We start from the raw sequence: 110,488 nt of genomic DNA on the forward strand, positions 1-110,488 counted from the left end.
GGCCGAGAAGAAGCGCGAGAAATTCTCGCCGACGATCTCCTCGGCGGTGTATCCCTTGTTGCGCTCCGCCCCGGCGTTCCAGTTGGCGACGTTGCCCGACGGATCGAGCATGTAGATGGCATAGTCCGTCACGCTTTGGATCAGCAGGCGCAGGCGGCGTTCCCCTTCGACCGCGTGGCGCAGCGACAGCTCTGCCGCAAGCATATTGGCCGGATCGCGCAGGATCAGCACCTCGGTCCGCCAACCCGCAGGGCGCAGCGCCGCATCCACCGGGCGCGGGCCGACATCGGGGCGTTCCAGCTCCAGCCGGACCACCTGCCCCTGCGCCGCGCGCAGCCGTGCCATCATGCCGGGGTTCAAATCGCGCCAGCGCCGCCCTGCAAGATCGTGAAAGACCCGGTTGCCCGCAACGGTGCGCCCCATGACGACAAGCGCAAGCCCCTCGGTCGACAGGTCGGCCATCCGCGCCTTGCGCCATGCCCCCAAGGCGACCGTTCCGGTCGCGAACATGGCGGCAAGCGCGCCGAATGCTTCTGGATTTTGTGCGATGGACAAAAGAGCAGGCATGATGTTCCCGGTTGCGCGTTCAGCCGCGACATTCGGGATCAGGTGATGAAGGAGCTGTTTATTCCCTCATCACCCCATGCCTGAAAATATCTAAACTTTTATTTGCCCGTGGCGTTCACGACCGAAAAGCCGGTCAGGAAAATCAGGCGCAGGTCCAGCGCGAAGGTCATCTCGCGCTCGTATCGCACGTCAAGCTGCACGCGGTCGTCATAAGACAGCGCATTGCGCCCGGTGGCCTGCCACAACCCGGTCACGCCCGGACGCACGCATTTATAGGACGCCGCGTGCTTGCCATAGCGCAGAAGCTCGTCCGGGACGACCGGACGCGGGCCGACGATGCTCATCTCGCCCCGGAAGACGTTCCAAAGCTGGGGCAATTCGTCCAAGCTGGATTTGCGCAGGAAACGGCCCAGCGGCGTGATGCGCGGATCGTTGTCCAGCTTCTGATGTTCGGCCCATTCGGCGGCGGCGGCCTCATCCTCGCGCAGCAGCTTCTGCAGCCGCGCTTCGGCATCCATCACCATCGACCGGATCTTGACGCAGCGGAATATCCGCCCGTCGCGCCCGACCCGCTGCTGAAGGAAGAACGGGTTGCCCCCGTCCAACGCGACCATCGCCGCAAACAGCGCCACCACCGGCGCGATCAACGGCAGAAGCAGCAGGCAAAGAGCAAGATCGAAGATGCGCTTGCCGATTTCACGATAGGAAAATTTCCGTACCGATCCGGGCAAAAGGGCCTCGGTGGTGTCCACACGCGACACTTCTTGCGCGGACGTAACGGATGGCTCGTCAAGGACGGTCATTCGGACACCCTGAAAACTGGTAAATACACTTTAACTTTTCTTAGACACAGGCCGCACAAAGTCAACTAGGGCCAAACAATTATTCGCAGGTGCAGCGATTAATCGCGCGATGCCAAATCCATTCAAATCGGAGATTGGCATAATCTCCTGATATCAATGGCTAAGCACAGTCGCGTATATTCATTCGTTCTTGCAAAATGGGAAGATCCCTGCCCGTCATTTCGATATAAAGTTGAAGGATCTGGGAATTCATTCGCGCTGCGGTATATCTGTCGTGGAATCGCAGCGTTCCCTTTTGCCCCATCGCCGTCAGCGCCTCGCGCGTGGTGCTGCGGATCGCGGCGGCGATGGCCTCGGCATCGCCCGGCGTGAACAGACGCCCCGTTTCACCCTCGCGCACGATGTCCTGCAAACCGCCCACCCGGCTGGCGAAGACTGCGGTCCCCGCCTGCATCGCTTCGATCGCGACAAGGCCGAACCCCTCCCACCGCGACGGCACGAGGAGCACATCCGCCTCGCGATAAAGATCGAAAACGCGCTCGCGCGGCTGCCAGCCCAGAACCTCCACATTCGGGGGGATGCTGACCTGATCCGCGGCGACGATGGCCCGCCCGATGGCGATTCCCCGCGCGGCATCCCCAAGGCGCCGCATCACCTCGCAATAGGTGTCGAAACCCTTTTGCCGGTCGAACCGGCCTGCAAAGGCGATCTTGAGCGGACCTTCGCGCCGGATCGGTGCGGCGGCGGGGCGCGGGGTCACGCCATTGTCGATCACCACCAGCTTGCGGGCGGGCAGACCGGCAGCCAGCGCCTCCTCGCGCTCGTGCTCGGAAATGCAGATGATGCGGTCGCAGCCCAGCGACAGCACCCGTTCGGCCAGCGCCAGCGCACGGTTCAGCGCGGGTTTCCCCTCGCGCAGGAAAGACCAGCCATGCGGGCAATAGACGATGCGCGTGCGGCGCGGGATCAACGGTCGGCAAAGGCGGACCATCGCGCCGGCGAAGGTGGAATGGACGTGCAGCACCTCGGGCCGGATCGCCCGTGCCTCGCGCACGGTCAGCCGCGCAAGGCGCAGAAGCCCCATGACCGAGCCGCGTTCATGCGCAAACGGCACAAGGCGCAGCCGCGTGCCCTTTGCGCGGTCCAGCGCCGGCAGGTTGATTTCAGGCGTGACGAGCGTGACCTCCTCCAGCGGGCTGTCGCCCTGCGCGGCCAGAACCTCCTCCAGATACGCAACGACGCCGCCAAGCGGAGCTTCGGTCACATGCAGGACGCGGCGCAGGGTCATGCCGACGCCCTCCGCCGCACCACCCCGTCGCGCAGGCGGCCATAGGCGCCCGGCGCAATCCCGCGCAGCAGCAGCGTTCCCGCGCGCGGCGCCGAAAGCCCGCCCGTCGCAACGGCACGGCACAGCATTCCGACCGCCCGCAGCGGGCTTTTGCGCATCAGCCCCGGCGCGGCATGGCGGGCCAGAAACCCCGCCTGCGCCCTGCGCGACATCAGCCCCCGTGCATCCCGCGCCCAGCGCAGCACATGATCCGGCGTCACGGTATAGCTGAGCCGCCCGACCGGCGTATCGTCATACCAGACGACCTGCGCCCCCGGCACCATGCGGAACCTGCCGCCAGCCGCTTCCAGCCGCAGGCAAAGATCCAGATCCTCCAGCGTGCGCAGTGCGGGGTCGAAGCCGACCTTCAGGAACAGATCCCGCGGAATCACCAGCGTCGAAGTCTGCATCAGGCCGTCGGAGGCGAACAGGTAGTCGCCGACACGCTCGCCTTCGGCAATCGGGCGCTCCGGCTTCAGAAGGCGGTTCCCGTCACCCCGGTGGAACCAGAGCGGCGAATACCAGCAGACCTCCGACCCGGTAACGCCGATCGCCGCGTGGAAAGCGGACAGTTTGCCCGGCAGAAATTCATCATCGGAATCGAGGAAGGCGATATAGCGCCCCCGCGCCTCGGCCCCTCCACGGTTGCGCGCGGCAGAGGCACCCGCATTGTCCTGCCGGATGTAACGGATGCGAGGATCGCCGAAAGCCAGCACGGCGCCCCGGGTATCGTCGGTCGATCCATCATCGACGATGACGATTTCGAAATCCTGAAAATCCTGGGCCAGGCACGAACGGATCGTGCGACCGACAAGTGATTGCCGATTCCACGCCGGAATGACGACCGAGAAAAACGGGGCACCCGTCACGGCGGTGCTGTCCATATCAAAAACCACTTTAAATTGCGGCTCTTACTGCCGCGTCACCAACCAACAGAGATCATCACGACCCCGGGCGAAGCAGAACACCCGAATCGAGTTTTTTTCAACCCTGCTCTTGCCTTTGGGCGATGGCGGTCCTTGTGCCGTCGCCGTGATCGCTTTACCTTGGGCGGGGCAGCTTCATGCCAAGTGTTTACCAGTTCCGCCTCCTCCTGTTTTGCCCGAGGTCCGTATTTTGCGAGTTTCAGAACCTGCCGCCCCCCTTCTTTCCGTCGTCATTCCAAGCCGTAACCGTTCGCGGCGGCTGTTGACCGCGATCCGATCCGTCCAGCGCCAATGCGGCAGTGCTGCGGAAATCATCGTCGTCGACGATTTTTCCTCGATCGACATGACGGCGACCTATGCGCTGCTGGAAAGCCTTGGCGTGCGCGTGTTGCGCCTGCCGGAAAAGCGCAGCGGGTCCTTCGCCCGCAACGTCGGGGTCGAGGCTGCGCGGGCATCGCATGTCAGCTTCCTTGATTCGGACGATGTCTGGCTGCCGGGGCTGTTCGACCGCATCCGCACCTTTGCGGGCGGGCCGGGAAACCGGATCATGTGCGCGGGCATCATGCTCAAGACCGGCGACGGGCTGGCGGCGTTCCATCAGCCCGAATGGCCGGGAAACGGATCGCCGGTCGATTTCATCTATCGCGATGGCGGGCGCATCCAGACGAGCATGCTGACGCTGCCGACCGCGCTGGCGCGCCGATATCCTTTCCGCCCCGAACTTCCCGTCAATCAGGACAGCGATTTCGCCATCCGCCTGTGGCGCGCAGGCGTCGGCTTCCGCATCGACCCGGTGCCCGGCATCGTGAAGGACGAATCGGATGCCGTGGACCGTCTGACGTTGAATCCCGACCTCGTGGACCGTTCGATGGACTGGTTCGAGGCGGTGCGCGCCGATTGGTCGCCCGAGGCCGTCCGCGGCTATTACCTGCGCGACCGGGTCTGGCGTCTGGCCAATTCCGGCCGCCGCCCCGAGGCGTTCCGCGCGCTGGCGATCGGCAGCCTCCCGCCCGTCGCACTGCACGAGAGCATCCGGCTGGGGGTGAACCTGATCCTTGGCCATGACGGGTATGCCCGCCTGCGCCGCGCCGTGCGATCCGTTCGGCCCGACCGCAAGCTGCTTGGTGCGGACCCCGCAAGCGATTGGCTGCGCTCGCTGGACGAGGAAGTGCGCGAGATGCTGGGCATCGCCCCCGCCCGCCCCGACCCCCGCCGCGCGCCGCTGGGCGACATGCGTATGGAAGGCTGAAGTGGCGCGAATCGGCAAGTGGATCGGCCTTTCGGCAGCCGATGCCGGGATACGGCTGGCGGCGCAGCTTGCCAGCACGGCGATCCTTGCCCGCATCCTCATCCCCGAGGATTTCGGCACGGCGCTGATGGCACTGACGGTCGTGACGATGCTGGGCACCTTCGTCAGCACCCCCTTCGAGGAGGCGCTGACCCAGCGTGGGCGCCTTGCGACGGGGCATCTTCGCAGTGCGCTGCTGGTCTCGCTTCTGGCCAGCGTCGCGATCATCGCCGTTCTGGCGATTGCGGGGCCGCTGATCGCCCGCGCGTCGGGAGTGCCATCGCTTGCGATCTGGATGCCGGTCGCGGCGCTGTTCCTGATTGCCCAAGGTCCGGGCAGCATCGCGCGCGCCATCTGCCGCCGTCAGGGACGATTCGACAGCATTGCGGTCTGTCAGGCGGCCAGTGCGGTGATCGGCTGCGCCGCGGCCATCGTCGCAGCGCTGGCGGGGATGGGTGTCTTCGCGCTGATCCTGCAACGCATGCTGCCGATCGCGCTTTATCCGGCGCTGTCGATGATCGGGTTTTGGCTGCGCGGGCGGCAGGCATGGCTGGTTCCCAGCTGGGATGGAAGCCGTTTCCGCGAGATCTTCCGCTTCTCGGGCCTGCGCCTGACGGACGAGGTCATCCGCGCGATGATGCCGACCACGCTGACCTTCATCGTCAACGCTTGGTTCGGCACCGCCGTGCTTGGTCAGCTGAGCATCGCGATGCGCCTGGTCGAACCGCTGCGGTCGGCCATCGTCAGCGTGGGGCACAACCTCGTCTTCTCGATCCTCGCGCCGCTTCAGAACGACCCGCAGCGCCTTGGCGCGACCGCCGCGCGCACCGTCGCCAATGTCGCGTCGGTCGGCGTTCCGGTCTTCCTCGGCATCGCGATCTGCGCGCCGCTGCTTCTGCCGCTGGTCGTCGGACCGGGATGGGAGGGCGCGGCGGATCTGTCGCGCGCACTTTGCGTGGCGGCGGCGATCTCGGTCCCCTTCCGATACCTCTATACCGGGTTCGGCGCTCTGGGCCGGCCTGAATACAACATCATCGGCAGCACGCTTGGCCTGATCGTCACCATCGTCGGCATCTGGACGGCCGCGCGGATGGGCACCGTGCTGGGCGTCAGCTTCGCCCTGATCCTGACCGAGCTTTCGATGGCGGTCCTTGCCGTGTTCCTGATGCAGCCGATCGCGAAAAAGGGCCTGTGGCCTGCGCTGCTTCTGGTGCTGCGAATCTGGGTTGCCGCCACGCTCATGGTCTTCGCGTTGGAGGCGTTCTGGCTGCGCAGCGGTCTGTTCTCGGGAGCGCCGATTCTGCTGGTTCCGATCGTCGTGACCGGCATGGTTCTCTATGCACCGCTGCTTTGGGCCCTGTGCAACCCGTGTTTTCAGGTCCTTCAGTCAACTTTCCTTCGCCGTGGCAGATCGTGACGCTTTGCGGCGGCGCAGAAATCTGCCATATTCCTGCCCGTAACCAGTTCCCCGCGCCGCACGGCGTCGGTTTTGCCAAGTAAACGGATTTCGACATGCAGCATACGCGTCGCGGAGCGGAGGAGATTTTTGCGCAGCCGGTCGCTGCCCCTCCGCAACAGCCCTTCACCGCCCTTGACCTTCTTGCCTCTGCTGGCCGCCACTGGTGGCTGATCGCGCTTTTGGCGGGCGGCCTGGGCTATGGCGGGTTCCACGTCGCCTCCAAGATGCCGGAGCGATTCCGCGCCGAAGCGGTGCTGGTGTCCGACGCACGCCGTTCGGGCATCGTCGAACTGGATGGCGAGCCGATCACCGGGCTGGAAGACGGCGCGGCCACCGGCACGATCGTGGAAACCATCAGCTCCAACATCGTGATCCGCCGGGCGATGGCAACCCTGCCGCCCGAAACGATGACGAAGCTGCGCGATCTTTCCGGCCTCGTGAAGCGCGAGGCAGAGGGGCTGCCCCCCGTCGCGGACGAAGCCGCGCATATCGCTCGCTTCATCGGCCGCAGCCTGGAAGTGGAAAACTCGGGCCGGTCCTATGTCGTGAACGTGCGCGTCACCTCGACCGATCCGGTCGTTTCGACCGAATTGTCGAACGCCATCGCCCGCGCCTATGTCGATTATCGCAGCCAGATCCGGCGCGAGACTTACGAACGGATGCTGTCCAACACCTCGGGCGAGGCGGAGGTGCTGCGCGAAAAACTGCGGGCCGCGGAACACCGCGCCCAGACCGCGCGGGAACAGGTGCAGCTTCTGACGCTGAACTCGCGCGGGATGACCCGCGACGCGCAGAACCGCGCGATCGAGGAAAGCGCCGCCCTTTTCGCCACGCAGCGCGAGGCGGAACGCGATGCCGCCGCGCAGGCCGTCGTCTATGAACGCCTGCTGCTGAACCAGAGCGAGCTGCAAAGCCAGATGCAGACGCCCGAGTTGAACGTCCAGCTTTTCGCCGATGCGACCGTGCCGCTGGCGCCGTCGGGGATGAATCCCAAGCCGGTGCTGCTGGCGCTGGGCGTGCTGGGCGGCGGGATGCTGGCGCTGTCCTTGGGGCTGATCCGTGACGGGCTGCGCCGCCGCAAGGTGCGCGCATGACCGCCCGCGTTTGCGTCCTGATCCCCGTCTGGAAGGACCAACCCGGCCTCGACCGCACGCTGGCCACGCTGGCAAAGGAAACGCTGCCGCTGGATATCGTCGTGGTGGATGACGGATCGCCGACCGCGATCGCCGCCGCGCCACTGGCCGGACCGCATCGCGTGACGCTGCTGCGCCTGCCGCAGAACCGGGGCATCGAACATGCGCTGAACGCCGGGCTGGAGCGTATTCTGGCGCAGGACTATGCCTATGTCGCGCGGCTCGATTGCGGCGACGTGCCGCTTCCGGGTCGGCTGGATCGGCAGGTGGCGCTGATGGACGCCGAATCCGATGTCGGCATGGTCGGCACCTGGGCGCGCTGCGTGGATGATGACGGCAAATACCTGTTCACCCTGCGCTTTCCCACCGATCATGCGGCGATGGTGCGCAAGCAGCGTTATGTCCCCGCCCTGCTGCATCCGACCATCATGATCCGCACGGCGGCGCTGCGCCAGATCGGCCTCTACTCCGACCGCTACAAAACGGCCGAGGATTACGACCTGTTCGTCCGCATGGGCCGCAAATGGCGGTTGGCGAACATCCCCGAGGCGCTGACCGAATATATCGTCAGCGACCAGGGCACGACGCAGGCGAAACGCAAGCGCAACCTGATCGCGCGGCTCCGGGTGCAGAAGGACAACTTCTCGGCCTTCGATCCGCATGCTTGGCTGGGCGTGGCGCGGACGATGCTGTTCATGGTCATCCCCTTCGGTTGGATGATCCGCGCGAAAGCGGTGCTGTGGAAGTAGCATGATCGCGCTTTCGGCACCCCAGACCCTGCCCGACCTGCGCAGCCGGACGCTTGCCGGCTTCCTTGTCGCGCTTTGCGTGGTGATGACCGCGTTCAACGACATCCCCGCCATGCTTCCGGCGGGCGAGCTGTCGTCGGACGCCTTCGTCTATGTCTTTCCGCTGCTGACCCTGTGCCTTCTGTGGCATCCGGGCCGGGTGGAGGTGCCGACCTTCTTCACCATATTCGCCATCGCGCTGGTGGGCACGATCCTTGCCGGGATCTGGGCGAATATCGACACCATCGCCACCGCCGATTTCAAAGGGCGCAGCGGCAAGGGGCGGGTCATCACCCAGTCCATGTCGGTCGGCTTCGGTCTGATGGTGATGCTGGTCTTCTACAACGCAATCATCCGAGGATATGTGGGCGCGCTGACCAAGGGCGCATTCATCGCCGTGCTGGTGATGGCGGGCTTCGGCGTGCTGGAGATGTCATACTGGTATGGCATTCCCGGGCTCGCGCAGGTGCACGAGGCACTGTCGGGCTTCTTCCACGCCACATCGGGACTTTTTTATACCCAACGCCTGCGCGCCACCGCGTTCGAAGTGTCGTGGACGGCGGTGATGCTGACCTTCCTGTTCCCCTTCGCGATTGCGGGCACAAAGCGGACGCGCGGGACGGTGCTGATCCTCGGGATCGTGGTGGTGATGACGGTGCTGGCCTCGTCGCGGACGGCGATGCTGGTGGTGGGGCTTCAGATGATGATGCTGGCCTTCGTCATGCTGCGCCGCAGGCTGGACCTGATCGTGCATATGGTGACGGCGGGCTGCATCGCGCTTATGGTGCTGTTCATCATCCCCGGCGTGGGCGAAAAGCTGGGCAGCGACATCGCCAACCTGATCGAATACGGCAGCGCGGACGGCAACATCGACGGCGGCGGCACGGATCGCGAAAACACGTCGAACATCACGCGGCTCGCCTCGATCCGGGTGGGGGTGAAGCTGTTCCACGAACACCCGATCCTCGGCATCGGGCTGGGGCAATATGGCTTCTACTATCCCAGCTATATCGACGCTGCCGACCTGCGCAGTTACGAGGTCAGCCAGTTTCTCATCATCGACCCCGAGGATCTGTGGCCCCCCACCTATTCGATGCATGTGCGGCTTCTGGCCGAAACCGGCATCGTCGGCTACGCGATCTGGCTGGGAACGATCCTGATCTTGCTGCTGCGTGCGCTGCGCCGCGCCTCGGCCAGCACGCTGATCGGGCGCATCTATCTTGCATCCGCGATGACGCTTCTGGGCTGGCTGCTGCTGGGCGTCAGCATCGACAGCTTCCGCTTCTTCGGCGGCTGGATCGCGATCGCGGTGGTGCTGGCACTGCCGCGCATCGAGGGGCGCCTTCGATAGAATAATATTCTCCTGACCTGCCGAACTTTGGCAACCTTTATCACGACTAACCTGATAGGGTTTTAGGGTAACCAGAGGAGAATGACATGTCCAAGACACTCATCATTCCCGGCCTTGACGGCTCGCCCGCGCCGCATTGGCAGCATTGGTGGGCGATGACCGACCCGACCGCCCGCATGGTGGATCAGGCCGATTGGTCCAAACCCCAGCCCGAGGCGTGGGAGGCCGAGATCGCAGGCGCCGTGCTGCAACATCCCGGCGCGATCCTTGTCGGTCACAGCATCGGCGCAATCGCGATCACGCGGCTTCTGGCCCGTTGGCCGCAGTTGGATGTCGGCGGCGTGCTGCTTGTCGCCCCCGCCGAGCCGGTCCATGACGACCGCCTTGCACGTTTCGCACCTATCCCTGAACGCCCGCTGCGGGTTCCGGCGACCGTCGTCGCCAGCCGCAACGATCCGTGGATGACCTTCACCCGCGCATCGAAACTGGCAAAGGCCTGGGGTGCCGAACTGGTTGATCTGGGATTTGCAGGGCATATCAACGTCGATAGCGGCTTTGGCCCGTGGCAGCGCGGTCTTGCCCTGCGCGACTCGCTTCGCGAACGCCGCAGCTTCGTGCCGACCCCCGCGACCGAACCGCTTTATCAACGTCGCGGGTGGGCGTTCTGATGCGCGTCACGCTTTCCCCGCTTGTCGCATTCCTTCTGGGCTATGCCGTGCTTCTGGGCGTGATCGTCTCGCCCGGCTCGTTCGGCACCGCCAGTTCCGCCATGCATTCCATTGTCGAGGATTGATCAATGATGTTCGTCCCCTACGATCCGGGCACTGCCCTTCTTCTGTCGCACGACCATGACGAGGAACCCCCGCTCGCCTTTTCCGCCGGGATACTGGGCTTTGCGGTCACGCTGCTTCTACTGTTGGGAACGGGCATCATCGGCTGAATTGTCGCGCTGCGCATCTTGAACATGAAAAGCATGAACTTTCCCTCGCGGCCGTATCCGCTATAAGGAACAGCCCCGGCCGCGAGGAGATCAGCCCATGCCCGCCCCTGTTCGTTCCGAAGTCTTTGCCCGTCTCGAAGCGGCAGCGCGGAGCCGTATCCTGATCCTTGACGGTGCCATGGGCACGCAGATCCAGCAGCTTGGCTTCGGCGAGGATCAGTTCCACGGCCATGGCGGCGGCTGCGCCTGCCACCACCATTCGGACCATCCGCAGCAGGGCAACAACGACCTGCTGATCCTGACCCAGCCGGACGCGATCGAGGATATCCACTACCGCTATGCCAAAGCCGGCGCGGATATCGTGGAGACGAATACCTTCTCCTCGACCACCATCGCGCAGGCCGATTACGGGATGGAGGAGGCGGTCTATGACCTGAACTTCCACGGCGCGCGGATCGTGCGTCGCGCGCTGGACCGCGCCACCGCCGAGGATGGGCGCGAGCGGTTCGTCGCGGGCGCATTGGGGCCGACCAACCGGACGGCGTCGATCAGCCCGGATGTGAACAACCCCGGCTATCGCGCTGTTTCCTTTGACGATCTGCGGATCGCCTATGCCCAGCAGATCCACGGGCTGATGGATGGTGGTGCCGACATCATCCTGATCGAGACGATCTTCGACACGCTGAACGCCAAGGCCGCGATCTTCGCCTGCGAAGAGGTTTTCGTCGAAAAAGGCGTCCGCCTGCCCGTCATGATCTCGGGCACCATCACCGACCTGTCTGGCCGCACGCTTTCGGGCCAGACGCCGACGGCGTTCTGGCATTCGGTGCGCCACGCCAGTCCCTTCACCATCGGCCTGAACTGCGCACTTGGCGCGGCGGCAATGCGCGAGCACCTTGCCGAAATCTCGGGCGTGGCGGACACGTTCACCTGCGCATACCCCAACGCGGGCCTGCCGAACGAGATGGGGCAATACGACGAATCCCCCGAGGCGATGGCCGCCCAGATCGAGGATTTCGCGCGCGAGGGGCTTCTGAACGTCGTCGGCGGCTGCTGCGGGTCCACCCCCGACCACATCCGCGCGATCGCGCAGGCCGTGGCGAAATACCCGCCGCGCGAAATTCCCGAGCAAGCGCCGCTGATGCGCCTGTCGGGACTGGAGCCGTTCACGCTGACCAAGGACATCCCTTTCGTCAACGTTGGCGAACGCACGAACGTCACCGGCTCCGCCCGTTTCCGCAAGCTGATCACCAATGGCGATTACGCGACCGCGCTGGAAGTCGCCCGCGATCAGGTCGAGAACGGCGCGCAGATCATCGACGTCAACATGGACGAAGGCCTGATCGATTCCAAACAGGCGATGATCGAATACCTGAACCTGATCGCCGCCGAGCCGGACATCGCGCGGGTTCCGGTGATGATCGACTCCTCGAAATGGGAGGTGATCGAGGCGGGCCTGAAATGCGTTCAGGGCAAGCCGATCGTGAACTCGATTTCGATGAAAGAGGGCGAGGAGGCTTTCCTGCACCACGCCCGCCTGTGCCGCGCATATGGGGCCGCAGTCGTCGTGATGGCCTTCGACGAGGTCGGCCAAGCCGACACCGAAGACCGCAAGGTCGAGATCTGCTCCCGTGCCTACAAGCTGCTGACCGAGGAAGTCGGATTCCCGCCCGAAGACATCATCTTCGACCCCAACGTCTTTGCCGTGGCGACCGGGATCGAGGAGCACGACAACTACGGCGTGGATTTCATCGGCGCCACGAAGCGGATCATCGACACCCTGCCCCATGTTCACATCTCGGGCGGTGTGTCGAACCTGTCGTTTTCGTTCCGCGGCAATGAACCCGTGCGCGAGGCGATGCATGCCGTGTTCCTGTATCACGCGATCCAGGTCGGCATGGACATGGGCATCGTCAACGCGGGGCAGCTGGCGGTCTATTCGGAGATCGACGCCGAACTGCGCGAGGCTTGCGAGGATGTCGTCCTCAACCGCCGCAGCGATTCCACCGAACGGATGCTGGAACTGGCCGAGAAGTATCGCGGTCAGGCCGGCGGTCCCGCCAAGGAACGGGACATGTCGTGGCGCGAGCTGCCGGTGGAAAAGCGGCTGGAACACGCGCTGGTCAACGGCATCACCGAATTCATCGACGCCGACACCGAGGAAGCGCGCCTGAACGCCGCCCGCCCGCTGCACGTCATCGAAGGGCCGCTGATGGCCGGGATGAACCTGGTGGGCGATCTGTTCGGCTCGGGCAAGATGTTCCTGCCGCAGGTGGTCAAATCCGCCCGCGTGATGAAACAGGCCGTCGCCGTGCTGCTTCCCTATATGGAGGCCGAGAAGGGCGAAGGACGCCAGTCGGCGGGCAAGATCCTGATGGCGACCGTGAAGGGCGACGTCCACGACATCGGCAAGAACATCGTCGGCGTGGTCCTTGCCTGCAACAATTACGAGATCGTCGATCTGGGCGTCATGGTCCCCGCGACGAAGATTCTGGAAACGGCCAAGGCCGAGGGCTGCGACATCATCGGCCTGTCGGGTCTGATTACGCCCAGCCTTGACGAGATGGTGCATGTGGCGGCCGAGATGGAACGCTCGGGCTTCGACATCCCGCTGCTGATCGGCGGCGCGACGACCAGCCGCGTGCATACGGCGGTGAAGATTCACCCGAAATACGCGGCGGGTCAGGCGATCTATGTCACCGATGCCAGCCGTGCGGTCGGCGTGGTCGGCGCGCTTTTGTCGGAAACGCAGAAGCCCGCCTATATCGACGGCATCCGCGAGGAATACAAAAAGGTCGCCGACAATCACGCAAGGGCAGAGCTTGAGAAGAAGCGCCTGCCGCTGGCCTCGGCCCGGGCCAATGCGGTGAAGGTGGACTGGACCGGATACACCGTCCCCGCGCCCAGCTTCCTTGGCCTGAAGCATTGGGACGACTGGGATCTGGCGGAACTGGCGCGCTATATCGACTGGACGCCGTTCTTCCAGACGTGGGAGTTGAAGGGCGTCTTTCCCAAAATCCTGGACGACGAGAAACAGGGCGAAGCCGCGCGCGGGCTTTATGCCGATGCGCAGGCGATGCTGGAAAAGATCATCGCCGAAAAATGGTTCCGCCCCTCGGCGGTGGTGGGCTTCTGGCCTGCAAACGCGGTCGGCGACGACATCCGCCTCTATACCGACGAGTCGCGGACGACGAAGCTGGACACGCTGCACACCCTGCGTCAGCAGGTGGCAAAACGTGACGGGCGGCCCAACGTCGCCCTGTCCGACTTCGTTGCCCCCGAAGGCACGCCCGACTATGTCGGCGGCTTCGTCGTGACCGCGGGCTTCGAGGAGATCGCGATCGCCGAGCGGTTCGAGCGGGCGAATGACGACTACTCCTCGATCATGGTGAAGGCGTTGGCCGACCGTTTCGCCGAAGCCTTCGCCGAACGCCTGCACGAGATGGTCCGCAAGGAGCTGTGGGCTTACGCACCGGATGAGGATTTCGCCCCAACCGCCCTGATCGGCGAGCCTTATCGCGGCATCCGGCCCGCCCCCGGCTATCCCGCCCAGCCCGACCATACGGAAAAGACCACGCTGTTCCGCCTGCTGGAGGCCGAAGCCCGCACCGGCGTCACCCTGACGGAATCGCTGGCCATGTGGCCGGGGTCTTCGGTGTCCGGCATCTATATCGGCCACCCCGATGCCTACTATTTCGGCGTGGCAAAGGTGGAACGCGATCAGGTCGAGGACTATGCCGCGCGGAAGGGGATGAGCTTGGAGGATGCAGAGCGTTGGTTGTCCCCCATTTTGAACTACACGCCAGGCGCGAACGCCGTCGCTGCGGAATAATAAACTTATCCACACATCGCCCACAGAAAATCGGCCCTTCCCTGCTTTTCTGGCGTTGACAGACTCGCCCCCTCGGGCGCTATATATAGCCCCGAGGACGCGACAACCCGCTAGAGGTTGAGGCATCGGAGAGGCAACAAACCCAATTTTCATTGGGCCAAGCCTTTTCGAGGCTGGCATGGAACACCATATCTTGCGGTATGGATCATGCCTGCCACAAACGATCCTCGCGGATGATGTGACAACGGGCATTGGCCCGGTGCCCTTGCGGCCCCGGACCACGCGCCCACGCCGAATAGGACCAAAGCGATGACCGTGACCGTTTATTCCAAACCCGCCTGCGTGCAATGCGACGCGACCAAGCGTGCGCTGGACAGCAAGGGCATCGTCTATAACGTCGTCGACCTGACCGAAGACGCGGCGGCGATGGAGCATGTGACGGGCCTTGGCTATCGTCAGGCCCCCGTCGTCATCGCGGGGTCCGACCACTGGGCGGGCTTCCGTCCCGACAAGATCGGCGCGCTGGCCTGACGACGTGGCCGGACTGGTCTATTACTCGTCCGGCTCGGGCAATACGCAAAGGTTCGTGGATCGGCTGGGCCTGCCCGCCACGCGAATTCTGGGCGAGACGCGGGTGACGGAACCCTACGTTCTGATCACCCCGAGTTATTCAGACGGTCTTGGGAATGGCGCGGTTGCCAAACCCGTGATCCGGTTCCTCAACGACCCCGCGAACAGATGTCTTCTGCGCGGGGTTATCGCTTCGGGGAACCGCAATTTCGGTGAATACTTCGCCCATGCGGGCAAGATCATCGCGGCCAAATGTGGTGTGCCAGTCCTTTATCGCTTCGAGCTTTCCGGCACGGACGAGGATGTGGCGCGCGTGAGACAAGGATTGGAAACGTTTTGGACACGGCAACGCTCGATCGCCCCGTAGAGAGCCCCTCGCTGGATTACCACGCGCTGAACGCGATGCTGAACCTCTACGATGCGGATGGCAAAATCCGCTTCGATGCGGATCGCCGTGCGGCCAAGGAATACTTCCTGCAACATGTGAACCAGAACACCGTCTTCTTCCACTCGCTGGAAGAAAAGCTCGGCTATCTGGTGCGCGAGGGCTATTACGAGACCGAGGTGCTGGACCAGTATTCCCGCCCCTTCCTGCGCGGCATCTGGGACGCGGCCTATGCCAAGAAGTTCCGCTTTCCGACCTTCCTTGGTGCGTTCAAATACTACACCAGCTACACGCTGAAGACGAAGGACGGTAAGCGCTATCTGGAGCGTTACGAAGACCGCGTCGTGATGCTGGCGCTGACGCTGGCGCAGGGCGACGAAACGCTGGCGATGCAGCTGATGGACGAGGTCATCTCGGGCCGCTTCCAGCCCGCCACCCCGACCTTCCTGAACGCCGGCAAGAAACAGCGCGGGGAACTCATCTCCTGCTTCCTGCTGCGCATCGAAGACAACATGGAATCGATCGGGCGGTCGATCAACTCGGCGCTGCAACTGTCCAAGCGCGGCGGCGGCGTCGCCCTGATGCTGACCAACCTGCGCGAGGCGGGTGCGCCGATCAAGGGGATCGAGAACCAGTCCTCGGGCGTCATCCCGGTGATGAAACTGCTGGAGGATTCGTTCTCCTATGCCAACCAGCTTGGCGCGCGTCAGGGCGCGGGTGCGGTCTATCTGAACTGCCACCACCCGGATATCCTGAAGTTCCTTGATACCAAGCGCGAGAACGCGGACGAAAAGATCCGCATCAAGACCCTGTCGCTGGGCGTCGTGATCCCCGACATCACCTTCGAACTCGCCAAGAAGAACGAGGACATGTATCTGTTCTCGCCCCATGACGTGCAGAAGGTCTATGGCGTGCCCTTCTCGGAAATCTCGGTGACCGAGAAATACCGCGAAATGGTGGACAACCCGCGCATCAAGAAAAAGAAGATCAAGGCGCGCGATTTCTTCCAGATCATCGCCGAGATCCAGTTCGAAAGCGGCTACCCCTACATCATGTATGAGGACACCGTGAACCGCGCCAACCCGGTCGCGGGACGGATCACCATGTCCAACCTGTGCTCGGAAATCCTGCAGGTGAACGAAGCGTCGGAGTTCAACGAGGATCTCAGCTATCAGCACCTCGGGACCGACATTTCCTGCAACCTCGGCTCGTTGAACATCGCCAAGACGATGGACGGCCCGGATTTCGGCGCAACGGTCGAAACCTCGGTCCGTGCGCTGACCGCCGTGTCGCGCATGTCGGCCATCGACTCGGTGCCGTCGATCCGCCGCGGCAACGATGAATCCCACGCCATCGGCCTTGGCCAGATGAACCTGCACGGATTCCTTGCCCGCGAGCGCATCCATTACGGCTCGGTCGAAGGCGTCGACTTCACCCGCGCCTATTTCGCCGCCATCGCCTTCCACGCGATCCGCGCGTCGAACCTGCTGGCGGTCGAACATGGTGAATCGTTCCGCGGCTTCGAAGACTCGAAATACGCCAGCGGCACCTTCTTCGACAAATACACCGAGCAAGACTGGCTGCCCGAGACCGAAACCGTGACGGCGCTGTTCGAAAAGTTCGACGTCGCCCTGCCCACGCGCGAGGATTGGGCCGACCTGAAGGCGAAAGTCATGGCCACCGGCCTTTACAACCGCAACCTTCAGGCCGTCCCGCCGACCGGCTCGATCAGCTACATCAACAACTCGACCTCCTCGATCCACCCGATCGTGTCCAAGATCGAGATCCGCAAGGAAGGCAAGATCGGCCGCGTCTATTATCCCGCCGCGTTCATGGACAACGACAACCTGGAATATTACCAGGACGCCTATGAAATCGGGCCGGAAAAGATCATCGATACCTATGCCGCCGCGACCGAGCATGTCGATCAGGGCCTGTCGCTGACGCTGTTCTTCAAGGACACCGCCACGACCCGCGACATCAACCGCGCCCAGATCTATGCGTGGAAGAAGGGCATCAAGACGATCTACTACATCCGTCTGCGCCAGCTTGCGCTGGAAGGGACCGAGGTTCAGGGCTGCGTCAGCTGCACCCTCTGACTTCACTGGATGCTACAAATTCAAAGACCGGCGGCTTTTTGCCGCCGGTCTTTTTATATCTAACCTACTGATAAGACTGCAACTTTAAGCTGTGAGAATCATAGATTTCTGCTTGTTCCTTGGTATGCTTCGCGATAGACGCTGCCCTGAAACCAGCACAAGAGATCGCCATGAACGCCCAGTCCCCGGTGCGCCGCACCCCTACCCGCGCCATCAACTGGAACCGCGTTCAGGACGAGACCGACCTGACGGTGTGGAACCGTCTGACCTCGAACTTCTGGCTGCCGGAAAAGGTGCCGCTGTCGAACGACATCCCCAGCTGGGCGACGCTGACCGATTACGAACGCCAGCTCACGATCCGCGTCTTCACGGGGCTGACCATGCTGGACACGGTGCAGGCTTCGGTCGGCGCGGTGTCGATGATGCCCGACGCGGTCACCCCCCACGAGGAAGCTGTGCTGACCAATATCGCCTTCATGGAGGCGGTCCACGCGCGCAGCTACAGCTCGATCTTCTCGACCCTGTGCAGCACGCAGGAAATCGACGAGGCCTTCCGCTGGTCCGAGGAAAACACCCACCTTCAGAAGAAGGCGGACCTGATCCTCAAGCACTACAAGGCCGCCGACCCGCTGCGGCGCAAGGTGGCAAGCTGCTTCCTTGAAAGCTTCATGTTCTACAGCGGTTTCTATCTGCCGATGCACTGGTCCAGCCGGGCCAAGCTGACCAACACCGCCGACCTGATCCGCCTGATCATCCGGGACGAGGCCGTCCACGGCTATTACATCGGCTACAAGTTCCAGCGGGGGCTGGAGCGTGTGTCGGAGGCCGAACGCGCGGCCGTCAAGGACTTCGCCTTCAGCCTGATGTTCGAGCTGTATGAGGTCGAGGAAGCCTATACCGAGGAGCTTTACGACGGCGTCGGTCTGTCCGAAGACGTGAAGAAGTTCCTGCATTACAACGCCAACAAGGCGCTGATGAACCTTGGATACGAGGCGCTGTTCCCCGCTTCGGTTACGGATGTAAACCCGGCGATCCTTGCCGCCCTCTCGCCCAACTCGGACGAGAACCACGACTTCTTCTCCGGCTCCGGCTCGTCCTATGTGATCGGCAAGGCGGTCGCGACCGAAGACGAAGACTGGGACTTCTGAAGAAACGAGACCCGGCAGCATCGCGCTGCCGGGTCTTTGCGTTCAATGACCGACGCTTTTCGAAAACAGGTTCACGACAAGCACCCCCAGCACGATCAAGCCCAGTCCCAGAATGGCCGGCGCGTCGAGCCGCTGGCCGAACACGAACACCCCGATCAGCGAGATCAGCACGATACCCATACCGCTCCAGATCGCATAGGCGACGCCCACCGGCATGGTCCGCAAGGCAAACGACAGCAGCCAGAACGCTCCCAGATAGAAGACCGCCATCAGCAATGTCGGCACCAATTTGGTAAACTGTTCGGACTTTTGCAGGAAGGTCGTCCCAACGACTTCCAACGCAATGGCAGCGGCAAGGGCAAGATATGTGGTGAACATCGGCGGGCTCCTTCTCCGCCGAAGCTCTAGCATACCGACATCCTACAGCGCCACGACATCCGCAGCCCGCGCATTGCGGTCGCCCATCGGGCGCGGCGCGCCGGTGGTCGTATCGCGGTTGGTCTGCTTCTCAGCCTCGGCGTTCAGTTCGGCGCCGACCAGCACGATCACCGATCCCAGCCAAAGCCACGTCAGAAGGCCCATCAACGCGCCGAGCGAGCCGTAGGTCTCGTTGAAATTCGCGAAGTTGCCGGCATAGACCGAGAACAGCATCGAAAACACGACCAGCCCCACCGCAGCCACCAGTGCCCCCGGACTGATCCACCGCCAGCGCGCGGCATCACGGCTTGGCCCAAATCGGTAAAGCCCGCCCAGCACCAGCAGCATCACCAGCAAGATCACCGGCCAGCGCGCCATCAACGCGGCCCCTTCGCCCGGAACATGCAGGAAAGAGATCACCGCCGGAAGCACCGCCACCACCACGATCATTGCAAGCCCAAGGCCCAGCATCGCCAGCGTCATCGCAAAAGAGATCAGCGTCAGCTTCACGAAACTGCGCTTCTCGCGCTCGTCATAGGCGACGTTCAGCGCCTCGATCATCGCCTTCGTCGCACCATTCGCGCTCCACAGCGCAATCAGCAGCGACAGCACCGACGCGAAGGTCATGGCCGTCGTTCCCGCCGTCGCAAGGCGCGTCACCTGATCCTGCACGACCGCCATCGACCCCACCGGCAAGACCTGATCCAGTAGGCCCATATGTTCGGCAATCGTCGTCCGGTCGGCGAACAGGCCATAGATCGACACGAATGCGCTCAGTGCCGGCACGAAAGCCAGCAGCACGAAAAAGGTCACGCCCGCCGCAACGGCGAGCACGCGATGCTCCATGACGGCAGCGGCAGTCCGCATCACGATCTGGCGCCATCCCCGCATCGGAATCTGGGTGGGACGCGCGGCATCGCGGCCCTGCGGCGGGGTGGTTTCGGGCAGCGGATGATCGGTGACCGCGCCTGTCGCCGTCTCTGGCAATGGTGGCGCTGGCGTGTCGCGCCGAAGCACCGCGATCAGGCCCAGCGCGACGACTGCTGCAATCTTCATGGGTCTGCCGGTCATCGCCTTGCTCCTTCTGCCGATGACGGAACGTCTCAGGCAAGGCAGGCGTTCCAAGCAAAAGGCCGCCCCGGTTCCCCGAGGCGGCCCCTGCCCGCGATCCCGAAAGGATCAGCGATCGTCTTCTTCGTCGCCCTGTGCAGCACCGATTTCGTCGAACAGCTCGGCGATCTCGAATTCGGCAGCGGCTTCGGCTTCGGCGGCCAGTTCCTGGATCGACTTGCCCGAAGCTTGCAGTTCGGCTTCTTCGACCGAACGTGCGACGTTGATCGAGACTTTCACCGCGACTTCCGGGTGCAGGACCACGGTCACCGGGTGCAGGCCCAGATCCTTGATCGGACGGTCCAGAACCACTTGCGCGCGGTTGACGGTGAAACCGCCATCGGTCGCGGCTTCGGCCACGTCACGGGTCGTCACCGAACCGTAAAGCGCGCCCGCGTCGGATGCCGAACGGATCACGATGAACTGCTGACCGTCCAGCTTCCCGGCGAAGGCTTCTGCCTCTTTGCGGGTTTCCAGGTTGTCGGCTTCCAGCTGGGCTTTCTTCGCTTCGAACGACTTGATGTTCGATTCGTTGGCGCGCAGCGCCTTGCCCTGCGGCAGCAGGTAGTTGCGTGCGTAGCCGTCTTTGACGTTGACGACTTCGCCCATCTGGCCAAGTTTGGCCACGCGTTGCAGAAGGATAACTTGCATCAGCCTATCCTCACTTCACAGCATAGGGCAGCAGGGCGAGGAAGCGCGCGCGCTTGATCGCAGCTGCCAGCTTGCGCTGGTTTTTCGCCGAAACGGCGGTGATCCGCGACGGAACGATCTTGCCACGCTCGGAGATGTAGCGCTGCAGCGTGCGGGTGTCTTTATAGTCGATCGCCGGAGCGTTCTCGCCCCCGAACGGATCAACCTTGCGACGACGGAAGAACGGTTTGTTCGCCATGATATGTTCCTTTCAGATCAACGACGACCGAAGCCGCCGCGGTCACCGCGGTCGCCACGATCCGGACGGTCGCCACGGCCTTCGCGGCCTTCGCGCTCGTCACGTTTCTGCATCTGGACCGACGGGCCCTCTGCGTGCTCGTCGACCTTGATGGTCAGAACGCGCATCACGTCGTCATGCAGGCGCATCAGGCGTTCCATTTCCTGAACGGCAGCCGACGGGGCGTCCGATTTCAGGAAGGCATAGTGGCCTTTGCGGTTCTTGTTGATCTTGTAGGCCATCGTCTTGACGCCCCAGTACTCGTGCTCGACGACTTTGCCGCCGTTATCTGCGAGAACCGTGGAGAAATGTTCGATGAGGCCTTCGGCCTGCGCGTTGGACAAGTCCTGACGCGAGATGAAAACATGCTCGTAAAGCGGCATGTGCACTCCTGTTCGGGCGCATTTCATAGGACGGGCGTATCCCTTCCCGCCGCCCATCCACGAGAGCCTGCGCCGGTTCCGGTGATGCGGAAAGGATGGGGCTTTATACACATCCCTTCGCCCCTCGCAAGGGCCAAGCGGAAACGTGTTGTGCGCTGATCGCGAAACCGTTGTTCGCACATGGGCAATTGCCGCAGGGCGGCAAAACCGGGCACCCTTCCGACGTCAATCATAACGGAGATCCCGATGCTGAAATCCGCCGCCGTCGCCGCGCTCGTCCTGTCTGCCGGCACCGCCTTCGCCGCACCCGAGGCTTATACCTTCGATCCGACGCACAGCCAGATCGTGTTCGACTACAACCACCTCGGCTTCTCGACCACCACCGGCATGTTCGGCGGCATCGAGGGCGAGATCAGCTTCGACGCTGAAGATCCCGCAGCCTCGACCGTGACGGCGACCTTCCCGATCACCGCCATGCTGACCGGCGTCGCCGAACGCGACCAGCACTTCTTGTCGGCCGATTTCTTCGGCGGCGAGGGCAAGGACGAGACGGTGACCTTCGTGTCGAAATCCATCGAAATCACCGGAGAGGAAACCGCGCTCATCACCGGCGATCTGACCCTTAACGGCGTGACCAAAGAAGTCGTGCTGGACACCGTGCTGAACCAGCAGGGCACCCACCCGATGGCGAACAAGGCATGGCTGGGCTTCGACGCCACGACCACCCTGCTGCGTTCGGACTTCAACGCCGGCATGTTCGCCCCCGCCGTCAGCGACGAGGTTCGCGTCCGCATCTCGATCGAAGCGCAAAAGGCCGAGTGATCAGAGCCGGCTGAAGAACCAGACGGTCATCGCCAGCCCATAGGCGATGATCGCCCACCGCAGCGCGCGCACCGGCACCAAATGGGCCAGCCGCGCTGCGGCGTATCCTCCGATGGTCACCCCGACCAGCCCGATCGTGCCGTGATACCAGACGATGGACCCGGCAAGCGCGAACCGCACCACCGCCACTGCCGCCACCAGCGCGGAAATCCACAGCTTCAGCCCGTTCATCGCGTGGATGTCCGTCATGCCCGCCGTGGCCAGAAACGCCAGAAGCAAGATTCCCAGCCCCGCGTTGAAGAACCCGCCATAGGTGCAGACGGCAGCCAGAAACACCCAAAGCACCACCGCGCCCCGCCCTTGCAGAACCGCGCTGACCTTGCCGCCAAACGCGAACAGCCCGACCGCCAGTAGCATCAGCCACGGCACGACGACCGCAAACTGCTCCTCCGTCACGACCAGCAGCAGCTCCGCCCCCAGCCATCCAAACACCAGCGCCGCCGCCGAATAGGGCAGCAGCACCCCCCGATGCGCCCGGATCGACGGCCAGAACCCCCAGGCCCCGCTGACATATCCCGGCAGCGCGGCATAGGTGTTCGACGCATTCGCCAGCACCGGCGGCACCCCGGCAAAGATCAGCGCCGGCATCATGATGAACGACCCACCCCCGGCCAGCGAGTTCACCGCCCCGGCCAGTATCCCGGCAATCAACAAGAGAAGTTCCGTCACGTCCGCCCCCCTCGGGGCCGATCAGTCCCGCGCTGATGCTGGTGGAGCCGAGGGGGATCGAACCCCTGACCTCGTCATTGCGAACGACGCGCTCTCCCAACTGAGCTACGACCCCATCGCAGGAATTTCTGGCAAAGGGCGCGGGGCAAGTCAAGCGGGGCGGTCCGGAGGGCCTCGCGAGGTCCTCCGGGCGGGGGGATCGGGGGGCAGCCGCCCCCCGACGCCCGTTCAGGCATAGCTGTCCATCGGCGGGCAGGTGCAAACCAGATTGCGGTCGCCATAAGCGTTATCGACCCGACCCACCGGCGGCCAATACTTGTCCACCCGGAACGATCCGGGCGGGAAGCAGCCCTGCTCGCGCGGATAGCCGCGGTCCCATTCCGCCACCAGATCCTCGACCGTATGTGGCGCATGGCGCAGCGGCGAGGCGTCCGCCGCGATCTCTCCGGCCTCCACCGCCGCGATCTCCTGCCGGATGGCCAGCAGCGCGGTGATGAAACGGTCGATCTCGGCCTTCGTTTCGGACTCGGTCGGCTCCACCATCAGCGTTCCGGCGACCGGGAAGCTCATGGTCGGCGGGTGGAAGCCGTTGTCGATCAGCCGTTTCGCGATGTCATCCACCGTCACCCCTGCCGCCGCAAAGGGCCGGGTGTCCAGAATGCACTCATGCGCCACCCGCCCCCGGTTGCCCATGAACAGCACCGGATAGGCGCCCCGCAGCCGTGCCGCGATATAGTTGGCGTTCAGGATCGCCACGCGCGTCGCCTGAGTCAGCCCCGCCCCGCCCATCATCAGGCAATAGGCCCAGGAGATCAGCAGGATCGACGCCGACCCGTAAGGTGCCGCCGATACCGGCCCCTCGTCACCGCCCGTCTCGGGATGGCCCGGCAGGAACGGAGCCAGATGCGCCTTGACCCCGATCGGCCCCATGCCCGGACCGCCGCCGCCATGCGGGATCGCGAAAGTCTTGTGCAGGTTCAAATGGCTGACATCGCCGCCAATGGCCCCCGGCTGGACCAGCCCGACCATCGCGTTCATGTTCGCACCGTCGATATAGACCTGACCGCCATGCGCGTGCGAGATTTCGCAGACCTCGCGCACCGTCTCCTCGAACACGCCATGGGTGGACGGATAGGTGATCATCACCGCCGCCAGCTTCGATCCCGCCGCTTCGGCCTTCGCGCGGAAATCCTCAATGTCCACATCGCCGTTGGGCGCGGTCTTCACCGCCACCACCTTCATCCCCACCATCTGCGCGGAGGCCGGGTTCGTCCCATGCGCCGACATCGGGATCAGACAGATGTCGCGATCTTCCCCGCGCGAGCGGTGGTAAGCCTGAATGGTCAGAAGCCCCGCATATTCCCCCTGCGCGCCCGAGTTCGGCTGCATCGAAAACGCGTCATAGCCGGTGATGGTGCACAGTTTCTCCGACAGGTCGGCAATCGCCTCGTGATACCCCGCCGCCTGATCGGCCGGCGCGAAAGGATGCAGCGTGCCAAATTCAGGCCATGTGATCGGCATCATCTCGGCCGCGGCGTTCAGCTTCATCGTGCAGGACCCAAGCGGGATCATCGCCCGGTCCAGCGCCAGATCGCGGTCGGCCAGACGGCGCATATAGCGCATCATCTCGGACTCCGCCCGGTTCATCTGGAAGATCGGATGGGTCAGGTAATCGTCGCCGCGCAGCATCGCATCCGGAAAGCCCAGCGCCTCGACATGCGAGGGCGCCTCATGGATGCCGAACGCATCCAGCACCCGCGCGATCACATCGTCATTGGTCGTCTCGTCCAGCGAGAGGCCGACGCGGTCACGGCCAACCTTGCGCAGGTTGATCCCCCGCTGACGCGCCGCCGCCAGAATACCCGCCTGCCCGGCGCCCACCCGGACGGTGATCGTATCGAAGAACGCCTCGGGCGCGACCTCGGCCCCGGCGGCGCGCAAGGCATCCGCCAGCCGAACGGTGTGGAAATGCACCCGTTCCGCAATCGCCCGCAGCCCCTTCGGGCCATGGAACACGGCATAGAACCCTGCCATCACCGCCAGAAGCGCCTGCGCGGTGCAGACGTTCGAAGTCGCCTTCTCGCGCCGGATATGCTGCTCGCGCGTCTGAAGCGCCAGACGATAAGCCTTGTTGCCGCGCGCATCGACCGAAACGCCGACGATCCGCCCCGGCATCGTCCGCTTGAACTCGTCGCGGCAGGACATGAAGGCGGCATGCGGTCCGCCAAAGCCCATCGGCACGCCGAAACGCTGGCTCGATCCCACTGCAATATCCGCACCCATCGCGCCCGGCGATTTCAGCAGGCACAGCGCCAGAAGGTCGGTCGCAACCACCGCCAGCGCCTTCGCCTCGTGCAGCTTCGCGATGACGTCCGCAAAGTCGGTCACATGGCCATAGGTGCCCGGATATTGAAAGATCGCGCCGAACACGTCGAAGCCCATCTCTGCCGGATCGCCGACCACGACCTCGATCCCCAGCGGGCGGGCGCGGGTTTCGATCACGGCCATGGTCTGCGGATGGCAGCCGCGATCCACGAAGAAGACGCGGCTTTTCGACTTCGATGCGCGTTCGGCCATCGCCATCGCCTCGGCCGCCGCCGTCGCCTCGTCCAGAAGCGAGGCGTTCGCGACCGGCAATCCCGTCAGATCCGTCACCATGGTCTGATAGTTCAAAAGCGCCTCAAGCCGCCCTTGCGCGATCTCGGGCTGATAGGGGGTATAGGCCGTATACCAAGCCGGATTTTCCAATATGTTCCGCTGGATGGCGGGCGGCGTTACAGTGCCGTGATAACCTTGCCCGATCAGGCTGGTCATCACCCGGTTCCGTTCACCCACCTTGCGCATCTTCGCCAGAAGCTCGTGTTCCGCCAGCGGCGCCCAGTCCAGCGGATCGACCTGCCGGATCGACTCCGGGATAGTCTCATCGATCAGCTGGTCCAGCGTTTCCACGCCGCAGGCCGCCAGCATTTCGGCCATTTCGGACGGCGACGGGCCGATATGGCGGCGGTTGGCAAAGTCGTAGGGATCATAGGCGGTGGGCGTGAACATCGTGGCTCCGGGGTGCAAGGGATCGTCCGGAGCCACGGCTCCGGCAAAGGTGTCGCGCGGGTTGGACGGATCAGCCGATCAGGTCGGCGTATTCGTCCTCGTCCATGAATTCGTCCAGAACCGACAGATCGTCGACCTTCAGCTTGAAGAACCAGGCCCGGCCCAGCGGGTCCTCGTTCACCAGCCCCGGCGCATCGGCCAGCTTGGTGTTCACGGCCACGATCTCGCCGTCGATGGGGGCAAGGATGTCGGAGGCGGCCTTGACGCTTTCGATCACCACGACCTCGTCCCCGGTCGCGACCATCGTTTCCACTTCGGGCAGTTCGACGAATACGACGTCGCCAAGCTGGGTCGCGGCGTGTTCGGTGATGCCGACGACGACCAGATCACCCTCGATGCGCAGCCATTCGTGATCTTCGGTATATTTCATGACGCTCCTCAGCGTTTATAGGTGGTCTGGTGAAAAGGAAGGGCGGAAACGGTGACAGGCAAGAGCTTGCCACGGACTTCGCCCAAAAGTTGAGTGCCGATCGCCGCGGCATCCGCCTCGACATAGCCCATGGCAACGGGTGCGCCGACCGAAGGGCCGAACCCGCCGGATGTGACAATGCCGACAGGGCGGTCCCCGGCGAACAGCTTGGTGCCCTCGCGCATCGGCGCGCGGCCCTCGGGGCGCAGGCCGACACGGCGGCGCTCTGAACGGCCCGCCAGTTCTGCGAGGATACGACCCTCGCCCGGGAAGCCGCCGGTCCGGCGCGATTTCTGGATCGCCCAGGTCAGCCCCGCCTCGACGGGCGATGTCGTCTCGTCGATGTCATGACCGTAAAGGCACAACCCCGCCTCCAGCCGCAGGCTGTCGCGCGCGCCAAGGCCAATGGGCTGCGAATTGCGCAACAGCGCCCGCGCCAGCCCTTCGGCGCCGGGCGTCGGCACCGAAATCTCGAACCCATCCTCGCCGGTATAGCCAGAACGCGAAATCCACAGCGGCCCGAACAGCGTATCGGCAGTGATGACATCCATGAACCGCATCGCACGCACCGCCGGGACCAACGGGGCCAGCGCATCCTCGGCCAGCGGGCCTTGCAGCGCCAGAAGCGCGCGGTTCACGGGCTGGACCTGATCGCCCAGATGCGCGCGCAGATGGGCAATGTCCACATCCGCCCGCCCGGCATTCACCACCAGCAGGAAATGATCCCCCCGGTTCGCGAACATCAGATCGTCGATGATCCCGCCATCCTCGTTGGTCAGCAGCCCGTAACGCTGCCGCCCCTCGGGCAAAGCGGCGACCTCCACCGGCATCAGCGCGGCAAGGTCTGCGGCCAACTGCGCCATGTCGCGACGGGGGCGCAGGATCACCTGCCCCATATGGCTGACGTCGAACAGGCCAGCCTTCTCGCGGACGGCCAGATGTTCCGGCATCACGCCTGCGAACTGCACGGGCATCTCCCACCCGGCGAAGGGCACCATCCGGGCGCCCATTTCGATGTGAAGATCATGCAGCGGCAGGCGGCGCAGGTCGGTCATGGGCACTCCTCTGGCGTCGATCGCCATATGAAACGCCCCCTCTGTCCTTGGTGCCTGAGATCGTTATCCCGTCGGCGGGCGCACCGCGCCACTCTCCAGAGTTCCGTGGTCAGACCGGTCCTTTTGCCTGAGAGTTTACCGGGGCGGTTGCTCCTTCGGCACCGGATCGAACCGGCTTCTCCCGAACCTGACAGGGGCGTGTTAGCCCGCCCGGATGCGTCTGGCAAGACGCTTCATGCACCGTTTGCGACTATGCCGCCCTATGATCCAAAGGGCGGGTTTCCTGAACCCCCAAAGCGCGCGCCACGTCCCGGCTCAGCCACGGGCTGTTGAGGGTGTAGAAATGCAGATCCTCGACCCCTTCGGCCAGAAGCGTCCGGCACAGATCGGTGCAAAGGCGGATCGACAGCGCCTCGTGCTCGGCCACGGGGGTGGCGGTGAATTTGTCGTCCAGCCATTGCGGCACGGCCTGACCGCAGCGGGTGGCGAATTTCTTGACCCCGTTCCAGTTGGCGATGGGCAGGATGCCGGGCAGGATCGGCGCAGCGATCCCCGCCGCAGCGGCGGCATCGCGGAATCGCAGGAACGTCTCCGGCTCGAAGAAGAACTGGGTGATGGCGCTGGAGGCCCCGGCTTCGACCTTGCGGCGCAGCCATTCGACATCCGCCGCCGTGTCGGCACTTTCGGGATGCGGTTCGGGATAGGCGCCGACGCGAATCTTGAAACGCCCCGTCGCGGCCAGCGCCTCGACCAGTTCGATGCTGTTCGCAAACCCATCGGGATGCGCCGTGAACCGCTCCGCCCCTTTGGGGGCATCGCCGCGCAGGGCCACCAGTTCCGTCACCCCCGCATCGGCATAGGCATTCGCGATCTCCAGCGTTTCGGCCTTCGTCGCGTCCACGCAGGTCAGGTGCGCGGCGACGTTCAGGCCGAATTGCTTGCCGATGGTCGTCACCGCCTCATGCGTCAGCTTGCGCGTCGTGCCGCCCGCGCCATAGGTGACGGAACAGAAGGTCGGGTCCATCGGCGCCAGCATCCGCACCGTCTCCCACAGCCGGAAGGACGCATCCAGCGTCTGCGGCGGAAAGAATTCGAACGAAATGCGCGGGGCCATGCGGGTGTCTCCTTTTATTCAGGATAAGTCGCATTTACAGCAGCGTGAAGCAAATTCATATTCCTCAAGATCAATATGAGGCAAACATGCATCTGGAGTTCCGGCACCTGCGTTCCATCCGCGCCATCCATCAGGCGGGCGGTCTGGCACGCGCGGCGGAAATCCTGAACATGACGCAATCGGCCTTGTCGCATCAGATCAAGGGGTTGGAGGATCAGGCCGGGATCGAGCTGTTCGTCCGCCGGTCCCGCCCGCTGAAGCTGTCCCCCGCCGGGCAGAAGATGCTGAAGCTGGCCGAACGCATCCTGCCCGAGATCGAGGCGCTGGACGATGAATTCCGCGCCCTGCGGTCGGGCAAGACGGGGCGGCTGCATATCGCGATGGAATGCCACGCCTGTTTCGAATGGCTGCTGCCCGCGCTGGAGAAGTTCCGCCACGCATGGCCGGATGTGGATGTGGACATCCGCGCGGGATTGGCCTTCGACGCCTTCCCCGCCCTGCTGAGGGAAGAGATCGACGTCGTCATCACCTCGGACCCGATCGCGCTGGACGGGGTCAGCTTCAACCCGCTGTTCGATTATCAGCCGACCTTCGTCTGTTCGTCGCAGAACCCGCTGGCGGCAAAGGCGATGGTCGAGGCCGAGGATTTCCGCGATCAGACGCTGATCACCTATCCGGTGTCGCGCGACAAGCTGGACATCTTCACCGAACTTCTGACGCCCGCACGGGTGGAACCGCGCGCGATGCGGCAGGTCGAACTGACGGCGGTGATCCTGCTGCTGGTCGCCGCCGACCGGGGCGTGACCGTCCTGCCCGACTGGGTGCTGCGGGACCAGCGCGCCAATCCCGACTATGCCTGCCTGCCGCTTGCGCCGGGCAACATCACGCGCACCAGCTATGCCGCCAGCCGCGCGGTGGACACGGGCAAGGCCTTCATGGCCGAATTCCTCGCCCTCGCCCGCGCGGAACGGCTATCGCAGGGCTGACGCTTCGGCCTCGGGGTCCAGCGGATCGCCCGCCTCGACCCCGGCCAGCCACGCATCCAGCGCCTCGACGCCCGAGACGGGGGCATACCCCTCGCCGCCCGTCGCCACGGCAAGGCGCGTCTGCCAGCCACCCTCGGTGCGGCAGGCGACCGAGATCATGCCCTCCTGCTCGAACTCGCGGCACAGATCGCCCGAGGCGGTCTGGAAGGTCGCAACCGCAGTCACGCCATCCCGCGCCTCGCCCGAGGGAAGGCTGTCCAGCACCGCCAGATCCGTCCCGCCCGAAGGCACCAGCGACAGGCCTGCCCCCAGCCCGACCGCCAGCGCGACCGCCGCCGCCGCAGGAAGCTGCCACAACGGCACCCTGCGGCGCATCGGCACGACGTTGGACGCCGGCGCAGGTTCGGCCATCGCGCGGATGCGATCCGCCAGCGCGTCCGGCACAGGGCCCGCCGGCATCTTCGCAAATATGTCGCGTGTCTGTCGGAACATGGCCACACGCGCCGCAAGGTCGGGCTCCGCTTCGATTCGGCGGGCCAGTTCGGATGCCTCTGGCTCGGCCAGCTCGCCATCGGCAAAGGCCATCAGGGTCTCGTCGGTGATGTCCATTCATATCTCCTGCCGATGGGTGTCACGCGGAATACGCATCGGCCCCTACTTTATTCCCAACATCTGCGCCACCGCCAGCCGTGCGCGCGAAAGACGGCTCATCACCGTGCCGGGAGGGATGCCAAGAACCTCGGCCGCCTCGGCATAGCTCATTTCTTCGACACAGATAAGGATCATGACCTGCCGCTGTTCATCCGGAAGACGCGCCATCGCTTCCTGCGCCGATCCCAGCATCAGCGCGGTTTCCGTCACGCTGGCACCGTCCACCGTCGCAGCTTCGGGCGTGTCATAGACATCGACCGTCACGCCCCGAACCTTGTCGCGGCGCGTCATGTCGATGAACGCATTTCGCAGGATGCGGAACAGCCACGCATCCAGCCGGACCGAGGGATCGTATCGCCCCCGTGCCGCGAATGCGCGTTCGGCTGTGATCTGCACCAGATCATCGGCAAGGTCCGCCCGCCGCGTCAGCGACAGCGCGAACCTGCGCAGGTTGGGCAACAGAGCGATCAGGTTTTCGCTGAACGGGTCGGTCATCGGCAAGGGTGCGGCCCTTTCACGCAGGCGGGAATGTTTATGCGCGGATAGACGTTAGCTGCATAGACTGCCCAGACCGACTGCACCAGCCCCGGGAGGCGACACATCCATGACCCGTCATCTTTCGCGCGTATTCCTGCTCATCGCGCTGCTTGCCCTAACGGCAGAGGCGATGCGCCTGCCGATCGTCGGTCCCGCATGGGCGCAGGACGACGACGATGGAGATGATGACGACGACGACGATGACGGGGGCGGTCGTTCATCGGACGGCGGGGGGGACGATCGGCCCACCTATCGCGGCAACGGAGAGATGCCGCGCTTTCTGCGCAACCTGCTGGGCCGCCCCGAGCCGCAGCGCCGCGTGGTCCGCCAGGCCCCGCCCGCCCCGCCGCCGCCCGCCTATCGCCCGGAACTGGTCGTGTTGAACCTGAGCCAGCAGGATCTGGACGCCCTGATCGCCCAAGGGTTTTCGGTGCTGGAGCAGCAGTCGGTCCCGTCGCTGAACGTCATCATGCGCCGCCTGCAAGCGCCCCCGGCGCTGGATCTGGATGCGGCCCGTGCGGCGGTGCGCGCCCTTCCCTCGGGCGGGGATGCCGACTTCAACCACTACTATCGCGGCGAATCCTGCGAGAATTGTCAGGCGCAGGATCAGGTCGGCTGGCAGATGCCGACCTCGCGCGAGGCTTGCGGGCCGGACGTGACCATCGGCATCGTCGATACCGGCATCAACCCGGATCACGCGACCTTTGCCGGGGCGCGGATCGACGTGCACCGGCTGGAAATGGGCGACGACCCCTCGGGCCAGATGCATGGCACGGCCGTTGCCGCGTTGCTGGTGGGCGATCCGAACAGCCGCACGCCGGGGCTGGTGCCACATCTGCCAGTGGTCGCGGTCGATGCGTTCCACCGAAGCGGCAGCGACGAAAGGGCCGATGCCTTCACGCTGATCCGTGCGCTGGACATGCTGACCGAAAACGGCGCGCAGGTGGTGAACCTGTCACTGGCCGGGCCTGCGAATACGGTGCTGGAACAAGCCGTCACGCGGATTGCGGAGACGACGGTCATCGTGGCCGCAACGGGCAATGGCGGCGCGCGAGCCGAACCCGCCTTCCCCGCCGCCTATGACGGAGTGATCGCGGTGACGGCGGTGGACCGGAGCGGCAAGGTCTATCGCCGGGCGGGGCGCGGGCCGCATGTGCATCTTGCCGCGCCGGGCGTCGAGGTCTGGACCGCCGCATCCATCAGCGGCGGACGGCCCAAGACGGGCACCTCCTTCGCCGCGCCTTTCGTGACGGCGGCGGCGGCCCGGCTGCTGCAATCGGACGCTGCGCTGACCCCGGCGATGGTGGCCGAACGGCTGGCGCTGACCGCCAGCGATCTGGGCGATCCGGGCCGCGACGACGTCTATGGCCATGGCCTGCTGACCTTCGCCGCGGCGTGCGAGACGGAGGCGGGGCCGCTCCCCGTCTCGCAGAACTGACTCAATCGTCGTCGTCGTCATCATCATCGTCGTCGTCGTCGTCGTCATCGCGGTCCCGCCAGCGGCGGCGGTCATCCTGCCACCGCCAGTCGCGGATGACGACGCGGCGGTCGTCGTCGTCGAAGTCCCGCAGCTCATATTGCGGCAGGAAATCCCGCAGCAGGAAGATCACGTCGTCATCGTCGTCGGCCAGCCCGGCCGTCGGCAGCGCCAGAAGCGCAAGGGCGATACATGCAGCTTTCATCGAATGTCCTTTCCGTGTCGCTGTCACGGGGCTACGCGGCAGGGGCTGCGCGCATTCCATGACGATGCGCGACAATCCGTCGCGCCGGGTCTGGCCATTCGCCCCCGATCGGCCTAATGCTTGACCGAATCCAGATCAGGAGGGCCGAAATGGCAGACGCTTCCAGTGCGATGCGCAATCCGGTCGCGGCGACGACCTATCCCGTGATCCTTGCAATCAGCCTGTGCCACATGCTGAACGACGTGCTGCAATCGCTGCTATCGGCCATCTATCCGGTGCTGAAGGCCGATTTCGCGCTGGATTACTGGCAGATCGGGCTTCTGACGCTGATCTTCCAATGCACGGCCTCGCTGCTGCAACCCGTGGTCGGCATCTATACCGACCGCAAGCCGATGCCGATGTCGCTGGCCTTCGGCATGGCGTCCAGCCTTGTGGGGCTGGTGGTTCTGGCATGGGCGCCCAGTTATCCGGTGCTGCTGTGCGGGGCGGCGCTGATCGGTATCGGATCGTCGATCTTCCACCCGGAGGCAAGCCGCGTCGCGCGCATGGCCTCGGGCGGGCGGTTCGGGCTGGCGCAATCGCTGTTCCAGGTGGGCGGCAACTTCGGGCAATCGGCGGGGCCTCTTCTGGCCGCATTCATCGTCGTTCCGTTCGGGCGGCCCAGCATCGCATGGTTCACGTTGATCGCGCTTCTGGGCATCGTGATCCTGCAACGGGTGGGCGTGTGGTATCGCGAACACGCCCGCGCCGCCGGGCAGAAGATCGTGGATCGCACCCTGCCGCTGCCCCGGAACCGCGTGATCGTGGCGCTTGTCGTGCTGGCTTTCCTGACGTTCTCGAAGAACGCCTACATGGCCAGCATCTCCAGCTACTACACCTTCTATCTGATCGAGAGTTTCGGGGTATCGACCCAGACCTCGCAGATGATGCTGTTCCTGTTCCTTGTCGCGGTTGCGGTCGGCACGGTCATCGGCGGCCCGATCGGGGATCGATTCGGCACGGTGGCGGTGATCTGGTTCTCGGTGCTGGGGGCGCTGCCCTTCACGCTGGCGCTGCCCTTCGTGGACCTGTTCTGGAGCGGGGTGCTTTCGGTCATCATCGGCCTGATCATGGCGTCTTCCTTCCCGGCCATCGTGGTCACGGCGCAAGAGCTTCTGCCGGGCCGGGTCGGAATGGTCGCGGGGATTTTCTTCGGCCTTGCCTTCGGGATGGGCGGAATCGCGGCGGCGGCACTGGGTGTCTTCGCCGACATGTATGGCATCCGCGCCGTCTATCTTGCGTGCGCATGGCTGCCCGCGCTGGGCGTGCTGACGGTGTTCCTGCCCCGCCGGCGGGAGTTCCTGCGCTAATCCTCGGCCAGCCGCTTGAGGCGGGCGAGCGTCCCGTCCCATTGCGCCGCCGCGCGGGTCAGGTGGTCGCGTGCGGCCAGCAAAGCCTCGGGGCGCAGCGACACGCGCGCCTCGCGCCCCGCGCGGGACTGTTCGACCAGCCCCGCGCCGCGCATCACCGACAGATGTTTCGCCACTGCCTGACGGGTCAGCGGCAACCCCTCGGCCAGTTCGGTGATCGACAGCGCCCCCCCGCCCAGCCGCGCGATCAGCGCCAGCCGCGTCGGATCGCCCAGCGCCGCAAAGACGGGTGCGAGGTCAGGCGACATGGGCGGCGATGTTCCCAAGCTGGATTTCCCAGCCGCTGGTATTGTCGCGCATGACCGGGATGCGGCGATGATCGGGCAGGTTTTCGAAGCCGCTTTCCACCACCGTCAACCGCGTTCCGGTGTCGATGGGCGTTAGGATGAAGGTCACAGTGGTTTCCGCCTGATCCGCGATATCGCCCTGCCCATCGTAATCGTGCCAGCGAAAGCGGAACAGCCGCTCCGGCTCGATCCGTTCGACGGTTGCGCGCCAAGGCCAGCCTTCGAACCCCGGATAGGTCATGCGCCCGGTCGAAAGCGCCCCCTCGGAAAAGGGCTGGTCGAGGGCAACCCGGAACCATTCCCCGAATTCGGCATGGTCGGTCAATGCCCGCCAAACGCGGGAAACCGGCGCGGTGATGTCGATGGTCTTTTCGATCTTGTCCATATCGGCAACCTCCTGGTTGCATATTCCCACAACCGGCAAAAAGAGCAACCGAAAAGTTGCATATCATCGCCCCTTTCCTTTCCGCCCCCTTGCGCCTATACCCCCGCCCTTGAATCGCAGGAGTCCAGACATGCAAGGCAGCGCGAACCTTAACCTGATGATCAAGGCTGCCCGCAAGGCAGGCCGCAGCCTCGTGAAGGATTTCCGCGAGGTCGAGAACCTTCAGGTCTCCTCCAAGGGTCCGGGCGACTTCGTGTCCAAAGCCGACCGAGAGGCCGAGCGGATCATCAAGGAAGAACTGATGGGCGGCCGCCCGACCTATGGCTGGCTGGGCGAGGAAACCGGTGGCGAAGAAGGTGCCGATCCGACCCGCCGCTGGATCGTCGATCCGCTGGACGGAACCACCAACTTCCTGCACGGCCTGCCCCATTGGGCGGTGTCCATCGCGCTGGAGCACAAGGGCGAGATCGTGGCCGGGGTCGTCTTCGACGCCGCGAAGGACGAGATGTTCTGGGCCGAAAAGGGCGCAGGCGCCTGGATGAACGACAGCCGGTTGCGCGTGTCGGGTCGCAACAAGATGATCGAATCCATCTACGCCACCGGCATTCCGTTCGCATCCGGCGGCACCCTGCCCGCCTCGCTTCAGGATCTTGCGCGGCTGATGCCGGTCTGTGCGGGCGTGCGCCGTTGGGGCGCTGCGGCGCTGGATCTCGCCTATGTCGCCGCTGGCCGCTACGACGGCTATTGGGAACGCGGGATCAAGCCGTGGGACATGGCAGCCGGCATGATTCTAGTCAAGGAGGCGGGCGGCATGGTTTCCGCCATCCGCGAGGGCGACGAGCCGCTGGTCAAGGGTTCGATCATCTGCGGCAACCAGAGCCTGTTCGAACCCTTCCGCAAGATCATCCGCGGCGAGTGATCTTCGGGATTCGCGTCGGAGCATAGACCGCCGCCGGGTGCGGCGGCTTGCCATGCGTGATCTGCCAGAACCGCCGCCCGCCCAAACGTATCCATGTCGGCACCGCCATCGCCATCCCGGCAATGAACCCGCCCGCATGTGCCCAATAGGCGACACCGCCCATTTCGGACGGCACCGTCAGCCCATTGAAGACCTGAAGGCCGAACCAAAGACCCAGCATGATCCATGCCGGGATGCTGAACACCTTGAAGAAGACGATGAGGATCAGCAGGATATCCACCTTGGCCCGTGGAAACAGCAGCAGGTAGGCCCCCATCACCCCGGCGATCGCGCCCGACGCGCCGACCATCGGCACCGTGGACCACGGATCGCTGGCCACCTGAAGCAGCCCCGCCGCCAGCCCCGAGGCGAGGTAGAAGCCAAGATATCCCGCCCGCCCGAACCGCTCCTCCAGATTGTCGCCAAATATCCACAGGAACAGCATGTTGCCGATCAGGTGCATCCAGCCGCCATGTAGGAACATCGAGGTGACGAAGCCCCAAAGCTGCTGCCCTTGGATCACCGCCGCCGGAACCAGCCCCCAATCCACCCAGAACCAGCCCAGCGCCACCTCGTCCAGCCCGAACCATGACAGCAGGAAGACCGCGATATTCGCGGCCATCAACGCATAGGTCACACAAGGGACCTGCCCCGAAGGGTTATGATCGCGGATTGGAAACATGGGCGAAGGCTTCCCTATCGCGCCTTGGCGGTCAATCGGAAAACGGCGTCGGCCAGCGGCTGGTGGACCGCCCTGCGCCCGCCGATCACCCGATGGCCCAGAAGACCGTTCGGACAGATACGGTCGTCGTCCCAGCCAAGATGGTCCGCCACCGGATAGAGGCAGACCCCCTCGACCCGCACGCCCCGCGCCCTTGCACGCCGAACCTCGCCGCCCACCCAATCGAGCCATGAGGCCCGCCGCGCGCCTTCGGTCCCCGTTTCGGCGATCAGCAGCGGGCGGTCGTAACGCGCAGCGACCTCGAACAGCAGGTCGGACAGGGGGGCATAGGATGGGTGGTCGACGTCGATGGGCGGGCCGCCGTGAATCCACTGGTTGTTGAAGTAGTAATTCACCCCGACGATATCCAAGAGCGAAGGATCGCCCCCGATCTGCGGCCAGATCCGCCCCGAAATCAGATCCATCGCCTGAAACTGGGCGTCGTGCCAGCCCTGCGCCTCCCATCGCGGGCGCCCCGCGTGATCGGCGTGGTGAATGGCGATCAGCGGTTCGGCGTGAACGAAGCGCGCGCGCGGGTCGATCGCGCGCAATTCAGCCATCGCGGCAATCGCGGCGCGGGCAAGCTGGACCTTCAACTCAAACCCCCGCCCGGCGGCGAAGGGGTTCAGATACTGCGCATCGCCCCCGGCCCACGAAAGGAAGCTGATCTCGTTCACCGGGCACCAGAACGGGACGGCATCCGTGACTTCGCGGTGATGCCGCCCGACCGCGCGGGCGAAGGCGGCGAAACGGGTGACGAAGCCGGGCGACCAGATGTCCAGATCGTCGGGCCAGCCGTAATGCATCAGATCCCAGATCACCTGCCTGCCCTGCGCCGCCTCCAGCATCGGCGTCAGCGAGGCGAAATCGTAGCGCCCCGGCGACGGCTCGATCAGGTGCCAGCGAACCGCGTCGCGGCAGGCGCGGATGCCAAGCCCCGCCAGTTGCGTGTAATCGCCCGCCGCGTGCCTGTCATGCCCCGTGGATGCCAGCAGATCCAGCCGCACCCCATCGCGCCGCCGATGAGAGGAGCTTTCCCAACCGCCAAGGACGAAACTGTCGAAGGTCGTTGGCGGCGGCGCGGCCTTGCGCTCGGCCAGCACCTCGGCGAACAGCGCCTCCCATTGCGGCACCACGGCTTCGGCGGAATAGGTCGCGCGGACATGGGCTTGCAGCCCCTGCCCAAGCCGGGCGCGCAGCGCGGGATCGTCGATCAGGCGGCGCATGGCCCCTGCGAAGGCGCCAGGCGCCTCGTGCGGCACGAACATCCCCGTCGCGCCGTCCCGGATCTGCTGAAGCGCGCCGTTGTCGGGCGTCGCGATGACCGGCAGCCCCGCCGCCCCGGCTTCGGCGATCACATGCGGCATCCCCTCCCCGCGCGAGAGCCAGCAGAAAACATCCATCGCCGCCATCAGATCCGGCACATCCGCCCGGTCGCCGGTGAAGATGACCCGCCCGCCCGCCAAGATGCGAAGCTCCTCGGCATAGTTCGGCATGAAGGCATCCGGCCCACCGACGACGATGAAGCGTGCGTTCCGATGGGTGGTGGCGACGTCCAAAGCGGCGGCGATGAAATCCTCCACCCGCTTCTTGCGGTCCAGCCGCCCGACCCAGCCGATCAGAACCTCGTCCGGGGCGATGCCAAGGGCCGCGCGCATCGGCTGGCGCATCGCGGGCGAAAACTCCGTCAGGTCCACCATCGACGGGATTTCTACCGCATGATCCGCCCGCATCCGCCCCGCCGCTGCCGCGCGGATCGTGTCGCACACCCCGACATAGCGGGTCGTCAGGTGTTTCGGCCCCGCCAGCGCCTCGGACACCAGCCCGCCATGTTCGATCAGCGGCGGGTGCAGGGCAAGACGGTCCATTGCCGGATAGATGTCGGCCACGTTCTGCGACGAGATCACGATATCAGCACCCGCGATCCGGCGGCGCAGGTAATCCACCGTCTCGTCGAACCCGAGCGTATAGGCCGCCGTATCCACCTCCACCCCAAGGGCGCGAAGCTGCTCGTGACTTTGATCCGGCATTCCGTCCTTGCGGAAACAGGGCAGGACGGTGATGCGGTAACGGCTGGGGTCCAGCGTCCGCGCCAGAAGGCGGGCCTCCGTCTCCTCGCCGCCCACGACCAGCCATGCAAAGACCCAAAGAATGCGGATCTTGCCCGCATCGGGGTGCGGTTCGGGAAAGGCGCCCGCAGCAAGGGCAGCGACGGCGCGGCGGTCCTCGGCCTCGCGCTCCGTCATTTGTGTTCCAGCACGATCTGAAGGAATTCGGGGCGATCGCGCACCAGGTGACGCAGGAAGTCCGGCGCCTCGTCGAAGGGCACGACATGCGTGATCATGTGCCGCCGGATCGCCTCGCCTTCGGTCGCCAGCAGGTCCAGCGTTTCCTGCGCAAGCCGCCGCTGATTCCACGCAGGGGCCAGCGGACGCGGCATCCGCCCGATCTGGGCGCAGCGGATCGACAGGCCGTTGTGATGGAATTCCTCGCCCAGCCGGGCGCCGTCCAGCCCGCCTTGATAGAAGGCCAGATCGATCACCACCCCCTGCGGCGCCAGCGACCGCAGGGCCAGATGCAGGCTGTGCGAATGGGCGCGGGTCTGGAACACGATTTCGGCCCCGTGACCCCAGCGGGATTTGGCGTGCTGCCACGCCTCCTCCTCGCCCATCGCATCGAACCCCATGCGGCGCGCCAGATCCTGACGCCAGCCGGACGGATCGACGACCACCACCTCGGACGCCCCCGCGCGGCGGGCGAACAGGGCGCAGAACAGCCCCACCGTGCCGCCGCCCCAGACCAGCACGGGCCGCCCCGCAACACCCGCGCCCAGATGGGGAACCGCCGCGCCGAACTGTTCGGCATCGGCGTGAAGGATGCCGTTCGCCGCGATCGGTCCCATCTGTGCCACGAAGATGCCCAGCATCGGGTCCAGATCGCCGATTTTCACCAGCAGGTCGTGATCGGGATTCGCGGTATGCCCGGTCTTGTGGCCGAAGGTTGTCGCCAGCACCTCGCCATTCGCAAAGCCGCGCGCCCGCGCGTCGATCACCCGCGCGACCTCCATATAGCCAAGGAAGTTCACCGGGTAATGCGCCGAAGCCTCGCCCGGAACGAAGACGCCGCGCCCCGCGTCCCATCGGCTGTGCAGATAGGGATTGGTGCCCTTCATGAAGGTCAGTTCGGTCCCGGCGCTGATCCCGGTGAACATCAGGTCAAGGCGCAACTGCCCGTCGCCCGCCGGGGCTTCGTCATATTCGAAGAAATATGGCTCGTTCGGACGCTCTATTCCCAGCGATCGGATGCGGCGGTGCTGATGCGGCATGGCGGGGCACCTACGAAGCGGCAGCGCGAAAAAAGGGCTGCGGGTTCGACCGCAGCACCTCCATCTTCACCGGCGCACCCGAGGCTGCCGATTTCGAGATGGCCAGCGCCACGCGATGCGTCTGAAGCGCCTCGGCATAGGGGCAGCGGATGCGGTTCTCGCGCCCCTGCACGGCGTCGATGAAGTCGCGGTCCTGCCGCCAGACGGGGTCACCCTCGGCACGGCGGACGGGACGGCCCCGGCCCACATCGACCATGATGTCGTGATCCGTGATCTCCAGCGCCAGCGCATCGGCGAAGACATGCAGTCCGATGCGGTGGTTCCAGCGCAGGATGCAGGTGGCCGACAGGTTGGCGATGGCACCCCCGGCAAAGCGCAACGTCGCCGTGGTCGCTGTCGGGACGTCCAGCCCGTAGAAATCCTCGCGGCGCCTCGACGCGGCAATCCCGTAAACCTCGGTCACATCCCCGGCCAGAAAGCGCGCAAGGTCGATGATATGCGTCGCCTGTTCGACCACCTGCCCGCCCGAGCCATCCTCGCGCCACCACCATTGTGGCGGCGGGGTCTGGTCCAGCCAGAAGCCGGTCATCAGATGGGCCGGGTTCCGCGCCAGTTCCGCCCGCGCCGCATCCACGGTGTCGAGGTAGCGCCAGTGATAGCCGACAGCCGTCACGAGGCCCGCGGCTTCCACCTCGGCAGCAATCTCCTCGGCCAGCGTCAGATCCAGCGACAACGGCTTTTCGACGAAGAAGGGCAGACCGCGCGTGATGCAGGCACGCTCGATCTCTCCATGCGCGAAGGGCGGCACGCAGATGAAGACGGCGTCCAGTTCGGCCGCTTCCAGCATGGCGGCGTGATCGGCGAAGACCGCGGCACCGAAGCGTTTGCCCGCGTCTTCGGCACGGGGTGTGTCGGGATCGGCGATGGCGGTGATTGCCACGTCCTCCATCTGCTCCAGCACTCCGAAATGGCGGTGCGCGATGCCGCCAGCGCCGATGAAGCCCAGCCGTGTCGTCATGGATTGCGTCCTCGTCTTCTGAAGCCTGTGGAAAAGCCGTTCCGTTTCTGCCGCCATGCGGGCCGCGGTGAAGCGGTCCGCAAACCGCTGCCGCTGATGCGCCGCGACGCGCGCGCGGTCCTCGGGCTTGCCCAGCGCATCCGCCAGCGCCGCTGCAAGCGCGCGGCGGTCGCCGGGTGGGACCAGCCACGGGTGATCCTCGCCCAGCGCCTCGACCACGCCGCCGATCCGGGTCGCGACGACCGGGCAGCCAAGCGCCATCGCCTCCAGCACCACCAGCGGCAGCCCCTCGAATGCCGAAGGCAGGACCAGCACATCGGCCCCGGCCATCAGCGCGGGGATGTCGTCGCGATGGCCCAGAAGCTCGGCGTTCAGGCCAAGCCTCGCGATACGCCGCCGGATCGCAGCTTCCTCGGGCCCGGTTCCGGCAAGACGCAGACGCACGTTGCCGGGCAGCCGCGCCATGGCAGCGAGCAGGACGCGGTGGTTCTTCTGCGGGGTCAGGCGGGCGACGCACAGCAAGCCGCCAGCGTCGTCCCCATCGGCCGGCACGGGCGGCGCAATGCCATTGGCAATGGCGGTCAAGGGCAGGTTCGGGCGCATCGCGGAAAGCACGGACCGCCATGTGCGCTCCGACCCTTCGCTGACGGTGATGACCGCATCCGTATCCGCCAACGCGGCGGCATAGGCAGCGATCTGGCCCGGATCGGTCAGGAGCCAAGGCAGATGCTCGGTCCGCACGACGACGGCCCCTGCGGCGCGGGCGATGGCGCAAAGGCCATGCCCCTCCCATCCGATCCCGGCATGGATGTTGATCAGCGGCGCATGGGCGAAGGCGCGGTGCCAGCCACCCTCGGCCACCACTGCGGCGATCACCCCCTGCCCCACCGCCTCGGTCACCAGCGCGCGGCCCAAGGCGTGATCGGGGAACAACAGCCGTACGGAGCCGCGCGGAAGCGCCGCCGCAAGGGTCAGCATCATGCGCCCGACGCCCGACGGCTCGGCGCTGTCGGTTGCGAGGATGCGGGGGATCAAGTCCGAACCCGTGCCGCGATCTCCGCCACTGCCCAGCCGGGGCGGCGCGCCTTGCGGATACGCGCAAGATGAGCGTTCATCGCGGCAAAGGTCGCATCCCAGCTTTGCCCCGCCAGCAGTCCATCCGCCGCGTCGCGGGGGCACGGATGGGCCAGTGCCGCATCGCAGGCGGCGATGAATGCGTCGACCCCCTCCTCGATCCGCACTGCGTCAAGGCCCGCGTAATGGCGCACCACGTCGCGCACGGGGGTCGAGACGACCTGCCGCCCCGCCGCAAGGTATTCCAGCGTCTTCGTCGGGCTGATGAAGCGGGTCGCCTCGTTGATGGCGAAGGGCATCAGCGCCAGATCCCATCCGGCGATGTATCGCGGCAGGTCGGCATAGTCCTTCTGCCCCAGCCAATGGATGTTCGGGGTCCGCGGCAGATCGGCGGGCGACAGCTTGACCACCGGCCCCACCATCACGATCTGCCAATCGGGGCGCAGCAATGCCATCTGCCGGATCAGGTCCAGATCCAGCCGCTCGTCCACCACGCCGTAATATCCCAACCGCGGATTGGCGATCCCGGCCTGATCCGCCGGGTCCGGCAAGCCATCCCGCGCGGCGCGGAAATGCGCGGCATCCACGCTGGAGGGGAAAGGATGGATGTCGGAATGCGCGCCGCGCTTCGCCTCGAAGATGCTGTGCCCGCCGGTGAAGACCAGATCGGCATGGGCGATCAGCGCCGCCTCGTTCCGTGCCAGATCCGGCGGGGCGAAGCGGAAGCCCGACAATTCGTCCATGCAATCATAAACGATGGCTGACGCCGCCACATGCGCGGCGAAGGGCCACATCTGCGGGGTATAGAACCACATGACCGGCAGCGTGATTCCGGTGATCGCCAGAAACTGATCCAGCAGCCGCGTCAACGTCTCTTGTTGCGGCATCCCATGCGGCACGCGCGGGCGGATGGATTGCACCGACGTGCCGTCGAAGGCGTGAAACTCCAGATAGGGGAGATGGTGGTCGGTGGGGATCGCCTCTTCCCAGAACCAGACGGGGCGTTCCGCGGCAAAGCGGGACATCAGGTGCTGCGGGCGTTGCAGCACGAAATCCCACCGCAGATGCGAAAAGCAGATCAGCGGCACGGGCTGTTCGGTTTGCAACACGTTCATGCGTCGACCCTTTTTCTCGCTTTTGCCTGTTCGATCGCCCCGGCCAGCCGCCGGACCGAATGTGGCCATGTCCAATGCGACCTAACCACGCTCCGCGGGTCATACCGCCCCGCCGTTTGGATCAGCCGATCCAGCGCGGCGGGAAACTCCGCCTCGGTTGCGATCATCCCGGTATCCTCGCGGATATACTGCCGCCCGCAGACCAGCCCCGCATTGACCAGAACCGGCAACCCGGCCAGCATGTATTCCGTCAGGATCGCAGGGGCGCCGTCTTCCACCCCGCAAACCACGCCGACGCGCGCGCGGTTCATCAGCGCGTTGACCCCTGCGTGATCCACCGGACCGACCCAATCGACCTGCAACCCCCGCCGCATCGCTTCGGCCTGCAATTCGCCGGTCATGTGGCCATAGCCGACGACGCAAAGCGCGCGGTGATGCGGTGCAAGCGCGTCCAGAAGCAGGTCGTGCCGCTTGTAGGGCTGGGTCGCGGCGACATAGACGACGTCGTAATCCTTGGTCGCCCCAGTGGGAAAGAATGTCCGGTCCGAGGCGAACTCCGGCCCGATGGGCAGCACGAGGCACAGCGCGTCGGGGTGGCGCGCGCGGATCTCGTCCGATTGCCATTCCGCGCCTGTCAGGAACAGATCGACATGGCGGCTGATCTCGGGCGGTATCCGCAAGGCCGGCGCGTCGATGGAATTGTAGATGCGGATGCTGGAGGCGCAGGCCGCAAGAATACGCTCCTCCACGCCCAGCCCCCAGACACACAGGATCTCGGGCGGGCCATGCACGGCAATCCGCGCCAATGCGTCAACCGATCGAAAAGGGGCCGGACCATCGGCGCGAAGCGTGCGATAGACGATCCCGCCCAGCCCCGCAGCGCCGCCGATATCGCGGGCCGCGTCATCCCCCGCGAAACGCCAGACCTCGGCGGTGTCGGCCAGCCCCGCCGCGACGCAGGCCAGCGGCAGGCGTTCCAGATACCCGCCGACCACCTCCACCGCAGCCGGGCCGGGCAATGTCACCGCGAGCCAGTCCCCGCGCGCGGCGTCCATATCCAAAGGCGATTCCAAAGACGGCTGCGGGTCGCAGAAATCAGACACTGCCACGATGCGCCGCGTCATCTTGCCATCCATTCCGAGGAGAGGTCACGGCGGATGCCGCGCCTATTGGCCGTTGAACCGCATCGAAGGTCGAATGTTCCCGCCGTGAAAGCAGGAACTTGTCGCGGATGTCGCTGTTCAGGCCCCTGCGACATGCAGGGGGATTGCGATGGGTCGGATCATGGTGGTCGGTGCAGGATTTTCAGGCGCGGTCATCGGGCGAACGCTGGCCGAAGCGGGCTGGCATGTGAACATCGTGGACGCGCGCGACCACGTCGCGGGCAACTGCCACACCCGCCGCGACCCCGAGACGGGCGTCATGGTCCATGTCTATGGCCCGCATATCTTTCACACCGACGATGCCGAGGTCTGGGATTTCGTGAACCGTTTCGGCACCTTCCTGCCCTTTCGCAATCAGGTGAAGACGACCCTGCGCGGCAACGTCTTCTCCCTGCCGGTGAACCTTCACACGATCAACCAGTTCTATGGCCGCGCCATGCGCCCCGACGAGGCACGCGCCTTCATCGAGACGCAGGCCGACATATCCATCACCGAACCGCAGACCTTCGAGGACCAGGCACTGCGCTTCGTCGGGCGCGATCTGTATGACGCATTCTTCAAGGGATATACGCAAAAGCAATGGGGCTGCCCGCCCGCCGATCTTCCGGCCAGCATCCTGAAACGCCTGCCGCTGCGCTTCAACTACGACGACAACTATTTCGCGCATCGGTTTCAGGGGATGCCAGAGCACGGCTATACCGCCGTGGTCGAGCGGGTGCTGGATCATCCGAACATGAGCGTCAGCCTTGGCACACGCTTTGCCCGCAGCGACGCCAAGGACTTCGATCACGTCTTCTATTCCGGCCCGCTGGACGGGTGGTTCGACTACGATCTTGGTCGGCTCGGGTATCGGACGCTGGATTTCGAAAGCTTCCGATACGACGGCGATTGGCAGGGCTGCGCCGTCATGAACTACCCCGAGGTTGAGGTGCCGTTCACCCGCATCACCGAACACAAGCACTTCGCCCCGTGGGAGGCGCATTCCGGCTCGATCCTCTATCGCGAGTTCAGCCGGGAATGCGGGCCGGACGACATTCCCTACTATCCCATCAGACAGGTAAGGGAACGCGCGCTTCTGGGCGACTATGCCCGGAAGGCCACGGCGGAGCGCGGCGTGACCTTCGTCGGGCGGCTGGGAACCTACCGTTATCTGGACATGGACGTGACGATCCGCGAGGCGCTGGACTGCGCAAGGCGCTTTCTGGGCGATCCTTCGCGTATGCCCGCCTTTGCCGTTCCGCCGCTTTGACGGGCGACGGAACCGGCGCGCGGTTGTCAGGTTGTCATATGAACGGAGGGCGGAGACGCCCGTAAACGGAGATTGTCGTGGAAGAACGGAAGGACTGGCATCTGACGGATGCCATACACCACGAACAGGGCCGCGGAGACCCTTTCGCGGCAGCGGTTCGTGCGACGCGGATGCCCATGATCATCACGGACCCCAAGCTTCCCGACAATCCCATCGTCTTTGCCAACGAGGCCTTCCAGAAGCTGACGGGTTATCCCCGCGACGAGTTGCTGGGCCGCAACTGCCGGTTCCTGCAAGGCGAGGATACCGACCCTGACGCCGTGGATGCCATCCGCCGGGCCATCGCCCGCGGCGAGGATATTGCGCTGGATCTCTTGAATTACCGCAAGGACGGATCGGCGTTCTGGAACGCGCTCTATCTCAGCCCGGTCAAGGATGACCAAGGGCGGATACAGTTCTTCTTCGCCTCGCAGCTGGATGTGACGGCACGCATCGACGCTCACTCCCGCGTCGCCCGCCAGAAGGAACGCGTCGAGGCAGAGGTCGAAAAGCGCACCGCCGACCTGCGCGCCGCGCTTGAGGCGCAGAAGCTGCTGCTGCACGAGGTCGATCACCGCGTGAAGAACAACATGACGATGATCGGCTCCATCCTGCGGCTGCAAATGCGCGAGATCGAGGACCCGAGGACGGTTGAACGGCTCCGCGCGATGATGGAACGCATCGACGCGCTGGCGACCGTTCACCGCAGGCTCTACCAATCCGACAACGTCGTGCGGTTCGACATCGGCGCCTATGCCGCCAACCTTGCCGGGGATCTGGTTCAGGCAGCCGATGACCGCGACATCGGCCTCGTGGCCGACCTGAAGCGCGCCGAAGTGTCGCCAGGCCAGGCTTCGGCGCTGGGCCTGATCGTGAACGAAATCCTGACCAACACCATCCGACACTCCTTCCGGCCCGGTGACAGCGGGCAGATCGGCATCCACGCCCGGACCGAAGGTGGCCGCGTCCGGCTGGTCATTTCCGACGACAGCACCGGAGGAACCTTCGGTGATCAGCCCCCTTCCGGTCTGGGCGGTATCATCATCAACCGTCTGTCCAGACAGGTGGCGACAGAGGTCACCTGGGCGACCGATGCCTCTGGCACGCGCGTCGATCTTTCCATCAATGTGGAGGCCCCATGAAACGTCATCCCGGCCCGCTGGATTTCCTTGTCGTCGAGGATGAGCCGCTGATCTCCATGGATATCGAACTGATGGTAGAGGATGCTGGGCACCGCGTCATGGCAACCGCTGTCGCACTGGACGAGGTGGAAGCCATCCCGGACGACCAGACCCCCAACGTGGCGTTGGTCGACATGCATCTGGCGCGCGGCAGCTTCGGGCTGGAGGTCAGCGATTACATCCGCGCGCGTTGGCCGGACACGATCATCGTCTTCGTGACCGCGAATGCACGCGAGATTCCCGACGACTTTGCAGGCGCGCATGGGCTGATCTCCAAACCCTTCTCCTCGGCCGGGTTCATGGCTGCGATGCAGTATCTGGAAGAAGGGATCTGCGATCCACCTCCCGTGTCGCCCCAGCCCGGCAGCTTCGTCGCATCGAAGACATTCGCCGAAAGCTGGGAAAGATGACTCATCCCGCTGCGAAGGCCGCCGCCCCGAGATAGCGTTCGGCGCTGTCGGGCAGGATCGCGACGATGGTCTTGCCCGTAAATTCCGGCCAGCACCTCCTCCTCGCACCCCATCGCCCTTGCAGTCTGCGCGGCGACGACGTGAATTCGATGGCCCTGACGTCGCCGGTTTGGGGCATCCAAGCCGATATGGACCTTGCACCATCGGCTGTGGCGGGATGCGCCATGCTTGCGTGCCTGCCATTCGCCATCGCCACGGAACTTGGACTATCGAACAACAGAGGCACAGGTCCGTCTGGCGGCCAGCCCGACCGTTTATCGCAGCGGCAGGCCGAAACGTCCCGGGGCTTCGCCCGCTCAGAGATGAAAACAGTCCACCGGACTGTTTTCCGAGCGCTCCTCACCGTTCAACTTCAGGAAGATTCGGACCGCGCTCTGCGAGAACATCTTCGGATGGCCACGCTTTCCGGCCTTCGCGGCATTCCAAACCATCGCCGGAGTGAACCAAATCGAGAGAGCCTCGGTGGCGCAGGGCGGCGTTGCAGTCAGGCCAGTTCTCGGGCGGTGGCGCGGAGAGAACGGCTGCAGCATAGCCCGTAGCTAACGCTCGGCATTCGCGACATGATTCCATCTCACTGGCTCCGTTGCACAAATCCAGCGCTGGATTCCTTTCGTGAATCCAGCGTGATAGCTGCGCAGCATGAGCAGACCGACACCACCGACCTTCAAGACTTGTAACTGGCCGAGCTACAATAAAGCGCTGAAGCGCCGTGGCTCGCTGACGATCTGGCTCGATCCGGCCATGACGTGGGAGGCCGGTGCGACAGGTAAACGTGGTCGTCAGCGCGACTACAGCGATGCTGCGATCCAGTCCTGCCTGACCATGAAGGTGCTGTTCGGCACGGCGCTCAGACAGACGACAGGGTTCGTCGAGAGCATGTTGCGGCTGACTGGTCTGAACTGGCAGGCGCCCTTCGTCGGGCGATCCTCAGTTCAGCACGCTGTCACGACGGCAAAAGACCCTGCAGGTGAACATTCCTTATCGTGGTTTGAACGGCCCCCTGCACCTGCTGGTCGACAGCACCGGGATCAAGGTTGAAGGTTAAGGCCCGCAAGCATGGCGGCTTGAAACAACGCGCTCGCCATTGTCCTCGGACCAATGGCGGACATGGCTCGCGGCGCAAGCTCCACATCGGTATCGACGAGAAAACGCTGGAAATCCGCGCGGCCGAGTGCACCACCAGCAACGTGAGCGATGCGCCCCTGCTGCCCGACTTGCTCAACCAGATCCCGCCTGAACAGGAGATCGCCACCGTCACCGCCGATGGCGCTTTCGACACCCGCAAATGCACGGAGCCTTCGCCGCCCGAGGCGCCGGGCCATCGCCCGCAACGAAATCCTGCGCACCTCGAAGCGGGTCGGGCGCCCCATCGGGCGACGATCAAGCGGCTATCACCGCCGAAGCCGGGCCGAAATCAAAACGCATTGCGTCAAGCTGCTGGGCCAGCGCCTGCCCGCCCGGGACTTCGGCCGTCAGATAGTAGTGTTCCAGATCCGCGTTGCAGTCCTGAACGGCTTCACCACGCTCGGCATCCCCGTCACGCAAGCCATGCGATAAGTCTGACCGGGGAAAGGACAGCCCCGGCCTTCAGCTGATTTGGGCAACAGCGCCCTTCTAGTGGAATAGGCGAGGTCGTTGCCCATCCTGACATGCCTTCTAAGCGGCCTGATAGGACAGGCCGTGAAAATCCAATACCCCGCGACGAATGTCGGGAGGCGGCGATGTCACCTTGCGGATGAGCCGCTCCCGACACGCCCACCGCGGTCGCAACAGGTGATCGATCCAGACAGGTTTCCTGACTTGCGGGTCCGCGCCTTGTCCGGCCTTCCCGGCGCAAAGTGCCAGTGGCATATCGGACAGGCTCTCCGCCTACAGTTGCGGACCAGTTCCGGATTTGGCGACGGCCACACCGGATTCGCTTTTACCCGAGGCTTCCCCCGGCACCTTGATCTGGCTGCAAAATCGAACGTATCCCAGTTCGTGTCAACGCGNGGCTGCAAAATCGAACGTATCCCAGTTCGTGTCAACGCGACCGGGCCGTAGAAGTTTTCATGTTGATATGAGGGGGACGATCCCTGTCAGGCCTGTTGCGGCCTGACAGGGATCGTCCATCAGAATGTCATCGACGCCGACAGCGCAAATGTGCGCGGCGCACCTGCGGCGAGGAAACCGCGGGCGGAGGATGCCCAGTAATTCTCGTTCAGCACGTTGTTGATATTGGCGCGGAATTCGACCGAGCGGCCATTCGGACGTTCCATCGTATAACGCGCACCAAGATCGAGCCGGGTCCAATCCGCAACCTTCACGGTATTCTCCGGATCGTAATAATTGCTGCCGCTATAGACGACGCGACCATTCAGGCTGAGGTCTTCGATCCACGGAGTGTCGTATTCCGCATAAAGGCTGACAGCCGTATCGGGAATGCCGGGCGCGTCGTTGCCATCAGTCTCGCCGCCCGGTTGATCCAACTCGGCATCCATGAACGTCACGCCGCCCAGCAGACGCAAGCCGTCGATCGGCTCTCCGAAAACGGCAAGTTCCAGCCCGCGATTGACTTGATGGCCGTTGACCCCGAATTCCCCCGTCACCAGATCGGTGAAACCATTGGGCTGCCTGATCTCGAACAGCGCAGCAGAGAGGACGGCACCGCCCAACTCGTATCTCGCGCCGATCTCCTTTTGCTTGTTGACCGATGCCGGGAACAACTGCCCGGCATTTGCCGCGGCATTCGGAGCGGTCGGCCCCTCGGTCAATGCCTCGACATAGTTGGCATAGACGGTCAAATCTTCGGTGACGCGCGCCGATGCCGCAATGGCGGGCGAGAAGTCGCTTTGTTCGTCGTTGAAGTTTTGCGAGCCGATAGCACCAAGCCGCGTCCGCGTGACGAAGCCGCGCGTATGGAAATCGGTGTAACGCCCGCCCAGCGTAAGCTGAACACGGTTATCCATGAAGGACATCGTATCGGCAATGAAGATGGATCTTGTGCGCAGGTCCGAGAAGGGAATCGTATCCTTCGCGCGCGGCAGACCCGAAATATCCGGGGGCCCATTCTGATAGACCGGATCGTAGATGTTGATCGGGTATCCTTCGAATCCTTGAACGCTGGGATGGACGTCCAGGCCCCGGTGGTTCTCGTTCATCGAATAGGTGAGCCCGATGTTCAGCTGGTGCTCGACCGCCCCCGTCGTGAAAGCGGAACGCAAACCGACTTCGACCGAGTTGCCCTCGATCTCTTGCGGATTATAGCCGTAATAGTTCAGCGCATCCCCGTTCGAGTTGAAGATCTCGTAATTGGTCGTAAGGAAGTTTTCGCGGTAACGGCTTATCCCCGCCGCTGCATAGACGGTCGTGTTGGGCTGAATATCATATTCGACCCGGCCCGCAGCCATGTTGTAGCTGCTGTCGTGGAATTCGAACGGGTTGGAGGTGTTTATGTCACCATCCGGCGCGTCCGGAAGGGTGAACGGCACTTCCCTGCCCAGCTCCGGCGCCGCATTGAACAGCGATGTCGGCGCATTGATGTTCTGGTTGGTATGATTGAGGTCGAACGAAGCGCGAAGCCGGTCGCTGCGATAGTCGAGGCCAAGCGTCGCGACGCCGATCTCGTTGCTGTTATGCTCCAGCGCCGTATCACCGTTGCGATAGGACAGGTTCCCGCGCACGCCCCACTCGCCAGATGCGCCGTAGCGCCGGCCCACGTCCAGATGCGTCCAGATCTGCGAATCCGACAGCCAGGACGTTGTCAGGCGTGTCAGCGGCTCGTCGCCCGCGCGTTTCGGGATCAAGTTGATCGTGCCGCCCACGCGGCCCGTTCCACCAAGTGCCAAAGCGGTCGGCCCCAGCAGAACGTCAACCTGCTCGATCCCCTCCAGATGGCCTTTGCGCGGATTGCCGATGTAAGGCAGCCCATCGTAAAGCGTATCGAGGTTGGTGACCGAAAAGCCCCGGATGAAGAACGAGTCCCGCTCGCTGAATGCCGGCGCGTCCTGCCGCACCGAAGGCTCGTTCAGCGTCACGTCGGCAACGGAACGCGCCTGCTGGTCGCGGATCGTCTTCTCGGTATAGCCGGTCAGCCGGAACGGCGTGCGCAGCACGTCCCGATTGCCGAAGGCCCCAAGCCTCGCCTGCGTGGCGACCTGCCCGCCCGAGAAGGCCAATGACGGCGCGCCGATGACACCCGTGGCGGGCGGCGCTGCGCCGGCAACGATGATCGGCTCAAGCCTGATCGGGCGCGCCGTATTGGCCGGGACATCGGTCGAGCCCCCCTCTTGCGCGACTGCGCCAGCGGCGCCCAAGCAAAGCAACGACACCCCAAGCATGATGCTTCGCCGGCTCGTCCGACCAAATCCGCGTTGATTCCTCACCATTCTTCATCCTGTCAAATATGCACATACGTTTTCGTCAGGCTGGCAGGCCCGACGAGTTTCCTTAGGGTGCTGGCGATGGCTGGCTGATCTTAGAAGCTTCGGACCGATGCGCGGTGCCGACGTTCGACCGTCGGTCCGCCACTCTCGGCGGCGCTGCGTAACTTACGAGAGTTCACGGGCCGCTCAACTTTTATTCAGGGGCGATGCTGCGACAAAACGCCAGCGTTGTCACTTTGCCACGCACGGCGTTGACCGCAGGAAGGACGAGGCGAACACCAAGACACGAAAAAGCCCGCAGACCAGAGGTCTGCGGGCTTCAAGATCATTCGTGCGCAGGGGCCGGATTTACTCGCGGTTGCCCATGAACTGCAGCAGGAACATGAACAGGTTGATGAAGTCCAGATAGAGCTGGAGCGCACCCATGATCGCCGCTTTGCCCAACCACTCGCTGTCGCCCATATGCGCGTGCTGAAGGTAGGTGTTCTTGATGTTCTGCGTGTCATAGGCGGTCAGACCCGCAAAGATCAGAACGCCAAGGGCCGAGATCGCGAACATCAGCGCCGGGGACTGCAGGAAGATGTTGACGATCATCGCCACGACCAGACCGATCACACCCATCATCAGGAAGGTGCCGAAACCCGACAGGTTCTTCTTGGTGGTATAGCCATAGAGCGACAGTGCTGCGAACGCGATGGCCGTGATCAGGAACGTTTGCGCGATCGAAGCCCCGGTGAAGACCAGAAAGATCGACGACAGCGACAGGCCCATCAACGCGGCATAGGCATAGAAGAACAGCTGGGCGCTAGCCATCGACAGCTTGTTGATCAGAGCGCCGAACGCGAACACCATGATCAGCGGGGCGAACATGATCACCCACTTCAGCGGCGAGGCATAGATCGCAACGCCCAGCGAGGTCAGATACTGATCGCCGATCTGCGCCTGTGCCAGCGACGGGTCGGTCGTGGTCGCAAGGCCAGCAATGGCCCATGCGGCAGCGCCGGTCAGTAGCATGCCCACGGACATCAGCCCATAGACCTTGTTCATGTGGGCGCGAAGCCCCTGATCGATCTGGCCGGCCCGGGCGCCGGCGCCAACAGAACCGATCGTCTGATAGTCAGCCATTCATACCTCCGTAAACTTTCCCGCGCGGCGCTTGGGCGCGCGCGCCGGTATCGTGCTTGATATCGTAAAGCATAACAGAGCTTTCAACGGCCTCCCGCCGGAAAATGCGTGCAGTCGCAGTGACCATTTGCCTCACGGACGCCGACATAGAGGAAAACGTCCGGGCTTTTGCGCCCGAATCGAATTTATGTCCGGGTCTCGGCAACCCAAAGGCGCGAATTTCGCGAATTGCACAACACCTGAGGGGGAATTTTCGCATTACGCAATGCAAAATGCCAAACACCCTGGGGTTGTGTTGGTTAACATGCATGCTTACACAAATCAGCCCGCACCGGATGCGGACCCTATCAGGCGACCCTGCCGGAAGGGACATATCTAAAAGGACAGGTCAGGCGTATTTCTACTCATCGGTTCGCTTTTCTTTGACCGGCGAGTCGATTTGGCACAATTCTTGCTTATGTTGTGTCGAGGGACGACTGTAATGAGAAAGTGGAGTTTGTGAATGAAACACCCTGTTGACGCCCATGTCGGCAAACGTATCCGCCACCGTCGCTGGATGGTGGGGATGACCCAGCAGCAGCTTGCCGACAAGGTGGGGATCAAGTTTCAGCAGATCCAGAAGTACGAAACCGGGATGAACCGCGTCAGCGCGTCGCGTCTGTGGGACATTTCTGAAGTTCTCGGCGTCTCCATCGCCTTCTTCTTCGAAGGTCTCGAAGGTGCCGAAGCGAACCGCAGCACCTCGGTCGTCGAAGGCGACATGATGGCCGACAAGGAAGCTCTGGAGCTCGTCCGTTCCTATTACGCGATCCCCGAAGCCCAGCGCCGCCGTCTGTTCGATCTGGCAAGGGTGTTGTCCGACGCGGCTTGAACGCCGCCGGCGTGACGGCCGCCGCCGTCGCCATCCGCCCCATGGTCCACTGAAACGGTTGACCCGCCGCCCCGGTAACATTAGCGCACGGGTGCCGGTGAGGGAGCGCAGATGGAAAAGTCGTTACGGGAAGACCTGATTTCAACCGCGGCGGAGCTTGCAGACGCAGCACGTGAAGCCACGCTTCAGCATTTCCGCGCGGCCGACCTGTCGGCCGACAACAAGGGAACAACGCTTTTCGATCCGGTCACGATCGCGGATCGGGAAGCGGAGCGGCGAATGAGGGAAATTCTTGCCCGTCGCCGCCCCCATGACGCCATCCTTGGCGAGGAGATGGGCGCGAACGCCGGAACCTCCGGCCTGACCTGGGTGCTCGATCCGGTGGACGGCACCCGCGCTTTTCTTTGCGGCACCCCGACATGGGGCGTCCTGGTCTCGGTCGCGGATGCGACCGGGCCGATCTATGGTCTGATCGACCAGCCCTACATCGGCGAACGGTTCACGGGCGGCTTCGGTATCGCCAGCACGACCGGCCCGCTCGGCGCCCGGCCGCTTCGCACCCGCCCAGCCCGGCCGCTGGCCGAGGCGCTTCTAATGACCACCTTCCCCGAGGTCGGCACCCCCGACGAAGGCGCGGCCTTCCGCCGCCTGTCGAAGCAGACCCGACTGACGCGATATGGCATGGATTGCTACGCCTATGCGCTACTTGCCGCCGGACATATCGATCTTGTGGTCGAAGCTGGCCTGCAACCCTACGACATCCAGGCCCCCATCGCCGTGATCGAGGCCGCTGGCGGCATCGTCACCGACTGGACCGGCAACCCGGCCCATCAGGGGGGCCGCGTCATCGCCGCCGCCAATCCCGAAATCCACGCCGCCGCGCTGGCCTATCTCTAGCGCGGCAGCACCGCCGGGCGATGGCCCTCAACGGGCCTGAGCCGGGCGGTCCGCCCGCCCATGCACCATGATCATCCAGCCCAGCATCACCGCGTTCAGGATGTGCCACAGGAAATGCGTGCCCAGCGGAAACCGTCCGCAGATCGGCATATCCGCCATCCGAACCGCCAGCGACAGGCACAATATCCCCGCCCCCACCGCCAGCCCCTTCGCCGTTGAAGGCGCACGCCGCCACAGCAGCGCGGCATAGATCAGGATGAGCACCGGCACCGGCGCATAGCCCGCCGAAGACCCCATCCCAAGCCCCTGAAACACAGGCACCAGCAGGGCCGAAAAGGGAAAGAACCCAACCACCGCCAGCCCCGCGCCCCAGGGCCGCATCCCCAGCAGATCGCGGCTGGCCGCGAACACATACAGCAGGATGAACGCAAGGATCGGCGTCGTGTCCATCATCGCCGTCAACCGGTTCGCGTGGGTGTGGAACAGCCACGATCCCACCCCGATCACCGCCAGCAGCACGCACATCGTCCGCCCCAGCCCCCTCGCCTGCCGCCAGACCACCGCCGCCGCCAGCACGAAGGCGATGTTCGTCAGCGCATTCACCGGCTCGGCCCAGTAAGCCGGGCCAAGCCGTTCGCAATAGGCGTCGATGCTCGCAAACCAATCCATGCCGCCAGTCAATCCCCCTTCCCTTTGCCGCGCAAGGCGTTAGCTTGCCGCAGGCGCAGCCCAAGGAGAGACGCGATGAAACTCACCTTTCTCGGACATGCCGGCTTCCGGCTGGAAATCGAACAGGCCGTCCTGCTGATCGACCCGTGGTTCAGCGGCAACCCGGTCTTTCCCGCCGACCGTCAGGACGAAGCGACCCAAGGTGCGACGCATATCCTCGTCACGCACGGCCATGGCGATCACACCGCCGATGCGCTGGCACTGTCCAAGGCGCGGAAGATCCCGCTGGTGGGCATCGCCGACCTGATCGGCTGGTGGGGGCACGAGGAAGGGATCGAGGGCATCGGCTTCAACAAAGGCGGCACCGTCGATCTGAACGGCGCGAAGGTCACAATGGTCAACGCCACGCATTCGTCATCGGTCGAAGGGCGGACGGGACCGATCTATGCCGGGACCGAATCCGGCTACATGATCGCGGGCGAAGGGCATACGATCTACATCTCGGGCGATACCGACATCCTGGCCGACATGGACTGGATGGGCGATTACCACAAACCCGACATCGGCATCCTTTGCGCCGGGGGCCATTACACGATGGACATGAAGCGCGCCGCCTATGCCGCCAAGCGGTATTTCGACTTCAAGACGGTGATCCCCTATCACTACAAGACCTTCCCGGCGCTGGAGCAATCGGCACAGGCGCTGATCGACGCCCTGCCCGGCGTTCAGGTGATCGAACCCGAAGTCCTGAGCCCGATTACGATCTAGCCAGCGTCAGGAACACCGCCGCCACGATGATCGCGAGGGCCACGGCCAGCGCGATCTTCCATGTGGAATAGGGCCGCTCGCCCCGCACCTTGCCCGTCTGCCCATTCACCACGAAACGATAGCTTTTCCCGCCATAGCGGTATGCCGCCATCCAGACCGGCAGCAGCACATGCTTGAAGCTTTCGTCGGCATAGTCGGTGTTGATCCCTTCGACCCGCTGTTCGTCGCCGCCGATGTCATGGATCACGTCGCGGTGGATTACCTGCGCCATCACCTGCCGCGCGTTCTGCCAGCCCTGATCCAACGGCACGGTATAACCCTCGGCGGTGAATCCGGCCAGATAATCGCCGCGATAACCCTCCAGCGCCGACAGGTCCCACGGCTCCAACGCCTCGACATAATCGCGCGGCAAGCTGGCGCTGGCCAGCACCAGAACATCGTCGAACCGCCGCCCGACACGCCCCTGCGCCCGGAACCAGCGGGTCTTGCGCACCTGCTGCTGCCGCCGCTCCATTCGCCCGTTGACGTTCACGGTGACCATCTGGGTTTCGTAATACCACTCGCCCCGCGCGCCGACATAGGTCGACCGGGTCGCAGCATCGAAGGTCCACCACGGCACATACATCCCCGTCAGCGACCGCCCCTTGCGCGCATATTCCTGCAGCCGGTTCGGCGCGAACCAAAGCGAGCCGAGCCAGTTGGACATCGCCTGCTTCGCCTCGCGTTCGGTCAGGCGGAACGGCACCACCGCCTGCGGCTTTATCAGCCGTTCGGTCCCCGTGCCGACCACCACCGGGGTCGCGCAGAACGGGCATTCGCGGGCATGGGAAGCGCCCTGAAATTCGATCAGCGCGCCGCAGTTGGGGCAGCGCGTGGCTGGCACCGTCTCCATCTGCGCGGCACTCAGTTGCCCGCGCAAGGCCGCCTTCAGGTCCAACTCCTCCAGCCGGGTTTCCTGATGCGGGATCTCCTGCATATGGCCGCAATGATCGCAGACAAGCTGCGTCTGGCCGGGCGCAAACCGTAGGTCCGCGCCGCAGCGGTCACAAGGCCAGTGACGGTCCGGCAAGTCAGCCTCCCGGGATCGGCGGCGGCACGTTGGCGAACAGTTGCGGCAGGGCTTCGGAAGCAGGCTTCCACCCTTCCTGCCCGGTGGTCCAGACGAGGCTGTCGCGCGTGACGCTGCCGCTGGCGACCTTGCCCGACAGATCGGCACTGGAATACGGCCCCTGCGCCACCCCGTTGATCGCGATATGCCAGGCCGGATCGACCGGCGGCGGGGGCGGCGGAACCGCGCCCCAAGGCCCGCGCTGGGCCATGTTCATCCCGATGGCCGCGCCCAGACCCGTCTCCATCGCGGATGACGCAGCCCCACCCTTGCCCAGCGCCTCGGCCGCATTGAACTGCATGTATTTGTTCAGATCCCCTGCGATCCCCGCACCGGTGCGCTTGTCCAGAACCTTCTCCACCTCCTCGGGCAACGAGATGTTCTCGACATAGAATTCCGGCAGCGTCAGCCCATAGCCTTCGATCGTGGGCGTGATCGCCTGCACCACCAGCTTGGCCAGATCCGCCGTGTTCGCCGCCATGTCCAGCACCGGAATGCCCGAACCGGCGATGACGCGGCTGAACTCCTGCACGATGACGTTGCGGATCTGATAGCTGATCTCGTCCGCCGTGAATTCGCCATCCGTGCCGACGATCTCGGTCATGAACCGGCCCGGATCGGTCACGCGCATGGAATAGGTGCCATAGGCCCGCAGCCGCACCGGCCCGAATTCCGGGTCGCGCGCGATGATCGGGTTCTTGGTGCCCCATTTAAGATCGTTGAACCGGGTCGTGTTGACGAAATAGATCTCGGATTTGAAGGGCGACCGAAACCCGTGATCCCAGTGCTGAAGACTGGTCATGATCGGCAGGTTGTTCGTCTCCAGCTCATACAGCCCCGGCCCGAAGACATCGGCAAGCTGGCCTTCATGGATGAAGACCGCCGCCTGCCCCTCGCGCACGGTCAGCTTGGCGCCGTATTTGATCTCGTGACCGTGGCGATCAAACCGCCAGACCATCGTGTCGCGCGTGTCATCGACCCAGTGGATCACGTCGATGAACTGTCCTCGCAGGAAATCGAAAACCATATCAGGCACCTCCGCCAAGAATTTCGGTCGCGATCTGCTGCACGATGGGGCGCGCCTCGGCCTCGGTCATGCCGGGGCGCAGGCGCGCGTCGTAAAGGATGCGCAGCAGGTATTCGTCCATGACCGTCAGGGTCGCGAATTCCTCGTCGTCGTTGAAGACCGAGGGGCGCGCCTGCGGGTGATCGTTGGCAAGGCCCAGACCCTGGGCCACTTCTTCGTGCAGGCAGGCCATGCGGCGCAGGTCGGGCTGTTCGGCCCGGATCAGCGCGAAGGCCCGGCTGTAGGTGCTGCTGCCCCCCACCGACATGGCATAGACGAGGCAATAGGTGGACCGGGGCAGCGCCACCACCGCGGCAACCTCGGCCGCCGAAAGTTCCGGCAGCATCTTGCCGAACTGATCCCCCATGGCGCGGCGCTCATCCTCGTTCAGGATGAACAGGTGGAAGTTCGCGCCATCGTCTGCCAACGCGATCGGATGCCCCGTCAGCCGCGAAAGGCGCGACAGATACGATCCGATCCGCGCCTTTTCGATCCCGCGCTTTTCCACCGGGGTGGAGGGGCCAAAGACGACGCCCACCTTTACCGGCCCGGCCCAACGGCGCAGCGGGCTGGGCACCTCGGCCTGCGTGAACCCGTCCCTACCGCGGGTATATTCGTCATAAAGTGCGATGCGGACGAAATTCTCGGCCAGCATCGTGTCGGTGAACGGTGTGTCCGGCCCGCCCCCATCGGTGCGCAGCAACCCCCGAGAGATCTGGTCGGACTGGATCGCGGAGTAATAGACGCGCAGCGCCTCGGACTCTGCCGATGGCGGAAGCGGCGCAGCTTGGGCGGCGGGGCGGGCCTTGGGCCGCAGCCCCGGCTTTACAGAAGCAACCTCGGCCGCGCAGCCTGCCAGAAGCAGCGCGGTCAGGCCCAGCCCAAGGGTCCGCCCCCACCGCATGTCAGGTCACCGGGGCGGGACGCGGCGCGCGGGCGGCGGCCAGCGTATCGCGCAGTTCGGCTTCCATCTTCTTCAGGTCCTCCTCGGCGGCGGCGCGCTTGGCCTTGCCCTCGTCCGCGATCTGCAGGCTTTCGTTGATCGTCGCGATCAGGGTGGCGTTGGCCTTGCGGATCGCCTCGACGTCGAAGACGCCGCGCTCCATCTCGGTCCGCACCACGCGGTTGGATTCCTGAAGATTGTCGGCGTTGCGCGTCAGCAGTTCATTCGTCAGATCGTTGGCCGCGCGGATCGACTCCGCCGCCTCGCGCGAGCGTTGGATGGTGACCGCCTGCGCCAGCTGCGTCTCCCACAGCGGGACGGTGTTGACCAGCGTCGAGTTGATCTTCGTCACCAGCGACTTGTCATTCTCCTGCACCAGCCGGATCGAGGGCAGCGACTGCATCGTGACCTGCCGCGTCAGCTTCAGATCATGCACCCGGCGTTCCAGATCGTCGCGCGCGGCGCGCAGATCGCGCAGGGATTGCGCGCCCATCACCTGATCGGCCTCGGGCGTTCCGGCCAGTTCCGCTTCCTTGGCGGGGATCAGAGTCTGGTCCAGCTCGACCAGCTTCGCCTCGCCGGCCGCGATGTAAAGCGCCAGTTCGTTATAGAAATCCAGCGTTCGGTCATACAGGATGTCGAGGCTTTTGACATCCTTCAGCAGCTTGTGCTCGTGCCCCAGAAGCGTCTCGGTGATCTTGTCGATCTGGTCCTGCACCCGCTCATACCGGGCGACGAAATTGGCGAAGGGCGCGGCCTTGCCGGTGATGCGCTCCCACCAGCTTTTCTTGCGCCGCACGTCCAGTTCCGACACCGAAAAGCCGCGGATCGTCGTGACCATCTGGCGCAGGCTGTCGCCCGCCGGACCGACTTCCTTGTTCTTCACATCGGCCAGCATCGCCTGGCTGATCTGTTGCAGTTCCGCCTGCGCCGCCGATCCGAAGGCGATGATCGACTGCGTGTTCGTCATGTCGATCTGCGCCATGCGGGTGCGGATCGCCTCGGCCTGCGCGGGGGGCGCATTCTCCAGCGGCAGCGTTTCCTCGGGCGGGGTCGGCAGCGCGTTACCCGGCAGGGCAGCGATTTCTTCCGAGGTCTTTGCGGCTTCTTTCGCAACGGTCGGGATCATGGTCTACCTTTCGGTCAAGGGCGCATCGCGCGACAGTCTTTCGCGCAGGACGGCGATTTCCACATCAAGGGCGGTTCGGTCATTGGACAGCAGCGCCTTGCTGCGTCCGGCAAAGCTCGTCTCCAGATCGTCCAGCAAAGCGACGTAATCGGCGCGGGCGGCGGGGTCGCGAACGCCCGCGAACTTCACCGTCGCATCGCGCGCGCCCATCAGATAGACGCCCATGTATTTGCGCGCGGCGCTCAGATCGCCGGGGTCTTCCTCGACCTGCCGGAACAGCGCGCGGGCGGCGGATGCAAAGCGGTCCACCCGTTCGGTCAGGTCGCGGTCGCGCAGGGGCAGGATCGCCTCGCGCATCGCCGTCAGATGCTTTTCGCCCTCGTCCACGGCGCGAGCGACCCGGTCGGATTGAAAGTCATCCTCGATACCCTTGTCCTTCAGCGGATCAAGGCCGAAGGCCGCCAGATGCAGCGCCCCCGCCATCAGCCCGAACAGCACCGGAAACACCGGCCCCTCGCCCCGCATCAACGCGCCCGCACCGACGCCCAGCGCGGTCAGCACCGCCCCGAACATCTTGCGCGGAAAGGCGGGGCGGCGCGCAACGCGGCGCGCGTCATAGGCGTTCTCCGCCCGCACGCCTTCGCGCGTCAGAAAGGATGCGCACAGGATCAGAACGAAGGCGGCAACCCCGGCGACCATCTGCGCCGGCTCTCCCCGCAGACCGTTCACTAGGAACAGCACAGCCGGGAACAGCATGATCTTGGTCCGGGCGCCGCCCTTCTCTCGCCGCCTGCCATCCCAGGCGTGCGGCTCGCCCCCGGGACCGCCGGGGCTGAACTTGCCCGTAACGCGCCGCGCCATCAGCTTACCCCATCGGTCGCGACATAGATCATCAGCCCCATGAGGAGCAGAAAGGCGAGGGTTCTGAACGACTTCGCAGGCATCGGATTCCCCGCAACTCTTTGAAACAGGATCACACTAGCCGAAGGTTTCCCATACTGCCAATAGGGCTTTGGCGGCTTTTCGCTCAGACCCCGCGCGCCTTCGTCACATGTCCGCTCACCCCGTTCCACGCCCCCGCGACCAGCGACACGCCCAGCACCCGGTCGGGGTTGGTCGGCGGCGGCATGACGACGCCTTCCAGCTTGCGGAACCCGAAACGGCGGTAATAGGGCGCATCCCCCACCAGCATCACGCGGTCCCATTCCAGCCGCGCAGCCTCGGCCAGCGTCTCGGTGATCAAAAGCGCGCCCAGCCCCTCGCCCTGCCGGGTCGGGTGCACGGCCACGGGGCCAAGAAGCAGCACGTCATGCTCGGCCACCTCGACCGGCCAGTAGCGGATCGCGGCGGCCAGAACCCCGTCCCCGTCGCGCAGCACGGCGCAAAGTGCGGCCACCGTCGCCACCCCGTCCCGCAGCCGATACGAGGAAAGCGCCGTCCGCCCCGGCGCGAAACAGAGGTCGTAAAGCGCCTCCACATCCCACCAGTCGCTCGGTTTTTCCTGCTCCAGCTGATACACGCGGCCTCCGAATCTTCTGGAAACGCGGGTAGCACGCGGGCATGACAGTCGCAAATCAGAAAGGAGCCAAGATGTTCTATCGCCCCGAGGATGGCCACGGCCTGCCCCACAACCCGTTCAACGCCATCGTCGCGCCCCGGCCCATCGGCTGGATTTCGACCCGCGGGGCATCGGGCGACAATCTTGCGCCCTACTCCTTCTTCAACGCCATCGCCTACACCCCGCCGCAAGTCATGTTCTCGTCCACCGGGGTGAAGGACAGCCTGACCGCGATCCGGGAGTCCGGAGTGTTCTGCGTGAACATCGTCGGGATCGACATGGCGGTGCAGATGAACGAAACCTCGGCGGCGCTGCCACGCGGAACGGACGAGTTCGACCATGCCGGGCTGGAGAAAGCCGCCTGCGAGACGATCGACTGTCCCCGCGTCGCAGGGGCGCCCGCCGCGCTGGAATGCCGCGTGACGCAGGTGATCGACCTGAAAGGCGGCGCGAACCATATGGTGCTGGGCGAAGTGATCGGCGTCCACCTGCGCGACGATTGCGTGGTGGACGGCCGGTTCGACGTGACGCAATTCTCGCCGCTCTCGCGCCTTGGCTACCACGACTATGCCGCCGTGTCCGAGGTGTTCGAGATGGTGCGCCCGACCTAACGCTTGCGCGGACCGGGACCGGCCGGGCGGCGCGGCGCGAATTTCGGGTTGCTGCGCTTGGCCGGGTCTTCGGACGGCATCGCGTCCTTCTTCCCTCGCGCAGTGAAGACGCGCTTCTCGCCGTCCTTGCGGACGGGACGTTTGCCTTCGGGCGGGCGGGCCTTCGCCTCGCGTGCCTTGGCGCCCGGATGCTTGTCACCCTCCATCGGGTCCATGCCAAGCTGGTCGCGCAAGACGCGGCCCTTGACCTCCGACACCTCGCCCGGCTTCAACTCGTTCAGGCGGAACGGGCCATAGCTGACGCGGATCAGCCGGTTCACCGTCAGGTCGATCGCGTGCATCGCGCGGCGGATCTCGCGGTTCTTGCCCTCGCGCAGCCCCACCGTCAGCCACGCATTCGCGCCCTGGATTCGGTCCAGCTTCACTTCCATCGGCTGGAAGGTCTCGCCCTCGACCGTGATCCCCTTGCGCAGCGGCTCCAGATCGGGGTCGGTCGGATTGCCATTCACCCGCACACGGTATTTCCGCAGCCAGCCCGTCGAAGGAAGCTCCAGCTTGCGCTTCAGCTCGCCATCGTTGGTCAGCAGCAAAAGCCCCTCGGAATTGAGGTCGAGCCGCCCCACCGACATGACGCGCGGCATGTCTTCGGGCAGGTTGTCGAAAACCGTCTCGCGCCCCTTTTCGTCGCTGGCCGATGTGACCAGCCCCTCGGGCTTGTAGTAAAGCCACAGGCGCGGCGGCTCGGGCGGGGCCAGCGGCTCGCCGTTCACCGTGATCTTGTCCGCCGCCGTGACGTTCAGCGCCGGGCTTTCGATGACCTTGCCGTTGACCGCGACCTCGCCCGCCTCGATCATCCGCTCCGCCTCGCGGCGCGAGGCGACACCGGCGCGGGACAGCACCTTGGCGATGCGTTCGCCGTCTTTCTTTTCGGTCATCGGGGCAATCCTTCGTGTAGCCCTGCTTGATATGTGTCTTGGCGCATTTAAGCAAGTTGCCCTTCGCGCCCGTGCAAGGCATGAACGGGCGATGACGTTCCGCAGCCATATGGACATCGCGCTGGATCAGGCCCGTGCCGCCGCCCTGCGGGGCGAGGTGCCGGTGGGTGCCGTCATCGTCCGCGACGGGCGCGTGATCGCCGCCGCAGGCAACCGCACGCGCGAGCTGTCCGACCCCACCGCCCATGCCGAGATGCTGGTCATCCGCGAGGCCTGCCGCATCGCCGGGTCCGAACGTCTTGGCGGCCACGATCTCTATGTCACGCTGGAGCCTTGTCCGATGTGCGCCGCCGCCATCGCCGCAGCCCGGATCGGCCGGCTTTACTATGCGGCATCCGACCCGAAATCGGGCGGCGTCGCCCATGGGGCGCGGGTGTTCAGCCATCCGCAATGCCACCACACCCCCGAGGTCTATGACGGTCTGGCCGAAACCGAAGCCGCCACCCTTCTGCGGGACTTCTTCGCGGGCCGCCGTTGACAGCCGCCGCGAGCGGCCCTAGCGAAAAGGCAAAGGAGACACCCATGCCGCTCGATTTGTCCCGTGTTCTGCCCGAAGCCCGCATCCCGGAACTGCCGAACCCCTATTTCGGCAAGGTGCGCGACTGCTACGACATCTCGGGCGGGCGGCGCATCCTGATCTCGTCCGACCGCATCTCGGCCTTCGACCGCATCCTGACCTCGATCCCGTGGAAGGGCCAGGTGCTGACGCAGATGGCCCGCTGGTGGTTCGAGCAGACCGCCGACATCGCGCCGAACCATGTGCTGGAATATCCCGATGCCAACGTGGTCATCGGCAAGCTGGTAACGATCCTGCCGGTGGAAATCGTCGTGCGCGGGTATCTGGCGGGCACGACGGGCACCTCGGTCCTGACGCTGTATAAGCAGGGCGTGCGGCAGATGTATGGCCATGTGCTGCCCGACGGCCTGCGTGACAATCAGGCGCTGCCGCAGCCGATCATCACCCCGACGTCGAAAGCCTTCGACGGCGGCCATGACGAGCCGCTGGACGAAGCCACCATCGTCGCCCAAGGGCTGCTGACGCAGGAACAATGGAATACGGTGTCGAAGATGGCGCTGGCCCTGTTCGCCCGCGGGCAAGAGATCGCGGCGCAACGCGGGTTGATCCTCGTGGACACCAAATACGAATTCGGCGTGGATGAAAACGGCACGATCCTGCTGGCGGACGAGATCCACACCCCCGACAGCTCGCGCTACTGGCACGCTGCCAGCTACGTGCAGGCGTTCGAGGATGGCACCCGCCCCGCCAGCTTCGACAAGGACGTGATCCGGTCGTGGGTCGCCGCCCGCTGCGACCCCTATGCCGACGAGATTCCCGAGATCCCGGCCGAGATGATCGCCGCCACCGCCGCCGCCTATGTCGAGGCGTATGAGACAATAACAGGCGAACCCTTCCTGCCCGACATGAACGGCGCAACCCCGCTGGATCGCGTCCGCACCAACCTGACCCCTTATTTCGAGGCCTGACATGATCCTCTGCTGTGGCGAAGCCCTGATCGACATGCTGCCGAAGGACGAGGGCTTCATACCCCATGCGGGCGGCGCGGTGTTCAACACGGCCATCGCGCTGGGCCGACTGGGCGCGCCCGCCGGGTTCTTCTCGGGCCTGTCGAACGACTTGTTCGGCACGAAACTGGCCCATGTGCTGGAGGAAAGCCGCGTCGAGACCGGCTTCTGCGCCCGTTCGAACCGCCCGACCACGCTGGCCTTCGTCACGCTGACGAACGGTCAGGCGCAATATGCCTTCTATGACGAGAACACCGCGGGACGGCTGTTGGCTGCGGACGATCTGCCCGCCCTGCCCGCAGATGTGCAGGCGCTGTTCTTCGGCGGGATTTCGTTGGTGAATGAGCCTGCTGCGGAAACCTATGCCGCGCTGATGGCGCGCGAGGCTCCGTCGCGCGTGACCATGCTGGACCCGAACATCCGCCCCGGCTTCATCACCGACCCCGAAACCTATCGCGCGCGGATCGACCGGATGCTGGCGCTGGCCGACATCGTGAAGCTGTCGGACGAGGATCTGCACTGGCTGGAAGGCCCCGGCGAGGTGACGGACCTTGCGCGCGGGCTGCTGGCGCGCGGGCCGAAGGTGGTGTTCATCACCAAGGGGGCCGAGGGTGCCCATGCGATCACCGCCACACAGGACCGGTTCGTGGCCTCGCAGCGCGTGACGGTGGCCGATACGGTCGGCGCGGGCGACACGTTCAACGCGGGCGTTCTGGCCGCGCTGCACCGCGCGGGTGCGCTGACCAAGGATGCCGTACTGACGGACGCCATCCTTGATGCCGCGCTGGACCTGGGCGCGCGCGCCGCCGCCGTGACCGTGTCACGGGCGGGCGCCAACCCGCCTTGGGAACACGAGCTTTGAGGGCACTGCTGCAGCGCGTCTCCGAGGCTGCCGTCACCGTCGATGGCAAGCGGATCGGAGAAATCGGCGCGGGCCTTCTGATCCTCGTCTGCGCGATGCAGGGCGATACCGAGGCCAATGCGGATGCGCTGGCGACGCGGATCGGCAAGCTGCGCATCTTCAGGGACGACGCGGCCAAGATGAACCTGTCGCTTAAGGATACCGGCGGCGCGGCGCTGGTCGTGTCGCAGTTCACGCTGGCCGCAGACACTTCGCGCGGGAATCGCCCCGGCTTTTCGCAGGCCGCCGCGCCCGAGGATGGCCGCCGCCTGTATGAACATTTCGCCGCCCTGATGGCCCGCGATTTCACCGTGGCGACGGGTCGCTTCGGCGCGGACATGAAGGTGTCGCTGATCAATGACGGCCCGGTGACGATCTGGGTTGAGGCATGAGGCGCGGATACCTATATTGCGCCCGCAAGCAAAGGTGATCCAGATGGACGACACGACCCAGGTCGAGGGCGAGCCCCTCATCAAGCCCTCCAGCACCGAACATCCGCTGTATGACAGCGTGGTCGATGCTTGCCGCACCGTCTATGACCCGGAAATCCCGGTAAACATCTACGATCTCGGCCTCGTCTATACCATCACCATCAACGACGAATCCGAAGTCGAGATCCTGATGACCCTGACTGCCCCCGGTTGCCCCGTCGCGGGCGAGATGCCGGGATGGGTGGCCGAGGCGGTCGAGCCGCTCCCGGGCGTTAAGCATGTCAACGTCGGCATGACCTTCGACCCGCCGTGGGGGATGGAGATGATGTCGGACGAAGCGCGGTTGGAACTGGGCTTCATGTAAGGGCGGCAGCCGCCCTTTCCCACGTCGCACGGTTGCGGGCCGAAATCAGCCGGTCCGCCCCCGTCACATTCGGCCATTGCCGCCCATCGACGGTCGCCGCGAACCCGCCCAGCTCGGTCAGCATCAGCTGTCCAGTATGGTGATCCCAAGGCTTCAGCCCGGTCGAGATGCAGAAATCCGCCTGATCCTCGGCCAGCATCCGATATTCATGGGCGGAGCATTGGATCGTCACGATCCGCGACAGATCGCCGAACGCGCGCAGCAATTCCATCCGCCCTTGGGACTTGTAAAGCGAAAGCGGGATCAATCCCGTCACCATCCGCGCCTCTTGCGGCAGCGTCGGAAGGCGAGTCGATACGCCATCGGCGCGCAAATGATACACGCCTTCCCCGGCCGCGACCACCAAGGTGTCGCGCGTCACCGGGTAATGGATCAGCCCGCCCACAGTCCGCCCATGCGACAGCACCGCGGTCATCACCCCGAAAATCGGCAGCCCATGCGCAAAGGGCCATGTGCCATCCACAGGGTCGATCACGAACAGAAGCTCGGGGCTGTCATAGTCGAAATCGGGCGTCGCGCTTTCCTCGCCAATGACGGCGCAGCCGGGGAACAGGCGGCGCAAACCATCCGCCAGCGCCACCTCCGCCTCCAGATCCGCGACCGTCACCAGATCGTCGATGGCGGTCTTGGCGCGGATCTCGCCTGCTGCCAGCGTGCCGAAACGCGGCAGAACGATGCGCCAGCCGACCTCGCGCGTCAGCGCCTCGACGGGCAGGAGGTCGGAAAGCTTCATGCGGCGGCCTTTCTGGCGGTCAGCCATTCGATCAGCAATGCCGGCTCGTCGGTCTGGATCGCGTTCACCCCCGCCGCCAGCAGCGCGCCCCAGACCGCATCCGGGTTGCGCCGTGCCGCTGTATCGTTCATCCCGCAGCAGAAGGAAACATCCAACGTATTGACCCAGACGGCGATTCCCGCCGCCCGCAGACGCTTTGCCGCTGCCCGCAGGTGATCCAGCGTTTCATATTTGCTTTCCACCATGAAGGGCGGATGGGCCAGCAAAGCATCGACCGCATCCGTGCCGAAGGTTGCCATCGCCATGACCGCGATACCGCTTTCGGCCTGCATTCTGGCCAGCGCCGCGGTCTCGGCCACCGTCTCGGCGGTGAACTTCAGGTCCACGAGCTCCTCGGCCCCTTCGGCCTGCACGCAGGCGATGACCTCGGCGGCGATGGCACGGTCCTTCAGGTCGAGGTCCAGCGCGATGCGGCCATTGGCCAGACGCAGCGCCTCGGCCAACGTGGGGATGCGGTGATCGGTCGCGCGCGCGTCGGCGCCGTCGCGGTCGAACAGGCGCAGCTCGCGCAGGTCGGCCAGCGTCACATCCTCGGGCGTCAGGGCAACGCCCGTCATCCGCAGGGTCGTGCGGTCATGCATCAGCACCAGATGCCCGTCGGCGGTGCGCCGCACATCCACCTCGGCCACGGTCGCGCCGATGGCGATGGCATCCGCGATGGCAGGCAGGCTGTTTTCCGGCGCGGCGTGCCATGCCCCGCGATGGGCGATGACGGCGGCCCCGAGGGCATTTTCGGCAATGGTCTGGCGATAGGATTTCATGTCAGGTCCGGATCAGAAGCTCGCGGACGGCAAGACCCGTTTCCGCATCGAAAAGGTGAAGCGCGTCCTGCGGGAAGGACACGCGCAGGGCATCCCCCACACCGCCGGGCGGGGCCGTGACGCGCAGGCGACCGCCGTCAGAGGTGGTCAGGGCGATGACCGAATGCGATCCAAGCTCCTCGCGGAACTGCACGCGCATCTCGGCCCCGGTGCCAAGGCGGATATGTTCTGGGCGGATGCCAAGCTGGAACATCCCGTCGCGGCGGCATCCGATGGTCGAGCCGTCCGGCAGCGCCATCCGCCCGTTCCGCGATTCCACCGCCAGCAGGTTCATCGGCGGCGATCCGAGGAACCCGGCCACGAAGGTCGAGGCAGGCGCGGCATAGATGTCCGAGGGCGGCGCGAACTGTTCGATCCGCCCTTTGTTCAGGATCATCACGCGGTCGGCCAGCGTCATCGCCTCCACCTGATCATGCGTGACGAAGACCGATGTCGCGCCGATGCGGCGGTGAAGCTGCGCCAACTCCATCCGCGTCTCGTTCCGCAGACGTGCGTCGAGGTTCGACAGCGGCTCGTCGAACAGCAGCACCTGCGGCTCTCGGATGATGGCGCGGCCGATGGCGACGCGCTGGCGCTGCCCGCCCGAAAGCTGGCTGGGACGGCGGTCCAGAAGCGCCGACAACTCCAGCATCCGCGCAACCTCGGCCACGCGGGCCTCGCGTTCGGCGCGGGGAACCTTGGCGATGCGCAGGCTGTAATCCATGTTCCGCGCCACCGTCATATGCGGGTAAAGCGCATAGTTCTGGAACACCATCGCGCAGCCCCGGTCGCGCGGGGCCAGTGCCTGAACCTCGCGTGCCCCGAAACGGATGCGGCCAGCGCCCACCGCCTCCAGCCCCGCCAGCATGTTCAACAGCGTCGATTTCCCGCAGCCGGACGGCCCGAGGATCACCGTGAATTCCCCCGCCCGCAGATGCGCGGTCAGGTTCGGGATCACGGAGGCCTGGGCCCCGGCATAGGTTTTCTCCAACCCCTCGATATGAATGTCGGTGCCGGTCCGGGCGGCGGCGGTCACGGGGCGTTCAAGCGTCAGGGTCATCATTTCTCCGTCAAGGCCATGCCCCGCACCAAAAAGCGTTGCAGCACCGCGATCAGGGTCAGCGGGATTAGCGACACGGCCGAGGCCGCCGCCATCATCAGCGGAAAATCCGGCGCGCGGCTGTCGCCATCGGTCGCCAGACGTGCCAGCCCCACCACCGCCGTCTGCATGTCGGCGGTCGAGCTTGCGACCAGCGGCCAAAGGTAGTTCGTCCACCCGCCAAGGAACATCAGCACAAACAGCGCCGCCAGCGCGGGGCGCGACAAGGGCAGCAGCACATCCCACATGAACCGCAGCGCCCCCGCCCCGTCCATCCGCGCCGCGCGGGCAAGGTCCATCGGCACGGTGCGGAAGAACTGGCGCAGCATGAACGTGCCGGTGCCATGCGCGATCGCCGGAAGCGCCAACCCGATATGGGTGTTCACGAGGCTGATCTGCGGCACCGGAAGGCCAAGGGCGGCGAACGGCTCCATGATGTTCGACATCACCTGATAGGTGGGCACGACGCGGATATCGACCGGCAGCAGGATGGTGCCGAAGATGGTCGCGAACACCAGCCAGCCGAAACGCAGGTTAAGAAAAACCAGCGCGAAGGCGGTGCAGAAGGACAGGATGCAGATTCCCACCGCCGTCATCAGCGCGACGATCAGGCTGTTGAACATCTGCACCGGGATGCGCGTGTCGGTGAAGACCCGGATCAGGTTATCCACCAGATGCCCGCCCGGATACCATGCCAGCCCGTTGCGAAGGATGTGCTCGTAACTGTGCGACGCGCTCATCAGCGCGATCCACAGCGGGGCGAGGATGAACAGGATGCCCAGCCAAAGGATCGCCATCGCGATCCGGTCGAAGGAGGTGCGTGTCTCGATCATCTCAGCGCTCGTATTTCACGCGGCGTTCCATCAGCAGGAACTGCGCGGCGGCAATCAGCAGGACTAAGATCATCAGCAGCACCGTCTGCGTCGACGCGCCCGACAGATCATACCCTTTGAACCCGTCGGCATAGATCTTGTAGACCAGCAGCGTCGTCGCGCCCCCCGGCCCGCCCCGCGTCATCGTGTCGATCAGGCCGAAGGCATTGATGATGCTTTCGGTGAATTCCAGCACCAGCACGAAGAAAAGCTGCGGGGCCAGCAGCGGCAGACGGATGTCCAGCGCCTGCCGCCACGGCCCCGCACCATCAAGCGCCGCCGCCTTGGAATAGGTGTCGGGCAGCGCCTGAAGTCCGGCCAGAAGGATGACGAAGTTGAACGGGATGCCGTTCCACAGGTTCGCCACGATCAGCGTGATGAACGCATCCACCCCGTCCGTTCCCGGCGACCAGATGCCCGGCCACAGTTGATTAAGCGGTGTAAGAATGCCGACGAAGGGATTGAAGATAAATCCGAATATCACCCCGATAGATGCCCCAGCCACCCCCTTCGGCCAGACCAGCACGTTCCGAGCGATGCGCGAGGTGCGCAGCCCCCGGTCCGCCGCCATCGCCAGCACCAACGGCACCAGCACCGCCGGGACCGAAGCCGTGACCATGAAGATCCCGGTCAGCTTCAGGCTTTTCCAGAACTCCGGGTCCGACAGCACGCGCCGGAAGTTGGCTAGGCCGACGAAGGTGGACCCGCCGCCGAAGGGCTGTTCCAGAAAGAACGACCAGCGGATCGCCTCGGCCACCGGCCAATAGAAGAACAGCGCCGTCAGCAGGATCAGCGGCGACAGGAACAGCAGCGCGATCAAGCGCGAGCGGAACGGGGATTGTGTCATCTGGACCTCGGGAGGGATGCGGGCGCTCTGGCCCGCATCCGCTTCAGTTGGCGGCGTAGGTCGCCTCGAACCGGCGCAGCAATTCGTTGCCCCGACGGACCGAATTGGCCAGCGCCTCGTCCATGGTGATGTCGCCGTTATAGGCGCGCTGCGTCTCCTCGGCGAAGATGTCGCGGAACTGGACATAGAAGCCCAGACGGATGCCGCGCGTATCGGCATTGCCCGGCGCGCCCAGCGTCTCCATCCCCGGCCCTGCGGTGGCGAATTCCGGCGCATCGGCGCGGCCCGACGATTCCAGCAGGTCCAGCGCCGATTGCGTGACCGGCAGGTATCCGGTGGCGGCCGTGAACTCCAACTGCGCCTCGGGGGTCCGCAGATAATCGAGGAAGTTCTGCGCCGCCTTCACCTCGGCCTCGTCATGGCCCTTCATCAGCCACAGCGATGCGCCGCCGACGAAGGTGTTGTGGCGCGTCTGCCCCTCATACATCGGCGGCAGGGTGACGGTGATCGCATCCGCGCCCAGCGCCTCGGTGAACGAGGTATAGCCGCCCGACGATCCTTCGATCATCGCACATTCGCCCGCGCTGAAGGCGGCATTGTATTTCGCGGCCTTGGTTTCGGCGTCGAAGCGGACAAGCCCTTCCTCGTGCCAGTCGGCAAGGTTGTTCATGTGCTGCGCGACGATGCCCTGATCGATGACATATTCCGCATCCAGCCCGTCATAGCCGTTGGACTGCGTGGCGATCGGCACGCCGTGGCGGGCGGCGAACTGCTCGATCTGGCGCCATGCGTTGATATCGGTCGCGAAGGGGCAGGATACGCCCGCCTCCTTCAGCGTGCGGGCGGCGGCGATGACCTCCTCCCACGTCTCGGGGGTCTTTTCGATCCCGGCTTCGGCCAGCATCGCCTTGTTGGTATAGAACAGCAGCGTGGACGAGTTGTAGGGCTGCGAGAACAGCTTGCCGTCCGCCGTTTCGTAATAGGCCCGCGCGCCGGGGATATAGCTGTCCCACGGGGCGTCGGGCATCGCCTCGGACACCGGGATCACGGCGCCCGACAGCATCAGATCCAAAGTCCCTGCGTCGAAGAACTGGATCAGCACGGGATGGTTGCCCGCGCGATAGGCGGCGATGGCCTTCTGCATCCCGGCCTCGTAGCTGCCCTGCCCGACGCAGGACACGTGGTCCTGATCCTGCGAGGCGTTGAACGCCTCGCATGCGGCAAGGATCGCTTTTTCGTTGCTGCCGGTATTGCCATACCAGAACTCGATATCCGTGGCATGGGCGGCGGTGGTCATGGCAAGTGCCGCAAGGGGGGTCAGGAAGCGCATCTTGAACGTCCGGTTTGCTGAAGTCCCTGGTTTACTACGCTTTGTGTGTGACAATGAGGCGAAGGTTTTTTTATTATATCGTTACAGTCGCCGTGATAGGCAGGTTCATAAATCGCGCGAAGTGTAGTATTATGGCCTATGATCCCTTTTCCCTTGTCGGCGATGGCTTTCGCCGGGCACCGCGAGGTCCCGTCGTTTCCGATAACGAGCGTATGATCCTGCGCCGTCTTCACGCCGCGCCCGGATCGACGCGGGCCGAACTTTCGCCGCGCTTCGACATCAGCCAGCAATCGGTGCACCGGATCATCGACCAGTTGACCGAACGCGGGTTGATCCGCCTTGGCCCGCCGCGCGTCGCTGGGCGCGGCCAGCCCAGCCCCTCGCTTTTGCTGAACGGCGATTTCGCGCACAGCTGGGGTCTGTCGCTGAACACCGACGATGTGGGTATATGCCTGATGGACTTCGCTGGCGTCCCCATCGCGCAGCGTCAGCTTCCCATCGCCGGGCTGGGCCGCGAAGCGGTGCTGGACATGATCGTCGCGCAGATGGCCGACATCGGTGCCGAACACGGGCGCGGCGCGGATCGCTGCCTCGGCGTCGCGCTTGGCATCTCGGGCTATTGGATCTCCGGCACGCAGTTCAACGCGCCGCTGCCGCTGCACGACTGGTCGCTGATCGAGTTGGGGCCGCTGTTATACGCGCGTTTCGGCCTGCCGGTCTGGATCGACAACAACGGCAACACCGCCGCGATGGGCGAGATGATGCTGGGCCTTGGCCGCCATTTCCACACCTTCGCCTATGTCTCGTTCAACTTCGGCCTTGGCGGCGGCCTGATCGTGGATGGAGAGCTTCTGCCCGGCGGCAACCGCAACGCGGGCGAGATTTCGGGCATCTATACCGTGGATGAACATGACCGCCGACCCGCGCTGCAATTCCTGCTGCCCCGCCTGATCGCGGCGGGCGTTCCCATCAGCACCATCGCGGAACTGTCGCGCGATTTCGACCCCGACTGGCCCGAAGTGTCGGGCTGGGTCGAGGAAGTCATGCCCGCCTTCGACCGTCTGGTTGCCGCGCTTTGGGCCGTCATCGATCCGCAGGCCGTGGTCCTGGGCGGACAGATCCCGCGCAAGCTGGCCGAGGCGCTGATCGCACGCTGCCAGCCCTATCGCAACACGCGCTATGGCATCCAGAGGCCGATGCCGAAGCTGATGGTTTCGGACCTTGGCGCCGAGGCGGCGGCATTGGGCGCGGCAGCACTTCCCTTGCGGAAATGCGCGCTGTGACCCGTATCGCATCCCATCGCGGCGGCACGCTGGAATCGGGCGACAGCACGCCTTCGGCGTTTCGCATGACCGCTTCGCTGCCGGTCGAGGAGGTGGAGTTCGACGTCCATCCGACCGCGGACGGCCATATCGTCGTCCATCACGACCCCACGCTGGACCGCACCACCGACCGCAGAGGAGAGATCGCGAAGCTGACGCTGGCCTAGGTGAAAGCCGCCCGCCTGAACCATTCCCCCGGCGAAGCGCCCCTGACCCTGCACGAGCTTTGCGCCATCTTCCGTCCCATCCCCATCGCCCTGCGGTGCGAGATCAAGGCGGGCGCGGACGGTCTGCCCTATCCGGGTCTTGCGGACCGGGTCATCGACGTTCTGTCCACCGAGGGCATGCTGGAGCGGACGGTATTCTCCTCCTTCCTGCTGGAGGTGGCGGCAGCCCTGCGCCCGTCGCTCTGGCTCGTGTCCCCGCCGGTTCTGCGGCAGGTCGGGCCCACCGAGGTGATCGCACTAGCCCAAACCCGCGGCATTGCCGAGATCGCCGTGAAGGTCGATCTGGCCGATGCGCCGCTGGCGGGCATGGTGCAGGCGGCGGGACTGGCATTCGGCGTCTATGGCGCCCATTCGGCGGCACAGATCGACCACGCGCTGGCCTTGGGCGCCAAGGTGATGACCACCGACCGCCCAAGACTGGCGCTGGAGCGGCGTCAGAACTTCCCGAACGTCGCCGTCTCGGACGTCCACGCGCGCATCTGACCCGACGGCACGAGGCCGAGGCCGGGACGGTTCGGCACGATCATGCGGCCGTCCTTCACCTCCAGCCGGTGCTCGAACATGGTGTCGGACCAGTCGAAATGCTCGACCCACGGCTCGCGGCTATAGGCGGCGGTCAGGTGCAGGTGGATCTCCATGCAGTAATGCGGGGCGAGTTGCAGCTTCTTCTGGTCCGCCAGCGCGCAGATGCGCAGGAAGGGCGTGATCCCGCCCACGCGCGGGGCGTCCGGCTGGATGAAATCGACCGAATTGGCGGCGATCAGGCCCAGATGTTCATCCACCGAGGTCAGCATCTCGCCGGTCGCGATCGGCGTTGCGAGTTCCGCGGCCAGCATCGCGTGACCCTCGAAGTCATAGGCGTCCAGCGGCTCCTCGATCCAGGTCAGGTTGAACTGTTCCACGATGCGGCCGAAACGCAGGGCGGTCGTGCGGTCCCATTGCTGGTTCGCGTCGATGGCCAGCGGGACGTTGCCGCCGATATGCTCGCGCACCTGTTCGATCCGTTGCAGGTCGATCATCGGATCGGGCTGGCCGACCTTCAGCTTGATCGCACCGATGCCGAATTCCAGCGATGCGGTGATCTTCTCCCGCACTTCCTCGATGCTGGAGGACAGGAACCCGCTGGAGGTGTTGTAGCAGCGCACCGAATCGCGATGGGCGCCCAGCAGTTTCGCCAGCGGCAGGTTCGCGCGCCGCGCCTTCAGGTCCCACAGCGCCACGTCGAACGCCGCGATGGCTTGGGTGGACAGGCCCGAACGCCCGACCGAAGCCCCTGCCCAGACCAGCTTTTCCCAGATGCGAGAGATGTCGCTCGGGTCCTCGCCCAGAAGCGCATCCGCAATGTCGCAGGCGTGGCGATACTGCGCCCGCCCGCCGGCCCGTTTGGAATAGGAATAGCCGATCCCTTCGAACCCCTGCTCGGTCTTGATCTCGGCGAACAGGAAGGTCACCTCGGTCATCGGCTTCTGCCGCCCCGCCAGCACCTTGGCGTCCGAGATGGGGGCTGCCAGCGGCATCACCACGGATGACAGCTTGATCCCCACCACGCGGTCGGTCGTCGCCTCGCCCGGCGGCAGGCCGGCGTTCAGCGGGTTGATGGGCAGCAGGCGTTCGCCGGTCTGCAGGTCTTTCATGGCATTCCCTCCGTTTGAAGCGATCATAATTGCCAGCGCAATGCCGATCCAATATCATCTTCGGATCATTTCAATTCAAAGGTTGGATCATGCTCGATCTGGTTCAGGTGCGCTCCTTCGTTGCCGTCGCGACCGAACTCCACTTCGGGCGGGCCGCGCGGCGGCTGAACATGTCGCAGCCGCCGCTGAGCCGGCAGATCCGGCTGCTGGAGGAATATCTGGGCACACAACTGTTCGAACGGTCCAGCCAGCGGGTCGCGCTGACGGCGGCGGGACGCGCTTTCCTGCCGCAAGCGCAGTCGCTTCTGACCCATGCGGGAACGGTGGAAAGCTCGGCAAGGCAGGATGGCGAGGCGGTGGAGGGCAGCGTCCGGCTGGGCTTTTTCGGCACGGCGGCGTTCCGGCTGCTGCCGCGCATCATTGCGGCCGCCGCCCGCCAATACCCCCGCATCGGGTTCCAACTGCGCGAGATGAACGCCGTAGGGCAGATGAACGCCTTTGCCTTCGGCGAACTGGACATCGGCATCGTGCGCCCCATCGACCATCCACCGGGGCTGGAGGTGCAGGTGCTGATGCGCGAACGGATGCTTCTGGCCCTGCCGCGCGGGCATCGGCTGGCCCGCGGGCCGCTGCGGGTGGCCGACCTGACGGGGCAGCCCTTCATCGGCTATTCCACCGACGCGCCCTATCTGCACCAGTTCCAGACCTCGCTGTTCCAGGCGCTGGGCATCCGCCCGGACGAACAGCATCGGCTGGCCCATTCGCCCGCGATCCTGTCGCTGGTCGGCGCAGGGCTTGGGCTGGCGCTGGTCACCGAACAAGCCCGCCACGTCGCGACCGAAGGGGTGGAATTCCGCCCCCTGCCCTTGCCGCAGGACCGTCTTGCCCTGACGCATCTTGTGGCCCGGCCCGACATGCGCCCGCCCGTCGCCCGCATCCATGCGCTGATTGCCGAAGTCGCGCGCGAGGTCGAAGCCGAAACCTATTCGAACAGCGATCCTTCGATGCTTTCGCCGGTCATGCGCCGGTAAAGGTGTTCGTTCCAATAGGGCGTCCAACAGACCAGCGCCTTGCCCTTACCGGTATAGACGCGCAGCCGCTTCTGCCCCGAGATCAGGCTGCGCGGAAACCGTGCCGCGGGGCGGGACGAAAACCGCAGCCCCTCGGTCCGGCCCAGAACCAGCCGACCCTGCACGCGCAATTCGCCGTCCACGTCCACAACCTCCACCGGGCCGGGGGCGTTGATGGCGACGCGGCCCGGATTGCGCAGCGTCGTCTTCCAGGTGAAGAACCCGTCACCGGCCCAGAAACTGGCCCAGAACGGCTCGCGCCTCATGCCCAGCGCGACATTGCCTTCCGAGGCCCAATAGACACCCGGCTCCAGCACCCAAGCGTCGTCCGCCCCGACATCCATCAGGTGATAGCCCGACAGCGACGGCTGCAGCATGATCGACCCGCTGCCGGAGTAATAGGGCCGGATGCGCGCCTCGTCGGTGAAGATCGACCGGAAGATGTCACGCACCCCCGGCAGGCGCGGCGTCAGTTGGATGTCGCCGCGCAGGGTGGACATGGCGCCGCGGCGGGCGCGGACGGTCTCGCCCGCAATCTCGATGCGGACCTGCCGCATCCCTTCGACTTCGCGGATGGAAAAATCGGCCATCAGGGTTCGTCCCAGATCATCACGCGGTCCCACAATCGGCGCAGCGGGTCGGGCTGGATCGCCGCCTCGCCGCGCAGGGGATCGTCCAGCGCCACGATGACGAACAGGATCACGCCCAGAAAGAACGCCGTGATGGTGCCCAGAACGAACTGCCGCACGGGCCGCATCCGCAAAAGCACGATCAGGATGATGTTGATCGCCGCCCCCACCAGCACGGCATACCACAGCACGTTCGGGATCTCGGTATACACCCCGTTCAGGCGAAGCTGGCGCGCGCGGGTGAATTCCTGAAACGCAGACAGCATCTGCGCGTGCAGGATCTCCTGCCCCGGGGTCTGCGGCTCGAACGCCGACAGCTTCTGGCGCATCGCGTTCACCCGGTTCGCGCCGCCGTCCAGATAGGCGCCACGCGCATGGGCGGGCCAATCCTTGTACAGCGTGAACAGGACGTAATCGCGGATCATCGCCTTGGTGTCGGACCGCGTGGGTTCGGGATAGGCGTTCACGTCGGAATAGACGGCTGCCAGCACCGTCGCCTCCTGCAGCACCGCCTCGGCAATCCGTTCGTTGTTCTGATATGCGGAAACGGTCAGAAGACCCAGAAGCAACCCATAGAAAAGGTTGAACCCTGCGGTTCCATAATTGATCGCCTCGTTCAAATCCGGACCGGCGCCGATCAGAAGCCGCATGATCGGCTTGACCACCAGCATCCCGAATATGATCGACCCCACCGCCGCAATTGCGAACCATGTGGCCAGATCGCGCAATGGAATGTCGTAGACGAAATCCGGCATATTGCCCCGAACCCGAATTGCCCCGGCATATTGGCGCGGCAAATTCGTTTGTGCGAGAGGAATTTACAGGCTTGCCGCATTATTCGCGCCATGCCCTAATATGCGCAATGGTTTCGGGGGTTGCGGATGTTTCGTCTTGTCCTTGGGCTGGTCTTCGGACTGTGCGCTTCGGCGGGGGCGCAGGACCTGCGACTTTACACGATGGGGTCGGGCGATGTCAGTGGCAGCTACTATGCCGCCGCCGCGGCGATCTGCGACGCAACGAACCGCGCCGAACGGGGCAACCTGCGATGCAGCCCCGAAGCGACGCCGGGGTCGATCTACAACCTCGAATCGCTGCGGGGTGGACAGATCGATTTTGCGCTGCTGCAATCGGATGTGCAGCGGATGGCGCTGTCCTCCGAAGGGCCGTTCGAGGGCCAGCCCCCTTTCGAAGACCTGCGTGCGGTCATGTCGCTTTATCCCGAAACGCTGACGATCCTTGCACGGGCGGATGCGCATATCCTCAGCCTCGGCGGACTTCTGGGCAAACGGATCGATATCGGCCTGCCCGCGTCGGGGCGGCGCGCGACCATCATGCGCCTGTTGGAAGCGGTGGGCTATGACCGGTCGCAATTCGCCGCCCTGCTGGAGCTTCCGGCCGGGGCGGGACTGGACGAGCTTTGCGCCGGCCGCATCGACGCGACGGTGCTGATCGTGGGCCACCCGAATGCCGGGGTCGCCCGCGCGATCCGCGACTGCGACGCGCGGCTCGTGCCCGTCTCCGGCCCGCAGGTGCGCGCCTTCCTTCAGGCCAATCCCGACTACGTCCACGCATCCATCCCGCGCATCCCCTATGGCCACAAGGGGCGCACGCAGACTTTCGCCGTGGTGGCGACGTTGGTGACGCGGGCCGAAACGCCGGACGATATCGTGAACGCGATCGTGCGGCACGTTTTGGAGAACATGACTCTGGTCGGGCTTTCGGCATCGGTGCTGGAAAATCTTTCGCCGCGCGGAATGCGCGATACCGGCCTTGCCGCGCCGCTTCACCCCGGCGCAGTGGCCGCATTCGATTCCGCGATTAAATAAAACCTTCGCGTATCGCGGCCAAATTTAACGCCGAGTCAAATGGAGGACGATCATGGGACTTTTCAACTTCTGGAAGAAATCCGGCAAGGAATTGCCCGCCGAAGCCGATGCCGCCCCGACCGCCGACGTCCTGAAACAGGAAGTCGCAAATCTTGGCCTCGATACCAGCGGTCTGGATATCAAGGTCGAAGGCGACAAAGTGAAACTCGCCGGTAAATCCGCGTCGCCGGAATTGCGCGAAAAGGTGATCCTTGCGGTCGGCAACGTCGCGGGCGTCGCCTCGGTCGAAGATGACCACGACGACGACGTGATCTTCCATACGGTGGAAAAGGGCGACACCCTTTCGGCCATCGCCAAGAAGACGCTTGGCGATGCGAACCGCTACCCCGAGATCTTCGAGGCGAACAAGCCGATGCTGTCGCACCCCGACAAGATCTATCCCGGCCAAGTCCTTCGTATCCCACGATAAGCCGGGATTAACGAGTTGTTAGTCATGCTGGCATAGATCGCGAGAACACGACTCTCGGGAACTCTGCCACATGACCAGCATCGCGAGCCTTGCGCCACGGCCAGCCTCTCTTGCCGCCTGCACGATCTCGCGCGATCTGGGCCGCTTCGACCAACTGGTCGCGGAAATGGAGGCTGAACTGGGCGATCAATGGGCCGACCTGTCGCTGGCAACGGCGGCGGGTTTCCTTGCATCCTCGACCGGGCTGCGCTTCGTCGTCTTCGCGCTGGATGCCGCGGACGAAGGCAACCCTGCCATTGCCGCGGCGATGGAGGCCGCGCGTCAGGCCGGGCTGCGGATCATGCTGGTCTGCGACGGCATCGGTCCGGCCCCGTTGCAACAGATCCTGCGGCTGCGGCCGGATGACGTTCTGGCCTATCCCCTGCCGCATGGTGCGCTGCGCGAGGCCGCCCTGCGCGGCGGCGCCACCGAAGCGACCGGGCTTGGCCCGGCGGACGATCTTGCCCCTGCCGCCCGCCGCCCCCAGCGGGACGGGGTCGCCATTCCTGTCATCGGCGTCGCGGGCGGTGTCGGGGCGACCACGTTGGCCATCGGCCTTGCATACGAGTTGGGCCTGCGTCACCGGGTCTGCCTGATCGACCTCGACCCGCGCTCGGGATCGGTGGCCGCCTATCTGAACCTGAACAGCACCGTCCCTGCCGCCTTTCCGCAAGGCCTTCAGAACTGGCGCAACCGCTTCCACGTCCTGATCGCCACCGGAGGCAACCTGCCCCGCCTGATCGCCAGCGCGCGGGCGGAATTCGACGTGCTGCTGCTGGACCTGCCCACCGGCGATACCGATCTGGCCACAGCCGTGATGGCCGAGGCCGATCTGGCGCTGACGGTGATGGAGCCTGACGCCCGCTCGATCCGCAGCGCGATGCGGCTGTCGCGCGATCTGGACCCGGATGCGCGGGCGAAGTTGCGCCATGTGGTCAACCGTGCGCCGGGGGTCATCGACATTTCGGGCCGCGCGCGGATGCGCCGGTTCTCGGGCGCGCTGACGATCGCGGCCAACCTGCCGGATGGCGGGCGTGCCGTCGCCGCTGCGGCCGAACGCGCGGTTCCGCTGGCCGAGGCTGCACCCCGCAACGGCTTTCACCGCAGCCTGCAAAGCCTTGCCGCGAGCCTTCCGCTCAGAAGATGAGGATGCCTTTTTCGGTGACCAGCGCATCCAGAGGCTGGTCGGTCGCCTCGATCGGGACAGCAGCCTGCTCTTGCGCGGCAAAGGCGAAACCGACGGCAAGCACGGGCGCGTGGCGGCGCAGCCCTTCCAGCGTGCGGTCATAGAAGCCGCCGCCATAGCCCAGCCGATACCCTCGTGCATCGAACGCGACCAGCGGCACGATCACGACCTCGGGGACCAGCCAGTCGCCGTCTGCCGGGACCAGCGCGCCGAAGGTCCCCTGCACCATCTTCGCCTGCGGTGTCCAGCGGCGGAACAGAAGCGGCTGGCCGGGCGCCTCGATCACCGGAACGCAGACCGGGCCGTCATGCGCGGCCATCGCGGACAGAGGGTCGATCTCGGTCCGCATCGGCATGTATCCGGCAAGGGTCTTGCCCCGGTGCGGGGCCAGCCACGCGGTCAGATGATCCGCCGCCGCGCCCTGCCCTGCGGCATGTGCCGCCTTGCGCGCGGCAAATGCCCGCGCCCGTGCCTCCGCCTTCGTCACAGCAGCATCACCGTCGCCAGCCCCAGAAACGCGAAGAACCCGATCACATCCGTCAGCGTCATCACGAACGTCCCCGAGGCCAGCGCCGGGTCCAGTTTCAGCTTGTTCAGCCCCAACGGCACCAGAACCCCGGCCAAGGATGCGACGATCAGGTTGATGATCATTGCCAGCGCGATCACCACCCCCAGCATCGGCCCGCCATAGAAGGCGACCCCGATCCCGCCCATGATGACCGCAAAGGCCAGCCCGTTCACCAATCCCACCAGCACCTCGCGTTTCACGACGCGCGGCGCGTTGGAACTGGTCAGGTCCCGCGTCGCCAGCGCCCGCACGGCCACGGTCAGCGATTGCGTCCCGGCATTGCCGCCCATCGACGCGATGATCGGCATCAGCGCCGCCAAGGCCACGATGACCGAGATCGTCCCGTCGAATTGCGAGATGACCCAAGCCGACAGGTTCGCCGTCAGAAGGTTCACCGCCAGCCACGGGAAGCGTTGCTTCAGCGTCTCGACCACGCCGTCCGAGATCGAGCTTTCGTCGCCCACACCGGCAAGGCGCAGGATGTCCTCCTCGTGCTCCTCATCCAGCACGTTCATGGCATCGTCGATGGTGATGACGCCGACCAGCCGCCCGTCATCATCCACCACGGGGCAGGAAATCAGGTGATACTGGTTGAAGATATAGGCGACATCCGCCTCGGGATCGGTCGGCTTCACGGTGCGGAAGCTGTCCTCGGCCAGTTCCTTCATCGATGCCTCGCGTTGGGCCGAAAGCATCCGGCCCAGCGTGACGTAACCCTGCGGCTTCATACGCGGATCAACAAGGATCACGTGATAGAACTGGTCCGGCAGATAGTCGACCCGGCGCAGGTAGTCGATGGATTCCCCCACCGTCCAGTGTTCGGGCGCGACCACCACCTCGCGCTGCATCAGGCGGCCCGCCGAATATTCGGGATAGGTCATCGCCTGTTCGACCGCCGCCCGGTCCGCCCGGTCCAGCGCGTTCAGGATGATCGCCTGCTGCGGCTCCTCCAGATCTTCGAGGATGTCCACCACGTCATCGGTGTCCAGCTCGCGCACGGCTTCGGCCAGAACCTCGGAGGGCAGGTTCTCGATCACCTCCTCGCGGATGGAGTCGTCGATCTCGGACAGGATTTCGCCGTCGATCTCGCCCGACCACAGTTGCAGCAGCTCGCGCCGTTCGTTGGGGGCGATCTGTTCCAGAAGGTCGGCGATGTCGGCAGCGTGCAGCGGATCGAGAAGTTCCGTGAGGCGGTCGGTATCCTTGGCCTCCACGGCGTCCAGAATCGCGCTGGTCGGGGTCTCGTCGCGCGCTTCCGTCTCGATTTCAGCCATGCTGCCTCCTTGGGTCATTGCCACGATCTTACCGCAAGGTGTTTCACCGAAACAGGGGCAGCCGGGGATTTCGTCCGAACCGATGGGGGTTTAGTGTAACGGGGTGATAAAGCAAGGACGGGCGATGGAACTTCTTCTTGGGCAGGTGCTGGGTTTCGACGGCGATCACACCGCGCCGCGCATCGACGAGGGTTTGGTGCTGGACGCGGGCCGCATCGTGGCGGTGGGTTCGGCAGACCGTCTGCGCCGCGATTTCCCGCAGGCGCGCGTGACCGATCATGGGCGGGCGCTGATCTCTGCCGGGTTCGTGGACGCGCATGTCCATTACGCCCAGACCGCGATCATCGCCAGCTGGGGCAAACGGCTGATCGACTGGCTGAACACCTATACCTTCCCCGAGGAGATGCGCTTCGCCGATCCCGCCTATGCCGCCGATGTGGCCTCGCGCTATTTCGACCTGACGCTGGCGAACGGCACGACGACCGTCTGTTCCTATGCCACGATCCATCCCGAAAGCGTGGACGCCTTCTTCGCCGAAGCGCAGGCGCGCGGGCTGCGGGCGTTCGCGGGCAAGACCTGCATGGACCGCAACGCGCCGGACGGTTTGCGCGACACGGTGCAATCGGCTTATGACGACAGCAAGCGCCTGCTGGAAAAATGGCACGGGCGGGACCGGCTGAGCTACGTCATCACGCCGCGTTTCTCGCCCACCTCGACGCCGGAGCAGCTGGAGGCGCTGGGCGCGCTGTGGCGTGAATACTCGGATTGCCTGATGCAGACGCACCTGTCCGAACAGACGGACGAAATCGCATGGGTGAAGGAGCTTTTCCCCCAGTCGCGCGATTATCTGGATACCTACGAGGCGCAGGGGCTGCTGCGCGAAGGCGCGGTCTTCGGCCATGCGATCCACCTGACCGAACGCGAAAAGGCCCGCCTGCGCGAAGCGGGGGCGAGCCTTGTGCATTGTCCGACATCGAACACCTTCATCGGATCGGGGCTGTTCGACATGGGGCTGGCGCAGACCCTGCGCGTGGGGCTGGCGACCGATACCGGCGGCGGGTCCAGCTTTTCCATGCTGCGCACCATGGCCGCAGCGTATGAGATCGGGCAGCTTCGCGGCAACCCGATCCACCCGTCGCAGCTTTGGTGGCTGGCGACGCAGGGCTCGGCCCGCGCATTGCGGGCCGAACATCAGATCGGCAATATCGCCGTGGGGATGGAGGCCGATCTCGTCGTGGTCGATCTTGCCTCCACCCCCGCCATCGAACAGGCCACACGGCGCGCAGACGACATCTGGCAGGCCGTGTTCCCGACGATCATGATGGGCGACGACCGCGCGATCAAAGCGGTCTATGTGGGCGGGACCCTCAGTTCGGGTTGTCGCAGCGCAGGGTGACGTGGACACGGCCCTTTGCGGCCTGCGGCCAGTGCAGCTCCACCCGGTTCTTCGCGCTGCCCTTCTCCACCTCGACATAGGGGACCGGCACCATCACCGCACCCGAGGCGCTGGTGATCGGCCCCTCGGCCACCACGGCGCGCACGTTGCGCGACCACGCACCGAAGGGCATGAAGCTTGACCCGTCGATGGTCCAGGTGCCCGCCGCCGTGGTCTGGGCATGTTCCACCGTCACCGGGCTGACCGTCGCTTCGGTGATGCCGTGAAAGGTGTTCGCCTCGAACACGCAGTTGCGGAAACGGCTGAAATCCATGCTGGCATAGGTGGTGTCGATCGCCTCCACACGGTCGATGGTCGTGTTGACCGTGCGGAAGGTGTTGCCCGTCACCGAAAGCCCGTTGACGAAATGCCCCGGCCCGCGCGGCGTGATGACGATGCAGCGCGCATAGGGGGCAGAGCTGGAAATCATGAACGTGTTGGCCGAAATCGTCAGACCGCCGAAGGAAAACTCGTTGTTGAACTCCGGGTTCGGGTCATGCTCGTTCGACATTTCGATGAAGCAGTTGTCGACATAGTTGCCCGTGACCACGGTGCGAAGATTGGTCTGGGTGAACACGATCCCCGCGCGGCGCACCCCGGCGCTTTCATTGTCGCCCTGAAAGAAGTGGTTGCCGATGATCATGTGGCCCGACCCGTCAAGGATCGCGAAATGGGCAAAGCGCACCACCCGGTTGTCGCGCAGCTTCGCATCGTTGGAATTGACGTTCACCGCGATCGTGGTGCGTTCCTGCACCCGTTTTTCCTGCTCGTTCGAGAGGAACTGGCACTGATCGACCAGAAGCCCCTGACAGCCCGTTCCGATGGATGTGATCCCGCGATCCTTGGGCTTGTTCACGACGCAATCGGCCATGCGGAAGATCGTCCCCGCAGGCGGCAGCATCACGGCGCTGGCGACGCCGTTGCACTGGATCTCGATATCCGTCATCTCGAATTTCGAGTTCTTGGTGAAGCCCGAGAAATCCATGACATAGCGGAAGCGCGTGAAGGTGAAGGTCCGCGTGCCGCCCGTCGCACCCGGAGGGGCGCTCAGATCCAGCGTGCCATCCGCCACGTTCTTCGCACGAACATAGATCTCGCGCCCGACGCCCGTGCCGGCCACCAGCGAGCCCACTTCGATATTCGCGACGTTGGCAACGCCCGTCAGACGGTTCGGGTCCGAGGTGGTATAGGTCGCGACCGACGTGACCGTGCGGCTGTCCCAGCCCGAACCCGACACGGCGTTGAGCTGCCCGTTGGTCAGCACCCGGCGCTGCTCGAACGTGGTCAGGCGGCCCACCGCGGCGACGTCGATGGGATCGGGAATGTCCACGCGGCGGCCCGAAAGGTCCAGCGTGACGTGATCGGTGAAATAGAACAGTGCGTGCAGCGCGCGTTTGAAACCCGCAAGTTCGCCCCCGAAGGCGGCGGCATAGGTATCCAGATCGAAGTTCCGCGTGCAGGCCAGCCGCGCATCGGCGGGCATGACCAGCGTGCCTTCGAACTTCACGCGGGCATTCAGCGTGATGTTGCGCCCGATATAGTAGCTGCCGCCCGACACCAGCACCTTGCGCCCGCCCGCCGCCGCATCCGCCGCCAGAAACGCCGCCGCATCATCGGTCACGCCATCGCCGATCGCGCCATAGTCGCGCACATCGACCCAATCCATCATATCACGGTGAAAGACCGAGGTGACGTCCTCGATCCGGATGTCGTCGATCCGCACCGTGCCGCCATTCGCGCCGGTCAGGTCCAGCCCGAAATGGCCATAGACGGGATCGGTGCCCCAGACCATGTCCACGCCATGCCGCGCACCCGATCCGATGATGGCCGACACTTCGACCACCGAACCATAGCTTTCCAGCGCCACCTCTGGGCCAAATCCCGGCACCGACGACGCATTGCCGTTCGACTTGCCCGCCCATGCCGCGATGCGGACCGAAGGCAGCGCCCCCGCCAGCGCCTTCACCCGCGCGGTGACGCGCAGATACATGCCCGGCTGCATCGGGATCTGTTGGAAACAGCGCAGCTTGGTCACCGTCTGCTGCTTCAGGATCTCCAGACAGCCCGCGAAATCCTGATCCGCCGGGACGAAGGCGGCGTTGCCCTGCCCCTGCCAGCTGCCCTGCCCTGGCCGCCCATCCTCGCGCGACCAAAGGTTCAGCCCCGCCGCAAATGCGGGTGGCATCAGGACCAGCCCTTCGGTAATCGCCTTGTTCATCCGGTAATCCTCGCGCTCGGTTGCTTGAGGGCGAAGATTGCCGATGGCGGTTAAGTTCCGGACACCGCCCCGCACGGGGGCGGTGCAACATCAGGCCTGGGTCTTCACGAACTCGCCCGCAAGGCCCTGTTCGATCAGGCGGATGCTCTCCTCCACGCCGTAAAGCGCGACGAACCCGCCGAAACGCGGCCCCTCCGATGCGCCCAGCAGCACCTCGTAAAGCGCCTTGAACCAATCGCGCAGCGGCTCGAACCCGTGATCCTTGCCGACGGCGAAGACCATGGTCTGCAGCGCATCCGCGTCCAGCCCGCCATCCCAGATACGCAGACGGCCCAGCAGATCCTCCATCGCGGCGCGTTCCTGATCGGTCGGCATCCGGAACTGCCGCTTCGGCGCCACGAAATCGCGGAAATAGCGCACCGCGAACTCTGCCGCCTGATCCAGATCGGGATGCGTCTCGGGCGATGCCTCGGGGGCATAGCGTTGGATGAACCCCCACAGCCCCGACTTGTCCTTGGCCGACGCCACGCTCGCAAGGTTCAGCAGCATGGCGAACGGCACGACCATCTTCGATTCCGGCACGTTGCCGCCATGGATGTGCCAGACCGGGTTATCCAGCCGCTTCGTCTCGTCCTGCGTGGCATAGGCGCGCAGCTGCTGGTGATATTCGTCCACCGCCTTGGGGATCACGTCGAAATGCATCCGCTTGGCCGTCTTGGGCTTCAGGAACATGAAATAGGACAGCGATTCCGTCGATGCATAGGTCAGCCATTCGTCGATGGTCAGCCCGTTGCCCTTGGATTTCGAAATCTTCTCGCCATTCACATCGAGGAACAGCTCATAGGTGAAATGCTCGGGTTTCTTGCCACCAAGGATTTCGCAGATCTTGTCATAGATCGGCGTGTTGGTGGAATGGTCCTTGCCATACATCTCGAAGTCCACATCCAGCGCGGCCCAACGGGCGCCGAAATCGGGCTTCCATTGCAACTTCACGCGGCCACCAGTGACGGGAACGGTGTGCTCGGTCCCATCTTCGTCGTCGAAGGTGATAAACCCGTCCTTCGAGACGTTCTTCAGCGGCACATACAGAACCCGCCCCGTCGAAGGCGAGATCGGCAGGAAGATCGAATAGGTCGCGCTCCGCTCCTCGCGCAGGGATGCCAGCATCACCGCCATGATCTCGTCATACCGCTCGCAGGCGCGCAGCAAAACCTGATCGAACTGGCCCGATTTGTAGAATTCGGTGGCCGAGTAGAATTCATACTCGAACCCGAACGTGTCGAGGAACCGGCGCAGCATCGCGTTGTTGTGCCCGCCGAAGCTGTCATATTCGCCGAACGGGTCCGGCACGGCGGTCAGCGGACGCTGAAGGTTCTCGCGCAGCATCTCTTGCTGCGGCACGTTGTCGGGCACCTTGCGCATGCCGTCCATATCGTCGGAAAAACAGATCAGGCGGGTCGGAATGTCGCAGATCGCCTCGAACGCGCGGCGGATCATAGTCGTGCGCGCCACCTCGCCGAACGTGCCGATATGCGGCAGGCCCGAAGGGCCGTAACCCGTCTCGAACAGCACATAGCCCTTTTCGGGGGCCTTGCCGCCGACGCGTTTCAGAATCTTCCGTGCTTCCTCGAAAGGCCAGGCTTTGGAGTTCATCGCGGCGTCGCGCATGGGAATTTCCCCCGTTGACCGGCGGCCCCGTGCCGCCAGAGGCCTGCGTGGTCTATTGCCGCCGCCCGTCCCCGTCAATATTCTGGCGGGCAAAACACAGGATGGAACCCGTGAACCAAGCCCTCCCCTCGATGACCGCGCAAGATGCGCTGGTCGCCATCATGATCTCCGTCTCGGCCTCGCACGGGGCCGTCCGCACCTCGGAACTGGTCGCGATCCAGCAGATGGTGAACCACCTGCCTGTCTTCGGCCAATACGACACCGACCGCATCCGCCGCGTCGCCCAGACCGTGTTCGACCTGTTCGAGGAGGAGGAGGGCCTTGACGCGCTGTTCGGCCTGATCCGCGACGCCCTGCCCGAACGCCTGTTCGAGACGGCCTATGCCCTTGCCTGCGACGTGGCGGCGGCGGACGGGCATCTATATCAGCCCGAATTGCGCCTGCTGGAAGAAATCCGCGAGGAACTGGCCGTGGACCGCCTGCACGCCGCCGCGATCGAACGCGGTGCGCGCGCCCGTCACGTCCGCCCTTAAGCCCAGCTTTCCACCAACCGGCTTTGCAGGACGCGCGCCCCGCGCGTCCACCCTGCGCCGCCCGCCGGGCGTTCCTCGCCCACCGCGGCGCGGCGGCGCGTCAGATCGGCGCAGAATACCGCGAAGATATACTCCTCCCCCGCATTCGCATAACCCGCCAGCCCCGACACGAAATTCAAGGTCCCGGTCTTGGCCTTGATGCGGATGCGGTCCGACAGATGCTCGCGCCCCGAGGCGTCATACAGCCCCTCATCCTTCATCAACTCGCGCAAGCCGGATGCCCGTGCCGCCGCCAGCACCCGCACCATCGCCGCCGCCGAAATCCGCGAATCCCCGTTCAGGCCCGAATGGTCGCGCAGGTCCATCGGTGCATAGCGACGCGCCCATTCGCTCATCGCCCGCCTCGAGGATGAAACCGACCCCTGCCCCGAGGCGGCCAGCCCCACCGCCTCGGCGGTCAGGTTGTTGGAGAACCGCAGCATATCCGACAGCACCGTCGGCAGCGGTTCCGACACGCGCGTCACCAGCACGGTCCCCTGCGCCTGCCCGCGCGAGATCACCGGCTCCGGCAGCGCGATCCCCCGCGCGGCGGCCAGCACCCGGAACACCTCGGCCGCGTATTCGTCGGGATGGCGCACCGGCAGCCAGCGCGTCCCCCCGCCCCGCAACGCCCCCGCCGCGACGGTCCAGTTGTCCACCCCGTTGCCGCCGCGATAGTCATAGACGGGCCGCTCGCGCGCGACGACCTGCACACGCGACATGGTGACGGGCGGCACATCGCGCCCCCGCGCATCCATGCGGATGGCGCCATTCCCGCTCCACCCGAAATGCACCCGGTTGTAGTTCAGGTTCAGCCCCGAAACTGCAGGGTTGTAGCCGACATGCAAAGGCTGGTCGTCGCTGATCTGCGGAACGAAAGGCAGCGCGCCACCATGCGCCACGAACCGCCCCCGCACGCCCCGCACCCCCGTCGCGGCAAGCTGCGAGACCAACGCAGCAAGCCCATCCGTGTCCAGCGTCGGATCGCCGCCGCCCACCAGCAGAAGGTCCCCCTGCACGATCCCGCCCGACACCGGCCCGGTCGCCATCACCCGCGTGGCAAAGCGGTATCCCGGCCCAAGCCGGTCCAGCGCGTAAAGGGTCGTGATCGCCTTGGCGACGGATGCAGGCGGCAGCGGCACGTCCGCATCCTGCCCCTCGCGCATCGCACCGGACGCATCGGCCACCGCATAGCCGACCTGCGCGATCCCCGACCGCGCGACCAGCGTCGAAGCACTGCCCCCGCCGCGCACGGGCGGTCTGATCGAAGTTTCGGGCGCCCCGGCACAGCCGGGAACTGCGGTGGCGGCGATCATGCCGCCCAAAAGAAGACGTCTGGAAATCATATCCGCGACGCTACCCGCCCCGCAGGGATTCGCGCTAGCCCCATTCGCCCCGTGCACGAATGTCGCTGGAGGAAACATCCACCATCGGCAGGTCCGCAAACGCCCATGCGGGCGGTTCGGCCCGCCCCAGCACCTCCGGCGCGACCCGCCCGCCCCGGAAGGCCCGCGCCGCACGCCCAAGCCGCCCCGTGACCCCCGACCCCGGACGCGCCAGCACCCCCACCGGCACATTCTTCATGATCCAGCGCCAGTCGTCCCAACGGTGGAACTGCACCAGATTGTCCGCCCCCATCAGCCAGACGAAGCGCACCCCCGGATACCGCCGCCGCAGCGCCCGCAGCGTCTGCGCCGTATACCGCGTGCCCATCCGCGCCTCCAGATCCGTGACGACGACGCGTGGATGGTCCATCACCGCCCGCGCCCGCGCGATCCGTTCCGCCATCGGGCGCGGCCCCTTGGCCTTCAGCGGGTTGCCGGGCGATACCAGCCACCACACCCGGTCCAGCCCGAACCGCTTCATCGCCTCGCGCGTGATGTGGACATGGCCGCCATGGGCCGGATCGAACGATCCGCCCAGCAGTCCCACCACCATCCCCTTGCGCGCGACCGGCCAGCCCTGCACCTGCATCCCCCATTTGGCGGATGCCAGAAACCACCCCCTGATTGCTCTTGTCCAGCGATATCGCTAAGAAGGCGCGCAAATCCCTTAACCGACGGAGCAGCCAGTGGCCTCGTATCAATACGTCTATCACATGGACGGCGTCTCCAAGACCTATCCGGGCGGCAAGAAGGTCTTCGAAAACATCCGCCTGAACTTCCTTCCGGGCGTCAAGATCGGCGTCGTCGGTGTCAACGGCGCGGGTAAATCCACGCTGCTGAAGGTCATGGCCGGCATCGACAAGGACTTCCAGGGCGAGGCATGGGCGGCGAAAGACGCCCGCGTCGGCTATCTGCCGCAGGAGCCGCAGCTGGACGAGAACCTCGACGTGCGCGGCAACGTGATGGAAGGCGTCGCCGGCAAGCGCGCCATTCTGGAGCGTTACAACGAACTCGCCATGAACTACTCGGACGAGACGGCGGACGAGATGGCAGCCCTGCAGGACCAGATCGACGCCCAGAACCTGTGGGAGCTGGACAACACCGTCGATATCGCGATGGAAGCCCTGCGCTGCCCGCCGGACGATGCCGACGTGTCCACCCTTTCGGGCGGTGAACGCCGCCGTGTCGCGCTCTGCAAGCTGCTGCTGGAAGAGCCGGACATGCTGCTGCTGGACGAACCGACCAACCACCTTGACGCTGAAACGATCGCATGGCTGCAAAAGCACCTGATCGAATACAAGGGCACCATCCTGACGGTCACGCACGACCGTTACTTCCTTGATGACATCACGTCGTGGATTCTGGAGCTGGAGCGTGGCCGCGGCCTGCCGCACGAGGGGAACTACTCCTCGTGGCTGGACGCCAAGGCGAAACGCATGGCGCAGGAAGCGCGCGAGGACAAATCCAAGCAGAAGGTGCTGGAGAAGGAACTCGAATGGATCCGCGCCGGTGCGAAAGCCCGTCAGGCGAAATCCAAGGCTCGTATCTCGGCCTATAACAAGATGGCCGACGAATCCGTCAAGGATCTGGTCGGCCGCGCGCAGATCGTCATCCCCCACGGCCCGCGCCTTGGCGGCAAGGTGATCGAGGTCGAGAACCTGTCCAAAGCGATGGGCGACAAGCAACTGATCGAGAACCTGTCCTTCATGCTGCCCCCCGGCGGCATCATCGGCGTGATCGGTCCGAACGGCGCGGGCAAATCCACGCTGTTCAAGATGCTGGTCGGCCAGGAGCAGCCCGACACCGGCACCGTCACGCTGGGCGACACCGTGAAGCTGGCCTTCGTGGACCAGTCGCGCGACAGCCTGAACCCCGAAGCCAACGTCTGGGAAGAAATCTCGGGCGGCGCGGAGATCATCGAATTGGGCGACGCGCAGGTGAACAGCCGCAACTATGTCGGCTCGTTCAACTTCAAGGGCACCGACCAGCAGAAGAAGGTCGGCCTGCTTTCGGGGGGTGAGCGGAACCGCGTCCACCTTGCCAAGCTGTTGAAATCGGGCGGGAACGTTCTGCTGCTGGACGAACCGACCAACGATCTGGACGTGGAAACCCTTCAGGCGCTGGAAGCTGCGATCGAAAACTTCGCCGGCTGCGCCGTCATCATCAGCCACGACCGCTTCTTCCTCGACCGCCTTTGCACGCACATCCTCGCGTTCGAAGGGGACGCCCATGTCGAATTCTTCGAAGGCAACTTCGACGATTACGAAAAGGACAAGATCCGCCGTCTGGGCCCCGATGCGGTCAACCCCAAACGCGTGAAGCACAAGAAGTTCACCCGCTAAGCGGGGAACCGCTTACCCCGGAACACGTTTCCTTCCCGTAACGCGGGGAGGAAACCATGACCGCTTCGACCGTCCTTATCGTCCTTCTGATATTGGCACTTGTCGCCGTGCTGCCGAACTGGAACCATTCCCGAAGCTGGGGCTATTTCCCATCCAGCGGGATCGGTCTGGTGCTGGTCGTCGTGGTGATTCTCCTGCTTCTGGGACGCATCTAGAAACGCGCCTTGCGCGAGGCCCGACGTTCCGCTACCGTTCCGGTGCGACGTTATTCCTATCGAACCTGTCCCTATCGGCCGCAGCTTCCGATCTTGAACTGACCGAGCCGGGTCGCCGCAATCCTGCGGGCGGCACATAAAGGAGACACACGATGGCCAAGGGCACCGTGAAATGGTTCAACGCAACCAAAGGCTTCGGCTTCATCGCCCCGGAAGGCGGCAAGAAGGACGTGTTCGTCCACATCTCGGCTCTGGAGCGCGCAGGCATCCGTTCGCTGGCTGACGGCCAAGCCGTCACCTTCGACATCGAGTCGAGCCGCGACGGTCGCGAAGCCGCGACGAACATCTCGATCGCCTGATTTTCAGGTCATCGCAGTGGATTGGGCGGTCCTTCGGGGCCGCTCTTTTCGTTTCAGGTGTCGTATGCGAAACAGCATGTCGCCGGGCGGAGAAGATTATTCCCCGCAAAACCCAGATGCTGAAAGGTCGACATGACGCGCCCGAATATCCTGATCCTGATGGTCGACCAACTCAACGGCACCTTCTTTCCTGACGGCCCCGCGGATTTCCTGCACGCCCCGAACCTGAAGAAGCTGGCCGCGCGGTCAGTGCGTTTCGCCAATACCTATACCGGCTCGCCCCTCTGCGCCCCCGCCCGCGCATCCTTCATGTCGGGCCAGCTTCCCTCGCGCACCCGCGTCTATGACAACGCAGCCGAATTCGCCTCGGACATTCCGACCTATGCCCACCACCTTCGCCGCGCGGGCTATCAGACGACCCTGTCGGGCAAGATGCACTTCGTCGGCCCCGACCAGCTCCACGGGCTGGAGGAGCGTCTGACCACCGACATCTATCCCGCCGATTTCGGCTGGACCCCCGACTACCGCAAACCGGGCGAGCGGATCGACTGGTGGTATCACAACCTAGGCTCCGTCTCGGGCGCGGGCGTGGCGGAAATCACCAACCAGCTGGAATACGACGACGACCTTGCGCACAAGGCCGTCCAGAAGCTCTACGACCTGTCGCGCGGCGCCGATCCGCGCCCATGGTGCCTGACGGTCAGCTTCACCCACCCGCACGACCCCTACGTCGCCCGCCGGAAATACTGGGACCTCTATGAGGATTGCCCCCAGACCGAACCGCCCGAGGCGATCCCCTATGACGACATGGACCCCCATTCGCAGCGCCTCATGGACGCCTGCGACTACACGGCGACCGAGATCACGCCCGACATGATCCGCCGCGCCCGCCGCGGATACTTCGCCAATATCAGCTATATCGACGACAAGATCGGCGAGATCCTCGCCACGCTGGAAGTCACCCGGCAGGAAGCGATCATCGTCTTCACCTCCGACCACGGCGACATGCTGGGCGAGCGGGGCCTGTGGTTCAAGATGAACTTCTTCGAAGGCTCCGCCCGCGTTCCGCTGATGATCGCCGCTCCCGATCTCGCCCCGCAGCGCATCGACACGCCCGCGTCCACCATCGACGTCACCCCCACGCTCTGCGATCTCGCCGGCATCTCGATGGAGGAGGTGATGCCTTGGACCGACGGCACATCCCTGCTGCCCGTCGCGGCCGGAACCAAACGCGACCCCGTCCCGATGGAATATGCCGCCGAGGGCAGCTTCGCCCCCCTCGTCGCCCTGCGCGACGGCACGTGGAAATACATCCGCTGCGATCTCGACCCCGAGCAGCTCTACGACCTTTCCACCGACCCGCAGGAACGCACAAACCGCGCCACCGACCCCGATGCCGCGCCCATCCTCGCCAAGTTCCGTCAGATGGCCGACAAACGCTGGAACCTCGCCAGCTTCGACGCGCAGGTCCGGGAAAGCCAGGCCCGCCGCTGGGTAGTCTATGAGGCGCTGCGTCAGGGCGGCTACTACCCGTGGGACTATCAGCCCCTGAAACGCGCGTCCGAGCAATATATGCGCAACCACATGGACCTGAACATCCTCGAGGAATCCAAGCGTTTCCCCCGCGGCGAATAAGGCGCGCGGCAGCGCGGGCGGCGGGGGTTCGATGCCCCCGCCGCCCGCCCCTCCCTATCGGTCCACATGCCCCAGATCGCGCTCGGGCCAGACCCGATCCCGCACGATCTGCTTCAACTGCTTGCTGTCCGGGAACCCGCCATCGCGTTTCCGCTCCCAGACCAGTTCGCCATCCACCATCACCTCGAAGATGCCACCCGTCCCCGGCACCAGCGTGACGGACCCCAGATCCTGCCCGAACGACGACAGCAATTCCTGCGCCATCCACGCCGTCCGCAGCATCCAGTTGCACTGCGTGCAATAGGTGAAGGAAATCGCGGGCCTATGCATCCAGTCCCCTCCCTTTCAGCATTGCCTCGACCCCCGGCATCCGCCCGCGGAACGCAACATACAACTCCTCCGCGTCGCGGCTGCCGCCCGCCGACAGGATATGCTCCTCCAGCTTTGCCGCCACCGCAGGATCGAAATAATCCCCCGCCTCCTCGAACGCCGCGAACGCATCCGCATCCATCACCTCGGACCACATGTAGCTGTAGTAGCCCGATGAATACCCGTCGCCCGAGAAGACATGGCTGAAATGCGGCGTCGCGTGCCGCATCCGGATCGCCTTCGGCATCCCCAGCCCCGCCAGCACCTCGGCCTGCTTCGCCATCGGATCGGCAGGCGCTGCCCCGTCATGGAACGCCAGATCGACAAGCGCCGAACCCAGAAACTCCACCGTCGAGAATCCCTGATCATAGGTCAGCGCCGCCAGCAGCCGCTCCATCATCGCCTTCGGCATCGGCTCGCCCGTGCGGTAATGCCGCGCGTGCTTCTCAAGCACCTCTGGCACCTCCAGCCAGTGCTCATAAAGCTGGCTCGGCAGTTCCACGAAGTCCCGCGCCACGCTGGTCCCCGAGATGAACCCATAGGTCACATCCGACAGCATCTGGTGCAGCGCATGGCCGAATTCATGGAACAGCGTCCGCGCATCATCATAGGACAGCAGCGAAGGACTGCCCTTGGCAAAGTTGCACACGTTCATCACGATCGGCGTCACCTCCGCCTTCTGCGAGCGGATCGCCGTGCACCAAGCCCCCGACCGCTTGGACCCGCGCGCAAAGTAATCGCCCACGAACACTGCCAGCGGCTTGCCCCCCCGCGTCACCTGCCACACCCGCACATCGGGGTGATAGACCGGCACGTCAAGAGGCGGAAACTCCAGCCCGAACAGCCGGTTAGCCACGTCGAACGACGCCTCGATCATCGCATCCAGAGACAGATACGGCTTCAGCGCAGCCTCATCCAGATCATGCTCGGCCACCCGGCGTTTCTCGGAATAATAGCGCCAGTCCCATGGCTCCAGATCACCATTGATGCCGTCCGCATGCATCATCCGCGCCAGAACCTCGGCATCCTCCAGCGCCTTCACCTTGGCCGGCTCCCACACCCGCATCAGCAAATCCCGCACGGCGGCGGGCGTCTTCGCCATCTCCGGCTCCAGCTTGTAATCGGCAAAGCTGGCGTATCCCAGCAGCTTCGCCCGCTCCTCGCGCAAGGCCAGCGTTTCGGCGGCAATGGCGCGGTTGTCGTGCTCGTTTCCATTCGCCCCGCGCGCCACCCATGCCTCATAGGCCACGCGCCGCAATTCCCGACGCGGCGAGAATTGCAGGAACGGCACGATCAAGGACCGGTTCAGCGTCAGAAGATGCCCCTCCTGCCCCCGCTCCTCGGCGGCGGCCTTGGCGGCATCGACGACGAAATCCGGCAGCCCTTCCATATCCTCGGCGGACAGCGCACGGGACCAGCCACGCTCTTCGGCCAGAAGGTTCTGGCTGAACTCGGTCCCCAGCACCGACAGGCGCGACTTCACCGCCGTCAGCCGCTCCGCCTCGGCCCCCTCCAGCCGCGCGCCCGACCGCACGAACATCTGTTTGTAAAGATACAGCACCCGCGCCTGTTCCGGCGTCAGACCGTCATCCGTCAGCGCGTCGATCCGCGCGAACAGGGCGCGGTTGTTGATGATCTCGGACGAAAAGGCCGACATCTTCGGCGCAAGTTCGCGCTGCAACGCCTCGCGCGCGGTAGTCGATTCGGCCCCCGACAGCGGATAGAAGACGCCCGCCACCTTATCCAAGGCAGCCTCGGCCCCTTCCAGCGCCTCGATCGTGTTGGCAAAACTCGGTGCTTCGGGGTTGGCGGCGATCGCGGCGATGTTCGCGCGCGCCTCAGCCAATGCGGTATCGAAGGCGGGGGCGAAATCCTCGTCGCGGATCGCATCGAACGGCGGGAAGGACCAGTCGGAAAGCAGCGGGTTCATGGGCATCTCCTTTGCCCATGAACCTAATCACGCAGTCAGCGGACCGCCACCCGGTTCACGTGGCCCATCTTGCGGCCCGGTCGCGCCTCGGCCTTGCCATACAGATGGATCGCCGCGTTCTTCTCGCGCGCGATGTCGGGCACCCGCAGCATGTCGTCGCCGATCAGATTCTCCATCACCACGTCCGAATGGCGCGACCCGTCGCCCAGCGGCCAGCCGACCACCGCGCGAATGTGCTGCTCGAACTGATCCACCGCGCAGCCGTTCTGCGTCCAGTGCCCCGAATTGTGGACTCGCGGCGCGATCTCGTTCACCAGCAGCCCGCGCGTGGTGACGAACAACTCCACCCCCATGACGCCGACATAATCCAGCGCGTTCAGGATGCGCGCCGCGATCAGCACCGCGTCCGAGCGTTGGCTCGCCGTCAACCGCGCCGGAACGGTCGTGGTCGCCAGAATGCCGTCCTTGTGAACGTTCTCGCCCGGATCATAGGCCGCGACCGACCCGTCCAGCCCCCGCGCCGCGATCACAGACACCTCGTGCGTGAAGTCGACGAACCCCTCCAGAACCGAAGGCGCCCCCTTCATCGCTTCCCAGGCCGGGCCTGCATCTTCGGCAATCCGCAGCCGCGCCTGCCCCTTGCCGTCATAGCCGAACCGCGCGGTCTTCAGGATCGACCGCGCGCCGACGGCCTTGACCGCCGCCGCCATATCCTCGGCCGACGCGACCGGGTGCCACGGCGCGACGGACAGGCCCAGCCCGGTCAGGAACTCCTTCTCGGCCACCCGATCCTGCGAGGTCGCAAGCGCCTTGCGATTCGGCCGGATCGGCTTCAGCGATTCCAGAAGATCCAGCGCCGAGGTCGGGACATTCTCGAACTCATAGGTGATGACATCGACCGACGCGGCAAAGGCCCGCAGCGCCGCCTCGTCCTCGTAAGGCGCGGTCGTCAGCGCATGGGCCACATCCGCCGCCGGAGGATTCGCGGCAGGCTCATAGACATGCGTGCGAAAGCCCAGACGGCTGGCCGCGACCGACAGCATCCGCCCAAGCTGGCCGCCGCCAAGAATACCGATCGTTTCAGTCATCCTGCGGCTCCTCGGGGATGGATGCGGAAAGGGCGTCGCGCCATGCGTCCAGACGCGCGCCCAGCGCGGTATCGGAAATCGCCAGCATCCCGGCGGCCATCAGCCCGGCATTCGCGGCGCCAGCCGCGCCGATGGCCATGGTCGCCACGGGAAAGCCCTTGGGCATCTGCACGATGGAATAAAGGCTGTCCACGCCCGACAGCGCCTTGGTCTGGACCGGAACGCCGATCACCGGAACGCGGGTCTTGGACGCCATCATCCCCGGCAGATGGGCCGCGCCCCCCGCCCCCGCGATGATGACCTTCACCCGGCCCGCCGCTTCCTTGCCATAGGTCCAAAGACGGTCCGGCGTGCGGTGGGCGGACACGATCTTCGCCTCCCAGGTGATGCCAAGTTCATCAAGGATCGTCGCGGCTTCCCGCATCGTCGGCCAGTCGGACTGGCTTCCCATGATGATCCCGACATCCACGCTCATTTCAGGCCTCCTTGGCTAGAAGCGCCGCATCATAGCGGCGCGCGGCGCAGGGGCAAGGTCAGGCGATGATGTCGGGGATAAGCTGATCCTCGATCGCGACGATCCGGTCCTTCAGCGCCAGCTTCTGCTTCTTCAGCCGTCGCAGGGTCAGGGGGTCGGACGTGGACCCCTCAAGCGCGTGGATCGCATCGTCCAGATCGCGGTGTTCGCGGCGCAGCACCTCGACCCTTATCCGCAGCATGTCTTCGGGGTTCAGTTCGGATGGGGCGTTCATCTCTGGCACGATTCAGGGCTGGCTTTTTCACATCATATCCGATCGCGCATCGTAACGCACAGAAATTCCGCAAGCCTTGCGGTGCGGTAAGCTGCGCACCATATTCGACGAAGGGTGCCCGACAATCGGGGCCCGCGCGATTTGTCGCTTCACGCAAGGGCAAGCGGAATGACGAAACTGAGCTTCGGGGCGCATCCCCACCTTCTTGGGTTCGAACAGCTTGAACGGCTGGTCGAACGGACTGCCAAATCTTCGGAAGGGTATCCGCCCTTCAACATCGAGGCGGTGGCCGAGAATGCCTATCGTATCACGCTGGCCGTCGCGGGGTTCCGCGACGAAGACCTCGCCATCACGGTCGAGGATCGGCAGCTTGTGATCCGTGGCCGCCAGGCTGACGAGACCGAAGCGAGGGTGTTCCTGCATCGCGGCATCGCCGGACGGGCCTTCCAACGCAGCTTCGTGCTGGCCGAGGGGGTCGATGTCGCCGGTGCCGAACTGGAACACGGGCTTTTGCACATCGACCTGCGCCGCAGCGTGCCGGACGCCATCGTGCAGACCATCCCGATCCGCACCACGCGCCAGTAAAGGAGAGCATCATGCAGATCACCCATGACCAACCCGCCGACAAGCTGGTCTATGTCCGCGCCGTCGCGGTAGCCGACTTGCCCGAGGAAGTGCAGGAGCAGGCCGAGGGGCTGGAGACGCTCTATGCCCTACACCGCGCCGATGGGGAACAGCTTGCGATCGTCAAGGAACGCAGCATGGCCTTTGCGCTGGCGCTCCAGAACGACCTCGCGCCGGTGAACGTGCACTGAAAGGCGCGCCCCTCGGGGCGCGCGATCCGCTTATTCGATCCCGGCCAGCCAGCGTTCGGCATCCAGAGCCGCCATGCAGCCCATCCCGGCGCTGGTCACCGCCTGACGATAGATGTGGTCGGTCAGATCGCCCGCAGCAAAGACGCCCGGAATCGACGTGCGCGTGCTGCCCGGCTCCACCTTCACATAGCCGCCCGAATGCGTTTCCAGCTGGTCCTTGACCAGTTCCGAGGCAGGCGAATGACCGATGGCGACGAAGAAGCCGTCGCAGGGGACCACGGTTTCCTTGCCGTCGCGCACATCGACCGCCCGAACGCCCGTCACGCCCTGATCGCCCAGAACCTCCTCGACCGTGTGGTGCCACAGCACCTCGACCTTGGGGTTGGCGAACAGGCGTTCCTGCATGATCTTTTCCGCGCGCAGGCTGTCGCGGCGGTGGATCAGCGTCACCTTGGTCGCGAAATTGGTCAGGAACAGCGCCTCCTCGACCGCGGTGTTGCCGCCGCCGATCACGACCACTTCCTTGCCGCGATAGAAGAATCCGTCGCAGGTCGCGCAGGCCGACACGCCGAAGCCCTTGAACTTCTCCTCGGACGGCAGGCCCAGCCATTTCGCCTGTGCGCCGGTCGCAAGGATCACCGCATCCGCCGTGAAGGTCGTGCCGCTGTCGGCTTTGGCGACGAAGGGCCGCACCGACAGATCAAGCGACGAGATATAGTCGAACACGATATCCGCACCCATCTTGCGGGCGTGTTCCTCCATCCGCACCATCAGGTCGGGGCCCTGCACGTGGCTATCCCCCGGCCAGTTCTCGACCTCGGTCGTGATGGTCAGCTGCCCGCCCGGTTGCAGGCCCTGCACCAGCACGGGCTCCAGCATCGCGCGGGCAGAATAGACGGCGGCGGTATAGCCCGCAGGCCCCGAGCCGATGATCAGAACCTTGCTGTGCCGCGTGTCGCCCATGGATATGCCCTTTCCTGTCGGCCCCCGATATATGCGCCAACGCGCCGCGCGGAAACCCCCGACGCGGCGGTTGCCGGGGGGCGGTGCGTGGGATAAAGCATCGACTCGAATATTGCGCGCAGGCGACATTTTCTTGCGCATCATGACGGAGCAACGCATGGCCGGATCGAAACTCGATCCCATCGACAGACATATCCTTGCCGAGCTTCAGGCCGACGGCAGGATCACCAACGTGGAACTTGCGCGCCGCGTCGGAATTTCCGCCCCGCCCTGCCTGCGCCGCGTTCGCGCGCTGGAGGAAGAAGGCTTCATCCGCGGCTATCACGCCGACATCAACCCGCGCGAGCTGGGGTTCGAGGTTCACGTCTTTGCCATGGTCCGCCTTCAGTCGCAGGCGGAAAAGGACCTGTCCGCCTTCGAGGAACATTGCCGCAGCCTGCCACTGGTCCGCGAATGCCACATGCTGAACGGCGAGATCGACTTCATCCTGAAATGCGTCGCCCCCGATCTTTCGACCTTCCAGACCTTCCTGACGGAAAAGCTGACCTCGGCGGCGAATGTGGCCAGCGTGAAGACCAGCCTCGTGATCCGCTGCGCCAAGGACGAACCGGGCGTTCCCTTTACAGCCTGATGACCGAGATCAGGCGGCCGTAATCCGCCTCGGCGGCATGGGTCGTGCGGCGATAGGAAAAGAAGCGTTCGGGGTCCGAATAGGTGCAATGGCCGGTCCACTCCGCCTCCGCCCCCGCCGCGCGCAGCCGCGACAGGCCAAAGGACGGCAGATCGAACATGAGCCGGTCGCCCTGCCCCTGCGCGAAGAACCGCGAATAATCCGGATCCTCGGCCATGAACGCATCCAGCATCTCGGGCCCGACCTGATAGGCGCGCTGGCTGATGGTCGGGCCGATCACCGCGCGGATGTTGGCAGCGCCAAGCCCGCGCATCGCTTCCACCGTAGCTTCCAACACGCCGCCGATGGCACCTTTCCACCCCGCATGGGCCGCGCCGATCACGCCCGCCTCGGGGTCGGCCAGCAGCACGGGCTGGCAATCGGCGGTCAGGATGCCCAGCCCGAGGCCCGGCACCTTCGTCACCATCGCATCGGCGCGCGGACGTTCCGCCGGCACCGCATCCAGCACGACCACATCCGCCGAATGCACCTGGTTCAGCGTGGCAAGACCGTCCACCCCCATCGCCTCGGCCACGCGGCCGATGTTGATGGCGACCACCTCGGCCTGATCGCTGCTGCCGGGGCCGCAATTCAACCCATGGAATATCCCCGAGGAGGCGCCCCCCTTGCGGGTGAAGAATCCGTGCCGCACCGGGCGCAAAAGGGGCGAAGTGATGATTTCCAGCGTCATGCGAATCCCGGCGGCAGTTTGGCGTTGGGCCCAGTCACGGCCAGCGCCTTGAACAGCGTTCCCATCTGGTCTGCATCTGTCAGGCGCCGATAGGCCGCAAGGTGGCTTTCAAGGGCGGCCCCCGTCAACCCCCTTGCCAGCCTTTCGGCGCGCGCGCCGATGCCAAGCCGCGTCAGAAGCTCGCCCTGCGTGGTGAAGGCGTGGCGCGGGGCAGCCTTGGCCAGCGCCTCGAAATCGACATGGGCGGTCAGGTCGGCCAGACCCGGTTCGGCCAGCGGGTCCGCGAAGGCGTGATGCCGCATCGCCTGAAGCGTATCGCCCAGCGAATGCCAGCCGCCGTAATCGACGATGATCGCAGCGCCCCCTTGCGCCACGCGGCGGGCGACCTCGGCCATGATCCCGTCTGCCATTGGGCAAATCTCGACCATGTCGCCGGGGCGCGTATCCGCCAGCCGATGCTCCAACGCCGCAAGCTGCATCGGCGTGGACAGGCCGAAGGCCAGCCCCGGCCCCACCATCCGCTCGCGCCAGCCAGCCACGTCGCGGACGAACTGGCGGATCGGCAGCGCGTCGAAGAATTCGTTCGCGATCAGATAAAGCGCCCCGTCCGGCAGATCCTGCACCGCGGCCACATGCCGCGCCACCGGCACCGCCTGCGCCTGCACCGCGGCCAGCCGCGCGCTCGCCTCCACCAGCACGACATCCGCCGCCCCGTGAAACCCCGGCACCCCCCGCGTCGCGCGCAGGACGTCTGCCATCAGCGTCCCCCGCCCCGGACCCAACTCGGCCAGCGTGAACCGCCCGCCCGCCTCCAGCCAGTGCTGGGCCAGCGACAGGCCTATGAGCTCGCCGAACATCTGGCTGATCTCCGGCGCGGTGGTGAAATCGCCCGCCGCACCGAACGGCTCGCGGGTGGAGTAATAGCCGTGCTCGGGATGCAGCAGGCATTCGGCCATGAAGTCGGCGACCGTGATGGGCCCCGTCTGCGCGATGCGCCGCGCCAGCAGATCGCCCAGCGGCGTCACGCCCGACGCGCCCGCAGCACGAACCACAGCCCCACCGCGATCATCGGCAGCGACAGTGCCTGCCCCTGCGTCAGCCCCCATCCGCCGACATGCCATGCAAGCCCAAGCGGGTTGCCGGGCGAGACGAACTGGTGATCCGGCTGGCGGAAGAATTCGACGAAGAACCGCGCCGCGCCATAGCCGGCGAAGAACACACCCGCGATCGCACCGGGCCGCCCGAGCCAGCCGCGCCGGATCAGCACGAAGATCAGAATGCCCAGAAGCAGCCCTTCCAGCAGCCCTTCATACAGCTGCGAAGGGTGGCGCGCACAAACCTCGCCCACTGCCATCGCGCAGGACTGCGCCGCCTCGCCCGGAAAGGCCACGCCCCACGGCACATCGGTCGGTCGGCCCCACAATTCGGCGTTGATGAAGTTCGCCATCCGCCCCAGCAAAAGCCCCGGAGGGGTCGCCGCCGCCAGCAGATCCGCCGCCGACAGTTTCACGATCCCTTCGCGCGCGCAGAAGATCCACGCCGCGACCAGCGTGCCGATGAAGCCGCCGTGGAAGGACATGCCCCCGGTCCACACCTGAAGGATCTGCCCCGGATTCGCGGCGAAATAGGCGGGCTGATAGAACAGCACGAAGCCCAGCCGCCCGCCGATCACCACGCCAAGGATCACCCATGTCAGCAGACGTTCTACCTGCTCGGCGCTCATCGGGGCGATGCCCTGCGGCCAAAGCGCGGTGCAGCGGATCAGCCGAAGCACGATCTGCCAGCCGATCAGCAGCCCCGCGATATAGGCCAGCGCATACCAACGCAGCGCCAGCGTGAAGCCGAATACATCGACCGAGAAGATGTCGGGAGAGATGTCCGGGAAGGGGATATAGCTCATGACGTCTCCTTGGGTGATCGCGGGGGTTTTCCGCCCGCGCCGCGCACTTGTCAACCTTGGCCCCTGCGGCCATATAAGGCCCAGCCGCCAAAGGAGATGCCATGCAGGGTCGCAACAAGTTCCTCGACGACATGTCGCAGCTGATGACCAACGCGATGGGCGTGGCCCAAGGCGCCCGGACCGAGGCGGAAACCGCGTTTCGCGGCATGATCGACCGCTGGCTGGCCGACCGCGATTTCGTCACGCGTGAGGAGTTCGAGGCCGTCCGCGCCATGGCCCTGAAAGCGCGCGAGGAGAACGAGGTTCTAAAGGCGCGTCTGGACGCGCTGGAACAGAAGTAAGTCTGGACACGGCCCGCATCCCCGCGCACCCTGCGGGGCATGAAACCACGCCCCGCCCGCCTTGCCGTCCGTGCGCTGATCCTTGATGCGGACCGCCGCCTGCTTCTGGTCAATGCCTGGCCCGAGGGGCAGTCGGACCTGTGGTGCGCGCCCGGGGGCGGCGTCCACGCCAACACCTCGCTGCCCGACAACCTGATCCGCGAAGTCCACGAGGAAACCGGCCTGGTGATAGCGGTGGGCGATCCGGCGCTGGTCAATGAATTTCACGATCCCGATATCGGCTTCCATCAGGTCGACATCTATTTCCGCTGCACCGTCCGGTCGGGCGAACTGTCGGAAACGTGGCGCGACCCCGAGGGCGTCGTCACACAGCGCCGCTGGTTCACCCGCTCGCATCTGGCCGATCTGCGCTTCAAGCCCGACAGCCTGCCCGAGGCGGCTTGGGGCGAAGGCATCCTCTATGACCCGCTGGAGCCGATCCTGCGCTGAAGCGCCAAGAAGGATGCAAAGGCCAGCGCCGAGGCGACGCCCAGCGCGATGGGCTGCCAGTCCTGCGCCGGCGGATGGGCGACGAGCCATGCAAAGGCGGGCGGCAGACACAAGAGCGCCTGCCCCGTGCCGCGCCCTAGCGGATCGGCCCCGCGCCGGGCCATGACCAGAAACACGCCAAGCCCGATGCCCGACAGAGCCGCCATCGGCGAGACGAGTGCAAGCGCCAGCACCGCCAGCGGCAGGATCGCGGCGCGCGGCGGATAGTCCCGCACGACCACCCGCGCCAGAGGCAGAACGGCCCAGGTCGCCGCAAGGACCGCAGGATTCCAGCGCATCGTCAGCATATGCAGGGCAAGCCCCAAGGCACCCACCGCGTCCAGCCAACGCAAACGCGGCAGCCGCTTGCGCCGCAGCATCAGCAAGAACCAAAGCGCCGCGCCCATGAACAGGACGCGGACCGCAGCGTCGCCGATCAGGACTTCAGCCCGGTCTGCTGCAACAGCCCGCGTTTCTTGGCCTCGTAATAGTAGCCGCGGCTGTACCAGCCTACGGCACTGTCCTGATTCCCGTCCGAAACCAGCCACGCCCCGCGCAGATATTTCATCGCATATTCGAGGTTGGTTTCCGCATTCAGCAGTTCCGACGGCTCCCCCCGGAAGCCCATCGTCTTGGCCGTGGCAGGGTGTATCTGCATCAGCCCGTAATAGGAGCCGTTGCGGGCCTGCGGATTGTAGGTGCTTTCGCGTTTCACGACCCGGTGCGCCAAGGTGCGCGGAACGCCGTAACGGTCGGCGTAATCGTCCACCATCCGCGCAACCTCGCCCTGTCCGGTGGATGCCTGGGCGCGGGTGACATCTTCGCGTCCCCCTCCGCATGCCGCAAGGCCAAGGGTCAGGGTCAGCGCGGCGATATGGCGAAGCATGGATGTCTCGGGTTTGTTGCGGTCCCGAAAGTGCTACGTGTCGGCGGAAATCCACGCAACAACCGCAAATTGCATCGGCGGAAAGCCGCGCAAAAAGAAAGGGCGGCCCGAAGGCCGCCCGATCGATCTTACATCATGCCGCCCATGTCGGGCATGCCGCCGCCTGCCGGAGCGCCTTTGGGCTCGGGCTTGTCGGCGATCATCGCTTCGGTCGTGATCAGCAGCGATGCCACCGAAGCCGCGTTTTCCAGCGCGGTGCGGACGACTTTCGCCGGGTCGATCACGCCGAACGAGAACATGTCGCCATATTCCTCGGTCTGGGCGTTGAAGCCGAACGCGGTCGAGGTCGACTCGCGGACTTTGCCAGCAACCACAGCGCCATCGACGCCGGAGTTTTCCGAGATCTGACGCAGCGGTGCTTCCAGCGCGCGACGGATGATCGCGATACCGACGTCCTGATCGGCGTTCGCGCCTTTCAGATCGGTCAGCGCTTTGGCAGCCTGAACCAGAGCGACACCGCCACCGACGACGACGCCTTCCTGGACAGCAGCGCGGGTTGCGTTCAGGGCGTCATCGACGCGGTCCTTACGCTCTTTCACTTCGACTTCGGTCGCACCGCCGACGCGGATGACGGCAACGCCGCCAGCCAGCTTGGCAACACGTTCCTGCAGCTTCTCGCGATCGTAGTCCGAGGTGGTTTCCTCGATCTGCGCGCGGATCTGCGACACGCGGGCTGCGATTTCAGCCTTGTCGCCAGCGCCGTCGACGATCGTGGTGTTGTCCTTGGTGATGGACACTTTCTTGGCGCGGCCAAGCATGTCGATCGTGACGTTCTCCAGCTTCATGCCCAGATCGTCCGAGATGACCTGACCGCCGGTCAGGATCGCGATGTCCTGCAGCATGGCCTTGCGGCGATCGCCGAAGCCCGGAGCCTTGACGGCTGCGATCTTCAGACCGCCGCGCAGCTTGTTGACGACCAGCGTGGCCAGAGCCTCGCCTTCGACGTCTTCGGCCACGATGATCAGCGGCTTCTGCGACTGGATCACCGATTCCAGCAGCGGAACCATCGGTTGCAGCGACGAGAGTTTCTTCTCGTGCAGCAGGATCAGCGCGTCTTCCAGTTCGGCAACCATCTTGTCGGGGTTGGTCACGAAGTAGGGCGACAGGTAACCGCGGTCGAACTGCATACCTTCGACGACTTCGGTCTCGGTCTCGAGGCCTTTGTTCTCTTCGACGGTGATGACACCCTCGTTGCCGACCTTCTGCATCGCGTCAGCGATCTGACGGCCGATTTCGGCTTCGCCGTTGGCCGAGATGGTGCCGACTTGTGCAACTTCAGCCGAGTCGTTCACGGGGCGCGACGCTGCCTTGATCGCTTCGACGACTTTGCCGGTGGCAAGGTCGATACCGCGCTTCAGGTCCATCGGGTTCAGGCCAGCCGCAACCGACTTCAGGCCTTCTTTGATGATCGCCTGCGCCAGAACGGTCGCGGTCGTGGTGCCATCGCCAGCTTCGTCATTGGTGCGCGACGCGACTTCTTTCACGAGCTGCGCGCCCATGTTCTCGAACTTGTCCGAAAGCTCGATCTCTTTCGCGACCGAGACACCGTCCTTCGTGATGCGCGGTGCGCCGAAGGATTTCTCGATCACGACGTTGCGGCCTTTCGGGCCGAGCGTCACTTTGACTGCGTCAGCAAGCGTGTTGACGCCGCGCAGCATACGCTCGCGGGCATCGGTGTTGAACTTGACGTCCTTGGCTGCCATTTCAGTGCTCCTGAATGTCTATTGGGTTAAAAGCGCAGATCTCAGGCGATGATGCCGAGAATGTCGCTTTCCTTCATGATCAGCAGGTCCTGACCGTCCACCGTGACTTCGGTGCCCGACCATTTGCCGAACAGGATGCGGTCGCCGGTTTTGACGGCGGGAGCGATCAGCTCGCCCGAATCCTTGCGTGCGCCCTCGCCCACGGCGATGATCTCGCCCTCGGCGGGCTTTTCTTTCGCGGTGTCGGGGATGATCAGGCCGCCCTTGGTCTTCTCTTCGCCTTCCAGGCGACGGACCAGGACACGGTCATGCAGCGGTTTGAATGCCATCTGGGATTTCCCTCAGGTTCCAGGTTGAAGCTCGTTAGCACTCGGGTCGTCTGAGTGCTAATGGCAAAACAGATAGGCAGGGGGATTTTGGCTGTCAACGGGTATGATACGGAAAGATCACTTGGTCATGACGATGCCGCATGCAACCAAGGGTGCATGATCCGCGCATTGCTCCTCTCGCTCGCCCTTGCCACGCCCGCATTCGCCGAATGCAATGGCAGGAACCTCATCGACACCCTGCCCGGCGAGCGTCGCGCCGAACTGGACGCAGCGGTGGCAGCGCAGCCTTTCGCCAGCGGCAACCGATGGCTGGCGGTGCGCGGCGATGAACGGCTGACCATCGTCGGCACCTATCACATGAACGATCCTCGTCTGGATGTCGAAGCCGCCGCACTCCAGGCCACGGTCGCCGATGCCGCCACCGTGCTCGTCGAAGCGGGCCCGGACGAGGAAGCGCAGCTTTTGAAACATATGGGAGAAAATCCGGCGCTGGTGACAATCACCGACGGGCCGACGATCCCCGAGCAGCTGTCGGAAGAAGATTGGTCGGCGCTCGGCGCCGCCGTCAGCGCAAGGGGCATCCCGCCCTTCATGGCGGCGAAATTCCAGCCTTGGTATCTGTCGATGATGCTGTCGATCCCGCCCTGCCAGTCGGGCGCGGACGCGACCTTTGGCTTCGACAAGCGCATCATCGCGCTGGCAAAGCGGGCAGGCACCCCCATCGCGGCGCTGGAGCCGTGGGATACCGTGCTGGGTCTGTTCGCGGAAATGCCGCCAGAGGAGCAGCTGGACATGATCCGCATGACCCTGCCGATGGAAAAGCAGTCGGCAGATTACGCCGTCACGCTGGCGGATTCGTATTTCGCAGGTGACGCGCGGCAGATGTGGGAATTCATGCGGCTTTCCGCCGCAGACATGCCCGGCTACGACACTGCGCGGGCGGATGCCGAATTTGCGCAGATGGAGCATGTCCTGATGGTCGAACGCAACCGCGCCTGGATACCGGTGATCGAGGCGGCTGCGGAACATGGCCCGGTGCTTGCGGCTTTCGGCGCGCTGCACCTTGCGGGCCATGACGGCGTGTTGAACCTGCTGCGGGAACGGGGCTTCGAAATCAGTCCGCTCCCCTGAGATCAGGCGCGGGCGAAGGCTTTCGGGTCGATCCCCAGCGTGCGCAGGTCGGCAGCCTTGGGGGTCCGGCCATTTTCAACGGCAGCGCTTGCTTTGATGGCAGCGCCGAAAATCCCGAAGAACGATGCGATCGCATCGAACAGGCCAGTGGTGGCGGGGGCGGTTTTGGCGGTCAGCGTTTGCATTTTCGTCTCTCTGAACTGTCGATCCATTCGACAAGAGGGAAGATGGGGCATCACCCCCCTTGCCGCAACGCAGAATGACACAATCCCGTCATGCGCTGGATGCATGGGCTGGGCGTGACATTGACGGCCCCCTCGCCTATAAAGCGGCCCGACGCCAAATTGCAGGGTATTTCGTATGATCAAGGTTTTCGGCCACAAGTCGCCCGACACGGACAGCACCGCGTCGGCCATCGCATGGGCCTGGTATCTGTCCGAGGTTCGCGGCACCGCAGCAACGCCCTATCTGCTGGGGGAGCCCAATACCGAAGCTGCCTTCGTGCTGAACCGCTGGGGCCAGAAACAGCCCGAAATCCTGACCGCGCTGGAAGACGGCGACAAGGTCGCCATCGTCGATACCAACAACCCGGCGGAACTTCCCGACACCATCGGCAACGCGAAAATCGTGTCGATCATCGATCACCACCTGCTGGTCGGCGGGCTGTCCACCAAGACGCCGATCGACATCACCATCCGTCCGCTGGCCTGCACCGCGACCATCATGCACGATCTGATGGGCGGCGCGCTGCGCACGGCGCCGAACAACATCAAGGGCCTGATGCTGTCCTGCATCCTGTCCGACACGCTGGAATTCCGCAGCCCCACCACCACCGCCCATGACCGCAAGGTGGCCGAGGCGCTGGCCGACAATCTGGGCATCGACATCCCCGAATACGCGGCCGAGATGTTCGCCGCGAAATCCGACGTATCGGCCTTCGACGAGGCGGCGCTGCTGCGGATGGACAGCAAGGAATACACCGTCGATGGGCATGACCTGCGCATTTCCGTTCTGGAGACGACCTCGCCCGCGCAGCTTCTGGCCCGCAAGGACGCGCTGATCGCAGCGATGCCGGGCGTTGCCGCGCAGGACGGGGCCGAGCAGGTGCTGCTGTTCGTCATCGACATCCTGAAGGAAGAAGCGACCCTGCTGGTCCCGAACGATCTGGTGAAGCGGATCGCCGAACGCAGCTTCGATGCGACCGTCACCGGCGACACCGTGGTCCTGCCGGGCGTGATGAGCCGCAAGAAGCAGATCATCCCGGCGCTGAAGCTCTGATGACCCGCATCGTATCCTCGCTGGCCGAGATTTCGCACAGCTACCGCGCAGTGTTCTGCGATCTTTGGGGCTGCCTGCATGACGGGGTGCGCGCGCATCCCGCCGCAGTGGCCGCGCTGCAGGCGTTCCGCGCCAAGGGCGGCGTCGTGGTGCTGGTCACCAACGCTCCGCGCCCGAAACCCAGCATCGTCGCGCAGCTTGCCCGTCTTCAGGTGCCGGACGATGCGTGGGATGATGTCGTCTCCTCGGGCGATGCGGCGCAATATGCGCTGATCACCGGGGCGGTGGGTCAGAACGTCTATTTCATCGGCGCGGACAAGGACGAGCCGTTCTTCAGCGACCTGTCCGCCGATCTGGCCGCGCTGAAGCACGAGCCGATCAACCGCGTTCCGCTGGAACAGGCCGAAGGCATCGTCTGCACCGGCCCGTTCAACGATCTGGTGGAAACGCCCGAGGATTACGCCGAAACGCTGGCCTTCGCCAAATCGCGTGGGATGAAGCTGCTTTGCGCCAACCCCGATATCGAGGTGGATCTGGGCGACAAGCGCATCTATTGCGCCGGGGCCATCGCGCAGGCCTATGACCGGATCGGGGGCACCAGCCTTTACTTCGGCAAGCCCCACGCCCCGATCTACGATCTTGCCCGCCGCCGTCTGCATCTGATCGACAAGACGGTGACCGATGCCGAAATCCTGTGCATCGGCGACGGCATCCTGACCGACATCCAGGGCGGCGTGTCCGAGGGGCTGGATTCGCTGTTCATCACCTCGGGGCTTGCGGCGAAGCATTTCGGCGACGACACGTCGAACCCGGACGCGACCCTGCTGGAGAAATGGCTAATCGAACAGACGCTGACGCCCACCTTCTCGGTCGGGTTCCTGCGCTGATCTTGCAACCCGCCCCCCCGTAGGCGATACG

Annotated in this window: 115 protein-coding genes, 1 tRNA gene, 2 pseudogenes and 2 riboswitches (1 of these 120 only partly in view); of the genes and pseudogenes, 52 read left to right on the forward strand and 66 right to left on the reverse strand. The window is 64.9% G+C overall.

All coding sequences use genetic code 11. The annotated features are described in order from the left end of the window. The 4 genes from E2K76_RS00585 to E2K76_RS00600 all read right to left on the reverse strand — a co-directional run. Positions 1 to 567, reverse strand: partial view of an EAL domain-containing protein gene (locus tag E2K76_RS00585; protein WP_136682309.1) — the 5' end (the start) only. The gene continues 1,866 nt to the left of window position 1, outside the view; the window shows 567 of its 2,433 coding nt (coding positions 1-567); its start codon is at positions 565 to 567; its stop codon lies off the left edge, out of view. A 98-nt stretch (positions 568 to 665) separates the two neighbouring features. After that, positions 666 to 1,370 (reverse strand): sugar transferase, encoded by a 705-nt coding sequence (locus tag E2K76_RS00590; RefSeq protein WP_136682311.1) that lies wholly within the window; start codon positions 1,368 to 1,370, stop codon positions 666 to 668. Positions 1,371 to 1,530: 160 nt separating this feature from the next. Continuing rightward, entirely contained in the window at positions 1,531 to 2,658 is a 1,128-nt protein-coding gene (locus tag E2K76_RS00595; RefSeq protein ID WP_136682314.1) for a glycosyltransferase, read from the reverse strand. Further along, entirely contained in the window at positions 2,655 to 3,581 is a 927-nt protein-coding gene (locus tag E2K76_RS00600) for a glycosyltransferase family 2 protein (protein ID WP_220432148.1), read from the reverse strand. The genes E2K76_RS00595 and E2K76_RS00600 overlap by 4 nt, the downstream gene beginning before the upstream one ends. Here E2K76_RS00600 and E2K76_RS00605 point away from each other — a divergent pair. The 13 genes from E2K76_RS00605 (at position 3,535) to nrdF (ending at position 18,616) form a co-directional block, all read left to right on the forward strand. After that, on the forward strand, positions 3,535 to 4,872 hold the full coding sequence (locus tag E2K76_RS00605) for a glycosyltransferase (protein ID WP_136682316.1): 1,338 nt from the start codon (positions 3,535 to 3,537) through the stop codon (positions 4,870 to 4,872). The genes E2K76_RS00600 and E2K76_RS00605 overlap by 47 nt on opposite strands. Before the next feature lies 1 nt (position 4,873). After that, the gene (locus E2K76_RS00610; protein WP_169053166.1) at positions 4,874 to 6,328 is read left to right on the forward strand and encodes an oligosaccharide flippase family protein; all 1,455 of its coding nucleotides are present in this window, start codon (positions 4,874 to 4,876) and stop codon (positions 6,326 to 6,328) included. Between the two features lie 95 nt (positions 6,329 to 6,423). Beyond that, positions 6,424 to 7,464: a hypothetical protein gene (locus E2K76_RS00615; protein WP_136682320.1), complete on the forward strand. Its 1,041-nt coding sequence runs from the start codon at positions 6,424 to 6,426 to the stop codon at positions 7,462 to 7,464. Further along, entirely contained in the window at positions 7,461 to 8,252 is a 792-nt protein-coding gene (locus tag E2K76_RS00620) for a glycosyltransferase (protein ID WP_136682322.1), read from the forward strand. Before E2K76_RS00615 ends, E2K76_RS00620 begins: the two co-directional genes overlap by 4 nt. Before the next feature lies 1 nt (position 8,253). Continuing rightward, entirely contained in the window at positions 8,254 to 9,642 is a 1,389-nt protein-coding gene (locus E2K76_RS00625; RefSeq protein ID WP_136682324.1) for an O-antigen ligase family protein, read from the forward strand. Positions 9,643 to 9,728: 86 nt separating this feature from the next. Then, on the forward strand, positions 9,729 to 10,310 hold the full coding sequence (locus E2K76_RS00630; RefSeq protein WP_136682326.1) for an RBBP9/YdeN family alpha/beta hydrolase: 582 nt from the start codon (positions 9,729 to 9,731) through the stop codon (positions 10,308 to 10,310). Further along, entirely contained in the window at positions 10,310 to 10,435 is a 126-nt protein-coding gene (locus E2K76_RS20950) for a hypothetical protein (protein WP_281280674.1), read from the forward strand. The genes E2K76_RS00630 and E2K76_RS20950 overlap by 1 nt, the downstream gene beginning before the upstream one ends. Before the next feature lie 3 nt (positions 10,436 to 10,438). Continuing rightward, on the forward strand, positions 10,439 to 10,582 hold the full coding sequence (locus tag E2K76_RS20225) for a hypothetical protein (RefSeq protein WP_169053167.1): 144 nt from the start codon (positions 10,439 to 10,441) through the stop codon (positions 10,580 to 10,582). Between the two features lie 97 nt (positions 10,583 to 10,679). Then, positions 10,680 to 14,414: a methionine synthase gene (metH, locus tag E2K76_RS00635; RefSeq protein ID WP_136682328.1), complete on the forward strand. Its 3,735-nt coding sequence runs from the start codon at positions 10,680 to 10,682 to the stop codon at positions 14,412 to 14,414. A gap of 309 nt (positions 14,415 to 14,723) precedes the next feature. After that, complete coding sequence (nrdH, locus tag E2K76_RS00640) at positions 14,724 to 14,945, forward strand: glutaredoxin-like protein NrdH (RefSeq protein ID WP_136682330.1); 222 nt, start codon at positions 14,724 to 14,726, stop codon at positions 14,943 to 14,945. 4 nt (positions 14,946 to 14,949) lie between these two features. Then, a complete protein-coding gene (gene nrdI, locus E2K76_RS00645; RefSeq protein WP_136682332.1) occupies positions 14,950 to 15,351 on the forward strand; it encodes a class Ib ribonucleoside-diphosphate reductase assembly flavoprotein NrdI in 402 nt (133 codons plus the stop codon). Positions 15,352 to 15,386: 35 nt separating this feature from the next. Continuing rightward, a complete protein-coding gene (gene nrdE, locus E2K76_RS00650; protein ID WP_246032859.1) occupies positions 15,387 to 17,468 on the forward strand; it encodes a class 1b ribonucleoside-diphosphate reductase subunit alpha in 2,082 nt (693 codons plus the stop codon). Between the two features lie 170 nt (positions 17,469 to 17,638). Beyond that, positions 17,639 to 18,616, forward strand: coding sequence for a class 1b ribonucleoside-diphosphate reductase subunit beta (gene nrdF, locus E2K76_RS00655; RefSeq protein ID WP_136682336.1), 978 nt, complete (start codon positions 17,639 to 17,641; stop codon positions 18,614 to 18,616). 42 nt (positions 18,617 to 18,658) lie between these two features. On the opposite strand, the gene E2K76_RS00660 is transcribed toward nrdF, so the two are convergent. From E2K76_RS00660 to rpsF, 5 genes are all read right to left on the reverse strand, one after another. After that, positions 18,659 to 19,027 carry an SMR family transporter gene (locus E2K76_RS00660; RefSeq protein ID WP_136682338.1) on the reverse strand — a complete coding sequence of 123 codons (369 nt, stop codon included), beginning with the start codon at positions 19,025 to 19,027 and terminating at the stop codon, positions 18,659 to 18,661. Positions 19,028 to 19,036: 9 nt separating this feature from the next. Further along, positions 19,037 to 20,104, reverse strand: a complete 1,068-nt coding sequence (locus E2K76_RS00665) for a YihY/virulence factor BrkB family protein (protein WP_246032846.1) — start codon at positions 20,102 to 20,104, stop codon at positions 19,037 to 19,039. Between the two features lie 108 nt (positions 20,105 to 20,212). After that, on the reverse strand, positions 20,213 to 20,794 hold the full coding sequence (gene rplI, locus E2K76_RS00670) for a 50S ribosomal protein L9 (protein WP_136682341.1): 582 nt from the start codon (positions 20,792 to 20,794) through the stop codon (positions 20,213 to 20,215). Positions 20,795 to 20,804: 10 nt separating this feature from the next. Then, a complete protein-coding gene (gene rpsR, locus E2K76_RS00675; protein ID WP_136682342.1) occupies positions 20,805 to 21,032 on the reverse strand; it encodes a 30S ribosomal protein S18 in 228 nt (75 codons plus the stop codon). Between the two features lie 17 nt (positions 21,033 to 21,049). After that, positions 21,050 to 21,454: a 30S ribosomal protein S6 gene (rpsF, locus tag E2K76_RS00680; protein ID WP_136682343.1), complete on the reverse strand. Its 405-nt coding sequence runs from the start codon at positions 21,452 to 21,454 to the stop codon at positions 21,050 to 21,052. A 246-nt stretch (positions 21,455 to 21,700) separates the two neighbouring features. Here rpsF and E2K76_RS00685 point away from each other — a divergent pair, with 246 nt between their 5' ends. Continuing rightward, the gene (locus E2K76_RS00685; protein WP_136682344.1) at positions 21,701 to 22,276 is read left to right on the forward strand and encodes a YceI family protein; all 576 of its coding nucleotides are present in this window, start codon (positions 21,701 to 21,703) and stop codon (positions 22,274 to 22,276) included. Here E2K76_RS00685 and E2K76_RS00690 read toward each other — a convergent pair whose 3' ends face one another. The 6 genes from E2K76_RS00690 to metF form a co-directional block, all read right to left on the reverse strand. Then, the gene (locus E2K76_RS00690) at positions 22,277 to 23,005 is read right to left on the reverse strand and encodes a sulfite exporter TauE/SafE family protein (protein ID WP_136682345.1); all 729 of its coding nucleotides are present in this window, start codon (positions 23,003 to 23,005) and stop codon (positions 22,277 to 22,279) included. A gap of 39 nt (positions 23,006 to 23,044) precedes the next feature. Further along, positions 23,045 to 23,120: transfer RNA gene (locus E2K76_RS00695), tRNA-Ala, on the reverse strand. Between the two features lie 113 nt (positions 23,121 to 23,233). Beyond that, on the reverse strand, positions 23,234 to 26,053 hold the full coding sequence (gcvP, locus tag E2K76_RS00700; RefSeq protein WP_136682346.1) for an aminomethyl-transferring glycine dehydrogenase: 2,820 nt from the start codon (positions 26,051 to 26,053) through the stop codon (positions 23,234 to 23,236). Between the two features lie 70 nt (positions 26,054 to 26,123). Then, positions 26,124 to 26,483, reverse strand: a complete 360-nt coding sequence (gene gcvH, locus E2K76_RS00705) for a glycine cleavage system protein GcvH (protein WP_136682347.1) — start codon at positions 26,481 to 26,483, stop codon at positions 26,124 to 26,126. 8 nt (positions 26,484 to 26,491) lie between these two features. Then, complete coding sequence (gene gcvT, locus E2K76_RS00710; protein ID WP_136682348.1) at positions 26,492 to 27,577, reverse strand: glycine cleavage system aminomethyltransferase GcvT; 1,086 nt, start codon at positions 27,575 to 27,577, stop codon at positions 26,492 to 26,494. A gap of 105 nt (positions 27,578 to 27,682) precedes the next feature. Continuing rightward, a riboswitch (glycine riboswitch) is annotated at positions 27,683 to 27,771 on the reverse strand. Positions 27,772 to 27,827: 56 nt separating this feature from the next. Beyond that, a complete protein-coding gene (gene metF, locus E2K76_RS00715) occupies positions 27,828 to 28,691 on the reverse strand; it encodes a methylenetetrahydrofolate reductase [NAD(P)H] (RefSeq protein WP_136682349.1) in 864 nt (287 codons plus the stop codon). Positions 28,692 to 28,777: 86 nt separating this feature from the next. Here metF and E2K76_RS00720 point away from each other — a divergent pair, with 86 nt between their 5' ends. Beyond that, positions 28,778 to 29,677 carry a LysR family transcriptional regulator gene (locus tag E2K76_RS00720; RefSeq protein ID WP_136682350.1) on the forward strand — a complete coding sequence of 300 codons (900 nt, stop codon included), beginning with the start codon at positions 28,778 to 28,780 and terminating at the stop codon, positions 29,675 to 29,677. Here the strand turns inward: E2K76_RS00720 and E2K76_RS00725 are convergent. Together E2K76_RS00725 and E2K76_RS00730 are read right to left on the reverse strand one after the other, a co-directional pair. Continuing rightward, positions 29,663 to 30,286, reverse strand: a complete 624-nt coding sequence (locus tag E2K76_RS00725; RefSeq protein WP_136682351.1) for an anti-sigma factor family protein — start codon at positions 30,284 to 30,286, stop codon at positions 29,663 to 29,665. The genes E2K76_RS00720 and E2K76_RS00725 overlap by 15 nt on opposite strands. Positions 30,287 to 30,331: 45 nt before the next feature. After that, a complete protein-coding gene (locus E2K76_RS00730) occupies positions 30,332 to 30,823 on the reverse strand; it encodes an RNA polymerase sigma factor (protein WP_136682618.1) in 492 nt (163 codons plus the stop codon). Between the two features lie 109 nt (positions 30,824 to 30,932). Between E2K76_RS00730 and E2K76_RS00735 the strand changes: the two genes are divergently transcribed. Beyond that, positions 30,933 to 32,303 (forward strand): S8 family serine peptidase, encoded by a 1,371-nt coding sequence (locus E2K76_RS00735; RefSeq protein WP_136682352.1) that lies wholly within the window; start codon positions 30,933 to 30,935, stop codon positions 32,301 to 32,303. Between the two features lies 1 nt (position 32,304). Here the strand turns inward: E2K76_RS00735 and E2K76_RS00740 are convergent, their stop codons facing one another. Continuing rightward, positions 32,305 to 32,547, reverse strand: a complete 243-nt coding sequence (locus E2K76_RS00740) for a hypothetical protein (protein ID WP_136682353.1) — start codon at positions 32,545 to 32,547, stop codon at positions 32,305 to 32,307. A gap of 149 nt (positions 32,548 to 32,696) precedes the next feature. On the opposite strand from E2K76_RS00740, the gene E2K76_RS00745 reads away from it, so the two are divergent. Continuing rightward, positions 32,697 to 33,896, forward strand: a complete 1,200-nt coding sequence (locus E2K76_RS00745; RefSeq protein WP_136682354.1) for an MFS transporter — start codon at positions 32,697 to 32,699, stop codon at positions 33,894 to 33,896. Here E2K76_RS00745 and E2K76_RS00750 read toward each other — a convergent pair. Both E2K76_RS00750 and E2K76_RS00755 read right to left on the reverse strand, forming a co-directional pair. Next, positions 33,893 to 34,204 carry an ArsR/SmtB family transcription factor gene (locus E2K76_RS00750; RefSeq protein WP_136682355.1) on the reverse strand — a complete coding sequence of 104 codons (312 nt, stop codon included), beginning with the start codon at positions 34,202 to 34,204 and terminating at the stop codon, positions 33,893 to 33,895. The two genes, E2K76_RS00745 and E2K76_RS00750, sit on opposite strands and share 4 nt — an antisense overlap. Beyond that, positions 34,194 to 34,628: an SRPBCC family protein gene (locus E2K76_RS00755; protein WP_136682356.1), complete on the reverse strand. Its 435-nt coding sequence runs from the start codon at positions 34,626 to 34,628 to the stop codon at positions 34,194 to 34,196. Before E2K76_RS00755 ends, E2K76_RS00750 begins: the two co-directional genes overlap by 11 nt. Before the next feature lie 130 nt (positions 34,629 to 34,758). Here E2K76_RS00755 and E2K76_RS00760 point away from each other — a divergent pair, with 130 nt between their 5' ends. Further along, on the forward strand, positions 34,759 to 35,547 hold the full coding sequence (locus E2K76_RS00760) for an inositol monophosphatase family protein (protein WP_136682357.1): 789 nt from the start codon (positions 34,759 to 34,761) through the stop codon (positions 35,545 to 35,547). On the opposite strand, the gene E2K76_RS00765 is transcribed toward E2K76_RS00760, so the two are convergent. The 6 genes from E2K76_RS00765 to E2K76_RS00785 are packed head-to-tail and all read right to left on the reverse strand — an operon-like array spanning position 35,531 to position 43,963. After that, positions 35,531 to 36,268 carry a rhomboid family intramembrane serine protease gene (locus tag E2K76_RS00765; protein ID WP_136682358.1) on the reverse strand — a complete coding sequence of 246 codons (738 nt, stop codon included), beginning with the start codon at positions 36,266 to 36,268 and terminating at the stop codon, positions 35,531 to 35,533. The genes E2K76_RS00760 and E2K76_RS00765 overlap by 17 nt on opposite strands. Positions 36,269 to 36,282: 14 nt before the next feature. Then, on the reverse strand, positions 36,283 to 38,553 hold the full coding sequence (locus E2K76_RS00770) for a glycosyltransferase family 4 protein (RefSeq protein ID WP_136682359.1): 2,271 nt from the start codon (positions 38,551 to 38,553) through the stop codon (positions 36,283 to 36,285). Continuing rightward, positions 38,550 to 39,632, reverse strand: a complete 1,083-nt coding sequence (locus E2K76_RS20550; RefSeq protein ID WP_220432149.1) for a zinc-dependent alcohol dehydrogenase — start codon at positions 39,630 to 39,632, stop codon at positions 38,550 to 38,552. Before E2K76_RS20550 ends, E2K76_RS00770 begins: the two co-directional genes overlap by 4 nt. 10 nt (positions 39,633 to 39,642) lie before the next feature. Beyond that, positions 39,643 to 41,685, reverse strand: coding sequence for a glycosyltransferase (locus tag E2K76_RS20555; RefSeq protein WP_220432150.1), 2,043 nt, complete (start codon positions 41,683 to 41,685; stop codon positions 39,643 to 39,645). Continuing rightward, positions 41,682 to 42,839: a glycosyltransferase family 1 protein gene (locus tag E2K76_RS00780; RefSeq protein WP_220432151.1), complete on the reverse strand. Its 1,158-nt coding sequence runs from the start codon at positions 42,837 to 42,839 to the stop codon at positions 41,682 to 41,684. Before E2K76_RS00780 ends, E2K76_RS20555 begins: the two co-directional genes overlap by 4 nt. Continuing rightward, a complete protein-coding gene (locus E2K76_RS00785; RefSeq protein WP_220432152.1) occupies positions 42,836 to 43,963 on the reverse strand; it encodes a glycosyltransferase in 1,128 nt (375 codons plus the stop codon). Before E2K76_RS00785 ends, E2K76_RS00780 begins: the two co-directional genes overlap by 4 nt. A gap of 148 nt (positions 43,964 to 44,111) precedes the next feature. Between E2K76_RS00785 and E2K76_RS00790 the strand changes: the two genes are divergently transcribed. From E2K76_RS00790 to E2K76_RS00800, 3 genes are all read left to right on the forward strand, one after another. Further along, a complete protein-coding gene (locus tag E2K76_RS00790) occupies positions 44,112 to 45,251 on the forward strand; it encodes a UDP-galactopyranose mutase (RefSeq protein WP_136682361.1) in 1,140 nt (379 codons plus the stop codon). Between the two features lie 77 nt (positions 45,252 to 45,328). Continuing rightward, positions 45,329 to 46,432, forward strand: coding sequence for a PAS domain-containing protein (locus tag E2K76_RS00795; protein WP_136682362.1), 1,104 nt, complete (start codon positions 45,329 to 45,331; stop codon positions 46,430 to 46,432). Further along, complete coding sequence (locus tag E2K76_RS00800; protein ID WP_136682363.1) at positions 46,429 to 46,881, forward strand: response regulator; 453 nt, start codon at positions 46,429 to 46,431, stop codon at positions 46,879 to 46,881. Before E2K76_RS00795 ends, E2K76_RS00800 begins: the two co-directional genes overlap by 4 nt. A gap of 133 nt (positions 46,882 to 47,014) precedes the next feature. On the opposite strand, the pseudogene E2K76_RS00805 reads toward E2K76_RS00800, so the two are convergent. Beyond that, positions 47,015 to 47,144 (reverse strand): annotated as a pseudogene (locus E2K76_RS00805) (IS5/IS1182 family transposase); the annotation flags it as partial. Between the two features lie 436 nt (positions 47,145 to 47,580). On the opposite strand from E2K76_RS00805, the pseudogene E2K76_RS00810 reads away from it, so the two are divergent. After that, positions 47,581 to 48,498: pseudogene (locus tag E2K76_RS00810) on the forward strand (IS5 family transposase). A 211-nt stretch (positions 48,499 to 48,709) separates the two neighbouring features. Next, a riboswitch (cobalamin riboswitch) is annotated at positions 48,710 to 48,904 on the reverse strand. Between the two features lie 148 nt (positions 48,905 to 49,052). Here E2K76_RS00810 and E2K76_RS00815 read toward each other — a convergent pair. Both E2K76_RS00815 and E2K76_RS00820 read right to left on the reverse strand, forming a co-directional pair. After that, positions 49,053 to 51,260 (reverse strand): TonB-dependent receptor, encoded by a 2,208-nt coding sequence (locus E2K76_RS00815; RefSeq protein ID WP_220432153.1) that lies wholly within the window; start codon positions 51,258 to 51,260, stop codon positions 49,053 to 49,055. A 393-nt stretch (positions 51,261 to 51,653) separates the two neighbouring features. After that, positions 51,654 to 52,430 carry a Bax inhibitor-1/YccA family protein gene (locus E2K76_RS00820; protein ID WP_136682365.1) on the reverse strand — a complete coding sequence of 259 codons (777 nt, stop codon included), beginning with the start codon at positions 52,428 to 52,430 and terminating at the stop codon, positions 51,654 to 51,656. Positions 52,431 to 52,932: 502 nt separating this feature from the next. Here E2K76_RS00820 and E2K76_RS00825 point away from each other — a divergent pair. Next, complete coding sequence (locus tag E2K76_RS00825) at positions 52,933 to 53,301, forward strand: helix-turn-helix domain-containing protein (RefSeq protein WP_136682366.1); 369 nt, start codon at positions 52,933 to 52,935, stop codon at positions 53,299 to 53,301. Between the two features lie 111 nt (positions 53,302 to 53,412). Further along, on the forward strand, positions 53,413 to 54,198 hold the full coding sequence (hisN, locus tag E2K76_RS00830) for a histidinol-phosphatase (protein WP_136682367.1): 786 nt from the start codon (positions 53,413 to 53,415) through the stop codon (positions 54,196 to 54,198). 27 nt (positions 54,199 to 54,225) lie between these two features. Here hisN and E2K76_RS00835 read toward each other — a convergent pair whose 3' ends face one another. After that, positions 54,226 to 54,867 carry a ceramidase domain-containing protein gene (locus E2K76_RS00835; RefSeq protein ID WP_136682368.1) on the reverse strand — a complete coding sequence of 214 codons (642 nt, stop codon included), beginning with the start codon at positions 54,865 to 54,867 and terminating at the stop codon, positions 54,226 to 54,228. Between the two features lie 75 nt (positions 54,868 to 54,942). Here E2K76_RS00835 and E2K76_RS00840 point away from each other — a divergent pair, with 75 nt between their 5' ends. Next, positions 54,943 to 55,635, forward strand: a complete 693-nt coding sequence (locus E2K76_RS00840) for a metal-dependent hydrolase (protein ID WP_136682369.1) — start codon at positions 54,943 to 54,945, stop codon at positions 55,633 to 55,635. Here the strand turns inward: E2K76_RS00840 and E2K76_RS00845 are convergent. The 6 genes from E2K76_RS00845 to E2K76_RS00870 all read right to left on the reverse strand — a co-directional run bounded on the left by E2K76_RS00845 (position 55,625) and on the right by E2K76_RS00870 (position 61,400). Further along, entirely contained in the window at positions 55,625 to 56,704 is a 1,080-nt protein-coding gene (locus E2K76_RS00845) for a primosomal protein N' (replication factor Y) - superfamily II helicase (RefSeq protein ID WP_136682370.1), read from the reverse strand. The genes E2K76_RS00840 and E2K76_RS00845 overlap by 11 nt on opposite strands. A 1-nt stretch (position 56,705) precedes the next feature. Further along, complete coding sequence (locus tag E2K76_RS00850; RefSeq protein ID WP_136682371.1) at positions 56,706 to 57,770, reverse strand: SPFH domain-containing protein; 1,065 nt, start codon at positions 57,768 to 57,770, stop codon at positions 56,706 to 56,708. 1 nt (position 57,771) lies between these two features. Next, entirely contained in the window at positions 57,772 to 58,713 is a 942-nt protein-coding gene (locus E2K76_RS00855) for a DUF2927 domain-containing protein (protein WP_136682372.1), read from the reverse strand. 1 nt (position 58,714) lies between these two features. Continuing rightward, complete coding sequence (locus E2K76_RS00860; RefSeq protein WP_136682373.1) at positions 58,715 to 59,881, reverse strand: toxic anion resistance protein; 1,167 nt, start codon at positions 59,879 to 59,881, stop codon at positions 58,715 to 58,717. 3 nt (positions 59,882 to 59,884) lie between these two features. Beyond that, positions 59,885 to 60,742: a 5-bromo-4-chloroindolyl phosphate hydrolysis family protein gene (locus E2K76_RS00865; protein ID WP_136682374.1), complete on the reverse strand. Its 858-nt coding sequence runs from the start codon at positions 60,740 to 60,742 to the stop codon at positions 59,885 to 59,887. A gap of 166 nt (positions 60,743 to 60,908) precedes the next feature. After that, positions 60,909 to 61,400, reverse strand: a complete 492-nt coding sequence (locus E2K76_RS00870) for a GNAT family N-acetyltransferase (protein ID WP_136682375.1) — start codon at positions 61,398 to 61,400, stop codon at positions 60,909 to 60,911. 71 nt (positions 61,401 to 61,471) lie between these two features. On the opposite strand from E2K76_RS00870, the gene E2K76_RS20535 reads away from it, so the two are divergent. After that, a complete protein-coding gene (locus tag E2K76_RS20535; protein WP_136682376.1) occupies positions 61,472 to 62,050 on the forward strand; it encodes a flavin reductase family protein in 579 nt (192 codons plus the stop codon). On the opposite strand, the gene E2K76_RS20540 is transcribed toward E2K76_RS20535, so the two are convergent. After that, positions 62,047 to 62,985 (reverse strand): pseudouridine synthase, encoded by a 939-nt coding sequence (locus tag E2K76_RS20540; protein ID WP_136682377.1) that lies wholly within the window; start codon positions 62,983 to 62,985, stop codon positions 62,047 to 62,049. The two genes, E2K76_RS20535 and E2K76_RS20540, sit on opposite strands and share 4 nt — an antisense overlap. A 91-nt stretch (positions 62,986 to 63,076) precedes the next feature. Between E2K76_RS20540 and E2K76_RS00885 the strand changes: the two genes are divergently transcribed. Genes E2K76_RS00885 through E2K76_RS00905 form a run of 5 tightly spaced genes read left to right on the forward strand, consistent with a single transcriptional unit; the run spans position 63,077 to position 66,265 of the window. Further along, the gene (locus tag E2K76_RS00885; protein ID WP_136682378.1) at positions 63,077 to 63,523 is read left to right on the forward strand and encodes a nucleoside deaminase; all 447 of its coding nucleotides are present in this window, start codon (positions 63,077 to 63,079) and stop codon (positions 63,521 to 63,523) included. 44 nt (positions 63,524 to 63,567) lie between these two features. Beyond that, positions 63,568 to 64,530, forward strand: a complete 963-nt coding sequence (locus E2K76_RS00890; protein WP_136682379.1) for a phosphoribosylaminoimidazolesuccinocarboxamide synthase — start codon at positions 63,568 to 63,570, stop codon at positions 64,528 to 64,530. Between the two features lies 1 nt (position 64,531). Beyond that, positions 64,532 to 65,431, forward strand: coding sequence for a carbohydrate kinase family protein (locus E2K76_RS00895; RefSeq protein WP_136682380.1), 900 nt, complete (start codon positions 64,532 to 64,534; stop codon positions 65,429 to 65,431). Next, complete coding sequence (dtd, locus tag E2K76_RS00900; protein WP_136682381.1) at positions 65,428 to 65,862, forward strand: D-aminoacyl-tRNA deacylase; 435 nt, start codon at positions 65,428 to 65,430, stop codon at positions 65,860 to 65,862. The genes E2K76_RS00895 and dtd overlap by 4 nt, the downstream gene beginning before the upstream one ends. A gap of 43 nt (positions 65,863 to 65,905) precedes the next feature. After that, positions 65,906 to 66,265 carry an SUF system Fe-S cluster assembly protein gene (locus E2K76_RS00905; RefSeq protein WP_136682382.1) on the forward strand — a complete coding sequence of 120 codons (360 nt, stop codon included), beginning with the start codon at positions 65,906 to 65,908 and terminating at the stop codon, positions 66,263 to 66,265. Here the strand turns inward: E2K76_RS00905 and E2K76_RS00910 are convergent. The 6 genes from E2K76_RS00910 to E2K76_RS00935 are packed head-to-tail and all read right to left on the reverse strand — an operon-like array spanning position 66,258 to position 72,066. Continuing rightward, positions 66,258 to 67,058 (reverse strand): inositol monophosphatase family protein, encoded by an 801-nt coding sequence (locus E2K76_RS00910; RefSeq protein ID WP_169053168.1) that lies wholly within the window; start codon positions 67,056 to 67,058, stop codon positions 66,258 to 66,260. The genes E2K76_RS00905 and E2K76_RS00910 overlap by 8 nt on opposite strands. Next, complete coding sequence (locus E2K76_RS00915; RefSeq protein WP_136682384.1) at positions 67,055 to 67,879, reverse strand: glycerophosphodiester phosphodiesterase family protein; 825 nt, start codon at positions 67,877 to 67,879, stop codon at positions 67,055 to 67,057. The genes E2K76_RS00910 and E2K76_RS00915 overlap by 4 nt, the downstream gene beginning before the upstream one ends. A gap of 1 nt (position 67,880) precedes the next feature. Continuing rightward, positions 67,881 to 68,978 (reverse strand): ABC transporter ATP-binding protein, encoded by a 1,098-nt coding sequence (locus E2K76_RS00920; RefSeq protein WP_136682385.1) that lies wholly within the window; start codon positions 68,976 to 68,978, stop codon positions 67,881 to 67,883. After that, positions 68,978 to 69,850, reverse strand: a complete 873-nt coding sequence (locus E2K76_RS00925; RefSeq protein WP_136682386.1) for a carbohydrate ABC transporter permease — start codon at positions 69,848 to 69,850, stop codon at positions 68,978 to 68,980. The genes E2K76_RS00920 and E2K76_RS00925 overlap by 1 nt, the downstream gene beginning before the upstream one ends. Position 69,851: 1 nt before the next feature. Next, on the reverse strand, positions 69,852 to 70,736 hold the full coding sequence (locus tag E2K76_RS00930; protein WP_136682387.1) for a carbohydrate ABC transporter permease: 885 nt from the start codon (positions 70,734 to 70,736) through the stop codon (positions 69,852 to 69,854). A 43-nt stretch (positions 70,737 to 70,779) separates the two neighbouring features. Further along, entirely contained in the window at positions 70,780 to 72,066 is a 1,287-nt protein-coding gene (locus E2K76_RS00935) for an extracellular solute-binding protein (protein ID WP_136682388.1), read from the reverse strand. A 131-nt stretch (positions 72,067 to 72,197) separates the two neighbouring features. Between E2K76_RS00935 and E2K76_RS00940 the strand changes: the two genes are divergently transcribed. The 3 genes from E2K76_RS00940 to E2K76_RS00945 are packed head-to-tail and all read left to right on the forward strand — an operon-like array spanning position 72,198 to position 74,098. Further along, entirely contained in the window at positions 72,198 to 73,349 is a 1,152-nt protein-coding gene (locus tag E2K76_RS00940) for an ROK family protein (protein WP_136682389.1), read from the forward strand. Next, a complete protein-coding gene (locus E2K76_RS20560) occupies positions 73,346 to 73,555 on the forward strand; it encodes a glycerophosphodiester phosphodiesterase family protein (protein WP_220432155.1) in 210 nt (69 codons plus the stop codon). Before E2K76_RS00940 ends, E2K76_RS20560 begins: the two co-directional genes overlap by 4 nt. After that, on the forward strand, positions 73,556 to 74,098 hold the full coding sequence (locus tag E2K76_RS00945) for a hypothetical protein (protein WP_220432156.1): 543 nt from the start codon (positions 73,556 to 73,558) through the stop codon (positions 74,096 to 74,098). On the opposite strand, the gene E2K76_RS00950 is transcribed toward E2K76_RS00945, so the two are convergent. Then, positions 74,050 to 75,249, reverse strand: a complete 1,200-nt coding sequence (locus E2K76_RS00950; RefSeq protein WP_136682390.1) for an L-talarate/galactarate dehydratase — start codon at positions 75,247 to 75,249, stop codon at positions 74,050 to 74,052. The genes E2K76_RS00945 and E2K76_RS00950 overlap by 49 nt on opposite strands. An 89-nt stretch (positions 75,250 to 75,338) precedes the next feature. On the opposite strand from E2K76_RS00950, the gene E2K76_RS00955 reads away from it, so the two are divergent. Then, positions 75,339 to 76,280 carry a LysR family transcriptional regulator gene (locus E2K76_RS00955; protein WP_136682391.1) on the forward strand — a complete coding sequence of 314 codons (942 nt, stop codon included), beginning with the start codon at positions 75,339 to 75,341 and terminating at the stop codon, positions 76,278 to 76,280. Here E2K76_RS00955 and E2K76_RS00960 read toward each other — a convergent pair. Continuing rightward, positions 76,232 to 76,909: an AIM24 family protein gene (locus tag E2K76_RS00960; RefSeq protein ID WP_136682392.1), complete on the reverse strand. Its 678-nt coding sequence runs from the start codon at positions 76,907 to 76,909 to the stop codon at positions 76,232 to 76,234. The two genes, E2K76_RS00955 and E2K76_RS00960, sit on opposite strands and share 49 nt — an antisense overlap. After that, positions 76,909 to 77,703 carry a bestrophin-like domain gene (locus E2K76_RS00965; protein ID WP_136682393.1) on the reverse strand — a complete coding sequence of 265 codons (795 nt, stop codon included), beginning with the start codon at positions 77,701 to 77,703 and terminating at the stop codon, positions 76,909 to 76,911. Before E2K76_RS00965 ends, E2K76_RS00960 begins: the two co-directional genes overlap by 1 nt. A gap of 126 nt (positions 77,704 to 77,829) precedes the next feature. Between E2K76_RS00965 and E2K76_RS00970 the strand changes: the two genes are divergently transcribed. The 3 genes from E2K76_RS00970 to E2K76_RS00980 all read left to right on the forward strand — a co-directional run bounded on the left by E2K76_RS00970 (position 77,830) and on the right by E2K76_RS00980 (position 80,429). Then, entirely contained in the window at positions 77,830 to 78,774 is a 945-nt protein-coding gene (locus E2K76_RS00970) for a TAXI family TRAP transporter solute-binding subunit (RefSeq protein WP_136682394.1), read from the forward strand. 52 nt (positions 78,775 to 78,826) lie between these two features. Beyond that, positions 78,827 to 79,243: a peptidoglycan-binding protein LysM gene (lysM, locus tag E2K76_RS00975; RefSeq protein ID WP_136682395.1), complete on the forward strand. Its 417-nt coding sequence runs from the start codon at positions 78,827 to 78,829 to the stop codon at positions 79,241 to 79,243. 70 nt (positions 79,244 to 79,313) lie between these two features. Next, positions 79,314 to 80,429: an AAA family ATPase gene (locus E2K76_RS00980; protein WP_136682396.1), complete on the forward strand. Its 1,116-nt coding sequence runs from the start codon at positions 79,314 to 79,316 to the stop codon at positions 80,427 to 80,429. On the opposite strand, the gene E2K76_RS00985 is transcribed toward E2K76_RS00980, so the two are convergent. Further along, positions 80,419 to 80,955, reverse strand: a complete 537-nt coding sequence (locus E2K76_RS00985) for a 5-formyltetrahydrofolate cyclo-ligase (RefSeq protein WP_136682397.1) — start codon at positions 80,953 to 80,955, stop codon at positions 80,419 to 80,421. The two genes, E2K76_RS00980 and E2K76_RS00985, sit on opposite strands and share 11 nt — an antisense overlap. After that, the gene (gene mgtE / locus E2K76_RS00990) at positions 80,952 to 82,310 is read right to left on the reverse strand and encodes a magnesium transporter (protein ID WP_136682398.1); all 1,359 of its coding nucleotides are present in this window, start codon (positions 82,308 to 82,310) and stop codon (positions 80,952 to 80,954) included. Before mgtE ends, E2K76_RS00985 begins: the two co-directional genes overlap by 4 nt. 124 nt (positions 82,311 to 82,434) lie before the next feature. Between mgtE and guaD the strand changes: the two genes are divergently transcribed. Beyond that, on the forward strand, positions 82,435 to 83,706 hold the full coding sequence (guaD, locus tag E2K76_RS00995; RefSeq protein ID WP_136682399.1) for a guanine deaminase: 1,272 nt from the start codon (positions 82,435 to 82,437) through the stop codon (positions 83,704 to 83,706). Here the strand turns inward: guaD and E2K76_RS01000 are convergent. Both E2K76_RS01000 and E2K76_RS01005 read right to left on the reverse strand, forming a co-directional pair. Beyond that, positions 83,678 to 85,963: a glycosyl hydrolase family 28-related protein gene (locus tag E2K76_RS01000; RefSeq protein WP_136682400.1), complete on the reverse strand. Its 2,286-nt coding sequence runs from the start codon at positions 85,961 to 85,963 to the stop codon at positions 83,678 to 83,680. The genes guaD and E2K76_RS01000 overlap by 29 nt on opposite strands. Positions 85,964 to 86,053: 90 nt before the next feature. Beyond that, a complete protein-coding gene (locus E2K76_RS01005) occupies positions 86,054 to 87,631 on the reverse strand; it encodes a lysine--tRNA ligase (RefSeq protein WP_136682401.1) in 1,578 nt (525 codons plus the stop codon). Between the two features lie 131 nt (positions 87,632 to 87,762). Here E2K76_RS01005 and E2K76_RS01010 point away from each other — a divergent pair, with 131 nt between their 5' ends. Next, entirely contained in the window at positions 87,763 to 88,164 is a 402-nt protein-coding gene (locus E2K76_RS01010; protein ID WP_246032860.1) for a tellurite resistance TerB family protein, read from the forward strand. Here E2K76_RS01010 and E2K76_RS01015 read toward each other — a convergent pair. Together E2K76_RS01015 and E2K76_RS01020 are read right to left on the reverse strand one after the other, a co-directional pair. Then, complete coding sequence (locus E2K76_RS01015) at positions 88,161 to 89,549, reverse strand: D-alanyl-D-alanine carboxypeptidase/D-alanyl-D-alanine-endopeptidase (protein WP_136682403.1); 1,389 nt, start codon at positions 89,547 to 89,549, stop codon at positions 88,161 to 88,163. The genes E2K76_RS01010 and E2K76_RS01015 overlap by 4 nt on opposite strands. Before the next feature lie 34 nt (positions 89,550 to 89,583). Beyond that, positions 89,584 to 90,177, reverse strand: coding sequence for a nicotinate-nucleotide adenylyltransferase (locus E2K76_RS01020; protein ID WP_136682404.1), 594 nt, complete (start codon positions 90,175 to 90,177; stop codon positions 89,584 to 89,586). 97 nt (positions 90,178 to 90,274) lie between these two features. On the opposite strand from E2K76_RS01020, the gene ettA reads away from it, so the two are divergent. The 4 genes from ettA (at position 90,275) to betC (ending at position 94,139) form a co-directional block, all read left to right on the forward strand. Further along, on the forward strand, positions 90,275 to 91,930 hold the full coding sequence (gene ettA / locus E2K76_RS01025) for an energy-dependent translational throttle protein EttA (protein ID WP_136682405.1): 1,656 nt from the start codon (positions 90,275 to 90,277) through the stop codon (positions 91,928 to 91,930). A 56-nt stretch (positions 91,931 to 91,986) separates the two neighbouring features. Continuing rightward, a complete protein-coding gene (locus E2K76_RS01030; protein WP_136682406.1) occupies positions 91,987 to 92,145 on the forward strand; it encodes a DUF3309 family protein in 159 nt (52 codons plus the stop codon). 152 nt (positions 92,146 to 92,297) lie between these two features. Further along, complete coding sequence (locus E2K76_RS01035; protein WP_136682407.1) at positions 92,298 to 92,504, forward strand: cold-shock protein; 207 nt, start codon at positions 92,298 to 92,300, stop codon at positions 92,502 to 92,504. A gap of 132 nt (positions 92,505 to 92,636) precedes the next feature. Continuing rightward, entirely contained in the window at positions 92,637 to 94,139 is a 1,503-nt protein-coding gene (gene betC, locus E2K76_RS01040; RefSeq protein WP_136682408.1) for a choline-sulfatase, read from the forward strand. Between the two features lie 54 nt (positions 94,140 to 94,193). Here betC and E2K76_RS01045 read toward each other — a convergent pair whose 3' ends face one another. The 5 genes from E2K76_RS01045 to E2K76_RS01065 are packed head-to-tail and all read right to left on the reverse strand — an operon-like array spanning position 94,194 to position 98,275. Continuing rightward, positions 94,194 to 94,469 (reverse strand): SelT/SelW/SelH family protein, encoded by a 276-nt coding sequence (locus E2K76_RS01045; RefSeq protein ID WP_136682409.1) that lies wholly within the window; start codon positions 94,467 to 94,469, stop codon positions 94,194 to 94,196. Beyond that, positions 94,462 to 96,438: a M3 family metallopeptidase gene (locus tag E2K76_RS01050; protein WP_394343921.1), complete on the reverse strand. Its 1,977-nt coding sequence runs from the start codon at positions 96,436 to 96,438 to the stop codon at positions 94,462 to 94,464. The genes E2K76_RS01045 and E2K76_RS01050 overlap by 8 nt, the downstream gene beginning before the upstream one ends. A 35-nt stretch (positions 96,439 to 96,473) precedes the next feature. Further along, entirely contained in the window at positions 96,474 to 97,526 is a 1,053-nt protein-coding gene (locus tag E2K76_RS01055) for a 5-(carboxyamino)imidazole ribonucleotide synthase (protein WP_136682411.1), read from the reverse strand. Continuing rightward, positions 97,519 to 98,001 carry a 5-(carboxyamino)imidazole ribonucleotide mutase gene (gene purE, locus E2K76_RS01060; RefSeq protein WP_136682412.1) on the reverse strand — a complete coding sequence of 161 codons (483 nt, stop codon included), beginning with the start codon at positions 97,999 to 98,001 and terminating at the stop codon, positions 97,519 to 97,521. The genes E2K76_RS01055 and purE overlap by 8 nt, the downstream gene beginning before the upstream one ends. Before the next feature lie 58 nt (positions 98,002 to 98,059). Next, positions 98,060 to 98,275 carry a YdcH family protein gene (locus tag E2K76_RS01065; RefSeq protein ID WP_136682413.1) on the reverse strand — a complete coding sequence of 72 codons (216 nt, stop codon included), beginning with the start codon at positions 98,273 to 98,275 and terminating at the stop codon, positions 98,060 to 98,062. A 168-nt stretch (positions 98,276 to 98,443) separates the two neighbouring features. Between E2K76_RS01065 and E2K76_RS01070 the strand changes: the two genes are divergently transcribed. Further along, positions 98,444 to 98,860: an Hsp20 family protein gene (locus tag E2K76_RS01070; protein WP_136682414.1), complete on the forward strand. Its 417-nt coding sequence runs from the start codon at positions 98,444 to 98,446 to the stop codon at positions 98,858 to 98,860. Positions 98,861 to 98,871: 11 nt separating this feature from the next. Then, on the forward strand, positions 98,872 to 99,090 hold the full coding sequence (locus E2K76_RS01075) for a DUF1150 family protein (protein ID WP_136682415.1): 219 nt from the start codon (positions 98,872 to 98,874) through the stop codon (positions 99,088 to 99,090). Positions 99,091 to 99,120: 30 nt separating this feature from the next. Here E2K76_RS01075 and trxB read toward each other — a convergent pair whose 3' ends face one another. After that, positions 99,121 to 100,053 (reverse strand): thioredoxin-disulfide reductase, encoded by a 933-nt coding sequence (trxB, locus tag E2K76_RS01080; protein WP_136682416.1) that lies wholly within the window; start codon positions 100,051 to 100,053, stop codon positions 99,121 to 99,123. A 157-nt stretch (positions 100,054 to 100,210) separates the two neighbouring features. On the opposite strand from trxB, the gene E2K76_RS01085 reads away from it, so the two are divergent. Beyond that, positions 100,211 to 100,684: an Lrp/AsnC family transcriptional regulator gene (locus E2K76_RS01085; protein ID WP_136682417.1), complete on the forward strand. Its 474-nt coding sequence runs from the start codon at positions 100,211 to 100,213 to the stop codon at positions 100,682 to 100,684. Here E2K76_RS01085 and pgeF read toward each other — a convergent pair. From pgeF to lgt, 3 genes are read right to left on the reverse strand one after another with little or no spacing between them, the layout of a single operon-like run. Continuing rightward, on the reverse strand, positions 100,674 to 101,414 hold the full coding sequence (pgeF, locus tag E2K76_RS01090; protein ID WP_136682418.1) for a peptidoglycan editing factor PgeF: 741 nt from the start codon (positions 101,412 to 101,414) through the stop codon (positions 100,674 to 100,676). The genes E2K76_RS01085 and pgeF overlap by 11 nt on opposite strands. After that, positions 101,411 to 102,439, reverse strand: a complete 1,029-nt coding sequence (locus E2K76_RS01095) for a class I SAM-dependent methyltransferase (RefSeq protein WP_136682620.1) — start codon at positions 102,437 to 102,439, stop codon at positions 101,411 to 101,413. Before E2K76_RS01095 ends, pgeF begins: the two co-directional genes overlap by 4 nt. After that, complete coding sequence (gene lgt, locus E2K76_RS01100; protein ID WP_136682419.1) at positions 102,436 to 103,314, reverse strand: prolipoprotein diacylglyceryl transferase; 879 nt, start codon at positions 103,312 to 103,314, stop codon at positions 102,436 to 102,438. Before lgt ends, E2K76_RS01095 begins: the two co-directional genes overlap by 4 nt. Before the next feature lie 101 nt (positions 103,315 to 103,415). On the opposite strand from lgt, the gene E2K76_RS01105 reads away from it, so the two are divergent. Beyond that, positions 103,416 to 103,655, forward strand: a complete 240-nt coding sequence (locus E2K76_RS01105) for an accessory factor UbiK family protein (protein ID WP_136682420.1) — start codon at positions 103,416 to 103,418, stop codon at positions 103,653 to 103,655. Between the two features lie 39 nt (positions 103,656 to 103,694). Continuing rightward, entirely contained in the window at positions 103,695 to 104,144 is a 450-nt protein-coding gene (locus E2K76_RS01110; protein WP_136682421.1) for an NUDIX domain-containing protein, read from the forward strand. On the opposite strand, the gene E2K76_RS01115 is transcribed toward E2K76_RS01110, so the two are convergent. From E2K76_RS01115 to groES, 4 genes are all read right to left on the reverse strand, one after another. Then, entirely contained in the window at positions 104,114 to 104,563 is a 450-nt protein-coding gene (locus E2K76_RS01115) for a hypothetical protein (RefSeq protein ID WP_136682422.1), read from the reverse strand. The two genes, E2K76_RS01110 and E2K76_RS01115, sit on opposite strands and share 31 nt — an antisense overlap. 56 nt (positions 104,564 to 104,619) lie before the next feature. Further along, positions 104,620 to 105,069 (reverse strand): lytic transglycosylase domain-containing protein, encoded by a 450-nt coding sequence (locus E2K76_RS01120; protein ID WP_136682423.1) that lies wholly within the window; start codon positions 105,067 to 105,069, stop codon positions 104,620 to 104,622. Between the two features lie 128 nt (positions 105,070 to 105,197). Continuing rightward, entirely contained in the window at positions 105,198 to 106,832 is a 1,635-nt protein-coding gene (gene groL / locus E2K76_RS01125) for a chaperonin GroEL (protein WP_136682424.1), read from the reverse strand. A gap of 41 nt (positions 106,833 to 106,873) precedes the next feature. After that, positions 106,874 to 107,161, reverse strand: a complete 288-nt coding sequence (gene groES / locus E2K76_RS01130; RefSeq protein ID WP_136682425.1) for a co-chaperone GroES — start codon at positions 107,159 to 107,161, stop codon at positions 106,874 to 106,876. 156 nt (positions 107,162 to 107,317) lie between these two features. Between groES and E2K76_RS01135 the strand changes: the two genes are divergently transcribed. Beyond that, the gene (locus tag E2K76_RS01135) at positions 107,318 to 108,292 is read left to right on the forward strand and encodes a TraB/GumN family protein (protein WP_136682426.1); all 975 of its coding nucleotides are present in this window, start codon (positions 107,318 to 107,320) and stop codon (positions 108,290 to 108,292) included. A gap of 2 nt (positions 108,293 to 108,294) precedes the next feature. On the opposite strand, the gene E2K76_RS01140 is transcribed toward E2K76_RS01135, so the two are convergent. Then, on the reverse strand, positions 108,295 to 108,528 hold the full coding sequence (locus tag E2K76_RS01140) for a hypothetical protein (RefSeq protein WP_136682427.1): 234 nt from the start codon (positions 108,526 to 108,528) through the stop codon (positions 108,295 to 108,297). Positions 108,529 to 108,652: 124 nt separating this feature from the next. Here E2K76_RS01140 and E2K76_RS01145 point away from each other — a divergent pair, with 124 nt between their 5' ends. Both E2K76_RS01145 and E2K76_RS01150 read left to right on the forward strand, forming a co-directional pair. Next, a complete protein-coding gene (locus E2K76_RS01145; RefSeq protein WP_136682428.1) occupies positions 108,653 to 109,570 on the forward strand; it encodes a manganese-dependent inorganic pyrophosphatase in 918 nt (305 codons plus the stop codon). Then, positions 109,570 to 110,457: a TIGR01459 family HAD-type hydrolase gene (locus E2K76_RS01150; RefSeq protein WP_136682429.1), complete on the forward strand. Its 888-nt coding sequence runs from the start codon at positions 109,570 to 109,572 to the stop codon at positions 110,455 to 110,457. Before E2K76_RS01145 ends, E2K76_RS01150 begins: the two co-directional genes overlap by 1 nt. The last annotated feature ends 31 nt before the right edge of the window (positions 110,458 to 110,488 follow it).

The sequence above is a fragment of the Falsirhodobacter xinxiangensis genome, assembly GCF_004959935.1.
Lineage (GTDB): Bacteria > Pseudomonadota > Alphaproteobacteria > Rhodobacterales > Rhodobacteraceae > Falsirhodobacter > Falsirhodobacter xinxiangensis.

Excerpts from the sequence above, each read along its gene's own strand:
- E2K76_RS01085 (WP_136682417.1), top strand. The coding sequence starts at position 100,211 with ATGGCCGGATCGAAACTCGATCCCATCGACAGACATATCCTTGCCGAG.
- E2K76_RS01005 (WP_136682401.1), bottom strand. The coding sequence starts at position 87,631 with ATGCGCGACGCCGCGATGAACTCCAAAGCCTGGCCTTTCGAGGAAGCA.
- E2K76_RS00790 (WP_136682361.1), top strand. The coding sequence starts at position 44,112 with ATGGGTCGGATCATGGTGGTCGGTGCAGGATTTTCAGGCGCGGTCATC.
- E2K76_RS00840 (WP_136682369.1), top strand. The coding sequence starts at position 54,943 with ATGAAACTCACCTTTCTCGGACATGCCGGCTTCCGGCTGGAAATCGAA.
- nrdF (WP_136682336.1), top strand. The coding sequence starts at position 17,639 with ATGAACGCCCAGTCCCCGGTGCGCCGCACCCCTACCCGCGCCATCAAC.
- E2K76_RS01030 (WP_136682406.1), top strand. The coding sequence starts at position 91,987 with ATGACCGCTTCGACCGTCCTTATCGTCCTTCTGATATTGGCACTTGTC.
- E2K76_RS00750 (WP_136682355.1), bottom strand. The coding sequence starts at position 34,204 with ATGTCGCCTGACCTCGCACCCGTCTTTGCGGCGCTGGGCGATCCGACG.
- metH (WP_136682328.1), top strand. The coding sequence starts at position 10,680 with ATGCCCGCCCCTGTTCGTTCCGAAGTCTTTGCCCGTCTCGAAGCGGCA.
- guaD (WP_136682399.1), top strand. The coding sequence starts at position 82,435 with ATGGAACTTCTTCTTGGGCAGGTGCTGGGTTTCGACGGCGATCACACC.
- betC (WP_136682408.1), top strand. The coding sequence starts at position 92,637 with ATGACGCGCCCGAATATCCTGATCCTGATGGTCGACCAACTCAACGGC.
- E2K76_RS00930 (WP_136682387.1), bottom strand. The coding sequence starts at position 70,736 with ATGACACAATCCCCGTTCCGCTCGCGCTTGATCGCGCTGCTGTTCCTG.
- E2K76_RS00890 (WP_136682379.1), top strand. The coding sequence starts at position 63,568 with ATGCCGCTCGATTTGTCCCGTGTTCTGCCCGAAGCCCGCATCCCGGAA.
- E2K76_RS20950 (WP_281280674.1), top strand. The coding sequence starts at position 10,310 with ATGCGCGTCACGCTTTCCCCGCTTGTCGCATTCCTTCTGGGCTATGCC.
- E2K76_RS20540 (WP_136682377.1), bottom strand. The coding sequence starts at position 62,985 with ATGACCGAAAAGAAAGACGGCGAACGCATCGCCAAGGTGCTGTCCCGC.
- E2K76_RS01135 (WP_136682426.1), top strand. The coding sequence starts at position 107,318 with ATGATCCGCGCATTGCTCCTCTCGCTCGCCCTTGCCACGCCCGCATTC.
- E2K76_RS00765 (WP_136682358.1), bottom strand. The coding sequence starts at position 36,268 with ATGTTTCCAATCCGCGATCATAACCCTTCGGGGCAGGTCCCTTGTGTG.
- E2K76_RS00860 (WP_136682373.1), bottom strand. The coding sequence starts at position 59,881 with ATGATCCCGACCGTTGCGAAAGAAGCCGCAAAGACCTCGGAAGAAATC.
- trxB (WP_136682416.1), bottom strand. The coding sequence starts at position 100,053 with ATGGGCGACACGCGGCACAGCAAGGTTCTGATCATCGGCTCGGGGCCT.
- E2K76_RS01070 (WP_136682414.1), top strand. The coding sequence starts at position 98,444 with ATGACGAAACTGAGCTTCGGGGCGCATCCCCACCTTCTTGGGTTCGAA.
- E2K76_RS01010 (WP_246032860.1), top strand. The coding sequence starts at position 87,763 with ATGACCGCGCAAGATGCGCTGGTCGCCATCATGATCTCCGTCTCGGCC.
- E2K76_RS01045 (WP_136682409.1), bottom strand. The coding sequence starts at position 94,469 with ATGCATAGGCCCGCGATTTCCTTCACCTATTGCACGCAGTGCAACTGG.
- groES (WP_136682425.1), bottom strand. The coding sequence starts at position 107,161 with ATGGCATTCAAACCGCTGCATGACCGTGTCCTGGTCCGTCGCCTGGAA.
- E2K76_RS00660 (WP_136682338.1), bottom strand. The coding sequence starts at position 19,027 with ATGCTAGAGCTTCGGCGGAGAAGGAGCCCGCCGATGTTCACCACATAT.
- E2K76_RS00620 (WP_136682322.1), top strand. The coding sequence starts at position 7,461 with ATGACCGCCCGCGTTTGCGTCCTGATCCCCGTCTGGAAGGACCAACCC.
- gcvH (WP_136682347.1), bottom strand. The coding sequence starts at position 26,483 with ATGAAATATACCGAAGATCACGAATGGCTGCGCATCGAGGGTGATCTG.
- purE (WP_136682412.1), bottom strand. The coding sequence starts at position 98,001 with ATGAGCGTGGATGTCGGGATCATCATGGGAAGCCAGTCCGACTGGCCG.
- E2K76_RS00685 (WP_136682344.1), top strand. The coding sequence starts at position 21,701 with ATGCTGAAATCCGCCGCCGTCGCCGCGCTCGTCCTGTCTGCCGGCACC.
- E2K76_RS00600 (WP_220432148.1), bottom strand. The coding sequence starts at position 3,581 with ATGGACAGCACCGCCGTGACGGGTGCCCCGTTTTTCTCGGTCGTCATT.
- E2K76_RS00965 (WP_136682393.1), bottom strand. The coding sequence starts at position 77,703 with ATGCCGGATTTCGTCTACGACATTCCATTGCGCGATCTGGCCACATGG.
- E2K76_RS00755 (WP_136682356.1), bottom strand. The coding sequence starts at position 34,628 with ATGGACAAGATCGAAAAGACCATCGACATCACCGCGCCGGTTTCCCGC.
- E2K76_RS00730 (WP_136682618.1), bottom strand. The coding sequence starts at position 30,823 with ATGACCGACCCGTTCAGCGAAAACCTGATCGCTCTGTTGCCCAACCTG.
- E2K76_RS20535 (WP_136682376.1), top strand. The coding sequence starts at position 61,472 with ATGTTCTATCGCCCCGAGGATGGCCACGGCCTGCCCCACAACCCGTTC.
- E2K76_RS00800 (WP_136682363.1), top strand. The coding sequence starts at position 46,429 with ATGAAACGTCATCCCGGCCCGCTGGATTTCCTTGTCGTCGAGGATGAG.
- E2K76_RS00595 (WP_136682314.1), bottom strand. The coding sequence starts at position 2,658 with ATGACCCTGCGCCGCGTCCTGCATGTGACCGAAGCTCCGCTTGGCGGC.
- E2K76_RS00740 (WP_136682353.1), bottom strand. The coding sequence starts at position 32,547 with ATGAAAGCTGCATGTATCGCCCTTGCGCTTCTGGCGCTGCCGACGGCC.
- E2K76_RS01055 (WP_136682411.1), bottom strand. The coding sequence starts at position 97,526 with ATGACTGAAACGATCGGTATTCTTGGCGGCGGCCAGCTTGGGCGGATG.
- hisN (WP_136682367.1), top strand. The coding sequence starts at position 53,413 with ATGGAAAAGTCGTTACGGGAAGACCTGATTTCAACCGCGGCGGAGCTT.
- nrdH (WP_136682330.1), top strand. The coding sequence starts at position 14,724 with ATGACCGTGACCGTTTATTCCAAACCCGCCTGCGTGCAATGCGACGCG.
- E2K76_RS00910 (WP_169053168.1), bottom strand. The coding sequence starts at position 67,058 with ATGAAGCTTTCCGACCTCCTGCCCGTCGAGGCGCTGACGCGCGAGGTC.
- E2K76_RS00915 (WP_136682384.1), bottom strand. The coding sequence starts at position 67,879 with ATGAAATCCTATCGCCAGACCATTGCCGAAAATGCCCTCGGGGCCGCC.
- E2K76_RS00855 (WP_136682372.1), bottom strand. The coding sequence starts at position 58,713 with ATGCGGTGGGGGCGGACCCTTGGGCTGGGCCTGACCGCGCTGCTTCTG.
- E2K76_RS01075 (WP_136682415.1), top strand. The coding sequence starts at position 98,872 with ATGCAGATCACCCATGACCAACCCGCCGACAAGCTGGTCTATGTCCGC.
- E2K76_RS00895 (WP_136682380.1), top strand. The coding sequence starts at position 64,532 with ATGATCCTCTGCTGTGGCGAAGCCCTGATCGACATGCTGCCGAAGGAC.
- E2K76_RS00820 (WP_136682365.1), bottom strand. The coding sequence starts at position 52,430 with ATGGCTGACTATCAGACGATCGGTTCTGTTGGCGCCGGCGCCCGGGCC.
- gcvP (WP_136682346.1), bottom strand. The coding sequence starts at position 26,053 with ATGTTCACGCCCACCGCCTATGATCCCTACGACTTTGCCAACCGCCGC.
- E2K76_RS00960 (WP_136682392.1), bottom strand. The coding sequence starts at position 76,909 with ATGGCCGATTTTTCCATCCGCGAAGTCGAAGGGATGCGGCAGGTCCGC.
- gcvT (WP_136682348.1), bottom strand. The coding sequence starts at position 27,577 with ATGACCGACCTGCGCCGCCTGCCGCTGCATGATCTTCACATCGAAATG.
- E2K76_RS01105 (WP_136682420.1), top strand. The coding sequence starts at position 103,416 with ATGCAGGGTCGCAACAAGTTCCTCGACGACATGTCGCAGCTGATGACC.
- E2K76_RS00935 (WP_136682388.1), bottom strand. The coding sequence starts at position 72,066 with ATGCGCTTCCTGACCCCCCTTGCGGCACTTGCCATGACCACCGCCGCC.
- E2K76_RS00605 (WP_136682316.1), top strand. The coding sequence starts at position 3,535 with ATGACGACCGAGAAAAACGGGGCACCCGTCACGGCGGTGCTGTCCATA.
- E2K76_RS00725 (WP_136682351.1), bottom strand. The coding sequence starts at position 30,286 with ATGGACATCACCGACGAGACCCTGATGGCCTTTGCCGATGGCGAGCTG.
- nrdE (WP_246032859.1), top strand. The coding sequence starts at position 15,387 with ATGCTGAACCTCTACGATGCGGATGGCAAAATCCGCTTCGATGCGGAT.
- E2K76_RS01020 (WP_136682404.1), bottom strand. The coding sequence starts at position 90,177 with ATGCAGGTGCAGGGCTGGCCGGTCGCGCGCAAGGGGATGGTGGTGGGA.
- E2K76_RS00865 (WP_136682374.1), bottom strand. The coding sequence starts at position 60,742 with ATGGCGCGGCGCGTTACGGGCAAGTTCAGCCCCGGCGGTCCCGGGGGC.
- E2K76_RS00825 (WP_136682366.1), top strand. The coding sequence starts at position 52,933 with ATGAAACACCCTGTTGACGCCCATGTCGGCAAACGTATCCGCCACCGT.
- E2K76_RS00785 (WP_220432152.1), bottom strand. The coding sequence starts at position 43,963 with ATGACGCGGCGCATCGTGGCAGTGTCTGATTTCTGCGACCCGCAGCCG.
- E2K76_RS01050 (WP_394343921.1), bottom strand. The coding sequence starts at position 96,438 with ATGAACCCGCTGCTTTCCGACTGGTCCTTCCCGCCGTTCGATGCGATC.
- E2K76_RS00745 (WP_136682354.1), top strand. The coding sequence starts at position 32,697 with ATGGCAGACGCTTCCAGTGCGATGCGCAATCCGGTCGCGGCGACGACC.
- E2K76_RS00885 (WP_136682378.1), top strand. The coding sequence starts at position 63,077 with ATGACGTTCCGCAGCCATATGGACATCGCGCTGGATCAGGCCCGTGCC.
- E2K76_RS20550 (WP_220432149.1), bottom strand. The coding sequence starts at position 39,632 with ATGCCGCATCAGCACCGCCGCATCCGATCGCTGGGAATAGAGCGTCCG.
- mgtE (WP_136682398.1), bottom strand. The coding sequence starts at position 82,310 with ATGGCTGAAATCGAGACGGAAGCGCGCGACGAGACCCCGACCAGCGCG.
- E2K76_RS01035 (WP_136682407.1), top strand. The coding sequence starts at position 92,298 with ATGGCCAAGGGCACCGTGAAATGGTTCAACGCAACCAAAGGCTTCGGC.
- groL (WP_136682424.1), bottom strand. The coding sequence starts at position 106,832 with ATGGCAGCCAAGGACGTCAAGTTCAACACCGATGCCCGCGAGCGTATG.
- E2K76_RS00770 (WP_136682359.1), bottom strand. The coding sequence starts at position 38,553 with ATGACGGAGCGCGAGGCCGAGGACCGCCGCGCCGTCGCTGCCCTTGCT.
- E2K76_RS00760 (WP_136682357.1), top strand. The coding sequence starts at position 34,759 with ATGCAAGGCAGCGCGAACCTTAACCTGATGATCAAGGCTGCCCGCAAG.
- E2K76_RS00980 (WP_136682396.1), top strand. The coding sequence starts at position 79,314 with ATGACCAGCATCGCGAGCCTTGCGCCACGGCCAGCCTCTCTTGCCGCC.
- metF (WP_136682349.1), bottom strand. The coding sequence starts at position 28,691 with ATGGCCCCGCGCATTTCGTTCGAATTCTTTCCGCCGCAGACGCTGGAT.
- E2K76_RS00615 (WP_136682320.1), top strand. The coding sequence starts at position 6,424 with ATGCAGCATACGCGTCGCGGAGCGGAGGAGATTTTTGCGCAGCCGGTC.
- E2K76_RS00850 (WP_136682371.1), bottom strand. The coding sequence starts at position 57,770 with ATGGTTTTCGATTTCCTGCGAGGACAGTTCATCGACGTGATCCACTGG.
- E2K76_RS00630 (WP_136682326.1), top strand. The coding sequence starts at position 9,729 with ATGTCCAAGACACTCATCATTCCCGGCCTTGACGGCTCGCCCGCGCCG.
- E2K76_RS01145 (WP_136682428.1), top strand. The coding sequence starts at position 108,653 with ATGATCAAGGTTTTCGGCCACAAGTCGCCCGACACGGACAGCACCGCG.
- rpsF (WP_136682343.1), bottom strand. The coding sequence starts at position 21,454 with ATGCCGCTTTACGAGCATGTTTTCATCTCGCGTCAGGACTTGTCCAAC.
- E2K76_RS01115 (WP_136682422.1), bottom strand. The coding sequence starts at position 104,563 with ATGCTGCGGCGCAAGCGGCTGCCGCGTTTGCGTTGGCTGGACGCGGTG.
- rpsR (WP_136682342.1), bottom strand. The coding sequence starts at position 21,032 with ATGGCGAACAAACCGTTCTTCCGTCGTCGCAAGGTTGATCCGTTCGGG.
- E2K76_RS00665 (WP_246032846.1), bottom strand. The coding sequence starts at position 20,104 with ATGACCGGCAGACCCATGAAGATTGCAGCAGTCGTCGCGCTGGGCCTG.
- E2K76_RS01000 (WP_136682400.1), bottom strand. The coding sequence starts at position 85,963 with ATGAACAAGGCGATTACCGAAGGGCTGGTCCTGATGCCACCCGCATTT.
- E2K76_RS01120 (WP_136682423.1), bottom strand. The coding sequence starts at position 105,069 with ATGCTTCGCCATATCGCCGCGCTGACCCTGACCCTTGGCCTTGCGGCA.
- lysM (WP_136682395.1), top strand. The coding sequence starts at position 78,827 with ATGGGACTTTTCAACTTCTGGAAGAAATCCGGCAAGGAATTGCCCGCC.
- E2K76_RS01015 (WP_136682403.1), bottom strand. The coding sequence starts at position 89,549 with ATGATTTCCAGACGTCTTCTTTTGGGCGGCATGATCGCCGCCACCGCA.
- E2K76_RS01110 (WP_136682421.1), top strand. The coding sequence starts at position 103,695 with ATGAAACCACGCCCCGCCCGCCTTGCCGTCCGTGCGCTGATCCTTGAT.
- E2K76_RS00720 (WP_136682350.1), top strand. The coding sequence starts at position 28,778 with ATGCATCTGGAGTTCCGGCACCTGCGTTCCATCCGCGCCATCCATCAG.
- E2K76_RS00735 (WP_136682352.1), top strand. The coding sequence starts at position 30,933 with ATGACCCGTCATCTTTCGCGCGTATTCCTGCTCATCGCGCTGCTTGCC.
- E2K76_RS00835 (WP_136682368.1), bottom strand. The coding sequence starts at position 54,867 with ATGGATTGGTTTGCGAGCATCGACGCCTATTGCGAACGGCTTGGCCCG.
- E2K76_RS20225 (WP_169053167.1), top strand. The coding sequence starts at position 10,439 with ATGATGTTCGTCCCCTACGATCCGGGCACTGCCCTTCTTCTGTCGCAC.
- E2K76_RS00940 (WP_136682389.1), top strand. The coding sequence starts at position 72,198 with ATGGCCTATGATCCCTTTTCCCTTGTCGGCGATGGCTTTCGCCGGGCA.
- lgt (WP_136682419.1), bottom strand. The coding sequence starts at position 103,314 with ATGAGCTATATCCCCTTCCCGGACATCTCTCCCGACATCTTCTCGGTC.
- E2K76_RS01150 (WP_136682429.1), top strand. The coding sequence starts at position 109,570 with ATGACCCGCATCGTATCCTCGCTGGCCGAGATTTCGCACAGCTACCGC.
- E2K76_RS00780 (WP_220432151.1), bottom strand. The coding sequence starts at position 42,839 with ATGAACGTGTTGCAAACCGAACAGCCCGTGCCGCTGATCTGCTTTTCG.
- E2K76_RS00905 (WP_136682382.1), top strand. The coding sequence starts at position 65,906 with ATGGACGACACGACCCAGGTCGAGGGCGAGCCCCTCATCAAGCCCTCC.
- E2K76_RS00815 (WP_220432153.1), bottom strand. The coding sequence starts at position 51,260 with ATGCTTGGGGTGTCGTTGCTTTGCTTGGGCGCCGCTGGCGCAGTCGCG.
- E2K76_RS00925 (WP_136682386.1), bottom strand. The coding sequence starts at position 69,850 with ATGATCGAGACACGCACCTCCTTCGACCGGATCGCGATGGCGATCCTT.
- rplI (WP_136682341.1), bottom strand. The coding sequence starts at position 20,794 with ATGCAAGTTATCCTTCTGCAACGCGTGGCCAAACTTGGCCAGATGGGC.
- E2K76_RS01065 (WP_136682413.1), bottom strand. The coding sequence starts at position 98,275 with ATGAACGCCCCATCCGAACTGAACCCCGAAGACATGCTGCGGATAAGG.
- E2K76_RS00970 (WP_136682394.1), top strand. The coding sequence starts at position 77,830 with ATGTTTCGTCTTGTCCTTGGGCTGGTCTTCGGACTGTGCGCTTCGGCG.
- E2K76_RS00950 (WP_136682390.1), bottom strand. The coding sequence starts at position 75,249 with ATGAAAGACCTGCAGACCGGCGAACGCCTGCTGCCCATCAACCCGCTG.
- E2K76_RS00955 (WP_136682391.1), top strand. The coding sequence starts at position 75,339 with ATGCTCGATCTGGTTCAGGTGCGCTCCTTCGTTGCCGTCGCGACCGAA.
- E2K76_RS01140 (WP_136682427.1), bottom strand. The coding sequence starts at position 108,528 with ATGCCCCATCTTCCCTCTTGTCGAATGGATCGACAGTTCAGAGAGACG.
- E2K76_RS00625 (WP_136682324.1), top strand. The coding sequence starts at position 8,254 with ATGATCGCGCTTTCGGCACCCCAGACCCTGCCCGACCTGCGCAGCCGG.
- E2K76_RS00590 (WP_136682311.1), bottom strand. The coding sequence starts at position 1,370 with ATGACCGTCCTTGACGAGCCATCCGTTACGTCCGCGCAAGAAGTGTCG.
- E2K76_RS00920 (WP_136682385.1), bottom strand. The coding sequence starts at position 68,978 with ATGACCCTGACGCTTGAACGCCCCGTGACCGCCGCCGCCCGGACCGGC.
- pgeF (WP_136682418.1), bottom strand. The coding sequence starts at position 101,414 with ATGACGCTGGAAATCATCACTTCGCCCCTTTTGCGCCCGGTGCGGCAC.